The following is a 110,486-nucleotide window of genomic DNA, read 5'->3' on the forward strand; positions in this document are numbered from 1 at the left end:
GGCTTTGCATCGATATCTTTCACACGGCTTGCTGTTACTTTTCCGCATCGATCTGCATGCCAATCTTCAGTACGTTGGAGAATGTTCATAGGTTTCTCCTTGTTGCTTAGCTATAGTTTGATCAGCAAGTTGAGCTAATTCTTTTAGATCAGCCGAATGGGTAGACCAAAAGTGATTTTTGCAATCGCCCTTAGGTAAATTCAAATATGCATTTTGTAGTCGATCAGTTCCATATCCTGCCTCAGTGCGTAAGTGTTGAAGATGTTGGGATTCAAATTCTGAATATCCAGTAGGGATGCTGTTTTCACTAAACCCACTAACTGTTTTGACTTGGCAATCATCAATGCGTTTTGCTTCATCTTCGTCATAAATACCCGAAAAGCCAAAGGCTACACGCGCACACTGGATTAAAGCTTTATGGCGTAACATGCGCTTTGGATACTTTTTCCAAGGTTCTGATGTACCTTGGCACTCACTTAAATATTCAGTAACTAAAGTCGGATGCTCACGATCTTTGCGATAGATTTTGCATGTGCAAGATTGGTCATCCTGCTCAAACTGAATACCATTACAAAGAGGGTTGTCATTAATAATTCTTGCCCACCCATCAATACCCACTACAGGGGTAATGCCACCACCTTTTGCAGGGAATGCATAAATTTCTTTAGTAAATGGATTGAGCTTGTATTGATTAGCAACAATCAAAAGGCTTACAAGCTGTACGTCATTTGCGCCTTTGAAAACTGTATCAATCAATGTTTGCTTTAGTTGCTCTGGATCTACATCAGCCATATCAAATGCCAAAGCAACTTTGTGCATTTGAGCTTGAACGATATTGCTTTGCTTTACTGGTGCATTCATCTAGTTATCCTCAGTGCAGCATTACGCTGCACACTCCAGTTGTTCAATTGCATCAGCGTCTAACCACTGATTTAGTTCAGTTACTTGCGAATCAGTAAGAATGAAGTGCAAGCCGGGTGGTGTTTCTTCAAAATCTGAGTGAGTGACTAAAACCAAAGTTTTGTTATCTACTTCTAACTTGGTGTACTTAACTTCACATCCATTTTCAGGATCAAATTGTGATTCAACATCAATTGAATCAGTTACTTCTACGCCTCTGATTTCACAATCAATTGAGTAATTGCCAATAGCAAATGCGAATTGAATATTGTTTGAATCAGTTGCAATTGTTTCAATATCGATTGAAAGCATTGGGAAGCAAGGAGCGAATAGCTCAGGTTTATTAAAGGGCATATTCATTGTTTTACCCCTGATAGAAGGCTAAGTAAGCCATAGCGCCAATTAAAAAGAAGATGATTGAGCCAAGAAACACATCCTGAATAAATGCTCGTTTAACGATTTGATCTATCGTCAGTAGACGTTGTGGTTTTTTGTGTGACATAATTACCTCGCCATTTGGTAAAAGTCCCTGTCCGTCGAAAGTAAGGGGCTTTTTTGTTTGTGTATGAGGTAAATATAGTCAAAACTATAAATATAGTCAATAGTTGAAACTATATATTATAGTTATTTTTATAAATATTTATTTATGCTTTAATAGACAAAAGAAAACCCACGCAAGGTGGGTTTTTTTTGATAATTTGGTACTAGCACTGAATATTGTATCTAGCTTTATACGAATCGATTGTTTTTAGAATATCTGTACTTGTATCAACATCTGCAGGCTCAGCTAGCTTTAGATAAATCGGAAGGTATTCTTGTTTGTAGGTAATAGGAAATTCCTCACAAATAACTTTTTTGCGTTCTTCTATCGGTGTAGTTGGTGCTGCCAGAGTTCCAAGATACGATGTAATTTTTAGATCCACTTCTTTATATTCATCAAGAAGCTGTTCACGTTCAGGTGAAATTTGCTCTGGTTTGTCACATCCGAGTATAGAAAGGGTTAATAGGCATAAAAATGAAACAGTTTCCATAAAGTAGATTCTTCTTAGGTTTTTGTTAGGGGAAAGAAAACTCACAATGGGTAGGATAAGTGGAGTTTATTAAAGTGATTAAAACTTAATTTTTGATCAGACGCTTATTTTCATACATTTTTTCATCAGCTTCTTGGACAGCATCTAATAAACTATAAGAGGGATTACGAATTGCAAAGCCAACAGCGATACTGATATTAGCATTTGTAAAAATTTCCTGAATTCTATCAAATAAAAGCTTTGCCCCCTCCTTTGTATTCTCAATGCTGAGAATTGCAAATTCATCACCACCTATTCGAGCCACAATATCATTATTACGGACACAATTTTTTAGTAGATTTGCTGTAGTTTTTATTAAATCATCTCCGATTAAATGTCCAAGTTGATCATTTACAGTTTTTAAATTATTAAGATCAAGCATAAAAATTGCAGCAGGGTGACCATAACTTTTACATCTGGCTTCTTCTAGTACGAGAAGTTGATCCCATCCTCTGCGATTAAATAAGCCTGTTAAGGAATCACTTAATGCCTCGGCTTCAAAAAACTCTTTTTGACGTTTCTGTTCATTTTCCCGTAATTCAACTTGTAAGATGTAGCTTAAAATTTGACCTAAAAGATTAATTAATTCTTCTTCCTGTAGTAGTGCTTCGGATTGTGGATTAGGATCAATTGCGCAAAGAGTACCAAATAAGGTTCCATCTTCTTTTATAAGTGGTTGACCAATATAAGCTTTAATATCAATTTTTTTTGCTATTGGTGCATTTAAGTATAAAGGTATTTCTTCTGAATGAGGGGCTATTTTAGGAGCTTTTCCTAAAACCATATGAGAGCAAAATGAATCCGCCCATGAGAAAACTTGCCCTGGTGAAACATTATATCCTTTATCTTCACATTGAAGGACGATCCAATTATCTCCTTCGGTACGGGTAATCATCCATAAATTGAATCCAAATTTCTGAGATAAAAATTTTAAAACTGTTTGTCCAGCCTCTTCAAAGTTTTTAAAAATTATATCTTCCATTCCATGGGCCTATTTTATTGTTTAGATTAAAAATTGCTTATAGTATATAGCTTTTCACAAGGCAATTTAATGAAAAACTTGTTGAACTTAAAGAACATATGAGTTGCTTTTAATTATATTTTCAAAATTTACACTAAATAGGTGATTTGAGGTTTTATTGCAAATATAACACTTATTCATTTGAATACTTTTCCAAAAACTCATCTATCCATCCTTGTGCCAGTTCAAGATTTGTTATGTCAGTCAGCTTTAGATTGGTTTCTTCTGCTTCATTAAAGCCTTCAATAATTGCTTCAAATATATTTGCTTCAGTAATGACCTCACGGGCTATTTCCGCAGCATCATAACTTTGCTTTGCTTTTTTAAGAGAGGCTATTTGTTTATCAATTCCTGCACCAATTTTACCTAAGGCCAATTTAAACTCTTGGCGATTAATCGTTAGCGCAGTTTTGTATTTATTAAGTGTTGCGATCATAACATTCTCTTTTGTTTCAGAAATTTTAATTATCCAGCTCACCAATAAAGCTACCCGATTAGTAAGTTGAACCGGGTTAGCAGTTTTGATATTTATCTTCTAACTTTTCTAATATCGATTTTCATCCAAAATTGCCCAATTATATGAATATTCTCAGACTCTATTTGAGCAGGTGAGTAATACTCATCAGGGAAACGTACTTTGTCAGGATTACGAGAGACAGCTCTAAAACCACCTTGACCCTCTTCACCCCAGTTAAATAGGATTTTAATCTTAAGTTCACTTCCTTTGGTGAATGCATAGATTTCTCCGTCATAAATCTTTTTAGCAGACATATCTACGGAAACTTTTTGATCAGGGTAAAGATCAGGGATCATGCTTTCACCATCAACATTGATAATCTTACAATGTGTGGCACTTGCCCCAGATGTAATAACCTCAACCGTTGGGATAAATATTTTATAAGGACTACTTTCCTCTAGATTTATATAACCATTTCCTGCACTAGCCTTAACTTCGGGATAGTAATCAATTGCAGTAAATCCATCAGGAACAGGGTCGCCATACTCGTAAACTCCAATATCTGAAGTCGATTCAGATTGATTTGATTTCGGCTCACCAAATTTTTGTTTAATTTCCTCAAAGCTTAACGGCTTGAAGGATTTTGATTCACTTCCATTTTTTAACCAATCAACATCAACTCCCAAAAACTTAGCTATTTCTGGCAAATATGCTGACTTCTTTGTTTTGCCTGCCTCTAATGCTTGATAAGTGGGTTGTTTAATGCCTGCAGCATCAGCCACTTCGCCTTGAGTCTTATCAGCCTTTATCCGAGCTTCTTTTAGTCGATCAGCCAAAGTTTTCATAAAAATGATCCTTAAATTCACTCCTATTTTATAGTTGCGACTATAGTTAATCAAACAGTTAAAACTGTTGACAAATAATAGTTAAAACTATAAATTAACTTTAAAGTATAGGAGTTCAATAGATGAATATTGAATTAGTTAATTTATATAAGAGCGTTGTGGAGCATTTTGGTTCTCAAACAATGACCGCACATGCACTTGACCTTGAGCAGCCATCTGTTTGGGCATGGGTTAATGGCAAGGCAAAAATGTCATCCGAAACAGCGCTTCTTGTTCAAGAAAAAACAGACGGGAAATTTAAATATAAAGATTTATTTCCCTCCCGTAAAAAAAGCCAACAAGCAGCTTAGGAACCACCATGAGCAAAGTATCAATTGAATTAAGCGCAAGAGCTAGAAATACACACTCGCTCGTTTTGCAATCGCTTGGAAGAGTAGTTAATGCCACTCTAGGTGAAGAGATAGGATTTGATGGCCCTTGGGTGTCAAAGTTTAAGAACGACAAGAAAAACAATGGCTTGACTGATCTTGAAACTATTTGCGTCTTATTGGACAAACTTGGACTGAAAGTAATACCAGGCAGTTATGAATGCTATGAACGCAAATTTGTTGAAGCAATTTTCTTTTTAGCTCGTATGCAAATCACCAACTCAGGCGATATCAACGATTATCAATTTGCATCTATTGCGCCACGATTGGCGGAATTTGGATATTAAAAAACCACTGCCAGCGCGAACTGGAGTGGTTTCAATTCATCAATTTTGGGACCAATGAACATGAAAACAAATTTAGCATACCGGCAGGAGATTGACAACGAAATAACGTTGCATCCATCTACTGTCAAAAAAATAGAGCGACAAGCCATGTCGAAGAAAGAAGAGGGATATACAAGAACGCCCAACGCTTTGATTGACGACCAGATTATGGCGCAGTTAAAGGACAAAGCATTCAAATGTCTTATGTTTATTGTGCGTCAAACTATTGGGTTTGATCGTACTTCTCACACTATTGCAATCACTCAGTTTCAAAAGTACTGCGGTATTAAAAAGCGCGACACAGTTATGTCTAGTATTGGCGAACTTGAAGACGCAAAATTAATCAGTGTTGTTCGAAAAACTGGATGTCTTAATGAATACTTTTTGACACTTAACCAGTACCAACAAACGGGACTAGTACCTTTTACAGGTAGTACCACTAAACGGGACGGGACTAGTACCTTTAATGGTGACGGGACTAGTACCGTTGAACGGGACACTATTAAAGAAACACTTAAAGAAAATATTAAAGAAACACACACAATAGAAAATTCGCCTGAAATTCTCGACGATTGTTGGAAACCAAATCTTACTTTCTTAAAAACAATATTGGTTCAAACAAAATTCAGTCAACAAACAGATGAGATTTTATCTCTTGCTGATTTCAATTTTCACTTGGGTAATTTCAATGCGCATTGGGAAAACAAAATTGATCTGACTGAAAACCAACGTACAAGAAAATTTGCTGCATGGTTGATTCAAGAATTTGAAAAACACTTGGTCAAGATTGATCGTACTGAAAAACAAACGAGCAAAGCGCCAACACGAAACGTAAACGATGCTTGGGGTGATGTTCAGCAGTACAAACCTGCAACGGATGATCTGGATTGTGAGGGGATGCTATGAACGCGATGACTTCACTAGATTTAGAGATTACGAGTTCAACTGAGTTTTGTACCAAACATCAAGTTCAAATGGTTTCTTACCGTGGTAAATCGTTTTGCAAACAGTGTTCACTTGAATCACTTGATCGTGGTCAAAAAGATCATCATCACGCAGTAAATACCATGGTTCGTGAAAAACACTTTGCTGGGGCGCAATTACCACTACGCCATGCTGAAAGTGGGTTTGGTAATTATCAGGTTTCAAACGAAGGTCAACGCAATGCAAAAGCTCAATGCATGTCGTTTGCTAAAGATTTCTTGGGTGGTGTGATTCGTAATCTGATCATGGTTGGTCGTACTGGTACAGGCAAAACACATCTTTCTAGTGCCGTGGCTTTAAACGTGTTGGATAAGCGCAAATCAGCTCGCTACATCACTTCTGAGGACATGGCTAATGAGATTGCTAATGCTTGGAAAAGAACGGATGACAGCGAAGCTAATGCGATTTACCGCTTTACTGAATATGACTTACTGATTCTTGATGAATATGGTTTGCATGATCGCCATGAGAATAGATTGCAACTGGTTCACAAGGTTTTGTACTCACGTTATGACGAGGGCAAGGCAACCATGTTGATTTCAAATTTCACGCTTGAAGAACTCAAAAAAGATTTGGGTGATCGGTTGTGGTCACGCTTTCAACACGATGGTCTGACTTTGGTTGAGTGTAACTGGGGTGATCAACGAATGGGACAAGGGGGTGGGGTATGAGAAATACAGCGCAAGAAATCTTTGAGAATCGCTTTGATATTTTATTGTTTGCAGCTCATACAAAAACGTTCAATGTCACAGATATTTTTGAAGCGGTACTCGATACATCAAGAATGACAATTCGAAACTGTCTAAAAGATTTAGTTGAAAGTGGCTACATTGAAAAGTTTTCGGTATATGACTTTCGGGCAACCAATAAAACAAAAGAATTATTTAAGGTGGCACTATGACAACTAAAAACAACGATGCAAAGGAATTTAAGAAAGGTGATCTCGTCATTGCTCCAATTCTTGATGGGGTTTTTGTTGGGAAGATCATAGATTATCGAAGTGACATTGATAAATTTGATGTTCTTGGTACAACACATTGGGATTGGTACGACAAGTCACAGCTTCGTCATGCTGAAACCAAAGCAGGGCATCGTTTAGATGATGTCACTGATCATATTACAGACATTCGCAATCATGTTAGCCCAAGCACAATGGTGGTGGATTTATGAGTTTACTCAATTGTGAAATTGCCATGATTCCACCTAGTGTGAACCATTACTGGGTGGCAGCAGGGAAAAGACGTTACCTAAGCCAGCGAGCTAAAAATTTTCAGAAGATTGTGAGCTTGTTTGTTAAGCCTCTCAAAAGCACAGCTAGGCTCAAAGCAGAGATTACTTTTCATTTTCCTGATCGACGTACTAGAGATATCGACAATCATTTAAAAGCAGTTTTAGATAGTTTGGTGAAGTGTGGTTTATGTGAAGATGATGAACAGTTTGACGAGTTGCTAGTAAAACGTGGAAATGTGGTTAAGGGTGGATTGGTAAAAATTAAAGTGGTGGAAGTATGAGCTTAGTCAAAGTTTGGGACAAAGAGATCAAAGGCAAGCTCTATGCAGTCGGTGATATTCACGGATGCTACAACTTGCTGATGAATCGTTTAAATGAAATTGGTTTTGATTTTGAAAATGATTTGTTGGTTGCAGTAGGTGATTTGGTTGATCGAGGCATTCAAAACATTGAGTGTGTTGAGTTGCTGTCAAAGCCTTGGTTTACGTCTGTTCTTGGTAATCATGAGGATTTATGTATAGGTGGGATTCAAGAAGAATCATATAAGCGCTGTCATATCTCAAATGGTGGAGAGTGGTTTTATCAGCTAGATGGACAAGCGATGTACAACATTGCAAAAGCCTTTTCTAAATTGCCTGTTGTGCTAGAGATCAATCACAAGGGGCGTAAATATGGTTTTGTTCATGGACACATAGAACAAAATGACTGGAATGAATTTAAAAGCTCATTTGAATATGAAATTTCACCATTTCGAGGACCAGTAGAATTGGCAATATGGGGACGTGCCCGTGCAAATACAGACAGTGAACAATATACCAATGTTTCAGGTGTAGATGCGGTCATCATGGGGCATACAGTCACTCCAAAGCCACTCAAGCGTAACAACTGCTATTACATTGATACAGGTGCGGTGCATTGGGGAACTATGACAATTTTAGATTTGAGTAAAGTTTAAGGGGCAATTATGAACGCAGTAGCAGAGAAGTTTGAACAATTCGAGTGGTTGACTCACGGCATCACTGCTAAGTCACCGCAATTCAATGATGAGACGAAAGGCACAGGAGAGAAACCTTTGGACTATCAAGATCGCTTGGGTGCTATTGCGTCAATGGAAACCCAGTTAGAGAAATCAGTAACATCTCTAATCATCTATGGTGAAAATGCCAAGAGTGACTATGAGTTTATACGTAATCATCTGGCTAAAATTATGATGAATGGAGCTTATGAAGATAAACGTCGTGAGCCTGAGCATATTGCGATATATCATTTATCTTGGTTGGTTGCAGGCATGGTCATAGCTTTTGCAATGGATCCTGAACATGAAAGCAATTTCACCGCAAAAGGTAGATTGCATTTGGCTGCTGGTGTTAAGTCTTATCAAATGACCTTAAAGGCCTATGATTCAACTTGGAAGCAGTACGAAAATATGATGATTATTGCACTAGAAACATCTATCAAATGTGCTTCAGAAGCTGTTGAAAAGTACCGAAAAAATACTTACAAAGAATTTGAGATGTAAAGCTAGTAAAATTTTCCTGACTAAGGTATAGTTTTTATATACTGGTCGTATTACGGTTTATCCGAGACCAAGACTTTAAAACCTCGCAATGCGGGGTTTATTATTTTGGATATTTATAATTGAAGAAAAACTCAATCATACCTGTTCTATTGGCCATATATGGGTATATGTTACTAATAGACATAGCTTTATATGCACTTATTAGATTCTATGAATTAGATATCACTCTTTTGACAAATTTATTAATTTGGTCTGCTACATTGTTTGCACCAGTAGTTGTTTTGTTTTTATTAGATGAATGGAAGCATCAAGAGTTATCAAAAAAAATTGAAGAATGTGCAGACGATACTTGGATACAGTTTTCCTTATATATATCAGCTGTAAATGAGCTGTGTTACTTTTCTATTCACAAGTACATTGATTCTGTTAAAAATAGTAAAGAACTCAATAGTGAAGAATTCACAAGTAAGGATTATGAAGATTTTGATTTGAAATTTAATAGAGCCATTGTATTAGAAAAAGAGTTTTATAATTCATTTAATCGCTTCTTATTAAGGGTTGACATAAAGGCAGAAGAATTAAGTGATATAAGAAAGGAATTATTTCGACTATCCAATATTATGGATTCAAGCAAGCATTTAAAGAATTATGAAGAAAAAAGGGTTAAAGATTATATTATTAAAAATGAAAATCTTTTTGCGTATCATAATTTTTTTGAATTGGAGAAAAAGTTTAAGCTTTTTATAAAACGATTTGTTAGATATGAAGGAAACCTAGATAATTAAATTTGAGGTTTTTAAGTTTTAGACCAATGAATAAAAAAATAAGTGCTACACTCCCACCGATAAATAGGAAAACACATGAATATTTGCATTGGTGGTGATCTTAGCGGTCAAGAATCCAAGGTAGGATACTTTCAAATAAAATAAGGAAGCAGTGCCATTTATAATTTTACGACCAGATAATTACCTTAAGTAGGACCTTGATATGAGTATCGCGAATCTTGATGAAATAGACTATATTGCCTATATTCCAGAGGAGAGGCATTTAAAATTAATGATTTTAGATAATTACTTTTGGGATGATGATAGTGTGCGTAATAGTGATATAGATGAAAGGAATACAGCTCATGCTCAATTACTATCCGATAAGATTAATTTATATGTAAAGTACATTTTTTCAGATGAAATTACGGAAAAATTTGGTTCTCATGAAATTGAAAAAACAAGTATTGAGATAATTCAACCAAATGAATTAAATGCATTTAGCAAACTTTTTTTTGATGATATTAAAGATTTTTTAGCTAAAAATAATATAGTGATAACTTATAGAGTTTTTGAAGAGTAATACGTTGCATTAAATTGATTAAAAAATTATATTTTATGAAAGATTTATAAATCCTTAAGTTTATGAAACTATTGTAAATATAATGATTTTTAAATATAAGTATAAACTTTCAATCAAATATTAGGAGGGAAATAAAGAGTGTTTAAATCAGAATTAAATATTAATGAAATTAAGCGAAGAATCTCAAAATATCAGAAAGATAGAGCCGCTGGACAAGTGGTTGATAATGATGGATTATTTTCATCAATATTTGGTGATCGTTATAGTTATGCTGCTGAATCAAGTCTTATTCCTAAAGGTACAGATTTTTATAGAGTTAGATCAATTCCTGATGATGACCACTTTTTTCCAAGTAAAACTATAGCAAAGTTGAGTGATGCTTGGGAGGCACCTGCTGAGTATATAAAAACTCCAGGTCGGCTTAATAAGGTAAATCAAAGTATCCTGTATTGTTGTCCTTGGGATCCTAATTTAGCTATTGAAGAAGCTAGAGCTAGAAATAATAAACTTTTCGCCTTAATGCATTACATTTCCATACGTGATATTCAAGCGGCAAATATAGGCAATTATGAGAATTCAGGTTTGTCTAAAGACGAAAGTACTCGAGTATTTTATAAGTTTCTAGAAGATGAGTTTTCTACAGTTGTTCCAGAAGGTCAGGAATCAAGATATAAATTAACTCAAGCAATTGCAGAATCACTATTTAACCTTCCTGAACAGGATGCTTGGAGATATAGATCTATTCAATCACCTGAAAAATTTAATGTTGCATTTTTGCCAGATAAAGCGAAGAGTTGTATCAAATTGATTGGAGTGCTAATTTGTGACTTGAGTGTTTATGAAGATAAATATGTTGTAAGGGCGGTTCTTGATTTTGATAATGAAACAGGTGAAGCTAGACTACATCAAATAGGTTCTGAAAGGCAAAAAGAGCTATTTCCAGACATTCAAATGAGTAAAAGTGAAGTTATTAATGTTTAATTAAAAGTAACCACCTCAAAGGTGGTTTTTTTATGCCAAGAGGAAACTATGACAGATACAGTGCAAGCAAGAAAAGACTTAGAGCTTTGCAGTGCTGAGCTGTCTAAGTATCAGAATCTTAGCAGATCAGGCTTAAGACACAGTGAATTAATCGCATTAGACAATGTGATGATTCGATTAAAAGAACAGATCAAAAATTTAAGAGTTGTGTTGAGTGATTGATCTTGCTTGGATAAGTTGATAATTTATTGTTTCTAAATTAATTATAGAGATAATAATGGCACACAGAGAAACGAAACTAACAAATGCCGAATCAGAAACAGGCAAACAGAACAAATATTTAGTCACCTATTTGGTTGTTGATAACACTGATCTTGAAGATACTCAAAAAAATATTGATTATCGTCCATTATTTGTTGAGATTGATGGTGAAGATATTTCTATCTTTGAAGACAGCTTTGTAGATCCTAGAGACAAACTAAAATATAAGCTTCTTATTTGGTAACACAAACCTCCTTCGGGAGGTTTTTTATTGGAGATTAATACAACATTACTAGACTTTAAGTATACCTAATACCTTACTCTTAATTGATCTCAAAGAGTCAATCTTATTGACGAAATACTATCTATATTAGATATAGATAAACAGCAATAATAAGTAAATTTTATTGTTTTTTAATAGTTTAATTTGTTTTTTCTTGTTTTTTAGTTAAAATGAATGGGAATCCTTTAACTGTAAATTTGTAGACAATGTTTGATATTCTTAATCTAATAAATACTATTTTACCTGTCTTATTATCGTTACTAGCTGGAATCGGTATGATGCTTTATTTAAACCATACTTCCAAATTGAAAAGGGATAGATATGAAGCAGAACTTTACAAATACCGGGATGATAGTTTTGATAGTATAGATTTAAAGTTGTTAAGTGATAAAATATCAGTTCTTGAAGGAAAAATTGAAACTATAAATTATAATGAGCTAAATTTAAAAGATAAAGAAAAATTAGAATTAATTGAGAGTATTAAAAAAGATATTATATCAAAAACTTCTGATTCTATATTACAAGAATTAAGTGATAAAATTGAAACATATCAAATGAATGATAAGCTATCATTTGATATTAAAAGGTCAATAGAACGCCTTAAAGAAGAAAAAATAGTTTATTTAAACGAGGAAATTTCAATCTTGTTATTGGAGTTATGATAAGTGGGTTGGGGGGGTATATTGCATATCTTTTTATTCAAAAATTACCTATTACAGGATCAGGTGTGGCTTTTTTAAGTTACTCATTACCTAGAATATCGTTATTTATGCTGATTGCATTACTTGTATTTTTCTTTCTAAATTTATATAAGAGAAGTCTAGATGATATCAAATATTATCAAAATGAGATGACTAATTTAGAAGCTAAATATCTATCATTACAAATTGCAAAACAAATGAATAACCATAAGATGTTATGTATGGTGCTAGATGGTCTTATTAAAACAGAAAGAAATTTTATTTTAGAAAAAGGTCAATCAACTGTTGAAATAGAAAAGAACCGAAACGACTCAAATGCGGCAAATAGAGCACTTGAAACGGTTAAAGATATTTTTAAATATAAAAAATGATTCGAATTTTATTTATACAGATTCAAACATACATTATTCATTATATTGGAGATTCCTTTATGGAAGATATAGAACTTCCGAAAGGGAGTGAGCCACTAGCAAATCAACAGCATGAAAATTTAGCTCAAGCCTATGTTGAGACTGCAAATAAGAAAAAAGCAGGGGAAAAGGCGGGCTACACAGATAAATCAAACGCATTTCGAGCAATTTTAAGACCTGACGTTCAAGAGAGAATTAAGTTTCTACAAGAAGAACGGGCGGAAGAGCTTGGGATTGATGCTTACTATGTTTTAAAAAGCCTCAAGTCTGTTGCTGAACGTTGCATGCAGTCCGAAGAAGTTTTGGATCGTGATGGTTCCCCAGTTTTGGTAGAAGGTCCCGACGGGAATGTGGCTCCACAATACAAGTTTGATCAGAGTGGTGCTAACAAATCACTTGAGTTGATGATGAAGCATTTAGGCATGTTGAATGACAAAGTGAAGCATGAGCATACTGGCGCCGATGGTAAGGATTTAGAAATCAAAGTAATTCGTGAGTTTATAGATTAGCAGAGGTAAACGTGGAGCTAAAAATTAAAACTCCACGTTGGGCTAAACCTTGGTTCAAAGTAGCTCGTTACAAAGGTGTGCATGGTGGACGTGGTTCGGGAAAGTCTCATTTTGTTGCTGAGCAATTAGTTGAAGAATGTGTAATTGATAAAAATTTACGTGCAGTTTGCATTCGTGAAATTCAAAAATCTATCAAATATTCCAGCAAACAATTAATCGAAGACAAAATCAAAGCACTTGGCGTTGAGCATTTATTTGATTGTCAAAGGGACTTGATTAAAAGAATCGGCGGTGACGGTGTAATTCTATTTCAGGGTATGCAAGATCACACTGCAGACTCAATCAAGTCTTTAGAGGGGTTTAAAGTAGCGTGGATTGAGGAAGCTAATCGCTTATCAGCAAAGTCCTTGCGATTATTGCGACCAACAATGCGTGCTGAAGGGGCTCAAATCTGGGCTTCTTGGAATCCCGAATCTAAAGATGATCCTGTAGATGATTTTCTAAGGGGTGAATTTGCACCTGAAAGCGCCATTGTTATTGAAGTTAACATCACAGATAACCCATTTGCCCCACAAACATTACTGGATGAATATAACGAGGATCGCAAAAGAGCGATTCGTATGCAGAAGTCGGGCGATGAAAATGCTTGGGCTATGTTTGAGCATATTTGGCATGGTTCATACCTTGAGTTTAGCCAGGCAATTGTATTCACAGGACGTTATGTAGTTGATGAATTTGAACCAGACCCAAGTTGGACTGAAATCTATTACGGCTCGGATTGGGGGTTTGCTCAGGATCCAACTACCTTAAATAGATTCTTCATCAACAATAGAAAATTATACATTCGTAATGAAGCACATCAAATTGGATGTGAAATTGATCACTTGCCAAAACTTTTTGATGAGGTTCCTGATTCAAGAAAACACAAAATCCGAGCAGATTGTTCTAGACCAGAAACAATCAGCTACATGAAGCGACAAGGATTCAAGATTGAAGCTGCTTCAAAATGGGCTGGTTCGATTGAAGATGGCGTGACATTCATTAAAGGTTTTGATCAAATCATCATTCATCCTGACTGCCCTGAAACAGCCAAAGAGTTCAAATTGTATTCATACAAGATGAATAAAGCAGGGGATATTCTTCCTGAAATCTTAGACATGAACAACCATCATATTGATGGTATTCGTTATGGTTTAGAACCTCTAATCAAGGGCAGAAGAAGAGCAAAACCAAAGGGCGCAGGCTCAAGAACATATTGAGGAAATTATGGCAAAGTCAAAAAAAGACAAGGTAAAGAATAAGGCTTTGTCTGGTGGTTCTCTAAATACTCACGAGGCTGTAACTCAATTCTTTAATAATATCGGGCGTCTACCAGATATTGATAAGACGCTACGAAAGGCAGGTATTCAACGTCATAGTCTTGATGTGTTACTTGATGACGATGAGATTGGACAAGCAACCGAGACAAGATTAGATGCCTTGCTTGCTACTCCCTTCCGCATTGAGCCAAGCGATACGCCCGAAGCTGTATATCTCATGCAAGAGATGCAAGAGTGGTTTAGCGAGATTGCCACCAGCTCATTGAACGCCTTGTTTTTTGGTTATTCAGTCCAAGAAGCCAATTGGGATTATAAAGATGGTTACATTGGTCTAACTTGGATCGGCGAAAAGCCTATGGAGTGGTTTGAGCCAAAGAATGATGGACGATTAATCTATAGACCAGATTCAACAGGTGTTGAGCGGGAAATTGATCAGACTATCAAATTCTTTTTAACTCGAAGAAAGGCAACGTACAAACAACCTTATGGCAAGGCGCTATTATCAACCTTGTATTGGCTATTCTTCTTCAAACAAAATGGATTTAAGTTTTGGGCGAAGTTCCTTGAGCGTTTTGGTACACCTATATTACTTGGCAAGGTCGCAAGCAGTGGCTCTGATGATGAGGGTGATATTGATGCAATGAATGATGCATTGCTATCAGCACACGCACAATCAGTAATTTCCATTGATGCTAATGATGATGTTCAAATCTTAAGTAATACTCAAGGTAATGCTGGATCTGCTTTCGATACTTTTCACACTGTAATTTTGCGACAAATTCAAAAGTTAATTCTAGGGCAAACACTTACAAGTGGTACAGATGGGAATGGATCTAGGGCTCTAGGTTTGGTACATGAGAATGTCAGAAAAGATAAGCTTAAATCTGATATTCGACTTGTAACACCAACACTTCAAATGATTATTAATGCAATGTGCACCCTAAATGAATGGTCACATCATAAAATCATTATTGGTGATGATAAGGCGCTCAATGAAGCACAGGCAAAACGAGATGTTGATCTTAAAAACTCAGGTGCTGAATTCACAAATCAATACTTTACTCGTGAATATGGATTAAAAGATGGTGATTTAAAAGAGTCACAACAGGTACCAAGTCACTTCACAGCTATTCCGAAAACAGCCTTTAGTTTCGCAGCAACAGTCAATAAGACCAATCAAGGACAGCAAGAAATTGATAGTTTGATTAAAGCGCAAAGCTCTACACTATTGAGTGATTCGGATATCGAAATGATTGTTGAAAATTCAAACTCCCAAGATGATTTGATGCAAAATCTCTACTCAGCAAGTAAAGGTGCAACTTTAGATGAGTTTGAAATCAATCTTGCAAAGGCTTTGTTTAAAGCTGATGTAATTGGGTATGTGCAGGCAAACAAAAGGGGGTAACTGTGGTGGATTATAGTTCTTCTCTTGAATATGCCAGAAATCGCAAGGTAGTTTTGCCTGATGAGTTTTACACCATGGATCTTCACGCAAGATCCAATGCTGCCACAATTAGTCGATTAGCTTCACTTGAGCAGATTAAAACAGTCCTTAACTTAGCAACCAAATCCATTGAAAGTGGCAGTACATTCAATGATTTTAAAAAGCAAGTGGAAGAGCAAGGTATCGAGCTTTCAGATCACCATTTAGCAAATGTTTATAGAACCAATATACAGAATGCTTATGCTTATGGGCGGTGGTTAGAACAACAAGGAAATAAGGATTCACGTCCTTATTTGCGCTATTCAGCGATCATTGATAATCGTACTCGACCTACTCATTTAGCATTAAACGACATAATCCGCCATATTGATGATGATTTTTGGAATAAATACTATCCGCCGAATGGTTTTCAGTGTCGTTGCACAGTTGAATCATTAACTGAAAAAATGGCTGATCGAATTGGTATTACACCAGATGATCAATTGGTTGATTTGCCTAAAAACAAATATGATTGGGATTATCACCCATTTAAGCAAAATACTTACTTAAATGAAGTGATTGATCAGAAGCTAGATGATCCATTTATCAATCATACAGAGGCGCAAGAGCTCTTAAAAATCATAGATGACGCGATCATTGAACAGTCCGCTAATAAATCAATAATTGATGCTTTAAAGCCACTTGATAGTTCAAATAAGAAGATTTTGGATGAAGCTATTTCTAAACTTGATGTAAGCCCGAGTGATGCTCGTATTACATTTGAGTTTGCACAGGATGAGGAGTCATTATCTGAGCTAGCTAGTGAGGCTTTAATTCGAAAGACACATGACAAGAAATCCAACTCCATTTGGAATAAGATCTCTAAGGCCTTTGATTCTATTTTAAGTAAGGCTAAAAACTTAAAGAATAAGCTTACAGGTAACTCCATCAAAGGATTTGATTCGTTCAATTTGCAGAAGGGTAATGTGATCGGTATTCAAACACCTACATTATTTAAAACGGCAGAGGGTGCAGGTAAATCGATCACTATCTTAGATATGAAAGGCTATGCGATTGATCTATCTAAAATTCAAGGTTTAGATGGTGCATTATTGGCACCTGATTTGAATTTTAAAGTAATTGAAGTAAACAACGATTCAGTAATTTTACAGCGTACAAATGAGATTGCAGAAAACTTATTCATTGCTAATAAAACTCTATATTCATTATAAAATATTTTGTTCCCCCTACATTTGATCTAATGATTATGGAATAATTTAAATATGACTTTAGAATTCCTATTTAAATTTTTTAATTAGGATTATTTATTTTTATATTCAAATAGGAGGTTACTGGAATGATATTGAGAAATGAAGGTGAACTTGAGGAAATTTTATCTACAAATGAGAGTATTAAACAATTTGTATCAAAAATTTTTTCTTACGTCGATTTATCTGCTAGTCCTCAAGAAGTTTTGACTAATACTTTAAAAATACTTAAACATTTCAAAGTTGAGGACATAAAAAACTGGGATGATATAAGTGAAAATGAATCATTTTTCAACTTAATCAAGGAATACCTAGCTCACCACAAAGGTGACTTTGTGATGAATCCAGCTGCAGTAGTCGGTTTTTGGACTATTTTTATTAACAAAGAAAAAATTGATGCTGATTATTTAATCGATAATTTTAGTTGGGAAAAAGATAATGCCAATTATTTTGTTATTAAATTAAAAGGAAACAATTGAAATTTAATATTAATTCTAAAAACCGCCCTTTATGGGCGGTTTTTTATTGGAGCATGAAAAATGAAACTGGAAGAAAACGAAAGCATCAAGTTTCAATTTACGGCCTTAAATACCGCCATATCTGTAAGTGGTGAAGATGAAAAAAGCAGACGCAAGTTTGATGCTGAAGTGTATAGCGGTGGTCGGATAGATAACCACTATTACTGGGGGCGCAGCGGTGTTGTTATTGATCTTCAGAATATTCAACTAAAGCCAAAAATTGGCTTGGTTGAAGAACATTTTGGTGGTCTACGCATTGGTGTTGCGACTTCATTTGATATTTCTAATAAGTTTCAGGCTCAAGGTTATTTTCTAAAAAATAAGAAAGCCCAAGAAATTGTTGCAGATATTGATGATGAATACCCATTCCAAATGTCTTGGTGGGCTGACCCTGAAAGTATTGAAGAAATTTCAGCAGGTAAAACCGTATTCGTGAATGGGCAAGAATTTACAGGTCCATTGCATGTTTTTAGAAATGTTCGCGTGCACGAAATCACTATCTGTGGAATTGGCGCAGATACTCAAACATCAATCCAAGCTTTTTCAGCTAAATCAAATTTAATTCAACAAGAGGACACAAATGTGGACTTAGAACAAGCCAAAGCTCGCATTGCTGAGCAAGATATTGAACTTGCAGATCTCAAGCAACAAGTAACCCAGTTTGCAACAGATAAGCGCAATGACGCAATTGCAGCACTTGCCAAAGATGTTGGTAAAGACTTTACAGATGATGAAGTTAAGGAAATGAAGGAGCTTGATGAAAAAGCTTTTGTATTCTCTGCAACTCAGCTGCGTAAATTTTCAACAAAAACTGAACCACAAAAACAACCACTTCCATCTTGGATGAAAGAACATCAAGCGGATGGTGGTAATCAAAATCAATTCAATGCAGGTCAGCCTAAAACTTTAGCTGATATGGCGGCATTTCGAAAATAAGGTGAATACAAAATGGTTAAAACAGTAGAAAAAGCTAGTGTGACATCTGACTGGTTGGCTTGGGAGCTTGAGGGGAATCATCGTCCAAGTCGTGAAAATGTAAGCGTAGCAGCAAGCCAAGACATTAAAGATGGTCAGCCAGTATCTTTCAATGCTTCGGGCGATGCAATTGCCTTTACAGGTGAAGGTGCAGTGGTTGGTATTTGCATTGGTGGGGTTAAGACTGCTGCAGAAAAGGGCAAAGGCGTAATCCTTGCGCATCAATCTCGAATTGTGCCTGAAAAACTCACAAATGTTGAAGCGGATGATTTAGCAACAGTTGTTGCAGGTCTTAAAACACTTGGTATTACAGCTGTTCGTTCAGCATAAGGTGAAAAAATGGATGAAATGATTTTTACAACAGAAGAATTAAGCGCTGCAATTACTAATTTGCCAACACGAATTGGTAATCCGAATGACATTAATTTGTTCCGCAGCATTCCAGGCACTACAAACAATTTCTCTGTGGAATTCTATGCAGAAAGTTCGATTTTAGTACCGACAACTGAATGGGGCGGTGTTGCACCTAAAAACTCAAGTGGAAAGCGTACAGCTAAGTCGTGGGTTATTCCTCATATGCCATTTGAAGACACAGTTCTTGCATCTGATGTGATTGGTGTACGTGCATTCGGTTCAACTGCTGCAGAAACAGTTCAAGGTAAAGTGCTTGATAAGCTGCAAATGATGAAAAACAAAATCGACACTACACTTGCTTATCGTCGTACCAAAGCAAAACAAGGTATTGTCTTAGATGCTGATGGTACAGTGATTGTTGATTACTACACTGACTTTGGTGTTACAGGTCAAACTGTAGATTTCGAACTTGGCACAGCTACAACACACGTTTTGGCGAAGTGCCAAGATGTAATTGATCTCATCGAAGATGGTTTAGGCCAAGAACTCTATTCAACAGTTGAAGCTGAAGTAGATCGTCAATTCTATGATGCATTAACTTCACATAAAAACGTGAAAGAAGTCTTCTTAAACTGGTCTGCAGCTGAACAGCGTCTAGGCAAATCAAACACGACAGGCTTTGAATTTGGTGGCATTAAATTCATTGTGAATCGCCAGAAAGTGGGTGATGTGCCTTTAATCGGCGTGAAAGAAGGTCATGCTTATCCGACCGGTACGCAAGATGTATTCTTGAATGCTTTGGCACCTGCTGATTTCAATGAAACAGTAAATACCTCTGCTTTACCTTATTACGCAAAACAAGACACCAAAAAGTTTGATCGTGGTTTTGATTTACATGTTCAATCAAACCAACTGCCTGTGGTTGCAAAACCTAAAGCTTTGGTGAAATTAACCTCTACAAAATAAGGTGTGTTATGTACGCAAGCCGTGATGACATGGTGTTGCGTTACGGCTTAAATCACATCACTCAATTAGAAAGAAACCTCACTGAAAATGAATCAGTAGAATCCTATATACAAGATGCAACCGATATTGCCGATGGCTTCATTGGTGTGATGTATAAGGTTCCGCTTGAGTCACCGCCTAAAAATATAACAATTTATATCTGTGATATTGCTCGTTATCTTCTTCATCGCCAAAACACAAATGAAGAAATAAGAAAGCGATATGAGGATGCTATTAGTTTTTTAAAGCGGGTTTCAGAAGACAAAGCGACACTTCTAATTAAGAGTGAAGTGACACAGGAAGTAACACGACCCAAAAAGGTTAAAGCATCAGCGCCAATAGGTACTACTTATCGTGGTGGTGTATTTGGTGACGATGTTTTGAATAACATGCCGAGTATTTAACTATGGCTGACTCAATCCAAATGCATGGTCAGGAGAAGTTGCAAGAGTTTATGCGACGAGTCCTTGATCGTGTAGAAGACCCATCAAAGCTATGGCATGACATCTCAGACCTACTTGTTTTTAATGTTCAGCAACGAATAAAAACAGGGATTGGTACTGATGACAAGCCTTGGCAAAAGTCATGGCGAGCAAAGGTCCAAGGCGGACAGACCTTAAGAGACACTGGGCGACTGTTTAATTCAATTTTTGCAAAAGTTCAGGGTAATAAAATCTCAGTCGGTACCAATGTTAAATATGCACCTATCTTACATTTTGGTGGAACCATTAAGCCAAAATCAGGAAAGTATTTAGTATTTAGAACACCTATGGGTGGTTGGAGAAAGATCAAAGCTGTTTATATTCCACCTCGTCCGTATATGGGAATTTCTGTTGATGATTCACAAGAAATCCTCTTTGAAATTGAAGAATACTTATACAAGGTTTTAACAGATGCAAAACATTGATAATTATTTTGCGCTTGAAGACGATATTTTGAAGCGTATCAAAGCGGAAATACCAGAGGTTGAGGAAATCGTTACGCCATTCAGCGTGGATGATCTCTTTGAATCTATTGTGGGTGATGTGGGAATTGGCATTATTTATGTGGGTGATCGCATCTCTGATACATCGGGAGATGGCAAGGCAAATGCAATCTATCAACAATGGCTAATTGCGCTTGGTGTTTCAGATGCATCTGCTCAGCAAAGCGAGACAATGTCTATTCGTCAATTAGCTGATCCGTATATCAGGAAAATTCTCGGAGCAATGCAAGGCTATCAACCAGATATTGTGGGCTATAAACGCTTTCTACGTGCTGATGCTGGTGTTCCTGTTGGAAAATCTACAGCGTCAGGTCGTGCATTCTTTCCATTCTTATTTGAATCACAAATGATTAAATCATGGTGACTATGAAAACATATAAAGCATTACAGCCTATAGGTCGCTTTGAAAAAGGCGATATTGTGGGTGGTCTGTCAAATGACCAAATTAAACGATTAGAAGCAGATAAGATCATTGAAGAAGTGAAGCCATCTGCACAACCAAAACCAAAAGAGGTCAAAACAGATGGCTAAAAAATATATCTCACTTCAAGGTAAATTTTACTTATCTCAAATTGCGAATGGTGTTGCCGGCGGTATGCGTTATCTTGGTAATGTACCTGAATTCGAACTTGAAATCACTACAGACCAAGTTGAACACCAGGAAAGCACATCAGGACAACGGACCACAGATTTCGTATTAACCAAAACAACAGGTGTTAATTTCAAAGGGCAGCTTGAAGAAGTTGATGAAGCCAATCTGCAATACATCTTGTCGGGCATGAAGTCTGAAGTTGCTAGTGTTACAGTTGCGGATCAGGTACTTGGAACAATTAAAGCTGGTCAAGAAATCAAACTTGATGGCTACAACTTAACTCAAGTTTCTTTTAAAACTGGCTTAACCACGATCGCAGCTGACAAATACACGCTTGATGCCGTGTTTGGTACGGTTACATTCAATGAGTTAATTGCAGATCCAGTAACAGCCAGCTTCACCACTGGTGCGGTTAGTCACACAACGATCGCAAGTGAATTCAATAAAGAATATGAATTGTTCTTTAAGGGAATTAATACTGCAACAGGTGAAAATATTGCTGTACGTTTGTGGCGTACTAAAAAAACACCTGAAACCACTTTCCCATTGATCCATGAAGAACTAGGCCAATACGAAATCTCCGGTCAAGCGCTTTCAGATACTGAAAAAGGCTTAGATCCTACACTTGGTTTGTATGGCCATGTTGTGACAATTCCAGCAGCATAATTAAGACAACAGGCACAGGGGCGCATAAGCGTCTATTTTGTGCCTGTTTTCGAGTAATTAAAATGAATGAATTCTTTTTAGCGTCTAATCGATCTGTATTTAATGAAGATATCGAAATCAAGCAAATTACTGTGAGAGACTTGGATCAATGGTCGCAGTTTGCTGAAATGATTCGAAAAGACTTAAAACAAGATTATTCAAATGAAAATCTAGAATTAATTATAAAACAACATATTGTAGCAGCCATTATGGTTTGCTCGCTTACCACAATTCATAATGCAAATTATTATTCAAATATCATGAATACCGATGCTGATGCATTTCTATCAATTTTTGCAGATGTATTAACGATTAATAAAGCTTACTTTGATCAAGAAGATGGGAAAAAATCTACTGAAAAATCTGAAAACACTTGGTTTGATTCTTTCCAGTTTTTGATTAATAAGGGCCATCGTCACAAAGATATTTTAGATTATAGTTTTGGGGCTTTTCTTGAATACTTAAAAGCTGCACAACGTAATGAAAGGAATTCATTGTTAAGTCTTGGAAGTACTATGCGTGTTTCATATCATGCAGACAATAATGGCTATAAGAAATTTTCAAACGAGATGAAAGGTTCATAAATTTCACATTGCACAACAAACATTCAAAAGATATCCTGTTCTCATAATGAGGGGATATTTATGAAAAAAATATTATTAGCACTTGTACTTTTAATTTCAGCGAATGCCTTTGCTGTTGATGCTCGTAGCATTAGAACAACCACTGATATTGTTGAATACAACGATTCAGTTGGCACCATGATGTCTAAGCTAGGTCGCCCAGATGGTAAATATGAATACTCAGGCAGAGATGCCAGAGGTAAATTGGTATTTTATACTGACTTCTATTACAGCATTGATGGCTTGAAATACACCATCACAGTTTTAGAAGGCAAAATTTATAGAATTCAGTGGGAGCGTTGATAGTGAATAAAAAGGCAAAATTCTATCTAATAGCATTCATAATTGCTTTTATAGGGATAACTTATTTAACAAATCAAGAGAAGACAGATAAAAATTCATCAGTTCCTAATTCTGAAAAGCCCACTCAAGAATCAAAACCCAAAAAAATTAGTGCGGCCGATAAGATTGATATACATGCTTATAGTGAGTACACAAAAGAAAGTTTCCCTGTGTTGTATGATCAAGTTGGAGTGAAGGGTTTTGAAGCTCTTTATAAACATGACATAGAGTCAGCATATAAAATTGCAGCGTTAGATGAATGTGATAGGGTTACATATTCTGCATATTCCAAAGAAATGTCATCTTATCCATCTCGCATAACATTTTTTGTTGATTGTTCAAATGGAAACAGATACTACGTTTCTGGTGATAATATTCAAAAAAGATAAATCTCAAGATGAATGTGAAATTAAAAAAGTACCATTTTAAATATATAAACCTCCTCCGGGAGGTTTTTTTATACCCATTACCACAACCTGTAAATTTCAAAATTATCAAACCTTACAGGGGTTTTTATTATTAATAAATTTTTTTCAAAACAAGATGATTAAAATTCCAACAAAAACCCAAGCTATTTTAGTTTGGATTTTGGGTGTTAAGTTACTGATTTTATTAATTACACCCCTGTAGGCCTCAGGTTACCTATTGACAAAGATTTAAAGTTTAACAAGCGAAGCCGATTTAACAAGTCGGCTTTTTTAATGCCTGAAATATGGCAACTCAAAAAACAAATGCTATCGAATTTGCATTCAAGCATTTGTTTAAATGAAAGGAGTGATTTAAATGAATGCGAAATTTATCCCTGTGAAACTTGTGGATGTTGAGAATTCCAAACCTTATACATCTACGCTACAGATCGCTATAGGTTTGGGGTTACAGCATGCCAGTGTAATTAAACTTGTAAGAACATATAGACCAGATTTTGCAGATCTAAGCCCTATTAGATTTGAAATCCGAAAGGGTGAACCATTACAGCAAGGTGGATACGCCAAAGCTACGGAATACGCTATTTTAGATGAGCAACAAGCAACCTTTCTAATGACACTGCTTAGAAATAGCCCAAGAGTTATTGCATTTAAAAAAGCATTGGTACGAGCCTTCTTTGAAGCTAGAGCATTACTACAGATAGATAGTTTTTCTCTATTGCAAATGCGCGAAGCATTGAATGCAAAACTTGAATGTGAAAAAGACTTTGCAAGCGCATGTGGTCGCGGGTTGTCTCAGTGGAAAAAACAACGAGATATGCTTGAAACCGCTATAGCAAATGTGGATCGTCAAATTCAACCTTGTTTATTTGGTGGTGAGGTTTAAGCATGGCAGGATCAATGGATTTTCGCTTAAACCTGTTAGCCAATACTGCAGGCTTACAGCAAGGCGTGAATGGCGCTAAATTTGCTGTAAATGCCTTAGTTGCTGCAATGGCGGCTGTTGGTGTTGGTTTAAGTATTCAAGGATTGGCGCAGGCTGCTGATTCATACACAAACCTTTCAGCACGAATCAACATAGCCACAAAAGATGGTGGCAACTTCAATCAGGCAATGGCAGGCGTACACCAAGTTGCTCTTGCTACAAACTCTAATCTAACTACTACTGCTGATTTATTCACCCGTCTTAATGCGGTGGGTAAAGAAATGGGAATAACTCAAAAACAAGCGTTAGACCTAACAAAGACAGTAACCCAAGCAATTAAGATTGGTGGTGGTTCAGCTGAGGCGGCAGATGGTGCAGTTACCCAATTTATTCAAGCCATGCAGGGTGGCGTTCTCCGTGGTGAGGAATTTAACAGTATCATGGAGGGTGGCTATGGTTTAGCTGAAGCTTTGGCAAAAGGCCTAGGTGTAACTACTGGCGAACTTCGGAAGATGGCTGAAGCTGGTGAGCTTTCATCTGAAAGAGTAGTTAAAGCTCTCCAAAGTCAATCAGCTTCCGTTCAAGCAACTTATGATAAGTTTCCCACTACAATAAGCAATGCACTTCAAAGAATCTCAACAAGTTGGGAAGTCTTAATAGGCAAGATGGATCAGGCAAATGGTGCCTCATCTACGGTTGCTCAATGGCTTGTGCTACTTGCTGATAATATCTCAGATCTTGATTTTGTTTTAAAGGATATTGGAGACGGTTTTGTTTGGGTTGGAGATCAGCTTAAAAATATTGATCCAGCAACAATTGAGGCATTAAAGACAGCCTTAATGAGTGCGTATGATGCACTAAAAAATGTAGCATCCACAATTGTAGAAACATTTTCTGTAACTGGTGAATTGCTGAACACAGCACTTGTAAGTCTTGCGGGTTTTAATAGTGGTATTGATAGTGTCAATGATAAAACCAATGGTCTTACAAAACTTTTCCAAGCATTGAATGTTGTAATAGGTTTTATTAGTGATGGCTTTACAGGCATTAAAATAGGAATAAATTTACTTGCTGGTGCTGTGTATGATGTTGCAGCTGCCTTCATGTATTGGAAGTCTAAACTATTACTTGGTGATGCTAAGGACCAAGCATTAAAAGAATACGAGGAGCTAAATCGAAAAGCTAAAGAGCATTATTCAACAGCTTCAAGCGATGCCATGAGCTATCAATCTAAAGGCATTGAAGCCATTCAGGCGATATCAAAAACACAAAAAGAAAAAGATGCTGATACTTTAGTCTCCTCTAAAGCTAAACTTGATCAGTTGTTAGCAGATCAAAACGCTGAAGTTACTGGAAAAAAAACCAGTGAAGAAGCAAAAATAGCTGCAGTAAAAGCCTATGCGGAAGCTGCAATCACAGCCAACAATGGTGTGCTGGATGGCACTATTCAAGCTGAACTTACCTCTAAAGGCTACATGGTCACGCTAGATCAAACAGGTAAAGTTGCTGTTACTTCAATGCTAGAAGCCAAAAAAGCCACTGAGGAAAACGCAAAGGCAAATGAGCTTGCAATTGAAAATGCCAAGAATGCTGAAGCAGACTATCAATCTTTCTTAAAAACGAATGCAGTTGAAAAAATTACACTTGCTAAGCAGATTGAGGACGCAAAGAAATCAGGCGATTTAAATGCTCTATTGTCTGCTCAAAATTCTTTAGCAGCGATTGATGCTAAAGAGGCGGAGTTAAATGCAGCCCGCAAGGCGCGTAATGCTGAAGTTGCGACAGGAATCCAGTCCTCAGCAGATAAAGCACGCAAAGGCGCACAAGCTCTAGGCCTAGACTTAGATGTTGCTCTAAACAGAGTTTCTGAAAAGTTTGCTGCCAATAAAGTCCATTTAGATAATTACGCAAACGGCCTAACTACAATGGGCGCCAAAGGTACTCAAGCAACCGAAGCCCTATATCAGGGTTGGGAAAAGTGGGCTGAAAAAGCAAAAAACCAAGCGGAAATTGAGGCGGCTAAACAGCAACTTCTTTCTTTCGAGAAGCAGGGTGTCTTGTCTGCAAAGCAAGTCCAAATGGGCATGGAATATCTCGATCAGATAAATGGAAAAATCCCTGAAAATATTTCTGAGATTGAAAAAGCCTACAAATTGCTTGGAGTAACGTCTAAAGAGGAAGCCGCAAAGATTGCAGACTCTCAAATGAGAGCATTTAATGTTATGAAGCAATCTGGTACAGCTTCGGCAGAGCAAGTCAGACAAGCATTAATCAATATGGCTGACAAAATATATGCTTCAGGAAATGCAGCCAAAATCGCTTGGTATGAAGGGCAACTGGCCGCAAATGGATTGGCATCCAGCGTAAATGAAGTGGGCAAGGTGACTGTAGATGCAGGATCTCAAATGGAAACCTCTATGCAACGAGTCAGTAATGCGACTTATGGTGCACAGCAAAGCTTTAGGGATTTAGGTGATGTCGCCCGTGAAGAAGCTCTTTCCTCTTCTGAGGCTTGGTCTAAAGCACTCGATTCACAAACTGGTGGTCTGCGTACAGCAACTCAGGGCGAAAAAACACGCTTAGCATTCGATCAAAATGGTGTGGTGGCAGAGTTAAAAGCAATGGGCTACGACGATAAGAAAGCTGCTGAAATTGCACGGAATATTCTTGATGGATCTAAGCTAGGCGGTGGATATAGAAATGCATCCACTTCATGGCTTGCTAAAAATGGTTTAGATGTTGTTGGGGCATTTGCTGGCGGTGGTGGTGGTACTTCAAATGCAAACTATGTGCGTGAGCAATTGGAGCGTTATAGCCAATACTCCAACAAAACAGCAGCAACATTAGATACAGGAAGTTCTAAAACTGTAAAGTATGAACTTAGTACTGGTAAAAATAAGGCAACTGTCTACGGCTCATCATCAACAGAATCAAATCTGAATTCTATCCTTACTGAGCTTGAAACAATTAATAAGAGCACTTAATCATGAAACTAGTACGAAAAAGTACATCTGAAGCCGTCACATTGTCTGACGGCTTTTTATGGTCTGATGAGTTTGATTGGAACCCTATTGAACAAAAACAGGACTATGCCGTTGGTGGTGCTTTCATTATTCAAGAGGGCAAAAAAAAGTCTGGTCGGCCAATTTCACTTACTGCTGATAAAAACATGGCGTGGCTTAAACGTCATATTGTAAGCAAGTTAAAAGATTGGTCGGTCCTGCAAGAAAAATTCGAACTTCAATTCAATTACTTTCATGATAAACGCACTTTTAATGTTGTTTTCAATCATCAAGACAAAGCAATTGAAGCCAAACCAGTGCTTGAGCATCCATCTGTTTCTGATGATGACGAATATAACGTGACATTGCGATTTTTGGAGTTAAGTGATGCCGATTGAAACTAAAGACTTGGTGATTTATGAGCCAGAACGGCTAACGGATAATGATGACGGTGGTGGTAAATACAACGGAAAAATCATTATTGATGGCTTAAGTAATAATCTGTTTGATGATATTTCAGAATTAGACCGCACCATGGGGAATGTGTCACTTCGAAAGATTTTTCCAGCTGTCACAACTGCTGATACAGATAAGCTTATGGGTGCCACAGTCTTCGTATCTGAATTGCCGAAAGATCCAAATGTGTCAGCATTATTGTTTAGTACAAGAAGTTGGACAGATCAGCGTAAATCAGCACAGAACCGCATTGAAAGCTATTTGGCTAAAGGTGGTCAAATGGCTGGCATCCCACAGGACACACACTATCAAGGTATGAAGATTCTTCAAGCGGTTATGTTTCCGCAAGAAGTTGAATCATCTGTGGGTGATACAATTGTGCTTGTATCGAACGAAGGTAAAGCACTGCAACATGAACAATATGTACGAATCACTAAGGTTGAAACTCGTATTGCATTCATGATTGTAGATGGTAAACAAGTTGAGTATAAGATTGCCACTTACTCATTGAATGATCCGCTTGATCAAGATTATGTCGGGTTATCAGCAAAACAATGGTATTCAGGTGATAAGAGTCAAACCATTATACGTGACACGCTTGTTGCTGATACGGGCCTGTACTATTCATCCAAAAAACTAAAGACAGATGCACAATTGGGTGAATACACAGTCAATGTGGGCGATGTGTTTACTCAGCTTATTCCATCAGCACAAACTGAATCACCGATAGTTGATGTTAATGCTGCAGGTGAGAGTGTTGTTTTAGTACCTGGTAATTCAGCCGCAATTTCTGCAAATTTTGCTACAACAGTTGGTACAAGCCAAAACCTTTACATTGGTTCCAGTGTCATGCCTTCAAGTGTTTCATTCACTTTATTTGGTCAGCAAGTTATAGATCAGGGTGGATTGCTCAAGAATGTGCAAGGCACTCAAGTTGGAACGATTGATTATCAGCGCGGTTTAATTCAATGGACAGCATCTGCAGGGGCTGGAAGCACAACACTTGCCATTACATTTACACCTGCTGCAGCGCCCACCCAATATTTTCAAAGCTATTCCATTCCAGTAACTCAAAATAATCAAAGCACAAACTGGACAGGGGTTTTGGTTCCAATCCCTGCACCAGGTAGCTTATCCATTTCATACATGGCCCAAGGTAAGTTCTATGAATTAAAAGATGATGGCTCTGGGCAATTAAAGGGTTCAAGCACTTCATTTGGTTCTGGACGAATTAATTATGAAACTGGATCTTGGACACTGACAGCTGGGGCTTTACCTGATGTTGGCTCACCAATACTACTACTTTGGGGAACACCAATTGTTACTTTCGTGCGCTCTGGATTGCCAGTTAATAAAGCTGCATTTGCTTTTAAATTAAACAAAGAAAGTATTGCGCCTGGTGTAACAATTGATTGGTTATTAGAAGGTGTTGCAAAAAAAGCAATCAGTAATGCTCAGGGAAAATTTACAGGAGATGCGACAGGCTCAATTAACTACACAACAGGTATTGGTGAAATCATTCCTCTGAAATTACCTCAAAAGAATACTGCTTTTGTTGTTACTTATAATTATGGAACCGCCCAAACGCAAACAGTTTCTAATGTTAATCCAGATTCAAGTCAAAAACTATCATTCACTATTGGTACAGGCTCAACACTCCAACCTAATAGCATTTCTTTAAAGATACCTGTCGAATCCACAGATAAGACAGTTTTAGATTTTATAACCCTTACCGATGTTCCTATCACTTCAACAGCAGGGAATTTAGTTGATAGTCAATCTAGGGTTCAAGGCTCAATTAACTATTCAACAGGGCTTGTGGAAGTTACACCAACATTAACCAGAAAAGAATTCGTGTTGGTTTATACGACAACTTCTGTTTATGGTTCCAATTAAAGCGAGGGAATATGTCATTTTACTCACCACAAACCTCAAGTATTGATGATAAAGATATTGAGCTCAAAGCTTACGGCTCTGTGGATGTTCAAGTTGTATATCGTGATACTTCAGGTTTGAATGCTACGACAGAAAATGTGATTGCCGAGAAAGTTAAGTTCGACCTTTCATCTGGATACGATGAGCACATTTTAAATGGATCAGTCCGTTTCAAAATAGGGAATGATACTTTTCTTGATCGCACAGGCACCTTATATCGAAATGTAGATCCTGCGACAAACAGCGGTATTGCTTCTGGTGTAATTTATTATGGAAATGGTGTTGTTGAACTCGATACGTGGACACCGAACATCGATAACACTGTTGAGCTTCAATCATTAACGACGACAACCGACCTACCACCAGTTAATAAGCTCAGTTTCAGAACACCAATCATTCCAATTCGCCCACAATCTTTGACTATTGTAATTTCATCTTTAGATTTTGGTCAGATGACTCTAACATCGGATGAAAATGGGGTGATTGAAACAAGTCGCGCACACGGCAAGATTAATTATGAAACTGGTTTTGTAGAAATCTACTTTTATACTAAAACAGAAATCACTGTAGCGAATCGACCTGAGATTGAAGCTAAACCATGGTATGACCCACTACTTGAGTATGAAGAAGCATCTAAGAAATTCTTGAATGTTCCAGTTTGGGTGGATGCATCATCTGCTCGATATAACGCTGTAGCTTATACCTATATTCCTCTTGATGCTGAGATTTTAGGATTATCAGCCACTCGATTACCGCTTGATGGTCGAGTGCCAATTTTCAGAATTGGGGGGATTTGTGTTGTTAGTGCGAGTAAAGATTATGTAATGCCAGATCATGTGGCAGGAAAAATTTATCAGTTGCCAGACATTCGTATTTCTTGGTGTGAATTGATTGATTCAAAAGGGATTAAAGTTCCATTCGATCAATATGTAGTTGATTATGATTATGGCAAATTCACATTATCTGGTGACTTTGCTGTAAATGCACTTACTCCTCCTTTTACGGCTCAATATCGCTATCAAGATATGGGCTTATTACGTGATGTTCAAATCAATGGGCAACTTACATTTACTAAGCAACTTACACATAGCTATGATGCAGAAAATACCATTGTAGGCTCTGCTCTAGTTATTGATGAGATGCAGGCGCGTTACACTAAAAAGTTTGTACAACAGACTTGGAATAATATTTGGGCAGATGAAGCATCGGGTGGTGCAATTTCTGCAAATTACAATGATGCGATTTATCCGATTCAAATGACGAATAAAGGTGCAATCCAAGAACGCTGGGCGATCGTGTTTGTCAGTGGCACGACTTTCAAATGTGTGGGTGAATACTCCGGCGAGGTGGGTACAGGCAGTATAAATGCTGATTTTGCGCCAATCAATCCGATTGCTTTAGTCCCATATTTTGTGATTAAAAAAGAGTGTTGGGGTACAGGTTGGGCAAATAGTAATGTATTACGCTTTAACTCGATCTCAGCAATGTATCCAGTCTGGGCAATACGTACAGTCAAACAATCAGAACCTACTGTGCTTACAGATCAATTCCAAGTGATGTTGCGCGGTGACATTGACCGTGTAATTTAAACTTGGTTCAAATACGACCGCTTTAAGCGGTCATTTTTATGGATAATAAAATGGTTGCAAGTACTGAAATTAAGTTTTATGTGCATACAAATAGCAATGCACCACAACTCACAAATAACTTTGGTTGCATGATCGATGTGTTAGATGCATGTTTAATCAATGGTTTTGGGGCTCAATCTGTTTCAACACTTAGGGCATTAGGCAAAGTTGCCACTGTAACTTTTGGTGCAGCACATAATTTTATGCAGTACCAAGTGATTAAAATAACAGGCACAAATCAATCCGAATTTAATGGCGAACATCGTATTTTATCTGTGCCAAATGCCAATTCCTTTACTTTTGAACTCGAAAATACCGCAACAATTGCACAAGCAACCGGTACAATTATTTGCTCATTACCGCCATTAGGTTGGGAAAAACCTTTTAGCAGCACACATAGCAGTGGCACAGGTGGAAAAGCAGCATATCGTACTACGAATTTACTGTTAGCAAGTCGTCCATTTTTACGCATTGTTGATGAGTTGGATCCTGCTTACACAGCAACTTATGCAAAATATGCGAAAGTGGGGATCGTTGAAGATATGACAGAAATTGATACGATGGTTGGTGTGCAGGCGCCTTTTGATATTGAAAATCCTAATAAAAATTGGGTAGGAACGGGTTCTGGACCTTCTGCAATTAATGGTTGGGCGAAGTGGTACTATGCATGTCAGCAAAGTTTTTCTCATCCAAATATTTTTAATGAGACGGGTGGTGTTTTATCAGGCACTAGAAAGTGGTTATTGGTTGGGAATAGAGACTATTTTTATATTTTGCCAGCAACAACCCCAACAGATACCCACCCAGTTATTTATGGTTTCGGCTCTTTCAACTCGTTAATTAATAATGATAGTTCTAATAATTTTTTGAGTGCGAGCTTACTTAATCTTCCAGCTAATACAAGTCGCTATTTTGCACAATATACCCCTCTAAGCGGAACTCTAGATACCCAAGCTCTGGTATTGCAAAGAGGGTATTTGCAAAATTCCTTTTTTTCACAAGGTAATAACAGATCATTGCGTCCAGATAAGTCATCAGCAACAGGTACGTTTACAGGTTCGATCGATTATATTGGAGGATTTGCTTTAACAAATATTGCCCCATTCGCGCCAATATTTGTTGTTGAATCTGTAATGCGGGGTGAAATGCATGGAATTTATTGGTTATTTCAAAAGAAACCATATTTAGACATGCAGTTAATTGAAAGAAATGGTGAGCTTTATATTGCTACTAATTGCGCTCCAAATAATACAGAAGGTCAAATTATTATCAAAATAGGGGGCTTGTAATGCTATTAAATTTAAAAATCACACCAGCAATAACCAATACTAATTTAAGTATTTTGACAAATAATAAGGGCTTATCAATAATTGGTACTGTAACAGAAAGAAAAATTTTAATTCCTTGTAGGGTGCGTCTTTTTGAAAAGCTATCAGGACGTTTAATATCTGAAACATTAACAGACGCAAAAGGTAATTATTATTTTGATCATTTAACTCCTGTAAAATTCTTTCTGGTTGCTCACCATCCAGCTTCTTTGTTGAATGCTGTTATTCAAGATAATGTGGTGCCTAAATGAGTACAGTTATTCCATCAATTGATGCAGGTCTTGCGCAACTGCAAGCATTAACAAACTATATAGATCAAGGTAGCGAAAATGCTACCTTTGTTTTTTATAGCAGCGCTAAGCCAGCAAATACGACTATAGATGTCGATGAATCAAAGCGCTTAGTGACAATGACCTTGCCCAATCCCTGCTTTAAGAAATTAAATCCAGACAGTATCGAGTTACACCAAACTGATACAGCAATTGTGCTGAGAAGCGGTACAGCTATCTTTGCTCGATTATTTTCAGCTGCAGGCAAAGTTGTAGCTGATTTTGAAGTGGGCACTCATATCACTTTAAACAATCCAACTCTAGTTGCTGGCTCAACATTAATGCTCAATTCCATTGTTTTAAAACCAACGCTTCAATAAAAAAAGGGGTGTAGATGTGCCAAACTATACGCCACCTGATCCACTGCAAACCAACCTAAATTTTAAAGATGAACTTCAGAGCATTGATGCTCATAATCTCATATTAAATTTCGGTTTAGACGAGGTTCAAGAAGTCTCATTAATTGCTGAAATTTGCACAGCATTTAATTCAGAAATATTTGCTGAGAGCTTCACATTAAACCTACTAGATTCTGAATTACAGACAGGGTTTAACGCTGAAATTGAAGTGCTTCAAGGTCAGACTAGCCAGATTGTATGTGAAGTTTCATCAAGTTTTATTGCAGTAATTGAAGCTACTAGAATTGATCAGTTCTGTACAATTGAAGCAAGCTTTAATACAAGCCTCATCCCAAATTTAAATGCACAGTTTGATATTAATTTTAATCTAGGTGTCTTTGTTCAACTTAATGCAAATTATCAACTCACTAAGCATATCTTAAGAAATAATGGCCTAAAGTTTTCAAAACCCATTATAAAGGCCCTCAATAGCGCCTTTTTTTATGATCATGGTTTAAGTATTTCTCATTATTCAAAGGTAAATCACGATCAAGCATTAAATCTCAGCCATTCGATTAAATTGATCTTTGAAGAATCTACAGGATTGAAAACAGATTCATGTATTGCATGGCAAGACAATCAACGTATCAAAATAACAAAATCTTTGGTTTTTGATGAGTCCAATAAATTACATATTCAACGGTCTATAGATTGGGTTGAGTTGGTTCGTAAACGTAAGCAGTTTACTTATAGTTCTGATGTGGCTCTGCACTTTGAAAGGCAATATCAAATCGATTGGGATAAGGGCTTGGAGCTAGTTACGACTTGTAACTTTGCTTGGGAAAAAACTAAACCGATTCACTATAGAAAGCATTCAATTGAACCTTGGCCAGAACCTGAAATACCTGAATATACTGGAATTTCTGCTCTTAATTTTGAATGTTTATGCGCTGAAGTAGATTCTCACAACATAATTTTAAACTTTGGAAGTGATGACTGTATTTCCTCAATCCCTAATCAAAATTGGTGGCATATCGTGAACGACGTATCAATTATTAATATACGAACAAATGAAGAGATTAAGGTACTTAGTGGTTCTTACAGTACAGATCGTAGCCGATGGTGTTGGTCATACATCTTGACAGTTACAGAGCCTGAAATGTTAAAACTTGAAAAAGGAGATGTACTGAAAATCAATGTGAATGGGAATATTCACATGATGATGTATGAAGAGTATTCAAAATCTCAAAAGTTTGCCGATACTACATACAACCTAACTGGAAGAAGTCAGACAGCACTCCTTGAAAGTAAATATTCACCGGTACGCTCTTATTTGCAAGAGAATGAACGAACTTCAGTGCAACTTGTTCAATCTGAAATAAATCGAGTTAACAGTGAAACGGTATTGGATTGGCAGCTTATTGATGAGCTTGGATGGATTGTTGAAACTGAAAGCCTGAGCTATACAAATCTTGCGCCAATCGATGCGATTAAGCTAATCGCTGAGGCGGGAGGCGGTTTTGTTTATAGTGAAAAGGGAAGTAATACGCTTTCAATCAGACCACTTTATAAAAAGACTTTTTGGGATACTTTAAATTTAGATGACTATGATCGAAATTTACCTGACAGCATTGTGATTCAACATAATGATAGTTTTGATGAGTTGCTTGATTTTAATGCAATCACCTTAACAAATCCTAGAAACGGCAATGTTGGTCAGATCCGCAGACGCAACACTGCAGGTGATATTTTATTGGAGCCTGTAAGTAATCCTTTATTCAATGCTGTAAGCATGGGGGGATTTGGAAAATCTAAACTAGCCAAATCAGCCAATATTGAATCTCATGATTTTGATTTTCCGATTACACAAGAAATCGGCGAGTGTGTACCAGGTGAAATCTTGGCATTTAATGGTGAGTGGTGGGGCACAGTTGATGCTGTTAGTGTTTCATTTACTTATGCTGTTGTGAGTCAATCAATTAAGGTGGAGCGCACAGTCAATGAGTAATGCACTAAAACGATTGATGGATTTAATGCCGAAAACACCTGAATTTGTAGGTTTAATCACTTCATCAAATCACCCAAATTATAAAGTCTTGGTTTCTGACAACTCAGGCTTAGTAATGTGCACCAGTTCAGTAGAATACAAAACTGGTGATCGAGTATTTATCTCAAATAATGAAATCAAAAGATCTGCACCGCAGGGCACTGTGGTACAGATAGAAGTGTGAAATTATCTATATATGGGCACCCGACCGGGTGCTTTTTTATTGCCAAAAATATAGGGGGTTACATGTCTGAACAAGCGTTAGACACATCGGCTACAGCACTTGTAGCAAGTAAAGCTGTTGGTTATGGGGGATCAGTTTCAGGCGTTGTATCAGCTTGGATTGGGTCAATAGATATAGTTGTTTGGGTAAGTATTATTGTTGCAATTGGTGGTTTCTTGATGAACTTCTATTTCGCTCGAAAGAAAGATAAGCGTGATGAACTAGAACACAAGGCCTATATCGCATCACTTCAAATCAAGGGGAAGATTGATGTCAAACAAGACTAAAATCATAGTAACAACATTGAGCGCATCGGCGCTTTTTTTTGGCTCTTTAATTGGCTATGAGGGGTACAAGTCAAAGCCATATTTGGACAGCGCAAAAGTTGCAACGATTGGTATCGGGTCCACATCTTATGAAAATGGAACAAAAGTCAAAATGACCGATAAACCGATTACAAAAGAACGTGCGGTTCAAATTGCCAAAGCTCACATTGCTAAAGATGAGGTGGCATTTCGCAAATCTTTGCAAGGCGTGAAGCTAACTCAGACTGAATATGATGTGTATTTGGACTTTGTTTACAACTATGGCCAAGCAAATTGGAATGGCTCATCAATGCTTCGTAATCTCAAGTCAGGGCATTATAAGCAGGCTTGTGCATCGTTATTGAAATACAAATACGTTGCAAAGCGTGATTGTAGTATTCGCTCCAATGGTTGTTATGGTGTTTGGACAAGGCAGCAGGACCGATATAGTAAATGTATGGGGGCGCAATGAAGCAAGCATTCTTAGCAAAATTTTATGAAACCATCATTATCGCAATGGCGGTTTTTTTATTGTTGGCCATAACGGCCTTAGGTGTTCAGTCTTGGCGTGTAAATCACTTTAAAAATGAATACACATTATTGAATGCACAATACAAAACAGAACTTGCAGAAGCTAAAGCATTGGCAGAACAAGCAAAAGCTACTGCAGCACTCAAAGAGAAACAATGGTCTGAACAACAGTTAAAAGCGGAGCAAAACTACAATGCCAAAATTAAGCAAATTGAGTCTGATAGTCGCATTGCTAATGCCAGCGCTGACAGCTTGTCAAAGCAACTCAAAATTGCGAGCAGTCGCTTGTCCAGTGCTTCCTGTAAAGCCAAAACTGAGTACATTGAAATCGAATCAAACGTACTCAGCTATTGCGTCAGAGAATATACAAAAATGGCAGAACGAGCTGATGCAGAGCGAGTTGATAAAGAAAAATTAGATGAAGCATGGCCCTCGGAGTAAGGGTTAAGCATTATACTTAGCTAAATGATTTTACATTTTCCCATTCACTTTTTAATAATGATTTAATTTTTTCTAATATGTTTTCGTTAATTTTAACCATTTTTTTCGAAATTAACTGATTGGAGAAATAATTAATCTGATTACAACTTGCTTGATGAACAACAGTTGAAGTGAATTCTTGGTCAAGATATTTAACTAACTTTAAAAATTCTTCATAAAAATTATTAGCTAAATTTGAAATCTCCCTATCTATCTTATCTTTTGAGCTCAAAGTAATATCAATTTCAATTGTAAATCGCTTTAAATCACTTAAAAATTTTTGGTATTCTAGTTGATAGATATTGTGTTGATCATCATTAATTTTATAGTTGCAATATGCATGTCTTGCAGCATAATTTCTTTGTAACAAATAAGGGAAAGATTCGGAATGATTGAAATAGTTTACAAAAAGTTCTCTTACTTTATTAATCCATTCTTGTCGATTTTGTGATATTAACTCATTTTTTTTAAGTTCAGCTTGCTGAGATAGCATTTTTTCCTGAAGTTTATCCTGGCTATTAATTAAACTATTATTTGATCTTGTAATTAAATAAATTGTAACTATTGCAGATAAAGCGGAAACAAGCACGCTAGCTAAAACTGTTAGCCATAAAGCCGTATAGTCCGTAACTGGATCAATTCTAAGTTGGATGGGAAGAGCCTTATCAGTATTTTGTAATACTATCGACTGCTTTTCTGGAATATTATTCACAATCTGATAAGAAGTATTAAGGTCGGTATTACCTTGAGAATCCTGATTTATATTTTTCATATAAAGAACTTCATAAAATTTTTGATCTATTCTAAGATTTAATTATTAACAGTCAACAACCCATCCCAACTAAAATAATTCTGCGTCAATTTCCCGCGACTCATGCTCCATTTCCTATCTTTTAGCAAGCATGGTCCAATCGCAAGCTTCTTACTAAACTTTGCATGAGTGTTTGCTCTTTTAGACTTAAAACGCTATTTTATAGATTGTGAGAAGGACTAAATTGGTTTTTAAACTAACACATAATGAAGTTGTAAAACTTTATAACTACCTCATCTTAGAGAATTAAATGAATCAAAAAATTTTAGACAGATTTGAAGAATTAATTGCTGAATCAAAATCAATCCTTGCCAAGAAGCTTCCTGGAAACTCTACAGCCAGGAATAGACAAAGTGCTTTCGAACGATTTGATGAAGAAACTCAACAAAAATATAATGAGTGGAAAGTAAAAGCTGAAAATATCCTAAAGTTAGTTTGTGGAGAGAATTCAGTTCATTATGAAACTTTTTTAGTTGAAAAAAATAATGGTTTAAGTTTGCCTAGTAGATTGGCTAATTCTATTCCAGTTTTGGTAGCCGCTTATGATGACTTAAAGTGCGGTTTCTTAATTTCTATTAAACAAATTATTCAAGCAGATGTTTTTGAAAGCGAATTGGAACAAGCTCAACATTTTTTAGATTCAGGTTACAAAGTTGCATCGGCTGTTACTGCTGGTGTTGTTTTAGAAACAGCTATAAAAGAGTTGTGTAAAAAACATGGAATTGATATTTATCCCCCCAATTCAACTACTCCTAAAAGATTAGATGTGCTAAATGCAGATTTAAAAAAATCAGAAGTTTATAATGCTTTACAACAAAAGCAAATTACTACATTAGCGCATATTAGAAATAAAGCGGCTCATGGTGAAATTGGGGAGTTTGATGATAGTGATGTACAGAAGATGATCAGTGATATAGAAAGTTTTTTAATTTCATATAATTCTTAGTTACATAAAAATTATTATCTAATAATAGGCTCTAATATGAATTTCAGACATTTACTCAGGTTAAATTAATACTAGTACTCTTAATTAGCATCTACTAAGAGTACAGTGCATAAAATTTATTGAGTATTCTGATTCCTAATTTTAACGAACTTTAATTAGTCCGTATTTTGTAAAATAATTCTTAGACAACATATCTCGACTCATTGACCACTTTCGATCTTTAAAATAACAAGGGCCAACAGAAATCTTAGCTTTGCCAAATTTACCTTGAATATCTTCATATGCTTGCATCAAATTCTCATTTAAAGCTCTTGCTTCATGATCTGAAAGCAAGTCGGGGATATGATTTGATTTCAGAATTAACTCTGAATAAAACACACCACATTTCTTATATTTGATGTCTGGTTTATAAATTCTTTCCAATAGCAAATAAGCAACTTCAACAAGATCAAGAACACAATCTGTGGGTTCTGCAAACTTATAAGTCTGAGCTTTACTGTAATACGGCATAGATTGATCAAAAGGGTTTGACTGGACAAAAGCCGTGATCACACCACACAATAGCTTTTCTTTCCTTAATCGACCTACCGCGTCCTGCACATACTTCGACATCGCTTCTTTTAAGTCTTGCAATTCAGTGATTTTCACACCAAATGATCTGCTTGCAACGATTTGTTGTTTTGGCTTTGGTTGATCGTCTATCGGCATACATGATATGCCTTGTAGCTCAAGTACAGTTCTTTGCATACAAACAGTGAACATCTTTCCCATAACTGGCGGATTTGCTTTGGATAAATCTAAAACAGTCTTAATGCCCATATCATTCAATTTTTTATTCTGCTTTCTGCCCACGCCCCATACTTCACCGACTTCAACCAGCGACCAAAAATAATCACGATATTTCGGGTCCATAGTTGCTAAATCACAGACTCCATTAAACCTCTTTCCTTTTTTAGCCATATGGTTTCCGATTTTAGCCTCGGTTTTACTACGGCCTATTCCAATCGATACGGGGAGTCCAATCCACTCTTGAATGCGTTCGCGCATTCTCTGGCAATACTCCACAAGATCATAGTTATTCTTAAAGCTTGTCAGATCTAGAAAACATTCGTCAATTGAATAGATTTCTTGTTCATGTGGTGCAACATACCCGGCTAAGATTGAGTGAAATCGACGCGACATTTCCGCATATATCGCATAGTTGCTTGAAAGTACTTGAACGTTATTTTTTTGGACTACATCCTTTATCTGAAATAGCGGAACACCCATCTTGATGCCCATAGCTTTAGCTTCATTTGATCTAGCAACCGCGCAACCGTCATTGTTAGAAAGTACGATGACAGGGACATTGTTCAGCTTGGGGTTAAAGAAACGTTCACACGAGACATAGCAATTATTGATATCAATAAGAGCAAATATCTTTTCTTCATGTTTCATTTTAAGTTCTTAATAATTTTAGTGACTACACCCCAAATTACTAATTCTTGTTCATTGCAGGGGATAATTGGTTTGTATTCAATATTCTCAGGTTTGAGCCATACTGCTGGCAAATCTTTTAATAGATTTTCATTATGAAAAATATCAAACAATTCATCATGTGACATTCGCTGTGTAATCATCATTCTTTTTACAGTGAAATCATTGTCGATGAATGCGATAACGATATCTTGATGCTGTGAGCGAATACTTCTATCAACAATCAAGTAATCATTGATATCAATTCCAATGTCTTTCATTGAAAGTGATTCAACTTGAACAATGAATGTAGCTTCCTTGTTTGAAATCAGAAGGTCATTCATATCTAAATTTTTATCAATGTAATCTTCAGCTGGAGAAGGGAAACCTGCAGCAATTTTATTAAGAACTAATGGAATAGAATACTTTGTCGTAGCTTGAAATGAAGATATTCTAGATATGTCAGATAGGCATCTCGATTTAGAAGAATGTGCTCTGATATCAATAACTTTTGAGTCTCTCAAGTGGGCTAGACTTGCTTCATTTAGCTTTAACAACTTTGCTTTTGATGAACTGTCATCTAATTTAATATCCATAAAAACACCACTTGATTACGTTACATATTCAAGAGTTTAGTTTGTATGTTTTAAAATTTCAAATTTAAAAGCTGTGGATAATCATAGGTGATCTAAAAAAGGTCATTTTGTTTCGTCACTTCGGACGAGTGGTCACGCGGAAAAGTGACAAACTCATCACGCATTTCAAAAAAGTATTCATGCGCATTTTCTTTATCAACATTCAACCAGTCATGTCGGTATTCATCTGGTATCACTATGATTGATCTTTTTTCATCTGTAGGTGCGTGAAATTGCTTCATAAAAGGGTGGTTGTCTGAATTGATTGTAAGCATTGAAAATGATCTGACCTTTGAATCTTTGATTACAGCATCATCGTAGATTGCTGCGACAGTGAAAGGCTGTTCATCTTCTCGCTTGATAGTGTACCAATGTGCCTTGCCATCGATATACTTTGGCTCATAAAACTCTTGTACAGGTACTAAACAGAATTTGCTGTATTTCCACGCATGCCTAAAACTTGGCTTTTCAGCTACAGTCTCAGTACGTGCATTATAAGTATAAGAGCTAAATTTGAAATCTTTGGCCCAAGCAGGCAAAAGCCCAAACTTACCGAAATCCAAATCAAAACCTTTCATAATAATCGGGGCATGGTAACCCGGATAGATGTGTGGTTTTAAATCTAACTCAATCTGATCCGTTTCGACATCAAGATGCGATAAGGATTCTCGGGAGGGAATTTCATAGTTTGAGCACATGAGCTTTAACTCACATATTAAAATCCATGTCTATTCATAGTGTCCGCACATTCACTACATCTAAATTCGCTATACATATAGGCTTCAACTAAACTTTCTCCATTGAGATAATTATCACCAATACAGGGTGCTCCCATCATTCCATCGCATTTAACCTTGGTAATTAATGGCATAACAGTTTTATTGAAAATAAAAGATTGCTTATCAGAAAGATCTTTCAAATAATTTTCATTGCTTACAACTTTTGTAAGGATTCCTAATGCAGCGTCAGGGTCTAATTTGTTGTCTACAGCATTATTTTCAACCGATTCAGGTGTGTTTTTTAAAATGTATTTTAATGCTTTAAATTGATAATCATCTAATTCCATATCTAAGCTCCTTATTCCTTTGAGTGAATTCATATTACTCAAACGAAGCCGATAAAATCAAAAATAAAGAGTAAATAATTGTTTAACCTGAAAGTTCAGTTCACACAAGTGTATCATTTTTAATTTTAATAATTAAATAACAATAAATTTCATTTTAAATTTACCAACTATCAACAATATCAGACCATTCTTGAATCATTTTTCTTCTTTCATCTAAGTTTTGAGCATGGTTATAGGTACCACGCACAATGTTTTTATCAACATGGGCAAGCTGCATTTCAATCCATTCTGAACTGTAATTTTTTTCATGCAAAATAGTGGATGCAGTGGCGCGGAAGTCATGAGCAGTGCAATTTAGGCCCATTGTTTTTAATGCTTGGTTAATTGTACTTTTGTTCATTACTTTGGACTTATTAAAAACCGAACAAAACACATATTCATCATTAGATTGTATTTTTTGGTTTTTAAGGATTTCAACCATCTGTCTACTCAATGGAACTAAGTGTTGACGGTTCATTTTAATATTTCGCTCACCCACGAGTAACTGATCTCTAGATGCTGGTGGGATAACTATTAATTCTTTTTCAAAATCTACCCAATCCCATCTTAAACGACATATTTCAATAGATCTCAACATTGAGTACATGAGCAATCGTATTGAGTTTTTAACCATCTCTGTGCTTTTTGATTTAGATAGTGCAGCATTAAACTTTGCACGATCTTCTATAGATAAAGGCTGGGCAGTTTGTTTAGGTGGTTTTTCGACTGTTTGTCCAAGAGATATGGCTGGATTATCTTCACATCTTAAATTAGCGATGGCGTAATTAAATATAGAGTTTACATACTGTCTATTTCTAATTGCAGTTGTTTCACCAGTGCCATGATTCATCTGTTTGCTTATACGTGCGATAGTGTCCTTTTGCATTTTCAGAACATCATAAGGCGTAATAGATCGAATACTTTTATGTCCAAAGGCGGGGAATAGGTCTCTTTCAAAAGCTTTTTCTACATCACGTCTAAACGACTCTGATCTTTTGCTTTCTTTGGTGCTATACCACTCTAGTGCAATTTCTTTAAAGGTGGACTCAGCAGCAAGTTTGGCCCTTTCTTTTTCTTCTAGTTTATATTTTGAAGGATCAATATTTTTATCAAGCAAAGCTTTTTGTTCATTTACTTTTTGTCTAGCTTGAGCAAGAGTTACAACAGGGTATTCCCCCAAACTCAACATAGATGCCTTGCCAAGAAATCGAAATCTATAACGCCACAATTTAGAGCCATTCGTACGCACTTCCAAGCACAAACCTGAGTGGTCTGCGACTCTATACATTTTATCTTTGGCTTTTAATTGCTTGATTTTAGTATCACTTAACATGCTTGTGAGTAACTTTATTAAAATAGCTGTTACTCACTATCTTACTCACAAACCCTATTAATGTCACTTAGACCTATTTAATGCTATTTTATAGGATGATGTTCTTTAAGATTTTGATTAAATTGTCGTTTTTATTCTATTTAATAGTATTTTATGAAATTGCTTCTTTTCGATCATTAGAAGCATATTGATATTAACCTATAGAAATTTATCAATTTATTTTGTTTGATGAATTTGGATACCCATTAGGTTACCCATTTTGAAAAAAGTACCTAGTTACAGCACAAAATAAAAAAAGCCTGCTAGGTGCAGGCTATGATATCAGATTCTTGTTTAAATTCTTCCACTTTTTACTTTGCATAGGAGTCATATCCGAACACATCTTTTCCGAAATTCGATTGGGTTGTTTGATATTTACTTGCTTAATTTCAGAGTAGAACTTTTTGCGACCATATCCAAGTAATCAATAAAAACCTTTTCTCGGACACGACGATCAATTTCCATTAACCTTCCTTCTTTACCATCCAGATATTCAGTCCATATACATTGTTTAGTTTGATTTACACCACTTCTCCCAAACTATTAACCACTTCACTTGGCAAATCATTCGATTCAGCTGGCTGATCACTGATTACATAAAGAGATATACAAAAGTGGCAGAACGAAACGAGCTGATACAGAGCGAATTGATAAAGAAAAATTAGATGAAGCATGGCTCTTAGATTGAGGGCTACTTAGTTTTAGAAAGAAGCGCTAAGCACAATGAAATAAAAATCATGCCAATCCAACCAATGGGTGCCAATTTTTCCCCAACTAAAACAATAGCTAATATGGCAGCAACTAATGGCTCAAATAACGTTAAGGTAATCGCTTTACTTGCTGGGACAGTTTTTAATCCATATCCGAATAAGACATAACCTAAAAACATTGGAATGAGCATCATATAGCCAACCACATAAATATTTATATTTTCCTCAAACAAATTTGCACCAGTAAAAAATAATGTTGGCAGTAAAAATAGAGATCCAATACCAAATATTAGGCCCATAGAGGCTTTTGAATCTATACCTCTATCTATCAGTTTTTTGGCAATCCAAGAATATAACGCATAGGTAAGTCCTGCCAGAGCTCCTAAAAATATTCCTAGAATTTGTCTATCATTTGTAATCTGTTTTGACGAAATCGATGAATGACTTTCTCCAATTGATAATAAAATTACACCACTAATACCCAACACAAAACAAATAAACCACTTAATAGAAAGCTTTTTATGATCAAAAAATCTTTCTAAAAGAGCTGTAAATAGTGGTGCTGTGCCAATCGAAACGACTGTCCCGACTGTAATTCCCGCTAGATGCATTGAAGAATAAAATGCTAATGGGTAAATGAAAACAGAAATGACACCTATGGAAAGAATGATTAAATTAGAATTTATCTGAGTTATGTTATTTTTAATGTTCTTTCTAGCTAAAATTGCCTGTAAAAGGCCACCACCGCCCATTGCTGCTGCACCAATAGCAAGAGGACTAAGATTTGGGGCAAAAGTAGCTATTGTACCTGTAGTTCCCCAAAGAAATGCCGCTAAAAGAACTGCAATAAAACCATAACTAGAAGAATTCGAAATTGAATGATTCATTGAATGGCCTCTTGTTCTAGAATGCTAATTACAATTTTTTTGGCTGCTTTAATTTTTTGACTAGAACCTTCCAAACCAGCTCTCGCAATTGAACCCTCTAAAATAAAAGAAAACATTAATGCTATTTCATGAGCTTTTTCGTGATTTGAAATAAGCAGTGAGAGTTGATTTAAAATAATATTTTCAATTTCATCTTTATGTGATTTTATTGCCTTTCTTTCAACACTATTAGCAGGAAATTCAGCAGCTGCATTCAGTAATCCACATCCTCTAAATCCTTTTTCATAAGCAAACTCAGCATGATCTTGATATGCATCGAAAACAGCTAAAATACTTTCGAGGGGAGATTTAGCTTGAGCATTCCTTTTCTGATACAGAACCAGCCATTCTTGATGCCTAAATTCAACGTATGAAGAGATTAGAGCGGATTTAGTTGGGAAGTTGTTATACAGTGACATTTTCGCAACACCAGCCCTATCAGTAATTGTATTTATTCCTGTGTTAGCAATTCCATCGTTATAAAACAATGTAGCTGCAGCTTCTAAGATTTTTTCTTTAGCAGATTTAGTTTTCATATTAAAAATTAGGTAGACCGATATACCTAATATAAACTTGTCGCAATTAATTTCAACATTTTTATTTTGGGAATATGACCTAGGGAGCAGAGCGAAGCGGTTTTTAAGGCAGGCTTGCTCTAAACTCTTAAAATTAGAATTAGGGTAGGGTAACGAAATCACGCTATGGCTCATTGATACTGTTTGAACATACAATGAGTGTAGTACTTTGAATGATGAGCAGAATAAAGCCTTAAGTCGATGTTTTTTTTAATTGATTTTTAAATTTTATAGATCATACTATATAATTAGTAATTACAATTAAAATACTATTGAAACAAGAATCAAATAATAAATATAAGTTTATCCATTAAGATTGAATATGAAATTAATTTTTCCATCAATAGGATAAAAGTATGAGCCATAGTAAGCAACTCACCATATTTGATGTCTTAAAATTTAGTCATGAAAAACAAAGAGAGTTATCTGATAAGTTAATTGAAACCACTGGTAACTCAGAAGAAAGAAAACATTATTTTTCATTATTAAAAAATGAATTATTTGCACATGCTGTGGCTGAAGACAGGTATTTTTACATACCTCTTATGATGACAGATGCAGGTTTAAATATAACAAGGCATGCTTTGTCTGAGCATCATGAAATAGATGAGCTACTTGAACAACTGACTGAAAATGAATTCAATAACCCCAGTTGGTTACGTATAGCAAAACAGCTACGTAAGCTGGTACATCATCATTTAGATGAAGAAGAGCATAAATTTTTCCAGCAATCTGGCAAAATTTTAAAAGATGATGATAAAGTAAGCTTAGCGAAAAAGTATCAACATGAATACGATAAATATATTGATAAAGACAAAATGAGTTTAGTAAACCAATGATTTGAACGTATTAAATTTAGATAGGGCAGATTTGAAAATGAAAAATCAAATTAATTGGTTTAGCTCTTTTCTCAGTTGCTTCGGTTCACGGGTACATAGGCAGTTTAGAAATAGATTTAATAAACTTTAATCGTCCAATTTTTAGTAAATTAATTTCTTAGACAGCTTATCTCGGCTCATAGATCACTTTCGATCTTTGAAATCACTTGGATTTACATAAATTTTTGATTTACAACTTATGAACATGTACCTGATCTTGAAAGATTGAGTAAAGCATGATCCTTTAAGTGAGGGACGTTTCATTTAACACTGATTATGTTGAAGTAAAAGCAAGTAAAGGATTAGTTTTTTCAAAAATGCTTTGCCTTGGCATTATTTGGGAGAAATAACCCTCAAATACTAGTTGAATTCTTTCCCTAAATTCATAAATTAATGCTAGTTCCAAACTCCTTATTTTAAAGGAGTCATTCTTATCTAAATGAGAGCTTAGGGAAAGCATAATAAAGCTATAAATCCTAAAAACTTCCCAATCTAATTTCAGATGAATTTTTTTTAAGATTATAAATCCTCCATTCTAAAAGCCAATATTCCTCCATATCCCATATTTTTTCTTCATGCAACATTCCTATAAATGATAATTTATCATAAAAGTCATTATTAGGAAAATTGCGCAGTATAATTATTTTTACATTCATAATTTATGTTATTTAAACTTTTTCTAAAATTAATATAATATGATTTATGCGAATCTATAAAATAATGATGTGTTTTGTTAAAAAATAAAGACTTTAACTTGATAAGCTAAACACACTTATCAGGAGTTTACCATAAGCAAAACAAAAGTTTTATACAGTGGAGTTTAAGCTGAAAACATAAAAATTAATCGAAAAAATGAGGAAAATGCTTCAGAAATCGCAAGACAGCTTGGTATATTCATGCAAACTCTTTCAAATTGGTACAATAAAGTCAAATATGTAACACTGGTTGCTATATATCAGTACTGGGAATGTGTCACATCTCAATTATACAAGATCAAATTAATCCAAACAGATTTAATGTTTCATAAGTGCAGTGAACAATTTCATTGAGTGTTTTTTTGTCTATTTTTCTTTTCTTAAGCTTTTTTGATTCAGTCATCTATGTAGTATTTTATTAAATTCTTATGGGAAATGACGAATGTTAAATTATCTTAAGAGCTTTAATACTATTAATACCTATTTGATTCTCTCCTCTATTTTATTGGCCATTGTGTTAGGTTTAGATTATTTCTGATCAGTTCTCTCGATTGGTCGAATCATTATTTATCAGCAATTATAGTTTCGCATTTACAGAGACTCTGAATTAATTTTAGGGAATTATTTTGTTACGTTATAACGTATTTGTTTTTGATTTCTGCCTATGAAATTCAGCTATAGTATATATGTGTATGACTCACACACTTCATGTTTTATCTCCGAGAACCCACTGAAAGGTGGGTTTTTTTATATCAGCCTACGACAATTCATAAATGTTAAATTGTTGTTGAAGATTAGGAAAGATGAACAGTTAGTGCTTGAAAATTCGGTCAACTTATAGAAAAAAGCCCACGTGATGGCTATTTTTCGCATTCAATCTTAATTAATGTAAAGACGCATAAATTTTAGCTTTCAGGACGTATAGGGTAAGGTTGATAAGCTGACAAGTTAAAAAGAAAATAGTTTTAAAGGGTGATTAGACATCTTTTTACTACTAAATTTTAAAGGTGCTCGTTATAATTAGTATATGAAAATTGATAAAGTTCAATATATAAGATTTACTGTTTAGCTAAATACTCTTTTATAACTATGCTTAAAAACCTATTTCTTAAATTTTATTAAGTTTATTTTACTCATTTTAATACTTAAAAATTTGAAACTTCTCTGTTTGTCATATATTGTTAAATTATAGAAAATTTTTAATTAATTGAAGAAGATTTAATTGATATTTTCTAAAGTTGAAATATTCAAACATATTATTTTCAATTATTTATTAAGAATAAGTAAGAGCAAAATTATAAAAAGGTAAATAAGTGAAAATATAATAGATGCTTTAATGTTGTTATTTGTATCTAATCAAATTCATGCAGCCATAACATGTGGGATAACTGCGTCGTCACATTAAAATCTTAACAGTATTTATAAATCTAGTATTTACACGCTTCCAATCCGAGTAACACTTATTATATTCCTGATCAATCTGATATTAAAAATAATAATAATCATGATTATATTTAAAATCTAGCAATTCAAGCAAATACAACGACTGAAGCCCTAACGAGTCTAGGCTTTATTCACCCGTTAAATAGTGTGAGATATGCTGGTGCTGTTGAATACATTGATATTCATTTAACTGCTCTTTTTGGAAATGGAGTAGCTTAAGAAATAAGGTTAACTTATTAAAACACAATTTATGCATGAGTTCGATATTAATATACAAATGTTATTAATATTTTTAAATAAAATATTTAGTTTTATTAAAATTAATCGGAATTGTTTCTAACCCGTGATGTCACTTTTTTAGCTATTTTTAAATTAAACTATTGAAATTTAATACTATATATTATCTTGACTGCTTGAGTTTCATGATTACTTCAAATGTTTTTAATAACTATTCTTGTAATTTATACGCTTAATAGTATATTAAATTTGTAGATATTTTTTACCGCATCTATAGTGTTTTATATTTTATTTTTTAATAAAAATGATAAACTGTTCACACTTTATATAAGGCCGTGAGGGCTAAATGAAAGAAGAAGTAAAAATCGCTATATTCGGTTTAAGTTTAAATGTGCTTGATGCAATTAAGCAAAAGATACGATCTATGTATGATGACTCACTTCAAGTAAGTTGGGCGAATATTGCTGATCCTCATTTAGATATTCTTCTTGTGAATGATATGTTTTTTAGTTCGCCAACAATTCAGAATTTGATTGGTGTTAAGAAAGTCCCATACTTGCGTCTGATTAATAAGAACGAAAAATCAGGGCAAATCGAAGGAGATAAACTATATCTACCTTTTTCAGCTTCAGATGAAATTCGAAAATGGTTTAAAGACCGTTATTTACACGTACCTGTCAGTGAAAAAACCGTCAAAATTGTCAATCAAATTTCAAAAAAAGCTGATTTAAACAAGGTGGTAGCTGAGCTTTCTAATGAACGGAATGGTAACGTTCAAGTATTCGACTCAAAAGGCAACATCGCATTAGTCAATATTCGTACACAACAAGTTTGGGTAGACGCGCTACGAAAAGTTCAAGGGACGGATGTTTCTTTAAATTTTACTTATGCCACTATGCAAATGGCGCAGTCTGTCAGTATTTTCCAAGGGGTAGAGCTAAAATCATGGTTATGGAATTTATTGTGGTATTCAGATGATGTCAATATTCAAATCAGTTCTAGTGATTATTATAAACTCGTAGATTGGCCACAACCGAATCATCAAAATGAACGCCAAATGGTTTTTAAAATTGCAGCGTGTTTTGAATTGGGGGCAAGTATTGCTCAGGTGGCTCAGAAAACAGGCTATAGCAAAGCGCAATTAGCTAAATTTGTTTCAATTGGCATAATGACCAATGCGTTGAAAAAAATAGCAGTGGAAGATGCAAAATTACTTACTGAAGAAAAACCATCTTCAGGCATTTTAGGTGGCTTTTTTGGTAAGTTAAGAAAAAAATTAGGGCTTTAACTGTGTAAAGAGTATGCGAACCCAATAAGGCTTCTAAAAATTAACCTTTTAATCAAGTTTGTTTATACTGACACGATAAGTAAATGTATAACCAGTTTATATGATGCCGTGATCAGTTCCAAATAGGTGATGATGTGATCTTACAAAAGTATAAAATTGTTTTTGGCGGTAAAATGGGCGCAGGTAAAACAGAAGCAATAAAATCATTATCTGAAATTTCAGTCTTATCTACAGAAGCACAAAATACAGATGAGCAAGCACATAATAAGGCATTGACCACTGTCGGGATTGACTATGGTGAAATTAAATTAGATGAAGGCGTTATTGTTGGATTATATGGAACGCCAGGGCAGAATCGCTTTGATTTTGTTTGGTCAGTGATATGTAAAGGTGCAATCGGAGCAGTTGTGCTGATTGACCATACGCAAAAAGATGCACTTGAAGATTTAAAATTTTATTTTCAAAGTTTTAAGGAACATTTAAACAATATTGTGGTTGGTATAACCCATATAGATGAAAATCCTCAATATCTGTTAAAACCTTATAAAGATTGGATGCAATTAAATCAATTAACCATGCCAATTTTTGCGGTGGATGCCAGAAAAAAAGATGATGTATTGGTAATGGTTGAAGCACTCATTGCAAGAGCTGAAGTAGAATTTGGCTAATTGTAGATCGTAGGTAATATAATTACATCGCTGTATAGAGGGAGATATAGATAAATGTTAAAGGCGTATTGCTACCTTATATGCCTTATTTTAATGCTTTTGAAATAAAAAATTGTCATCATCTTAAAAAATAGTCGATAAAAAGCGTTGTTCGCGCAATATAAGCACCAAGATAAAACATTTTATTTAGTTTGCACGAAAATAGTGCGTTTAAATTGTGCGTAATAATTTTAAAATGATAAGTATGTTTGAATATGGTGCAATTCTATTTGCACTCAGTATAATAGACGGAATTTAAGTATTGCTAAGCTTATTTTCTGATAAGAAATTCAATATTTTAGCAATTATTTTAAAAGTTGGTATGCTACTTGCTATATAAATACCAACTACTAACACGCACTTCACAAGTGCAACAAAAATTCATTGGAGCAAAATGAGCATGGCGAACAAGGTCCTTCAACTCATACAAGAAAGTGGCGCAAAATGGGTCGATTTTCGCTTTACTGATACTAAGGGTAAAGAGCAGCACGTAAGCTACCCATCAGATACTATCGATGAAGATACTTTTGAAGATGGTAAAATGTTTGATGGTTCTTCAATTGCTGGTTGGAAAGGCATTGAAGCATCTGACATGATTTTACGTCCAGATCCTGAAACTGCTTTCCTTGATCCGTTCTTTGCTGAAGCAACCATCGTCGTTACTTGTGATGTTATTGAACCGTCTACTGGTCAAGGTTATGACCGTGATCCACGTTCGATTGCTCGTCGTGCGGAAGAATACCTAAAATCAACAGGTATTGGTGATACTGCATTCTTTGGTCCAGAGCCAGAATTCTTCGTTTTTGATGAAGTTAAATGGGACATCGATATGTCTGGCGCTCGCCATACATTAATCGCTGAAGAGGCTGCTTGGTCTACAGGTAAAGACTACGAAGCAGGTAACTCAGGTCACCGTCCTCGTGTTAAAGGTGGTTACTTCCCAGTTCCTCCAGTAGATTCTTCACAAGATATGCGTGCAGAAATGTGTGCTCGTATTGAAGATATCATGGGCCCTGGCCGTGTAGAAGTACACCATCACGAAGTTGCATCTTGCCAATTAGAAATTGGTGTAAGCTTCAATACTATGGTGCGTAAAGCTGACGAAGTTCAACAGTTCAAATATGCTGTTTGGAACGTTGCGCATCAATATGCAAAAACTGCGACGTTTATGCCTAAACCAATGGTTGGTGATAACGGTTCAGGTATGCATGTTCATATGTCTATCTCTAAAGATGGCAAGAACTTGTTTGCTGGTGATGAATATGCTGGTCTTTCAGAAATGGCGCTTTACTTTATCGGTGGTATCATCAAGCATGCTCGTGCATTGAATGCGATCACAAACCCTTCTACTAACTCGTATAAGCGTTTGGTTCCTCACTTCGAAGCTCCAATTATGCTTGCTTATTCTGCACGTAACCGTTCTGCTTCGATTCGTATTCCATACGTTTCTAGCCCTAAAGGTAAACGTATTGAAGCACGTTTCCCAGATCCAATGATGAACCCATACTTAGGTTTTGCGGCATTATTGATGGCTGGTCTTGATGGTATTCAAAACAAGATCCACCCAGGGGAAGCAGCTGATAAAAACTTATATGATCTTCCTCCTGAAGAAGAAGCTAAAATCCCAACAGTTGCACATAGTCTTGATATGGCCCTTGAAGCACTTCAAGCGGATCATGAGTTCCTTCTTAAAGGTGGTGTATTCACAAAAGAAATGTTGGATGCATACATCGAACTTAAAACTGAAGATGTACGTCGTTTAAATACAACGACTCACCCAGTTGAATTTGATATGTACTATAGCTTGTAATTCGTTTTCGAATTTAAGTGATGAAAAACCTGCCTTGTGCAGGTTTTTTTATGCCTGAAAATTAGAAATAGGAGTGTTTTTAGTAAACAGATAATAGTCAACCTGTTAAAAAACACATACATAAGAATATAATTTCTCTTAATGAATATTTTTTTAATTAAATCAATTGGTGAAGAAATTAAATTATTTGATTATAAAAAGTTTGCAATGCCATATTTGCTTAGAAAGTTTGAATAAATTTGCGAAGGTGATGCCTCTCTTTTCAGAGATTGAGGAGGATTTTAAAGGGTAAAAAGCCAGTTAAACTTTAACTGGCGATGAATAAAATATAAAAAAGAATGCTTAATGTGAACCCGTTATACTTTGTTGATACTTCACCATATATTGTTCACGAATTTCATTGCGCTCATCAGTGGTCGATGCTTTTTGCATTTTTTTGCGCATCTCATTACGTTCAGATGTACTCATTTGCTGCCATACTTCACGCATTTTTTGTTTTTCTTGTTCAGGAAGCTGAGTAAACCAATCCATGCGCTGTTGCAGTGCTGCACTTTGATCAGTGGGAATTTCTTTTAAATTTTGATAGCGCTTAATCAATGCCTTTTGTTCTTCCTCAGAAAGGGCATCCCATGTTTCGTTAACTTGACTAGTTGCATCTTTAGAAAATATCCAAAAACGTTCAAATCCAGCAAAACTTGTTTGTAGAAAACCAATAGCACAAAATGCCAAAGCTAATTTTCTAGCTGCCATGAGAATTTTTATCCTCACCAAATACAGACAACATATCTAAATCTTCCATCATTTGGGGTGAAAGTTTAGGACTAATAACCACTTGTTGTGGGGCTTGCGATTCTGGTGATATATCAAAAGCGTTTGGAATCACAACAAAACCAGTAATAGCTGCAGCAAGTGCAAAGCCTGTCATTTTCCAGTGACCAAAACGTGACGTTTGCTTGTCTTGAATATGGTCAAGCACATTATTCATCACCACTGCTTTATTGCGGTGATTACGTGCAACCTCATCCAATTTTGCCGTCACTTGTTTGGTGAAATCATCATTATTCATGTGATGAACCTCCATACGGATTTAAATGTGAGAGCGAAGTTCTTAGTCCTTGAATAGCTCTGTGATAATGAGTTTTTACACTACCTTCTGTACAGTTCATAATAGATGCAGTGGTTTGAGTATCAAATCCTTCCCAAGCGCGTAACATAAATGCTTGTTGCTGGCGTACCGGGAGGCGGCTAATGGCTTCTTGAATTTCCTCAACGGTGACATCTTGATCTAGAAATTGAAGTGGATTGGGTGTGGATTCATCCACAATTTCCATTGCCTCTTCATCATCAGAATCTAAATCAATTTTTCGAAATAACGAAAATGGAGAAGCACGTCGTGCTTCCTTACGTCGCCAATCTTGTAATTTGTTATTTAAAATTGTATAGAACAGTGGATACCATTCTTCAGTAGATTTATCTGCATAAGCTTTATGTAAGGAAATAAACGCTTCCTGAACCAAATCCATCGCAATCCCATTGTGACCTTGGGTTGCATTTTCCATCATCACTAAGGCACGACCCGTCACGTCCTGCATGAAAAAACGCAGGCGCTGTTCACTCGTACTCGTTTGAGCACTTGCTGTTTCAGACTGTGACTTCTTTGGTGCTAAGTCCATAGAGATGGAAAATCCCGTCATGGGTACCCACCATTATTTTAACTTCATACCTATATAACGTTAAAAAAATGGTTTGGGTTGACATGTAAATCAATTATTTTTTTCAGTTTAAATGATTTTTTCCAATAACGGGCAATATTTAAAATAAATTAACCTTATAGTCGTTGTCTAACCATTTCAAAGAAACAAATCGATCCAGCAACGGCAACATTGAGTGATTCTTGACCACCAGGTTGTGGAATAGATACGGCTTCTGCGCGTTTAAGGGCGAAATCTGAAACGCCTTGACCTTCGTTACCTAAAATCCAAACACATTGTTTGCGTAGGTTTTTAGTGTAAAGACTCTCTGCCTGATGTGAACTGGTGACATACACAGGAATTTTAAATTGCTTGAGTAAGTCTTCAAGGATCACGTTTTCATAAGTTTGTAATGAAAAATGAGCCCCCATACCAGCACGTAATACCCGTGGTGACCATAATGATGCGGAACCTTTGGTACAGACAATTTGTTCAATACCCGCAGCGGCCGCTGATCTGAGTAATGTACCTACATTGCCTGGGTCTTGGACATTTTCAAGAATTAGCGTGTCTTCAGTAAAGTTCAGTGCCTGAGTTGAACTCGGTAAATCCACAATGGCTAGACATGCAAGGCTGGTTCCAAGGGTACTTAAATCCTTGTATAAAGATTCACCGACCACAAACACAATACCTTGATATTGGTCAAGGATACTACCTAAATCTTCATGATCTAAGGCATGTTCAGTGGTGAAAATTGAATTAATTTTTCGACCTTTTTCTAACCATGCAAGCGTAAGGTGCGTTCCCTCAAGTACAGTTTGTCCTTGTTTTTTACGGTAAGTATTTTGTTCAATTAAACCTCTGAGATGTTTAATTTTGGGATTATCTTTTGATTCAAGGAAAATTGTAGGCATGGGAGAGTACGTCCAAAAAATTAAGTAGGGTCTGTGATCATTCTATAAAGAAATTGCAACAGACCCTAGCTGGCGTTACTCCCTAAATAGAGAGTAAGAAAAGAGAAGAATTAGTTGTGGTAGCTGGTAACAAGCTCAACTTCATTCTTAGAACCAATGATAACAGGAACACGTTGATGTAACTCAGTCGGTTGAATCTCTAAAATACGTGTACGACCAGTAGTCGATGCGCCGCCAGCTTGTTCCATTAACATACTCATTGGGTTGGCTTCATACATTAAACGTAGACGACCTGCTTTTTTAGGATCTTTAGTATCGTATGGATATAAGAAAATACCGCTACGACATAAAATACGATGAATATCACCCACCATACACGCCACCCAACGCATATTGAAATCTTTTTCACGTATAGATGTTTTACCTGCTTGTAGTTCATCGATATAACGTTTTACAGGCGCTTCCCAATGACGTTGGTTTGAAGAGTTAATCGCAAACTCTTTGGTATCCGCAGCCACTTGAATATTTTCAGAAGTGAGTAAGAATTGCTTTTCTTCAGGGTCGTAAGTGAAGAACACAACGCCCGCACCAACGGTCAAAGCCATCATTGTCGATGGGCCATAAAGTACATAACCTGCTGAAACTTGTTGAATCCCTGCTTGCATGAAGTCCTCAGCTTGCGTTACGGCATTTTGCGCAGGAAGGATAGAAAAAATTGTTCCTACACACATGTTAATGTCAATATTGCTTGAACCATCTAATGGATCAAATAAAACCAAATATTTACCATTTTCTTGAGCTGGGGTAAATTCATCTAATTCTTCAGATGCGAGTCCACCTACATTTGGATTGGCTTTTAAAGCATCAATCAAATAATCATTTGAAATCACATCAAGTTTTTTTTGCTCTTCACCTTGTACATTTTCATGTTGTGCACTCCCCAAGACACCAGCTAAAGCACCTTTCTGTAAAGCCTGATCGATGGTTTTGCAGGTATTGGCAATTGTTTCAATCACATTGGCAAGTTCAGGTGTTAGGTTCCCTTGTTGTTGTTCTAAATATTGGGATAGGGTGCGATATGACATATCAGAGGTGCTCCAAAAGCGATAAATTTTTACAAACCAAATAATGGAGGCTATTTTAGATGAGTTCAGCTCAAAATAGAAATTATCCTGTGTTATTTGTCGTGAAATTACCCTTGAAAGTATTTTAGAAAGTGTTATGTTGAATATACGTACAATAGCGTATAGGAGCACTGACATGACAACGACAAAGTTTGAAGCGACTCCGACTCCAAATGAAAGCATTGATTTAAAAGATATTAGTGCTGAAAAAGTGAAAGAAGCATGGAAGAATTACGAAGCTAAGCCTGAATTCAAGGAATTCAATAAGCATGACATGATTGAATCTATGCAAAGCCCCAAGCCAGATGAGTCAAAGGCTTAATCAATAAAAGCGTTCATTGCGATATGAGCGCTTTTTCTATTTATTTCATATTCATTCCGAACAATAAATCTTCATGATAGAGATTGATCACAAAACAGACATTATCATTCCGTTTAATAAAATTGGTGAACCGGGGTGGGAAGTTAAAACTCACCTAATTTTAGAATCTCTTGCTGATTTAAATAATGATGAGATCGCACCTGCAATTGATGATGAGAAAATTTTAAAACTTGAACAGCGTTTAAATTGTCGCTTACCTGAATCTTTAAAGATCTTCTATCAACACTTTGGGATTGCTGATATTGGTGAACAATTGCAGCAATTTGATGATATTGGCTACTTAAAAGATATTTGGGCAAATGCGCCGCAATATGCGCCTGAATTTAGTCAGGTCGATTTAGCAGTTTTACCTCATCTGATTACATTTAGTGATTATCTTGGTAATGGCAATATGTTTTGCTTTCATGATCAAAGAAATCTATTTCTTTGATCATGATGATATGCCTTATTTAAGTAGAATACTGGACTGCGTGGATGACTATATTAAAGGTTGTTTGATTTTAGTGCAGTCTGAGTTTTTTGCTGAAGCGCATCCAGATGAAGTGGATGAATGGGCAGAAGAAAGGTTTATTGTGTTATTTAATGAGAAAATACTTAAGAAATGGCGTTATTAATATAAATCACCTTGAACATGGTAAGAAGTTTTCTTAATTTACCTTACTAAATCTGGTCTTTATCTTGAAATGGGAAAGCGCTGAATAAGAATAACTTCTGGTAAAAATGCCCAATTCAATTGGGCATTTTTTATGGTCTATTTTAATAATGTAACTTTGGCATTATTTCAAAAGAGGAGGAACAGCTTCGTAGTTGATTTCAACACGGCGGTTTTCTTTCCAAGCAGCTTCATCATGACCAGCATTGATCGGCATTTCTTTACCGTAGCTTACTGCTTCTAATTGGTTTGCTTTAACACCATTGGTGATCAGGTAGCTTTCAACAGCTTTAGCACGACGCTCACCTAAAGCCATGTTGTACTCACGCGTACCACGTTCATCTGTATGACCTGTTAATGCCACTTTAGAGTTGGCATTGGCAATTAAGAACTGCGCATGTGCTTGTAGTGTTTGGTAGTCATCATTGGAAAGATCACTACTGTCATAATCAAAATGTACCACACGTTTTGCTAAAAATGCTTTATTGGCTTCAGTCACGCCTTTAGATGAAGCACCATTTAAATTTTGTGCATTTAAAGCAGCATCTTCACTTAAACCACTGGTATTTACTGTCGTCGCACTATTTGGATTGGTTCCTGATTCTACAGTGGCAGCAGGTTTACGGCTTGCACAACCTGTCATCACCAAGCTTGCTGCTAATAAGGGTAAAGCTAGATATTGAATTGACTTCATGTTGATCTCCGGTATTTCAATTTTAAATAAGTGATTTACATCTTGATTAAATTACTTAGGGGCCCACGCAGGTTCACGTACTTCACCTTGTTCGCTTGGTAGGTTCATGCGGAAGCGACCATCTGTAGACATGATTGCCAATAAGCCACGATTACCCTCACGTGTTGCATAAACCACCATTTGCCCGTTTGGAGAAAAGCTTGGTGATTCATCTAAACTTGTTGGTGTCAAAATATTGGTGATACCTGTAGAAATTTCTTGAATGGCAACCTTGTAGTTACTACCAGAAGGGCGGTGTACCAAAGCCACATATTTACCATCGGCACTTAATGTACCACGTGCATTAAATGCACCACGGAAAGTTAAACGCTTAGTAGAGCCATCATCAAAACTATAACGGTAAATTTGTGCTGATCCACCACGGTCAGATGTGAAAATAAATGATTTTCCATCCGGAGCATAACGTGCTTCTGTGTCAATTGCGCTATCGTTGGTCATGCGCTTCACTTGGCGTGAATCTAAATCCATTTGATAAACTTCAGGATTTCCATGCATAGATGCAGTAAACAGCATTGATTTACCATCTGGAGAGAAACTTGGCGCACCATTTAAACCACGAAATGCAGCGAGTTTTTCACGTGCACCTGTCGCTAAATCTTGGATATAAATAGCAGGACGCTTGGTTTCAAATGAAACATATGCAATTTTTTTCGCATCTGGTGTCCAAGCAGGTGAGAGAATCGGGTCTCTTGAACTTAATACTGTTTTAGGTTGCTCACCATCGGTATCTGCAATTTGTAAGGTATAGCGATTATCGGGTGTTGCAGGATTACGTAACACATAAGCAATACGTCCGGTGAAGTCACCCTGAATCCCTGTAAGCGCTTGATAAATTGCATCACTGATCATATGTGCCGCAGAACGCACACGTGATGAGGGGATTGAAAGTAATTCATTTAATAGGAATTTCTGCTTTTCAACATCATAGAGTTGGTAATGTACTGCCAATGAACCATCTGCATTTGTTTTAGAGTCACCTAAAACCACATAAGGAACCCCAGCCGCTTTCCATGCTTCTGCATTTATATTATTTATGTTTGCAGTTGCAGGAAGATTTTTTGATGAACTGGTAAAGCGCCCAGAGCGATTTAAATCTTGTTCAACAATAGGGTAGATAGATTGATCATTACTAAATGGAATGATGGCAATTTTAGGCGCAGACTCAGGTGCTTTGGCAATTTCTAATTGCAATTGTGCATATGATGTTGTAATCAATGCTGGACTAAATGCAACAATAATTGCGAATCCTAATAGATGTTTAGGCATGATTTTCATTGGACTTCATGTACTCAAATATCAATTTTTAACTATGCTTAGCTTTGTAGCACAAAGACATGATTTTAATCTATATAAAGCATGTAATTGTGAACAAAAGATTATCATTGAAAAGATTTACTAAAAAAATTAAATTCAAATTTATTACATAAATGAATTTCGGCTTGATCTTTTTGGGTATTGCAAATGGTGTAGCTTTAAAAATTGCTTTTTTAAAAGACTTGACAACTAATGTCATTGTTCCTGTCATTAAAATATATTATTTCATGCTGAATATGGACTTATTCAACACGAAATTTGATGCGAATCACTTTTAATAGTTGATTGAGCGATGACTGTTTAGACACTTCAAAAGGCGCTGCTTGTTGAATCGCTGTTTTGATTGCGTTTGAAAAAGCTTCGCTGTACTGTCCTGTGATTAAAATATTTTTTACATTTCCGCTGTCATCTAAGTAAATAATAACATTGGCATTTTCTTGGATAATTGTTAAATTTCTTAACTTTTTAACAATTCGATTGACTCTAGCGGTATTTATCCGCTGAGCCATTTGACTTTGTTGAAGTAATGCTTCCGTTGTTGGTACAGACGGTTTTTTTTCGTATGACGCAGAAGGTGGGCGTTGTTGCGTATTTACTTCAAGTATTTTTTGTTGTTCTATTTTATTTGCAAATAAAAATGCAGTTGGAATAAATAATGAAATTGCTAGAAGTATGGATTTAACTCGCATTTGATTTTTCCAAGTGATTGTTCTTGCATTAAATTACACCCTGCCAAGACAGGGTGTAATTTTAAGATTATTTCACTGTAAAATTTGCACTAAAACTTCGAGCTTCGCGTCTTGCATCTGGATCAGATGGCATTGGGAAAGGTGCAGCATTACGAACTGCTTGTTCCACACTTGCTTTTACATCTGGGTCTGATGCATTGACAATAATCGAGGCCACAGAACCGCTATCCGTTAGTGTGACACGAGCTGATGCCTTTTGACCTGTTGAGCCAGCCGGCATACGCCAAGCATTCCGAACTTTACTTTCGAAGTCCTTTTTCGCAGAAGATGCAACTTTTCTCGCTTCTGCCTTTTTATTTGCAGCAGCTTCTTTTGCTTTTTCAGCAGCAGAGGCTTTTTCTTCATCTAATTCACGTGCTAGATCAGCTTTACGTTTTGCGTCCGCATCTGCTTTGGCTTTTGCAGCAGCATCTGCCTTGGCTTTTGCAGCAGCATCTGCCTTGGCTTTTGCATTAGCATCCGCTTTGGCTTTTGCAGCGGCATCTGCTTTAGCTTTTGCATCCGCTTTGGCTTTTTCAGCAGCATCTGCCTTGGCTTTTGCATTAGCCTCCGCTTTAGCCTTTGCAGCAGCGTCCGCTTTGGCTTTTGCATTAGCATCCGCTTTAGCCTTTGCAGCAGCGTCCGCTTTGGCTTTTGCATTAGCATCAGCTTTAGCCTTTGCAGCAGCGTCTGCTTTAGCTTTTGCATTAGCATCCGCTCTGGTTTTTTCAGCAGCATCTGCCTTGGCTTTTGCAGCAGCATCGACTTTAGCCTGTTGGGCCTTATCTGCGGCTTCTTTTCTGACTTTTTCAGCAGCTTCTGCTTTGCTTTTTGCTTCGGCATTGAGTCTTGCGAGTCTAGCTTTTTCAACAGCATCGGCTTTGGCTTTTTGAAGCGCCTCTTGCTTGGCCTTAGCTGCTGCATCTGCTTTAGATCTTGCTTCAGCCTCAGCCTTAGCTTTCTCAGCAGCATTTTTAGCCTGCTTTACTTTTTCAGCTGCCTCATGTTTGGCTTTTTCCGCAGCATCTGCTTTAGCTTGAGAAAGTTTTAAGGCTTTTTCTTGTACTGCTTTAGCCGCTACCATAGCCAATTGCTGTTCTAATGCAGCTGCCTTGGCCTGTTCGGCAGCTTTTTGTGCTTCTATAGCCTTTGTATCAGGGGGATTATTTGCTTCAGTTGGAATTTCTGGTGCTGTTTGATCAGGTTCTGCTGTTTGCTGAGTATTTTCTGCAACCTTGCTATCTGCCGTTTCAGTGGCATCAGTTTCGACTAAGGGCTTGGGCTCAGGTGGTGGTAAATCTTCAGGCTTAATTAAAATGGTTTTAATTTGCTTGGGTGGCTCAGGTGGTTGACTTAAACCGAGAAAAAGTAAGCCAGTAATCGCCACCACATGAATACCTAGGGTAAATCCAAGTGCAATCGCTTTTTCTTTAGATTGTGGCTTTTGAATATTTTTCATAACTTACTTTACAGACTCTGTCAGTAAACCCACTTGGCTTAAACCAGCATCTTGCAGTGTAGACATGAGTTTCATGACTTCACCATAAGGGCGTGATTCACTACCATTGATCAAGACACTCAATTGCTTGTTATTTGCTTGAGCTTGTTGCTGATTTTCTGTAAGTACGGTTTTCAACTCATCTAAAGTTAAAACCTCATTTTTATGGTTTTTGTCTTCAAGTTTAATCGAACCATCTGCTTCTAAAGTTACGATGGCTGGTCGGTCTTCAGATTGAATCGGATTATTGTTTGCTTGAGGTAGGTCAACTTTAACACCCGTGGTAATCATGGGTGCTGTCACCATAAAAATAACCAATAAAACCAACATGACATCGATATATGGAACGACATTCATATCACTTTTTAAAGGTTTTTTGACGCGTTCAAAACGCCCAGAACGTTGGATTGTCATTATTCATCTTCCTGTGTAGTTCCCACAGACTGACGTTGTAATAGCGCCACCATTTCTTCTGCAAATAATGCTCGATCTGAATAAATTTCTTCGCCTTTTGCTGTGTAATGGTTAAATGCTAATACCGCTGGTATTGCAGCGAATAAACCAATCGCAGTTGCAATTAATGCTTCAGCAATACCTGGTGCAACAGTGGCTAAGGTAACTTGTTCAACCTGAGCTAAGCCAATGAATGCACTCATAATGCCCCAAACAGTACCAAATAAACCAATATAAGGTGCGACAGAGCCGATACTGGCGAGAGAGCTTAAGCCTTGCTCTAAACGGCCTTGATCACGACTGAGTCCTACACGCAAGATACGTTCAGTACCTTCAATCATCGATGCAGTTTCTGCATGGCGTTTTTTAAGTTTTAAAAACTCACTTAAACCTTGATAGAAAATATCTTCTAAACCGTTTCGCTTAGAATTAAGCTGAGCATTGTTATATAAGGTATTGAGTTCAGCACCAGACCAGAAGATTTTTTGGAAATGCTCATCGCCTTGATGTGCTTTCTTATAGCCCATATGCAACTTGGCAATCAAATACCAACTAAAAACGGATGCGAGTACTAAGATTAGCATCACCAATTGAACCACAGGGCTCGCTTGTAAAATTAAATCAGAGATGTGTAAAGAAGATTCTAGTTGTGTTGCCATAGTTACATGTGCCAAAAGTATTTTTTATTCGTGAGCTAATTCTCGAAGAATTAAATCACGGATTTCGTCAGGAATTCTACGAGGTTTCATATCTGTACTTAAACATGCCAACTCTACCTCGCCAGAAGCAAGCATGATTTCACCACGATATATATTCTGTTGCAACACAAATGACGAAGCTTTACATGAAACTACACTTGCTGTAACAGTAATAAGATCGTCCATGAGTATAGGGCGAGAATATTTCAATGCAATTTTATGCACGACAAAATTGTAATCTTTTTGATGCCAATAGTGGTCAATACCAGATGCACGTAGCCATTCTGTCCGTGCACGTTCCATAAAGCGGATATGATTGGCATGGTATACGATACCGCCAGCATCTGTATCTTCGATATATACACGGATTTGGAATTCGAATTTATTACTCATGTTGCTATGCATTCCTGTGTTGTTTATTGCATATCTATCAAATAGTTAGTGATTATAAATTGTTTATGAAAAGTTTAATTAAATTAAAAATATCATAAAGTAGACGCATAGTAGACTAGAATGTATACTGCTTACTAGTGTTAGTTATTGCTTAATAGGGGTTAAACAATGTCTAGTTCAAAACGCATAAAATTCACTAAAACTGCAATTGATGCCCTAAGCGAACCAGGTATATACAGAGATAGTGAACTTATTGGATTTGCTGTACGAGTTAATTCAACTTGTAAGACCTATATTGTTGAAAAAAAGGTCAAAGGCAAAGCAATACGTTCTACTATTGGTCTACATGGCAATTTAACACTATCACAGGCGCGAATTTTAGCACAAGGCCTGCTTTCTCAAATGGCACAAGGTTACAATCCAAATGAAGAAAAAAAGGCTGAACGTGAGCAAAATGAACATATTTTAAACGTGTCAAGACAGCATCCCACTCTTGATATTGCTTATAACGAATACCTTAAGAATAGAACATTAAAATCTAGAACACTTAAAGATTATGACAAGGTTGTTAATGATTATTTAGCTGATTGGAAAAAACTTAAAATTGGGGATATATCTAGAATTCAGGTGCAACAGAAATACACTGAATTAACAGAAAAAAGTCCTGCTCAAGCAAATCTAGCAATGGCGGTTTTTAGGGCAATTTTCAACTTTTCTATAGAGCATTTTCTTGATGCCAAAGATGAATCCATAATTACTGCTGTTAATCCAGTAGCAACGCTTAAAGCTAAAAGAACATGGAATAAAATTAAACGTCGAAAAGGTTACGTGAAACAAGAACAGTTGCCTGATTGGATTAATGCTGTGATGAGTTTTACCGCCTTAAGACAAGAGCGTAATACAGTTAGAGATTTTCTTATTACTTTAATCTTAACTGGGTTTCGCCGTGATGAATGTCAAACGCTGAAATGGGATGCTGTAGATTTAAAATATGGCTGGATAACTTCAAATGATCCTAAGAATGGTGAAGTTCATACATTACCTATGGGGGAGCGCCTTTGGGAGATAATGAAAAAAAGGGATGAGCAAAAGTTTAATGAATATGTTTTTGCCTCTCCTAAGGCTAAGAAAAAAGGCTATACAACGAATTTATTTGAAGCTAAACAAAAAATAATTGATGAAACAGGTATTGAATTCACTTTCCACGACCTTAGACGAACATTCGGGACCATAGCTGAAAATCTTGATTACGGTCAGTACACCATTAAGAGATTATTAAATCATACGGTTTCAGGTGATGTAACAGAGGGTTATATTCAGATTAGTGATAAAAAGCTAAGGTTGGCCATGCAAGAAGTTGAAGACATAGTTTTTGAAGGGTATAAAAAAGGAGGTTAGACCTCCTTTTGAAATTAGATTGTATTTGAAAGTTTTTGACCTTCGAAATATTTAACAACATCACCTTTAGTGTATGAAATTTTACGCAATCCTTTGGTAAAAGGAATACCTCCACCTTCGCAACGTTTTAACTGCAGCCACTGTATAGACACGTTAAAGACTAGGGCAACTGTGGTCGGTGGGAATGTTGCATCACTTGGAGATTCCCAAAATATCTTTGTGGCCAGAAGTTTTTCTTCTTCTGTCATTTTAGAAAGTTTTGTTTGTCTACTCATTCCACACCATCCAATGCTTTAACCTTGCCAAGTTCATCCAGCACGACATTTGTGAGCTGGCGCAATGTGATCTTATTTCCCACTTGTTGATTATCCTCAGTACGAACTTAACACTCAACATCCGAAATATCTATCTCTTGAGACTCAAGCAAAGCGATAAGGCTTGAAATTACACTGGTCGCCAATTCAGCTACGCCGTGCGCATGGTCTAATTGTTCCTTTAATATATTCATTCCACACCACCCTCACTAAAAAAATTATTTACCAATTCAGCGATTTTTGTTAATCCATAAGCAGTTATGCGCATATGTAAATGAACTTGTTCTTCACCTGTATACTTGTTAGTAACAACGGGTGAAGGTCGATTTATAAAAATACCTTCAGCACGTTTGGTGGCATATGGCTGTAGACGACCGCTTTCCTCGCGATAGATCCATTTCTTTCTAAGTAATAAATCGACTAACTTGCGCTCACCAATACCAATTGTTTTAGCACATTCACGAATGTTGTATGTGCCCTCGGTATTAGCGAGGGTATCAAGCGCTTGTGCTTTTGGTTCAAGAAGCTGTACTTGCCCCTGTAGCGCCTGTTTTTCCTCTTCCGCATGCAAAGCAATTTGCAAAATTTCTAACCGGCTTAATTCTTTGGGTGCCTGATTTTCTAACTCATGCAATCGCTGTATAACTTGATAACGTAATTTAATGTTGTATCCAGTGATGAGCGTCTCAACCAAATCTTTAGGCAATAAGTATTCAGTTTGTTGTCGGTTCATGCTATCCAAATAGATATGAGCAAATTTGCTCACATCTAAATTCAGTTCAGCAAACATCACTTCGCAATCACGTTTTACATCTGGATGGCGTTTACCTGTCAACTCTGCAATCAAGCGAGTAGACATGGTTAAAGTCTGTTGCTTGGCTTTATCTGAGAAAGTAATAGCATTCATGCAATCTCTCCTAAATCCTGCAAGGCATCAAAATGCCGTGAACATCATTTGTAATTTCTACATATGCACTATGATTTTCAGTTGTTGGGTAAAAAGAAGGGAAAGCCTGTTTATAAACTTTTGCTACTTTCTGGAATATACTCAAATATTCAAGGTTGAACTTTGGGTAAAACTTAAATTGGATCTCTGTAGGCTTTGGGATGTCAACACGCTTAATATCAGGATATTTCCCCTCAATAAGCCTAAACATCTCAAAATTTCCGCCGTGGTTTAAGCACCAAAATTCATCATCAATCTGGTGCAGTAGGGTGGTTTTGATTTTGCTTTTATTGCCAACTTTGCGAATTAGCGAATCGATTGCATCACCTGGTATGATTACATCCATACCAACTGAATCAGGTTCATTACAAAGCAAAGCCATGTGTCCATTAGTAGCAGCTATAAAACCATCACCCACATAAACACCAGTAAGGTAAAAACGCACATCTGTTTTAGCTTTGCACAATGCAGTAGCTTTAAGATTGTCGTATTGGAGTTCAATAGTTTTCTTAAACTTCATTACGCTTCACTCCGTCCATTAATTGGCATAATCAAACCCTTGGCACCTGAATAATCATTGCCATAAAAATAAACATGAGCAGGGGTTTCTAAGCCTGTTGGTTTTAAATAAGTGTCATCGGGATTTATTGCACCTAATAGCTTGTTGATCTTTTGAAAATCAACCATGTGACGCCATTGAAAATGGGGTGATGCGCCTTTGTATTGCATTCCATCATCTTGAGGGATCATGTGGTGCCATTCAGTAGGGAATATAGATTCAACAGGGGTAAATACCTCTGGATCAATATCAATTACATTCAAAGCCAAACCATCGACATGATGCACAACTTCTACAAAACAACTTGAGCGTGTTTTATCTAGTTTTTTCTCGAGGTTTTTAATTGCCTTAATTGGGATAGTTAAAGGCTTTTTAAGTTTTGGTAATTCATCATATTTGCAGTAAAAAACACGTTCTGCATCTGTAGCCACAACATGGCCATCAATTAAAGTGACACCATTTAAGTATTTACGTGGGTCATTTTTAGCTGAACAAATTGAAGCTGATTGCAATAAGATCCAAGGCAAAATTAATCTTTTCATTCTGGGGCCCTCAAATGCTCTAAAAATTCTGCATACAACTGCTTAGCTGGTTTGTTGAATCCCCAGTTCGGAACGATTTTCACGTTCCGTGGGAAGCGTTTATTAACAACGTGGCATTGAAACTCGAAAGTTCCACAAGGTCTTATAACGCCTTTATAACCAATCTTGTGAAGCCACAAAACAAAAGCCAGTTGTTTAGTTTTGATTGGTAAGTTAGAAAGGTCAGTCATTTGGGCCACCTTCTAACTCTAATTTTTTTAATAAATTCCTTAGATTATCCAAGTTGCAGTTAGCTAATTGCTCTACGACCGCAAACGATATAAAAGAACTTGTAAAATAAAGACCATCATTATCAACGAGCTCTTGAGTTGACCTGATTTGAGTGTAAAGATCAGCAAGTGCGTGATTTATATTTTTGCAACGCTTAATTTCATCTTCGATAACATCGTAAATATCTAATCTCATTTCGATGCTCCTTTGCTCAAAGCATCAATTTTCAATCCAATTTCTTCCAATTCCTGATCGTAATAATCACAGCGGTTTTGCATCGTAAAATGATTGAGATCAAGGAACGTTTCAAGGTTATTGAACGTGTAAGGAGGTACACCTTTTTTCACACATTCGTCTTTAATGTTCTTAACCTTGTGTTTAATATCCTCAAGAATATTAACAACCCAAACAAGGTCTTGACGAGCAACAACATTTGCAAATTGCAAATCGTCAATTGCGACGGTTTTTAAAGGAGACTTAGACATTTCCATTCTCCTTAACAATTGCTTTAAGGAGGTCAGGAATACTTTTTACAAGCCTAATAAGATCTTCACTAATAAGATAAATTCCACGTGCGAAAGCAGCTGCAAGGTGGTCTGCCATTATTGTTGCTTCTAGAGCATTCAAAGCAAAAGATAGATCATGGACAATGGTCATCATCGACTCAATATCTTCATTATTAAGCTCAGATTCACTCAACTCAGCAACAAACAGATCAACTTTGAAAAGTAGCAAGGACGCAATATTAATAAGGCTTAATCGGGTTGGTTTGCGTACACCATCAGGAAGATGAGTGCAATCAGGATCAAATAGGCTTTCAATTTCTTTAAGTGTTGCTGAAAACGAAAGAGCTTTTAAAGGAATCTCTTGCTCATTATAAGTTTCATCAAATTTCTTTGCGAGTAAAGCAAGTGAGCTTGAATCACGAACTTGACTAATATTTGTGTTTTGGTTCATAATAAATCACCAGTTATAACAATGCATCTCTGGAATTTTGGTAGGTAACAGAGAAAAGCATTAAGTTTTAAAATTAGCTCCACAGTGTGGGGCTTTTTGTGTTTCTTGTTATAAATATAACTATGGTTATTTTAATAGTCAATACTTTAGTTATAAAATATTATTGTAATTGTAATTTTTACAATAAGTAGACAAAATAAAACCCGACACAGAGTCGGGTTGAAGGTTAGTTTTTTAACCAAGAATATTACTTTAATTTTATTTCTCAGAGTATTTTTCTAAAAATTCATCTATCCACTCTTGAGCTGCATCAAGATTGGTTATGTCAGCAAGCTTTAGATTAGTTTCCTCAGCTTCGTTAAACCCTTCAATAATTGCTTCAAAGATATTAGCTTCAGCAATCACTTCTCGCGCCATATCAGCAGGATCATAACTTTGCTTGGCTTTTTTAAGTGAGGCGATTTGTTTATCGATACTTGCACCAATTTTAGCTAAAGCCAATTTAAAATCTTGGCGATTAATTGTTAGTGCAGTTTTAGATTTATTTAGTTTTGCAATCATTATTTATTCCTCGTTTAAAGGGGTTTTACTTGCATCATCGTCTTACTTTTCGCATGTCAATTTTCATCCAATATTGTCCAACAATATTAATATTTTCAGATTCTATTAGGGCAGGTGAGTAATACTCATCAGGGAAACGCACTTTATCGGGATTGCGTGAAACTGCTCTAAAGCCGCCTTGCCCCTCTTCACCCCAGTTAAATAGGATTTTAATCTTTAGCTCACTTCCTTTAGTAAATGCATAAATTTCACCGTCATATATCTTTTTTGCTGACATATCCACTGAAACTTTTTGATCCGGGTAAAGCTCTGGAATCATGCTTTCACCATCCACATTAAATATTTTGCAATGTGGGGCGCTTGCTCCAAAACTTAAAACATCAAAAGTGGGTATAAACATCTTATGAGGACTAGTATCTTCAAGGTTTATATAACCATTACCGGCACTTGCTCTAATTTCAGGGTAGTAATCAATTGCGACGAATCCTTCAGGGGCAAAATCATCATCATCATTTGTCCCAACTCCCAAATTTAAATCAGTGAGCTCTGAAGTAGGGGTTGAAAATTTTTTTCTAATATCCTCAATGCTCAAAGTTTTTAGCTTTTTTGGCTCTTCACCAGATGTTAGCCAATAAGTATCAACATCAAGGAATTTGGCAATCATTGGAAGAAATGCAGATTTTTGATTTCTTCCAGACTCTAAGGCTTGGTATGCAGGTTGAGAAATTTTCACTGCCTCAGCAACCTCAGCTTGAGTTTTACCAGCTTTCTTTCTTGCTTCTTTTAAGCGTTCGCTAAGAGACATTTATTAATCACCGCAAATAAATTTATGTAAATATATAACCTTGGTTATATTTAGTCAAGGAAATAAGATAACTATAATAATTGACTAAAAATAACTATAGTTATAATATTGATTATATCTACTAAAGGATATGACTATGAGCGAAGTCAAAATAAATCTATTTCAGATGCTTGTTGACCACTTTAAAGGGCAAGAAAACACAGCAACGGCACTTCAGGTAAAACAACCTTCGGTTTCTGGATGGGTGAATGGGACTAAAAATATGTCCGAGAAGGTGGCTATTCGTGCTCAAAAAGTGACTGAGGGAAAGTTTAAAGCTTCTGACCTTTGCCCATCTTTACGTGAGCTTGAAGAAATCAACTTATCAAAAAATTAAACCGCCATCTGCTGACACAGAGGCGGTTTGTCATTTGGAGCAAACCAAAATGAATAAACCGATATTAGCACAAGATTTAGACAATGCAAATGATGACCAATGGTGGATTGATCATGATGCTTATGCGGATGCTTTAGAGGAATTTCGCACAATTGAGATTGAACTACAGAATGCTCTGGGTGTGGTGAGAAAATGCAAACCAGGTGAGGGCGCATTCATTGGTGACATCCTTGAGGATCTGGAAAGAAACAGGGCTGAGTTTGGATTGCTTAATCGATTTAAGTCAGCACACAGAAAAATGATTGAAGCGAAAGGAAAGTTGTAATGGCTAGATCACGAAATATCAAACCTTCATTTTTCTCAAATGAAGATCTAGTTGAATTGCCGTTCGAGGCTCGACTTTTGTTTATTGGACTTTGGACATTAGCAGATCGTGAGGGACGTTTAGAGAATCGTGCCAAAAAAATCAAAATGTCACTTTTCCCAGCAGATGAAATAAACGTTTCAGAACAGTTATTGAACATTTCTAAACTAGGTTTTATAGCGTTATATAACTGTGATGGAACTGATGTTATCCAGATAATAAACTTTTCAAAACATCAAAAACCGCATGGACTGGAAAAGGATAGTGACCTTCCTGATCAAAATGGCATGTACACAGTCTACAAACGTAACCCAAAAAATAAGTTAGTCATTGGTAAGCCGATACTATTAACTAAAGATCAACTTAATGATTTTTATGGTGAAAATCCCATAAATTCAACTGAACAGGCTACTCACCCAAACATAAATAACAGTTATGAAACTAATGTGAACAGTTTTAACAATGTTATTGAGCAGGATGATAACAGTTATGAAACTGTTTCTATACCAGTAAGAAACGCCCTGATTCCTGATTCCCTTAACCTGATTCCTGAATCCTTTAAACTGAATCCTGATTGTGAGAGTGAAAACCTCACACACGAAAAAAATCCAAAAAATGAAAATCAGGAAAATTCTCTTGATCAAGTTTTAAAAGTTTGGACACCTGATGTAAAACAACTCAATGACTGGTTAAAACAATCTGGTTTGATGCCAATGACACCTGAATTGATTAATCAAATCTTGCCCGAGATAAACGCTTACTACCAAACCAAACTTGAATCTGGATCAATTAGATCAAATCAGATGTATTCAAATTTTGTGAAATGGGTTAAGCGTGATCCACGTCTGTATAACCAAACACCTGATGATCAACCTGCTGAAGAACAAGATTTAATACCACCACCTGAAATCAAACCAATACCTGTGAAGTATGGCCAAGGTCTGGGAGGTGGTAAGTGAATACCCAATTTAACATTTCGGGAGTGACTGAGGACCAGTTGTCCGATCCAGCTTGCGAATTGGCTTTCTTGGTTTCGTTGTTCACATACCGGGAGTGTTGTGAATTAATTTCACAGACAAACGAGTCAATTTTCACCATCCAAACCCATGTTGTTTTATTTCGTGCTATGAAAAAACTTCACGAAAAGGGTGAACCGATTGACGAAGTCACAATCATGACTTCCTTGAAAACATTAGGCACTGAAAAACAGGGCGTAAACGAAAAATACATTTTGGATTTATTCCAGAATGCACCAGTCACACTGAGCAACAATGTTTCGTCTTACTTGAAAACATTGCAAGACTTGGCAACTCGTAGACAGCTCAGAGAGGCTGCTATTCGCATTCAGAAGATTGCCAATGATTTGAGTAATGGTGAGGCAGATGACGCAATCGCAAAGGCAAATAGTGTTTTGAGCGATATTGGTACCGCTACCAGTGATGATGATCCAGAACCATTAATTAACTCATTGGTTGATCTCTATGACGAGGTTAACAAAATACAGATTGAGAAGATGGATGGAACTTATGCAGTACGTGGTGTGAATACTGGTTTCATTGCACTTGATAATAAAATTGGTGAAATTCAAAATGGTGATTTAGTCATTGTTGCAGCGCGTCCAAGTATGGGCAAAACAGCATTTGCCCAAAACATCTCAACTCACATTGCAACCAATCTTGTTAAGCCTGTCTTATTTGAATCGATTGAGATGAAAAAGAAAAAAATCTCAAGACGTATTACCGCAGCAATGGGCAGTGTTGAATTAAAAAGAATGCAAAACGGTACCATGGATCCTGATGATTGGACAGGTTTTGCAGACGCGGTGAAGCTTATGCAACAAGCACCATTTGAGATTAAAGATGGCGTTGTGACTCTTGCTGATGTACGACGACATGCTAGGAAAACCAAAGCGAAATTTGGCTCATTAGGGGCTATTTTCATTGATTATCTACAATTGATAGCAACACCTCACTTAAACCCAAACATATCCGAACATGAGCGTTTGACTGTGATTTCTAAGGGGTTGAAAAATATCGCTATGGAGTTTGATTGCCCTGTATTTGCCCTTAGTCAATTAAGCCGTGATGTTGATAAGCGACCAAACAAAAGACCTGTTATGTCAGATTTACGTGGATCTGGTGCAATAGAACAAGATGCTGATGTAATCCTATTTCTTTATCGTGATGAGTATTACAACAAGGATAAATCCCAGTTTAAGGGAATGCTTGAGGTTATTGCCTCAAAGGTACGTGATGGAGAGACAGGTGAAACCTTCTTGTTTTCAGAATTGCAATACAGTCGTTTCTCAAACATCTCAAATGAAAACTTAGAATATTTCCAAAAGCAGTTGGCGAACGTTGATCAGAATCAGAAATTTAAATCCAAAATGGTTGGGATATGAGCATGACAAATAATGACCAAAATTTAAATTCCGACTTAATGGATAAATGCAGAGAAGCATTTGAGAAAAATAGGTTTTGGATTGGAGTTTTTAAAGCTGACGTTGTTTTTAAAAGTGAGATTGGCGAATTTGGCTTGTATGAAGCTTTAAATTCAAAGGTGGAAGCTGAATATCTAGTTGAGTTTAATAATAAATGGGTCATTTGGTATCAGTGCTGGAAATACCTACAGGCCGATATTGATGAATACAAGATGGTTAGCGAATCAATCGAAGACTTGTATTTACTTGAGCGTAAAAAAGTCAAAGCAGTTGAGCAAGTTTTGTGTGATCTAAAAGAATCAATGACCGACTTTAAGGAAATGGACCTGTATGACAAAGGTGTTCGAAACACTACAGTTTATGCAATTAAAGATTTGGAAAAAGCCTTACGAGGTGTACATGAATAGCGATTCAATACTTTACATCTGTATAACCGTTTTTATTTTGGCTTCAATGTTTCAAGAAGCGATTAACAAGTTTTTAGTGGGGTGAAGGGTAGTGATTACATGGGTAACAGTTTGGGTTTTGACGGTGAGTTTTAATAGTGATTCATACAATCGAACAGATAATTTAAGAGCGTACTATCAACTTCAGTATGCAACACAATCCATTTGTGAAAAGCAAAGAAAAAATCATGAGCAAGGCAGCAAGAAGGCTCGTTGCGATTTCCAACAAATTCCAGTGGTGAGTAAATGAATTCAAAAATTGAAATTATGGAATGGTCTAAGCTTACCCTTGAGGACTGGTTAAAGCAGTATGGCGCTTGGATCTCAATTAACCGAATGCGTGGAGGGCATGAGCCTGATCAGCTTGAAATCAATCAAATTTACTGGTTAGCTCGTGAGAAAGAAGCAAAGATAAGACCTAATTCAAAACAGGTAATTATTGAAATTAGTGATTTTGAAGCGCTGCAGGTTGAAAAATTGATTTGTGATTTAAAGCACTCAAAGACAATATGTAAATTTGCAAAGCCAGCAATTAACCTGTTTATCGAAAAATGGGTATGTGGCTTAAGCCTAGATCAGATGGCAGAAAGATTTAAATTGAGTCGAAGCTCAATCAATAGCATGCTTTACGCAGGTGAGTTTTATTTGGCAGGGCATGACAAAAGGCTAAAATTAAATAAAAAGTTTGCGTTTAAATGAAAAGTATGAAATATTAGTTATAGTTGAAAACTATGCGTAAATAGCTAGTTGGATTCTAAACCCACTTAGACCACCTCTTAAGTGGGTATTTTTTTACTAAGCTTATTTTCTAGTAACTCATAGTACTAATAACTTATTCTTGGAGGGATTTGAATGAGCATCAATTGGTTTTTCATGATTGCTTTTGTCCTTCTGTTGATCATTATTGTATTTTTTTTTACGCTTAATAATTGATTTCCATACCCATCTATTCCAATACGTGGGTATTTTTTTGATCTTGTAGCTTATCCAGTTAAAGCAGGTAAACAATTACTTGGTGGAAACATAGAAACAAATTCCGAGTGGAAACCTTTAGTTTGGTGCAAGTCCAAACCAAGATCCTCATTAAGCCCACTTTTTAGTGGGCTTTTTGCTTTTTAGACCAATCAAAAGTGCTAAACTCCCACCGATAAACAGGAAATCACATGAATATTTGCATCGGTGGTGATCTTAGCGGTCAAGTTGTAGAGAAAAGCCCGAATGATTACTTTCAGCAGTCAATCGTAATTGGCGACAAGACCTATAAGTTTTGGTTTTCAGATAAAGTAAGTTTTCATGATGCGTTTGTCGAGGCTGAGAAACTGGCAAGGCAGATCAAATAAGGGATTATCCCGTATTTAAAATTAAGGCGCTTAGGCGTCTTTTTTTATGCGCCATTAGCTCAAATGGATAGAGCATGGGTTTTCTATACCAATGGTTGTAGGTTCGAGCCCTACATGGCGTGCCATATTGATGTTTAAAAACGCGCGAATTGTACTCGCATATTTGTGGTTTGTGCAGACTGTGAAAATTAAATTTTACGAATTAAAATCATTTAATTACTTTGAATAAGGATTTCATATGTTAGACAAACCTAGTGTTGATCATTATTACCTTGTGGAATATCTAGACAATAATAATGTTAAAAGCATAAAAAACTCGCTTACAACCAATTTAATTCCATCTGATAATGAGCAAGAGATGCTAAGAGATTTAAGTAATCTCATTGGTTTTCGAGTTATAGGATATCAATATAAGGGCTCAAACAAAGGTTGAGATTAATTCTAACCAAACCACCTCAACGGTGGTTTTTTAATGCCTAGAGGAAACTATGACAGACACAGTGCAGGCTAGAAAAGACTTAGAGCTTTGCAGTGCTGAGCTGTCTAAGTATCAAAACTTAAGTCGATCAGGTCTAAGACACAGCGAATTAATCGCTATAGACAATGTGATGATTCGATTAAAAGAACAGATTAAGAATTTAAGAGTTATGTTGAGTGATTGATCTTACTTGGATAATTTGATAATTTATTGTTTCTAAATTAATTATAGAGATAATAATGAAATCAAAACAATATATCTTAGTAAATATTTGTGGAGATAAATTTGGATTCTCAGATATAAGTAATAGCGGGAATCTAGAACTTTATCTATCTGGTCAAGAATATGATAAGTCGTCTTTTGAATTTGAATCTGCAAGTATTATTCTTATATTTGAAGCCAACTTAGAAGATGACATAAAAGAGATGATCCATAAATCCTTTCGTAAGCAGTTAGTTGGTTAATAACTAAACCTCCTTCGGGAGGTTTTTTATTGGGTGAAGATTATGACATGCCGAGGCTGTGAACAACGTCGAGAATGGATAAGGAAACAAAGTGAACGAGCAAAAGAACGAATGCGGTTGTGTTTGCAGAGACTTACTGTGCAAGCTGATCGAGCAGAACAAAAGCTTAATCGAACACAACAATCAAGTGATGCAACAAAGCAACAAGGTAATCGAACAGAACAATCAACTCATTCAGATCAACAACGAACAGGCAGCACAGATTAATCACTTGCTTGAGCATTTGGATTTGGAAGGTGAGAGCGAGAGTTCAGGGTATTTGGATGGGTGACTATGGCTATTCATGTTAAAGAGATACATCAAAAGCAAATCAATGCACATCTAAGTGATGCTGAAACAAAGCAGGCAATCTTAGAGTATGTGTTAAGGCAACACGATATTGGTGATGCTGAATATAAACATAGAACTTTTATAACCAGTAATCTTAGTTCAATAGGCAATAGCTATGAAGGTCGCTGTGAAATCACAATTGAATTAGGCGCCAAACCATGAGCAGACCATGCCGTGAATGGGGTTGTCCCAACCTTGTTAAGTCACGCAGTCAGAAAGGATATTGCGATGATCATGCATCTAAACGCAGCAATTGGAACAAACGACCTGAGCGAACAGGATCAACCACAGAACGTGGCTATGGTCATGCTTGGCGTAAGTTGCGTGAAGTTGTACTTAAGCGTGACAATTATCTGTGTGTGCAGTGTGGAAAGGATGGACGTTTGGCTGAGGCTACAGATGTCGATCACATATTGAATAAGGCCAAAGGTGGCACAGATTCAATTGATAACCTTCAATCGCTGTGTGATTCATGCCATAAAATCAAAACTGCAAATGAATGAGAATTATTCTCAAATAAGGGAGGGGGGAGGTGAAAAGTTTAAAGCTTTTGCCGAAATGACCGCCCCCTTAACCACATTTTTACGTGAGCGAAATTAAAAATTGAGGGTCTTGACATGGGCGGGCGAAATGCGGTAGCTGGTGCAGGGCGTAAGCCAAAAGTCAAAGCAACTGGCGATACTGATTTTGATGATGTTTTTGATATTGATGTGCCTTTTCACTTAGAGCACATGGATCAAGCGGTCACAATGTGGAAGTCAATTATTCCAGAATTGCTAAAAAGAAAAATATTAAAACTTACAGATATGCACAATGTAGAAATGTTTTGCATGGCTTATCACAATTTACGTGAAGCTCAGCATGAAGTTGTTTTATATGGAATTACTTTACAAACAGAATCAGGAAGAGTTAAGAATCCAGCTTTAACTGCTGTCAATGAAGCATCAAAGCAAATCGCTCAATTTGGCTCAATGTTAGGTCTAGATCCTGCATCACGTACACGCTTATTGGGTGGTGGTGGAAAGCCTAAGAACAACCCATTCGCAGAGGTAATGAACATGTAGTGAGGCCATTAAATGACAGCTTTCCCGAATGTTGACATTGCAAATAAGTGGGCTAAGCAAGTCGTTTTAAATAAAATCCCTGCATGTAAATGGGTTAAATTAGCCTGTGAACGCCACTTAAATGACTTAAAAAATAGCAAAAATAAAGATTTTTTATATAAATTTGACCCTAAATTAGCTGAAAAAAAGATAGCTTTCATTGAATTGTTGCCCCACACAAAAGGTGAGTGGGCAATGAAAAGAATGAAGCTAAGACTAGAGCCTTGGCAGAAATTTGGAATTGCTTGTACTTTCGGCTGGGTTCGTAAAAAGGATGGGTACCGTCGATTCAGGGAGTCTTATTGGGAAATTCCTCGTAAAAATGGTAAGTCAGCAATTGCAGCTGGTGTTGCTCTCAATATGTTTGCTAATGATGGTGAATCGGGCAGCGAGGTTTACGCTGGTGCGACCACCGAAAAACAAGCATGGGAAGTATTTAAACCAGCTCGATTAATGGCAGTGCGTTCACCTGATTTTGTTGAGGCAGCTGGAATACAGATAAATGCTGGCAGTCTTGAAATACCTGAAGATGGCTCATTATTTGAAACTATTGTAGGCGATCCGCCTGATGGACAGTCACCGCATTGTGCAATTATTGATGAATATCACGAGCATCAAACAAATGCACAGTACGACACAATGCAAACAGGTATGGGGGCGCGTCGTCAGCCATTGATGTTTGTTATTACAACATCAGGTTTCAATATTGATGGTCCTTGTCACGACTTGCGTTTACGTATTCAAGACATGTTGCTTGGTACAGTGCCAGATGATGAGCTGTTTGGATATATCTGGACTATTGACGATGGTGATGAGTGGACAGATCCTAAAGTATTAGCCAAAGCCAATCCTAATTATGATGTTTCTGTTTATGGCGATTACCTTGAATCACAGCAACGAAAGGCAATAAATAATCCGTCGCGTCAAAACACTTTCAAGACAAAGCATTTAAACATTTGGGTTTCTGCTCGAGAGCAGTACTTCAATATGGAAAAGTGGAATTCTTGTGCAGATAAAACCTTAAAGCTTAGTGATTTTGCAGAAGATAAATGTGTGATGCCATTAGATTTGGCATCAAAGATCGATATCTGTGCGCGAATCAATTTGTTTTGGCGAATCATAGATGGAAAGGTGCATTACTATTGTATTTCACCAAACTTCTACTTGCCACATGAAACGGTATTTGAAGGTGATGAAAAAGCACTTTTAGATCGGTACCAGAAATGGGACAACATGGGGCTTTTAGATGTTCATGAAGGTGCTGAAACAGATTTGGATTTGGTAGCTTCGGATTTAATCTCTGATTCGAAAAGCCTTTCTGTTGTTGAGGTACCTTATGACAACTGGGGTGCACGTTTAATTGCTAAACAGATTAATGATAGTGGTCTTGAAGCTGTTGAAGTAGCAAAGAACACTAAAAACTTTTCACCACCTATGAAAGAACTTGTTGCTGCGATTGCTTCAGGTCGATTCCATCATGACGGAAATCCTATTCTGTCTTGGATGGTTGGCAATGTAATCAGTAAACCAGATGCAAACAACAATGATTATCCCCGTAAACAGAAAAACATCTTCAAGATTGATGGAGCTGTGTGTTTGCTTATGGGGATTAATCGAATACTCACACTGATTGGCAATCCTGCAGAGGACGATCTATCGAGTCACATTGAAAAACACGGGGTTAGAAGACTCTAATGAGCATAAAATCAAAAATAGGGGAGTGGCTTGGATTCAAGTCTACTCCCCTTGTTATTTCTGGACCTGATGAATTGGCACGTATTTTTGGTGCTGAATTTGTCACAGGTACAGGACAGCCTGTTACGCCATTGAGAGCCATGCAACTTGCGATTGTATTTTCATGTGTCCGAGTGCTTTCAGAATCAATGGGCATGTTGCCATGCAGATTGTATAAACAGGAAGGTAAGTACAAGCATCCAGCTGTAAATCATAAAATTTATGAGCTTTTAAGCCTCGCACCTAATGACTATATGACAGCTCAAGAGTTTTGGGAATTACTTATGGTTTGCTTGTGCTTAAGGGGTAACTTCTACGCCTACAAGGTTTATGCATTTGGTGAAGTTGTTGAATTACTTCCTCTTGATCCGAGTTCAGTGACACCAAAGTTAAAAGACGATTGGACTGTTGAGTATCAGGTTAATTTTAAGAATGGTGGTATCAAAACACTAAGCCAAAATGAAATTTGGCATGTCCGTTTATTCACCCTAGATGGCTTGACTGGTCTTAATCCTGTGGCATATGCGCGTAAATGTATTGGTCTTGGGTTGGATACAGAAGAGCATGGTTCTCAATTATTTAAGAATGGTGCTGTTACTTCAGGTGTTTTGGAAACTGAAGAATCTTTAACTGATGTTGCTTTCAGCCGCCTTAAAACTGAATTTGAAGAAAATCACACAGGATTGGCGAATACATACAGGCCCATGATTCTTGAACAGGGTTTGAAATGGAAACCTACCGCCTTAAATCTTGAGGATTCCCAATTCTTAGAAACACGTGAATATCAAAAAAGTGAAATCTGTGGATTGTTCCGAGTGCCACCTCATTTAGTGGCCGCAATGGACAAGATGACTTTAAACAATATTGAACATATGGGGATGAGCTTTGTGAATTACTCACTAGTTCCCTATATGACTCGTATTGAATCAAGAATCAGAGTTGGATTGCTCAATGAAAAAGATCGCAAAAATCATTATGCCAAATTCAATGCTGGTGCGCTTTTACGTGGTGATTTAAAGACACGTTATGAATCTTACGGCAAAGGTATTCAATGGGGATGGTTAAGTCCTAATGATTGCCGAGAGCTTGAAGATATGAATCCACGTGAAGGTGGGGATATTTACTTAACCCCAATGAATATGACAACTAAACCTGAGGATGATAGTGATGCAAAAAAAGCATCTTAATGTGCCTTTTGAAATCAAATCTGTATCAGCCACAGGTGAGTTTGAGGGCTACGGTTCGGTATTTGGTGTTGAGGATAGCTATGGTGATGTTGTTATGCCAGGCGCATTCAAGCGAACACTAAATGAATGGTCTCAAAAGGGTCGTTTGCCTGCCATGTTGTGGCAGCACAAATCAGATGAGCCCTTGGGACCATATCTGGAAATGAAAGAAGATGAAAACGGCCTTTATGTAAAAGGCCGTTTGCTTATTGACGATGATCCACTGGCAAAACGTGCACATGGTCATTTGAAAGCAAAATCAATAGGTGGCTTATCCATTGGTTTTATTCTTCGGGATTACGAATACGACAAACAGCTTGGCGTTTACAAGCTAACAGACATTGATTTGTGGGAAGTATCACTTGTGACTTTTCCTGCAAATGATGAAGCGCGAGTTTCAGATGTGAAATCAGCGTTGGATCGAGGGGAAACCCCATCTGAAATGGAAGTAGAGCGAGCATTGCGAGATGCTGGTTTCACACTTCAACAAGCCAAAGCCTTCATGGCTAAAGGTTATGGAGCGATTAGTGCACAGCGAAATACTGAGCAAACTGATGACGCGCTTCAATCACTCAAAGACTTAAAATCCATTTTTACAGCAGGTAAATAAATCATGGCTATTGAAAAGAAAGATATTGAAGAAGTTGCAAAAGATCTAAAGGGTGCGTTTGATGACTTCAAAACCACCAATGATAAAGAGCTTGAAGCAATCAAATCTGAAAAGGGTAAATTAAGTGAACAAGTTGAAAAGCTTAATGAAAAATTAGGTGATATCGACAAGCTTAAAACTGAACTTGAAAAAGAGCTTAAAGCGGCAAAACGCCCAGGTGTGACTAGTGATGAAGGTGTTGACGAGCATAAAACTGCATTTTATCAATTCCTTCGTAAAGGTGTTGATGATGGTCTTGCGGATTTAGAGCGTAAAGCTGTTCAAACCACTAGTAATCCTGATGGTGGCTTTGCGGTACCAGAAGAACTAGACCGCACATTATTGGAACTTTTGAAAGATGAAAGCCCAATGCGCAGCGTTTGTTCGCAAATTACTGTTGGATCACCTGATTATAAAAAATTGGTCAATCTTGGTGGTGCTGGTTCGGGATGGGTGGGTGAAACAGATCCACGCCCTGCAACTGGAACTCCAACACTTGCACAACTTCAGGCCACAATGGGGGAAATCTATGCAAACCCTCAAGCAACACAAACATCATTAGATGATGTGTTCTTTAATGTTGAAAACTGGATTTCGACAGAAGTTGCGCAGGAATTCGCTGAAAAAGAAGGTCACGCATTCTTGCTTGGTGATGGTTCAAAAAAACCAAAGGGTATTTTAGCCAATACGTTGACCAATGAGACGGATAAAGTTCGTGCGTTTGGTTCGCTTCAACAGATCCTTTCAGGTCAAGCTGGCAATTTCAACGGTGACAATCTTATTGATTTGATCTACTCATTGAAAAAAGGCTATCGAAATGGCGCTTTGTTCATGATGACAAATCTTACTCAAGCAAAAGTACGTAAGTTTAAAGATTCTGAAGGGAATTACTTATGGCAACCGGGCTTGCAGTTGGGCCAACCATCAACATTGCTTGGTTATGGCATTGAAGAAAATGAAGATATGCCTGAAGCTGAAGCGGATGCTAATGCTATTTTATTTGGTAACTTTAAACGTGGTTATTTGATTGTCGATCGCATGGGAACTCGTGTATTACGTGACCCGTACACCAATAAACCATATGTTGGTTTCTATACCACAAAACGTACTGGTGGCATGCTTACAGATAGCAATGCAATCAAAGCACTAACGCTATCTGCTTAAATTTGACTATTAAAATATGCCTTACTTTGTGTGAGGCATATTTTTTGGAGTAAACATGCCAATTATCACTGTAAAACAGGCCTTTAAGATTGCCATTGAAAATGGAAATAAGGTCGTAGAAATTGAAAAAGGTGATCAAGATGTATCTGATCGCATTGCGGAAGTTGCTGTAAATCAAATAAAAGTTGCAACATTTAAGGCGAAAGGAAAACAGAATGAATCAGTTTCTAACGCTGGAACAGGTAAAACTACACCTGAAAGTTGATCATGATGATGAAGATTCTGATATTGAAGCGTTGATTGATGCCTCATTTATCGCATTTGAAGAGTCAACCAATCGCAAGCTCTACCCTGAAAATGCAGCAATTCCCGAAGATATTAAAAATGGTATTCATATCAGCGATGCAATTATTCAAGGTGCCAAATTATTAATTGGTCACTGGTATCGGAACAAGGAAACCACTGGTAATTTGCAAAACTTGCCATTTGCTACAGAGTGGCTTTGGCGTAGACATCGATTTGTGAATATGGGGTGATTTATGGGTATTCCTGCAGGCGAGCTACTCCACCGAGTAACCATCCAACACAAAATTACGCAAACCGATGAATATAACAATGAACTTGAGCCGATTTGGTCAGAATACAAAAAGCTGTGGTCTAAAGTTGAGTTCTTATCTGTAAAAGATACCTTAACTGCCAAAGCGGCAGGATCAGAAACCAATGCACGCTTAAAGATTCGCAAACGGACTGATATCACAACAGAAATGCGTGTGTTCTGGAAAGGTCAGACTTTTCAGATCGTTTCACCGCCAAAACCTGACAATGAAAACGCTGAAATTTATGTGACCTTTGAGCTTAAATTATTGGGGTAGATATGGCAGATATTCAATTTGATATCCAAGGACTAGATCAACTTCAATCCAAACTTGAACGCCTCAATAATCCGCGCAAAGTTAAATCAATGGTTCGCAAGGCATTAAGACAAGCTGCGAATATTGTTCGAGATGCAGCTCGAAATAATGCCAAGTTGATTGATGATCCAGAAACACGCGAGAAAATTTGGAAAAACATTTCTGTGCAAGGTGGGAAAACAAGAAATTTCAGTGACATTAAAATCCGAGTAGGTGTGAGAGGTGGTGCAGCAATGAATCAACATTCTGATGCGGCTGCTTTATCCTCTTTGTCAGGTGGCAATACTACTTACTGGCGTTATTTGGAGTTTGGCGCAGCAACCACACCAGCCGTACCGTTCATGCGCCCAGCACTTGCCAACAATATCCAGCCAGTCACAGATAAGTTTGTTCAAATGTTGAATGACGAAATTGACAAAGCTTTAGCGAGTCCTACATGAACATTTTACCAATCTTCAAAACACTACAAGCGTCATCTGAGGTCGTTGCGCTGGTTGGCAATCGAATTTATGAAGATATTGCGCCTGATAAAACACCATTTCCATATGTAGTGTGGTCAACAATTGGCGGTGAGCCAAGTCATAACCTTGATTGCCCTCCACAAATTGATCATTTGACCTATCAATTGGTTGTTTACGACACACAGGCAACTAGAGCCTCCAATATCAGAAAAGCAATCAGTGCAGTCCTAGACCCACTTTGCACTATCACAAACTTACATCCAAACCATATTGAGCGCATCGGCGACATAAATGTTTTCGGCCGTGGATTTGATGCGAATTGGTGGTTTGATCGCTAAAACACACAACAAAGCTTAACCAACCCTGACCTTTAATTAGATCAGGGTTTTTTAATGCCTAAATATTCAATTTGCATTCTGTATTTAGGCTCAATACAACTCAAAGGAGTTTTCTATGAATGCTAAATTCAATCCAGTAATTAAACTGGTGGATGTTCAAAAAGGCGAGCCAACTACAACAACTCTGCAAATAGCTGTCGGGTTAGGATTAACACATAAAGCTGTGATTCAACTTGTTCGAACATATTTGCCCGATATTCAAGAATTTGGTCGAGTTAAATTCGAGTCTTTGAATTCCGCATTTGAAATGGCGAATTCAGATCGAGATTCAACAAGAGGTCGCCACACAAGATATGCCATATTAAATGAACAACAATCGTATTTCTTAATGACTTTAATGCGGAATAGCCCAAAAGTGATTGATTTTAAAAAGTCGCTAGTTAAAGCATTTTTTGAAGCAAGAACCTTATTGCAAACAGATTATTTTTCACTTATTCAACAACGTGAAGCACTCAATGCAAAACTTGAATGTGAAAAGGATATTGCAAGTGCATGTGGTAAAGGTCTATCAGTTTGGAAAAAACAAAGAGATTGCTTACAAACAGCAATTGCCAATGTAGATCGTCAAATCCAACCATGTTTATTTGAATAAATAATTTTACAAACCAACACCTCCTTAATCGGAGGTTTTTTTATGCCAAAAATTGAGGAGATCTACTCATGGCAGAAACTAAAACGCAGGGTACGCAAGTATTCACTGTAGTCAACGGGGCGATTGTTCGTTTTGTCTGCCCTAAAAACTTTAAATTTGGTCAAGACTCTTTTGGTAAAATTGATATCACTTGTCTTGATGCAGAAAGTAAGCAATATGTCCGTGGGATTCGTGATCCAGGTGAAGCAGGCATTGGTATCAATTTAGATGATGAAAATGCAAGTCACATCGAATTATTGAAAATTGCGGAATCGGGTGAAGTTAAAGACTGGTATGTGGGTTCAAGCCATTCAAAAACACCACCAACTTATACGGTTGGCAGTGGAATTGATCTTCCTGAAGATCGTAACTGGTGGTCATTTAAAGGTTATATGAATGATACCGCACCAAATGATATTGAAGTTGATGCAGTCATTAACTATGACTTCACCATTGTTCGTACTTCTAAAGTGACTATGACTCGTCGTGAGGTGACACCATAATGGCTAAGTTGACATTACAAGCGACACAAAAGGCTGTTGGTATTGGTACTTTCGTTGAGAAAACTATTAAGTTTCTTGACTTAGAAGGTAAAGAGTTTACGGGTGAGGTGCTTGTAAAAATCCTCACACATGATGAAGTAGCCTCAGCCACTGATGTGTGGAAGGTAAAAAATAACACAGGTCTTACTGTTGATCAGTACCGCAAAGCTTTACTTCACCAAATCATTTATGAAGATGAAAAAACTAAATTTTTCCCTAAAATTACTGATACAGGTTTAGTTTCAACAGAAGTGATTGATGCTTTGTATGAAGCAGCTGATTCGGTGGTGAACTTCTCGGGAAAGAATTGGATCTCAACCAAGGAGAAGAATTCTGGTGTGAGCTTGTCATCAACGGAATTGGCGGAAGAACAATAGCAGAAGCCAAAGCCAATATCTCAAATCCTGAGTTGATGTTATGGAGATCCTATCGTAAAAAATATGGATCTCTTTTTTTTGGTCGTAGGATAGAACAAGCGGCTGGTAACATTATGGCTTTTCATGCAAGAAATAATACTGCAGAACAATACAGGCACTTGATTGATGCGTTTAACTATATGCCTCATGAAGAGAGCAAAATGCAAAAAGATGAAGTCACGCTTGAGGATTACATGGAAAGCCTTTGTGAAGAGTGATTTGTTAAAAACCCTTAAGGAAATTTATCAAGATGAATTTCCTTAAATAGTGAATTTTTGCTAGGAGAATGAAATGTTTTTTGAAAAAGTAATGCATTTAATGTTAAATATATTCAATTCAATTTTTCAGAAAGAAGTCATGGAAGCAAAAGAATCAATAAAACTAGCTAAATTATTTCTCCGAGATATATTTGAAGATGAAAATCCAATTGACATAAGATTAGAAGAGATTGAACTTGATGATTATGATAAATGGATTATCACCCTTAGTTACTATAAAGAGCCTAATGGTCAAGGTCCTGTTGGGTTGATGGCAATTGCTTCTGCTATAAATGCAAATAATAGAGAGTACAAAGTAGTTACTATAGATAAGAGTTCTGGTGAAGTGGAGTCTATTAAGATTCGCAATAATGGATAAACTAATCAGGAAGATGCAACAGAATGGTGTCTTAATTGACACTAATATCTTGATTTTATTGATTGTTGGTTTAACCAACATAGAATCCATTGCGTCACATAAGAAATTAAGCGCATATTCAGTAGAGGATTTTCACCTATTAGTGGGAATTCTTGACTCTTGTAAGCATATTGTGGCAAGTCCTCATATCTTAGCTGAAACAAGCAATTTAGCGAGTAGAGGTCTTTACGGTGATATGGAGATGCGAATTTTCTATGTGTTAAAACAAGTTTTCAGCGAAAACAAATTCATCGAAGTTCACACTACCGCCTTGGATGTATCCAATAATGACGGATACTTTAAATATGGCTTAAGCGATGTAGGGCTTTTAGAAACGCTTAAGGATGGGTATGTGCTGCTTACTGATGACCTTGTTTTAAGTGGCTATGCGGAAAAGAATAATTATGATGTTCTGAATTTCAATCATTTAAGATATGGTATTTTTGAAGCAATGAGATGAACTAGGTATATCATCATTAAGAACACAAACCTCCTTCGGGAGGTTTCTTTTTGATCTAATTATTAGTATCTTGGTCTAAATTTATAATTTAGGGTGGGGTATGTGGGTAATAATTCTTGTGGTTTTTATTATAGCAGTTTTGATTTTTATTGGCTTTAATGGAGCTAAAGTTAAACCAATCAAATTTGACACTTCTCGTATTACTGACATTACAAAAATAGATGGTGATGATGCATTCTCAGGTAGTCGTCTGCCTGATAATGTTATTAACAGGATTAATAGCCCGAAATCAAAATCAACAACAACCTATAATTTTAACATCGTGGGTGAAGGGTCTTATCAGCAAAATTTAAAAAATATTGCTGGACAAAAAGAAGAAATATCAAAATTTCATGAATGTACGGCAAGAATAACATCCGAACCTACCAATAAATTTGATAAGAACGCTGTGAAGGTGGAAATAAATGGATTATTGGTTGGCTACTTATCTCGTGGTGATGCGCAAAAAATAGCAGGAAAAAGAATAAATAAAACTGTAAATGCTGTTATTGATGGTGGTTGGGATGATGATATTGATGAGGGTCAATATGGTGTTAAACTAGCTATTAAAAATGTGAGTGATTTGATATGAAAAAGATTCTTCTTTTAGGTTTGTTGGTGGGGTTAAGTGGCACTGCCTTTGCGTTTGATAATGAGTGTTTGCCATTATTAAAAGAAGCTGATAAAAATTTAATTTTAGACAAAACAATAGCTAAGGATAGTTCGAAGGATTGGGATTATTTTTATGATGATTCTGCTTGGAAATTAAAATCCCCAACTAACTGCAAAACGCCAAAAACAAATTATGAGAAAATAACGTGCTCAGATTCATCATTAATAAAGTTGGATAAAATTGCATATGCAACCACTCTTCAAAACACTATAAATGCAACTGGTGAGCTACTCTCAAAAAAAACATTTAAAGAATTAAAGTTTGATAATCAATGGATTAATAGAAAAGTTGCTGACAAAGAATCAATTTGCCTAAAGTTGATAAATGTAGATCAAGTGATGCTAAAGCTTAAATATTAATACCATTTAATTTTAAATAAACCAAAACCACTGAAAGGTGGTTTTTTATTGCCTGAGGAAAAGTAAATGGCTACAAAACTAGGATCATTAACACTTGATTTAATATGCCGCACAGGTAGGTTTACTCAAGGTATGCGAGATGCATCAAATTCAGCAAGTCGTGAAATGGGGCGAATTGAATCTAGCACTCAGGCTGTTAATTCAATGCTTAAGCAACTAGCCACTACAGCTGCTGCAACATTTACGGTTTCTCAGGTTGTAAATTATGCTGACAGTTATACTGGCATGGTTAATAAATTAAAGCTCGTCACCACGACACAGACTGAGCTTAGCCGCGCAATGAGCGATACCCATCAAATAGCACAAGGTAGTGCATCTGATTGGGCTAGTGTTGTGGATGTTTATACTAAATTTCAAAAAATCTCAGATCGTTTGGGTTTATCTCAAAAAGAAGTGGCTCGAATTACTGAAACAGTTACCAAGTCTGTTGGGATGTCTGGTGCGAGTGCTGATGAAGCGCAACGATCATTGGTTCAGTTTTCACAAGGTTTATCATTAGGGGTTTTAAGAGGCCAAGATTTAAACTCTGTCATGGCTCAAACCCCTGGTCTCACAGATGCAATAGCAAAAGGGATGGGTGTAACTTCTGATAAATTAAAGCAAATGGGTGCAGACAATGTCCTGACAACTGAATTGGTTGTAAATGCGCTTAAAAAAGTTGCAGATTCTGTCGATGAGGATTATGCAAAAACAGCTACAACTGTAGCCTCATCATTTAATCTGATAAAAAATGAATCAATCCGAATGATCGGGGAGTTTGATTCAGCAACTGGTGCATCAGCTAAATTTGTCGCAGGAATGACATTGCTGTCTAAAAACATGGACACAGTCACCAATACAATGATGATTGGTGGTGCTTATATGGCTGGTACTTATATCCCAGTACTAGCAACCACTACAATTGGATTTATAAAAAGCAGTGCTGAAGCGGTACGCTACCAAGTTGCATTGGCTGGTATGCAAGCAAGTGCAACAGGTGCAAGCAGAACACTTGTTGTACTAAAAGGTGTTTTAGGTGGGCCAGCAGGCTTGGGGATTATGGCAGCTTCAGCGGCGGCAGGATTCCTTTTGATGAGAGACTCATCCAAAGACACACAGAGCGCTTTAGAAGAGCAAGGTTTAACAGTTGACGAGCTAAAAGTTAAATATAGTCAACTTAACGCTGAACAGTTGAAGTTAAAGGCATTAGGTGCCTCAGATGCAATTGAAGCTGAAAACGAAAAAATTAGAACATCGTTTGTATCCCTCGAACGATATATAAGCGATTTGAATGGGCAGGGGAACACTGATCAAGCTAGAGCATTACAACAATATCTAGATGAGTTAAGGGCTGGTGGGGATAGTGCTAAAAATGCGTTTGCTAGACTTGAAAAGCAAAAGATTGGTAGTCCTGCCGTAATTGAATATGCTGCTAAATTAGGGGTTACTGTAAAGGACTCTACAAAGGAGATTGACAAGCAAAACCAAATCCTTAGCATTGCATCAAATAAGCATCTTGATCATGCTAAAGCTGCTAAAACTGGTGCAGAAGGGGTTGGTAAAGTTGGTATAGAGGCAGTTAGTGCTGCAGCCAAAGTTAAGAATTTAGGTGAAGAAGTTCAAAAATTCATTAATGATTCTTTGAATTCAACTACTGATAACTTACGAAAATATCAGCTCATATCTCAAGGCTATACTACTGCTACAGCTGAAATGATTCTTGCGGCTGAAAAAGCTGAAGGAATTGGCAGGGATTCGCCATTAGGTAAAAACGCAGCCTTATCTGTGTTGTCAACCTCGACTCTTGCCACTCAGGTATTATCACAAAAGAAACTGACAGATTTAACGGATGCCAGAAGTGAGGCTGAGAAAAAAGTCAATGAGGAGCTTAAAAAGCGCAAAGAGTTGCTTGAAAAGACTGTCAGTTCTAAGACTATTGATTCAGTAATTGCGCGTGGTGAAGGGAATTACAACTCGTTCAACAAAGGCAAAGCTGGCGACAGTGTTGGATCAAAATTAAATCTAGTTGATATGACTGTTGGGCAAATTAGAGCATTGCAAAAAAATGGTTCTATATTCGCAGCTGGAAAATATCAAAATATACCCTCTACACTTCAAGGTGCTATTGATGCTGGTATTGTATCTGTTGCTGAAAAATTTAATGCAAATGTTCAAGAGCGTATAGTTCAGCAGTATCTGCTTACTGCCAAGAAAGACCGTGGAAGTATTGAAGATTACATTAAGAGTAAGAGTGATAATCTTTATGCTGCAAATCTAGATTTAGCGAAAGAATTTGCTTCTGTTGCCAGCCCTGTGACTGGTAAGTCTTATTACGATGGTAAGGCTGGGAATAAAGCAAGTATTAGCGTTAAAGAAGCTCAAAACGCCTTAAAGGCTAGTCGTGAGCTTTATACACAAGCGATTGCTTCTGGTAAATCAGCAGAGGAAGCATGGAAGGCTGCATTTAGTGGATCTATATCTTTTGTTGAGGGTTCTGACGAGCAAAAGAGTTTGGAGAAATTAGCCAGTTATAAAGAAAAACTTGCTGAAGAAAGAACTGCTTTGATTGAGTACTATGACGATTGGCAAAAACTTGAAAACAAGAACTCTGAAGCGGTTAAAAATATTCGAGAGACTTTTGCTAAAGATCCAAAGGCGATGGAAGATCATTTAGCTCTTCAGGAGGTAAAATATCAGGAAGATGTAGAAAACTACATTAAAGCTGGTGATGATCGAGTAAAAGCTGACCATCAAGCAACTCAAGATATTATTGATACTCGTCAAGCTGCATTCGACAACATCAATAATCCTCTTTACTCCATGAGAGATAAAGGGGTTGAGGCAATTGCTCAATCTTCTTTAAGTCCACTCGCTTATCAGAAATGGGATTTAAATAGACAGCAGCAGGATGGTTTTTCTCAACTTGGTGATGATTTAAATACTGGATCTTTAGCAATAAGCAAAAGTGACATTTTGAGTGAGCAAGAGAAGAAGGATAAATTACTTCAGATCGAGCAAGAATATCAGGATGCAAAACTGGCACTTGCACAAACCTATGACCAACAACATCGAGACCTTGAAGATCAAACTCAAGCCGCATCCTTGGCAGGATATGGCGCAATGTTTGGGATGATGGGTTCAATGTTTGATGCTTATGGTGATAAGGAGAGTACAGGTTATAAGGTTGCGTTTGCAATGCAGAAAGCCTTTGTCCTATCAAGTGCTATTCTGAATGCTAAAGGCGCTGTGATGGCGGCTTGGAATGATCCAGCAAATACTACCATTTGGCAGAAAATGGCAGCGGCAGCAGCTACTGTTGTTCAAACCAATGATCTTATGTCTGCAATCCAAGGTGTTGCTTTAACTGGTATGGCCCACGATGGTATCGCCAACGTGCCTGAAGAAGGTACATGGTTATTAAGCAAGGGTGAGCGTGTTTTGAATCCACAAGACAATAAAGCACTTACCAATATGATTAATAATGGCGGTGGTGGCGGTGACGTCACAATCCAAGTCAATATCACTGACTCTGGCGTGAATACTTCAGGTGGCAATACTCAAAATCAAAAGCAACTCGGTGATGCGATTGGCAATGCAGTAAGAGCAGTGATTATGAAAGAGAAGCGGCAGGGCGGTTTGTTGTCGAAGTAATTAATTTAAATATAGAGCCCACTTTTTAAGTGGGTTTTTCTTTGGAAAAAATTTATGAAAAATAATCATATTGCTTTGGTTTTGGCTGTCTTAATAGCTCTTGTTTATTTAGCATGCTCAAAAGTTATCACATCCGATCAGCTTCAAAACTTCACATTTGCTTTCATTTTTGGTTTGAGTTTTGCGTTGTTATTCCGCAAGAAATCTAAAATTGTCAGTAATCAACAACAGCTCGGTCAGGAAATTGGAAATGCGGTACGAAGCGTAATAGCCAAGGAAAAGCGAAAGAGTGGGCTACTAGCAACCAGTCAAAAACATTCTTGTGCATACTCGATCATTCATCAAGTTGAAGGTATTCATCGTGCTAAGTCAATAATGGCTGAAATACCTAAACGTATTTTTTCTATGAAATTAGTTGAAATGACCCATTATGATCCAGTTTGGCGTGGTTATTGGTATGCAACTGAACACAAGGGTACTAATCAAAAGGAATATTTTGCTTGCCACTTGGGAGAGTTACTGACATTCCCAAACTCAAATCCTCCTAATCTTATTTCGCTTGAATCTATAGCAGATGCAATCAGAGAGATTGAAAAAGATGAGCAACCGTAAATTCACCTACTGCCAAAACTTTGAAGGTAATTCTCAATCCAATACATTTAAAGTATTAACCAGTAAATTTGGTGATGGTTATGAGCAAAATGTCTCGGTAGGGATTAACAATAAGTCAGGTGTCTGGCAATTCTCTAAAAATGGTAAAGAGGCTTTAATTCGAGAAATTAAGGCCTTTTTTGATGATCATAAGGGTGCAGATTCGTTTCTGTGGGATTCGCCTTTAGATGGTGAAGTGCGTGTCAAAGCTGGTGAATATCAATTGGTATCGTTAGGCGCTGGCATGTGGCAAATCTCAACTACCTTTACCCAAGTTTTTTACCCTTAAATCTAATCAACTTCACGCCCCACTAGCTGGGGCTTTTTAGTGAGAAAAATATGACTATTCAAACTGGAAATTTAGGTGCTGCACCAAGTGGTGCAGGTGGTGATACATTTCGTTCTTTTGCCACTAAGATGAATGAAAACTTCACCAATTCCGAACATGCTGCAAACAAACTGATTGGTACATCTGGTGCAAAAGTACCCTTAATGAACAATACCAATACTTGGGTTCCTCAGATAATCAGTGGTGATTACCCTGCTTTAAGATATGAAGTGAAAAGTATCCAGCAAGGTGTTGTTGGCCGTTGGAATACTCTAGAGTGTTCAGATGGTGGAGGTACTTCATCTATCTATTTTGCAAGAAGGAGTAGCCCCGATGAAAATGCAAATCAAGTCATTGTCTATTTTCCAACTGCATCAGGCACAATCGCTTTAACTACTTCAGATGAAAATATTAAAGATAAAGAAAACTTAGTTGATGAGACTGAATGCCTTGAGCGGCTAAGCAAATTGGAGCTGTGGAACTATAAATATAAATTTGAAGCATCACAATCAAAAGATATTGCTGCAGAACCTAAGCGCGGATTTATGGCACAACAAGCATATTCAGTTGATCCGCGATATGCTATTCGACCTGTTACAGAACATGAATTATGGGGCATTGATGATCGTGCAATTATTGCTGATTTAGTGGGTGCTATTCGTGTACTAAAAGCCGAAATTGATCAATTGAAAGGTGCAGGTAATGACACTCAACAGTGATTTTCAAAAGCTGTATGTAGATGGATTAATCACATTATTTGAATTAGACGCCAGCAACTTGGGAGCTGGCGTTTTACGTTTCCATGGTCATATCTCATATGAAGACTGGGAAAAGATTTATAGCTCTATTGGTTCAGATGGCTTGATAGGTGCAGATATCGACTCGATTGGCAAGATATTTGATATTGGTGATGAGAAAGTATGGCATCGCAATATTATCTTTAATGGTCAGACTTTTGAGCCAATGGCGTTACAAGTTAGTGGTTTGGAAATGCGCAGTGATGGAAAAGCCTCATCACCGACTTTAAGCATGGCCAATTACATTAATGGTATCCAAGGCGCTGTATCTGCATATTGTTATCGCTTTAAAGATTTTGCAGGCGCAAAACTAAAAGTTATTCGTACCTTGGCCAAGTATCTTGATTCTGAAAACTTTGCTGAAGGCAATCCATCGGCCAATCCAAATGAATCGAAAATACAGCATTGGTTTATAGAACAAAAAACTTCTGAAAATTCCACTCAAGTGACATTTGAGCTTTCAAATCCTATTGATTTCCAAGGTTTAAAAATACCTGTCCGCAATATCACTGGATATTGTGATTGGGCAATGCGTGGCGATTATCGTGGAGAATCTTGTAAATATACCGGGATGAAATATTTTACTGACAAGGATGAGCCTACAGATGATCCAAGTCAGGACAGATGTGTTGGTCGATTTGGTTCATGTCGATTACGAGATAACGAAGCAAATTTTGGTGGGTTTCCATCCTCAAATATGTTTGGGCGATAGCACATGAAAATCAAAGCAAAATTGAAAATGCAAATTATCACAGCTGCTATGGAGGCCTATCCACATGAAATGTGTGGCGTGGTTCAGAATGGTGAGTTTATTCGGCTTCCTAATATTTCAAAAGATGCAAAAAATCATTTTGAAATTGATCATCAAGCCTTAGCTGAAATTGAAGATCAAGGTGAAATTGAGGCCTATGTACATAGCCATCCTGATGGTACAGCCGTTGCTTCACCATTAGATAAACATCAAATAGAGCTTCACGGAAAACCTTGGATTATCTGTGCTTATCCTGATACGGATATCCAGGTGTTTCACCCAACTGGCTATAAGGCGCCATTGATTGGTCGTCATTATTTCCATGGTTGGCAAGATTGCTATGCGTTGGTTCGTGATTTCTATTTACGTGAACTTGGCATAAAGCTTGATGATTTTGAGCGCGATGACAAGTGGTGGGAATCAAAAGAACATACTTCTTTGTATTTAGATAATTATGAAAAAGCAGGTTTCTATGAAGTTTTCGAACCGCAGTATGGTGACATGATCATTTGCAAAGTTGGACGTACCGAGCATCCTAATCATGCTGTTCTCTGGCTAGGTGATCAAGCGACCTTGAAATCTGAAAATGCTCAACCATGTATCGGCTCAACATTGATTTTACATCATCCATATAACCGTGAATCAGAACGCACTGTCTATGGACCAAATTGGGTAGAACGCACAGTTAAAATATTGAGGCATAAAGATGTACAAAACAATTCGATTTCACGGAGTGCTTAGAGAGCGGTTCGGTAAAGAATGGCGGCTAGAAGTTAATTCTGTAAAAGAAGCGATGCGGTTACTTTCAGCACAAATAAAAGGTCTAGAGCATTTCATGCTGAATGCACATAAGCAAGGACTTCGTTTTGCTGTATTCACAGACAAGCGTAAAACAATTTCTGAAAAAGAAGTGGATATGCAGACTGCAAGTGAATTGATTCGAATTGTCCCTGTTGTTGAAGGTGCAGGTGGTGATGGTGGATTACTCAATACCATTCTTGGGGCTGTAATGATTGTTGTTGGTGTGGTGATGATGTATTTCCCTGGTACACAAGCTATGGCTCCTTCAGTGATTGGAGCTGGTATTGGTTTATTGGTCGGTGGTATTGCCTCAATGCTCATGCCAAAAGCCCAAACAGATGATGCCAATAGTGATGGCAATAAAGCCAATAAGGGTTTTGGTGGTGCAGTCACCACTGTTGGCCAAGGCAATCCAGTCCCCATTTTATACGGACAAAGAGAGATTGGCGGTTTTATTATTTCCGCTGGCCAGTACCCTGAAGATCAACTCTAATTATTTTTGTTTCCTGGCGCATTTAGCGCCTTTTTTATTGCTTGAGATAAAGTATGAATACAAATATTAAAGGAGCTAAAGCAGGCTCAAGCAAATCAAGAACGCCTGTAGTCGCTTCTGATTCAGCTCAAAGTATTGTTTATTACAAAATCTTAATGGGCATGGCGGAGGGAGAAATTGAGGGCTTGGCCAATGGCTGGAAATCAGTCTATCTTGATGACACACCCATTTTAGATGCTTCAGGCAATAGTAACTTTGAGTCAGTTACGCGCGATTTCCGCACCGGTACCAATGATCAAGATTATATAGAAGGGTTTGTTGAAACTTCGAATATCAATGATGTCAATGTAGAACTTACCACACAATGGGTGAGATCCATTTCAAATACCAGTATTGATGCTATACGTGTGCTTTTACGTTTTGGCGCATTGAGAACCACTAATCCAAAAAACGGTGATGTAACTGGTGTATTGATTAAGTATGCAATTGATATCAGTACAGATGGTGCAGCGTATGTTGAAATGATCAACACAGCAATCGATGACAAAACTTCTGATGCTTATGTGCGTCCACACCGTATAGATCTACCAAAAGCGCAAACAGGTTGGAATATTCGCGTTAGACGTTTAACGCCACCAGCGAATAGTGATTACATTACTGACAAAATGTATATCGATTCATACTCTGAAGTCATTGATGCAAAATTAAGTTATCCAAATACAGCGCTTTTATCTTTACAGTATGATGCTCAAACCTTTTCAAATGCTGCCAAGGTTGCAGTAGAGGCTAAGGGGATTAAGGTACGTGTACCAACAAATTACGATCCTGAATCACGTCAGTATGTTGGCATTTGGGATGGCTCATTTAAACGCGCTTATTCAAATAATCCTGCATGGATTTACTATGATCTATGTACAGCAAAGCGATATGGCTTAGGTGAACGAATCACTGATGCAATGTTGGATAAAGCCAGCCTGTATCGCTTAGCGCAGTATTGTGATGGCATGGTGTCAGATGGTGAAGGGGGATTAGAACCACGTTTCACCTGTAATATTTATATTCAATCTGCTGAAGATGCTTATTCAATTCTTACAAAATTAGCAGGTTTGTTTCGAGCTATTTCATATTGGGATGGTGATTCGATTATCTGTGAAGCTGATGCCCCAGATGATGTTTATTATGCTTAAACCAATGCCAATGTAATTGATGGCAATTTTGAGGGGTCAGGTACACGTAATCGAGATCGTCACAATGTCGCCAAAGTTGCATGGGATGATCCTAAGAATCGCTACAAAACTGATTATGAGATTGTGCGAGATGAACGTGCGATTGCTGAAGCTAAAGCAGTTCGAATTGTAGATGTTGATGCATGGGGCTGTACGAGTCGTGGTCAGGCGCAACGTGCTGGCTTATGGGCTTTACGTTCAGAGCAAAATGAAACCCAGACAGTCACTTTTAAAGTGGGTCTAGAAGGTCAAATCACGCCACCTGGTAAAATTATTTCTGTGGCTGATAATGATTTTGCTGGCCGCTTTATTGGTGGTCGTATCAAAGCTGTTTCAGCAGATCGTAAAACAATCACTTTGGATCGTGATGTTTTAGCTCAACCAAATGACGTGATTTATGTTAATGGTGAATCTGGCCAGTCAGTTCAACGTCAATTGGCTTCAATCAATGGTCAGGTCGTTACGGTCACACAAGCTTTTAATGTGGGGGAAATAGCTGCACAAAATGCTTGGAATATTGATTCAACGGATTTAAAAACACGTAAATTTCGAGTTGTTTCACTGACTCAGGATGATGAACATCAATTTACAATCACTGCTGTTGAATACAATGCTGCTAAATATGATGCCATTGATAATGGCGCATTTATTGATGATGTGCCAACTACCATTATTAATCCAGTAGTACAAGCACCTGCAACCAATGTTCAAATTGAATCCTATGATTCAGTGCAACAAGGGATCAACATTGCGACCATGATCATTAAATGGGTCAAGGCAGAGTATGCGGTGAAGTATCTTGTCGAGTGGCGCAAGGATAATGATTCTTGGATCAAGATGCCGACCACTGGTGCAACCTCAGTTGAAATACCAGGGATTTATGCAGGTAGTTATCAAGCGCGTGTAACGGCTATTTCTGCTTTCGATATTACCTCTTTAGCAGCGAGTTCAGCATTAACCACATTGCAAGGCAAACAAGGCAAACCACCAAAACTTGCCAATATCCATGCTGAAGGTATTTTATTTGGCATGAAATTAACCTGGTTGTTTCCATCTGTTGGCGCACTTGATACAGCATATACGGAGATTGAGGTTTCACCAGATAGCACCTCAAATATTGCTCAACTTGGTTTGTTTGCTTATCCGACAACGGTGCACACGATTCAAGGTATGCAGCCAAACTTACGTCAGTATTATCGCGGACGCTTGATTGACCGTATTGGTAATGTAGGCGATTGGTCTGATTGGGTCAGTGGTGTGACTTCCGCAGATGCATCAGATGTGCTTGATCTTTTAAATGAGCAAATCACTGAAAGCCAGTTGCATAAAGACTTACAGACCAAGATTGATCACATTGAAACGATTGATGGTGAAATAGGGCCTATCAAACAGGACATTCAGAATACAAAGGATCAGATCAATCAAGAAATTCTTGATCGTCAATCTGCAATTCAACAAGCGAAAGATGGTTTGTCTCAGCAAATTATTGATGGTGATGATGCAGTACTTGAAGTTGTTGATACTGTTAAGAAGTCTAGTGATGACGGTATAGCAGCTGCACAAAATAGCATTAAGGTTGTTGCGGATGAATTAAAACTGACTGCTGAAAAAACAGATGGTGTTTATGCGCAGTTGAATCCTCCCTTGATTGGGTCGGCAACGGATTTGATTGGCAATGATCAAGGCTTCGCGGGAACTTGGTCACTCCAATCCGCAATGATTGAAGGTGATCTAGTTTTAAGTAAGCGCATTGATACAACTGTTGCTCAAGTCGATGATGTTCAGGCCTTTGCACAGCAAGAAGTTCAAGCGCGTATTGAGGGTGATAAGGCCACTGTTCAAAAGATTGATACTTATATTGTTGAAAATGATCAGGCATTAGCAACTGTGCGTAATTCAGCACAAATTGCGGTTGATAAATCAAATGCAAATGCTGAATTAATTGATGCATTGGAGTTGGAGCTAGATGATAAAGCCTCAACAGGACAATTGACGCAAGTTAAGTCTGAGATTGAACAGGATTATAACGGCAAGATCACAGCACAAACGACACGGATCGATGGTGTTTATGCACAAGTCAATCCAACTTTAATTGGTTCAGAATCTGAATTGATTGGTAACTCTGGTGGATATGCTGGCGTATGGTCTGAACAATCAGCACGAATTGAAGCTGATTTAGCTCAGTCTATTCGCACTGACCAAGTTACTGCCCAAATGAACCAGAATGATGCTTTGTATCAGCAACAGATTAAAGCAACAGCAGATGCGGTATCAGCTAACGTTAAATTGACTGAAACACTTCAAACAAAAGTTGGAGACAATGAAGCTTCGATTCAAGAAGTTGCTGAATCAACCAATGGTTTGTACGCACAAAAATTTACTAAAATTGATGTGAATGGCAAAGTTATTGGGTGGGGTGGGGCCAATGATGGTGTAGAGGGACAGTATATCTTTGATGTTGATTCATTGGCTATTGGACGTGGTGATAGTGTCGGGTACTACCCATTTATATTTCGAACCACACCATTTACTGACCCTGTGACAGGAACAGTATTTCCTGTTGCCGCATACTTGAAATCAGTGTTTATGGATTATCAATCTGTTAAGACTTCACATATTGAAGATTTGGCTGTAAAAACAGCAAAGATTGAAGATTTAGCCGTGACAGCAGGAAAAATCAAAGATTTAGCAGTAGGTACTTTAAAGATACAAGATGAAGCAGTCACTGTTCCAACATCAATCAAGTCAACAAGTGAAATCGTCGTTTCAGGAGCCTATAGTCCGCAATACAGCGATTATAATTCTCAACTTGCAGAGTGGGAGGCTAAATTCGGGAATTTATTAACAGCAACAATCAACAGATCAGGAGGGAAATGCCGAATAGATGCATCTTGTATTGCTTTTAAGAGTGAATACTTGACTGCTTATGCAGTTGATGGTGGCTCGCTTTCATATTTTGAAAGGTTAAACCTTAGGGCAGTTGTTTCGATCTACAGAAATGGAACTTTAGTCGCCCGGCAGGAAACACCTCCGACTGATGTAATGAGTTCTGGTGGATTTTATTTCACTGGAACTTTTGCGGTGAATGCTGGGATAGAAGACATTTTTAGCGGGCTAGCTACTTATGTTCTCAAATTAGGTTTTGCAAATCGCAATACTCGCGCGATACGTATTACTTTAAACAGCACTACAGGTATTTTTAGCATTCAAAGTCCACAAATGATTCTGACGGAAATGAAGAAATGACAGCTATTATTTCAAAAAGAGGTGAGCTGCTACAGTTGATTTATGCAAATAAAGAAACAATTGCACTAAATAAACCGCTTGGTTGTTTGGCTGTTTCAGACCCTCCATCCTCAAATATGTATTACCGTGGGTGGTGGGCACACATACCCAAACAACCATCAACTCATCATATATTTGATTATAATTTGAAACAGTGGATTGATCCTCGGTCATTAGATCAAGCTAAAGACCAGAAATGGTCGGAGATCAAAATTCAAAGAGAAACCGCCGAATATGGCGGTTTTTCTTTTTTAAACTTTACTTTTGAGTCAGATGTTACTTCTCAGTCCCGGATCATCACAGCCAGTGAACTTGGCGCAGATGTGGAATGGACTTTAAAAGACAACTCAATCGTTTCGCTAAATGCAGAACAATTGAAAGGTTTGAGAATTGCGTTAGCTCAGCATGTTTCAAACTGTCATTCAAGAAGTCGAATAGCTCGGCAACTTATTTATGACTCAGAAAGTATTGATCAAATAGAATCAATTCAGTTTTAGCACCCAACAGGGTGCTTTTTTATTGCCAAAAATTAGGGGGTTACATGTCTGAACAAGCGTTAGACACATCGGCTACAGCTCTTGTAGCAAGCAAAGCAGTTGGTTATGGGGGATCAGTTTCAGGCGTATTATCTGCTTGGCTTGGCTCAGTAGATATAGTTGTTTGGGTAAGTATTATTGTTGCAATTGGCGGTTTCTTAATGAACTTCTATTTCGCGCGTAAGAAAGACAAACGTGATGAACTAGAACACAAAGCCTATATCGCATCACTTCAAATTAAGGGGAAGATCGATGTCAAACAAGACTAAAATTTTAGTGGCTAGTCTAGCAGCTTCAGCTGCTTTTTTTACGTCTTTAATTGGCTATGAGGGGTACAAATCAAAGCCATATTTGGACAGTGCCAAAGTTGCGACTATCGGAATTGGGTCCACATCATACGAAAACGGCACAAAAGTCAAAATGACTGACAAGCCGATCACCAAAGAACGAGCAGTTGAAATTGCCAAGGCTCATATTGCAAAGGATGAAGCGGCTTTCCGCAAGTCATTGCAAGGCGTGAAGCTAACTCAGACTGAATATGATGTGTATTTGGACTTTGTTTACAACTATGGCCAAGCAAATTGGAATGGCTCATCAATGCTCAGAAATCTTAAAGCAGGGCAGTATAAACAAGCATGTGCATCATTGCTTAAATACAAATACGTTGCCAAACGTGATTGTAGTATTCGCTCCAATGGTTGTTATGGTGTTTGGACACGGCAGCAAGATCGCTATAACAAGTGTATGGGGGCGCAATGATTCAGTCATTCTTAGCGAAATTCTATGAAACCGTCATTATCGCAATGGCGGTTTTTTTATTGTTGGCCATAACGGCATTAGGTATTCAATCATGGCGTGTAAATCATTTTAAAAGTGAATACACATTATTGAATGCAAAATACAAAACAGAAGTTGCTGAATCTAAAGCACTGGCAGAACAAGCAAAAGCACCTGCAGCACTAAAAGAGAAACAATGGTCTGAACAACAGTTAAAAGCGGAGCAAAACTATAATGCTAAAATTAAACAAATTGAGTCTGATAGTCGCATTGCTAGTGCCAGTGCTGACAGCTTGTCAAAGCAGCTCAAAATTGCAAGCAGTCGTTTGTCCAACACCTCCAAAGAAACCATCATTGAGTACACCACTGCCAACAGTGACATACTCGAAAACTGCATCACTGAATATCGAGCAGTGGCAGAAAAAGCTGATGGACACGCAGCTGATGCAGAAAAATTGAGGGAAGCATGGCCCTCGGAGTGAGGGCTTTATCTCTAGGAATAATTTTGGAATAGAAAACTACTCAAAAAGCAAAAAACAAGGTGTATTAAAATATGTTTTAAACTATTAAATACATACTCAAATGTAATGACAATGGTAGTTCTTTATTCAGCAAATAATCGGTTTGCTCGAGATTCATCCCATCAAAATAGATGTGCTCAAAATTGAGCGCATCATTCAACCATAGTGAACATCACCACAGCTCAATTTATATCTATTTATTTTTAGTCTTGTCTACTAATTCGAGTTCTTTAAAAGTAGACCCATAGTAGACCATAAATAGACTGCTAATTATTTCTAAATATTGCTTATTAGAGTTAATTTTATATAAGTTTATGATTTTAAACATTAGGTTGTGGTGCTTATGTTTTTTATTATTGCTTATTATTGCTACATTTCATATAAATATTAGAATTTGGAATTCGAATTTATTACTCATGTTGCTATGCATTCCTGTGTTGTTTATTGCATATCTATCAATTGCTTGCCAGTATTCACTTGTGCTGTTTCAATTTAAAATGATTCAGTTGGAAGAAGATGAGCTTTATATCGCTGATCTGATTGCTTCATTGAATTTTACAATACTTATAAGGGAACCTATCAACTATGCCAAAAGCATCTGTGAGATCTTTTGAGAGAAACGGAAATCTACATGAACAGAGGCCTGGTTGATTAAACAGTACGTGTATATAGCCTTTAGAGGCTATATAGTAGAAAAATTAAATCGATTTGACCCACTTATAAATTTGCACAAGAGTTTAACACTGACTTTGGCGCGAATTTTAGCACAAGGCATGCTTTCTCAAATGGCACAAGATTACAATCCGAATGTGCTAAGGAGGGCTGACAGAGATTAGCTTGAGGATTCTTTGAATGAAGTAGCATCAGTGAGTACTGTATTACCCTCACTGTCATACTCAAAAGTTAAATTATAGAATATCACGCAATGATAAAGTAGTTGATGCAGAAAGATTGAGTGAGAAGTATTTCATATAATGACCATTATATTAAATCGAATAGAGAGAACTTTAGTGTTTTAGCTCATCTAAATAAAATTTATATTAAATAAGAGAGCGATACGAAATTATCCATTATAATTTGGAGCTTAAATTTCAACATGAATAATAAATATAGAGGGCAAATTTATGAAAATAATAAGTAATCTATAATATTCCCTGAAATTAACATACTACAACTATACGCAATTTTAGATTATTTATATCAATAGCTTAGTGATATCCTTGCCCTAAACGCTTAAAGTTAGAAGGAGGGCAAGGAAAAGATATTACATTCTAAAAAGTAGGTGGCATATAGGTTAAAGTACGACCAAGAATCCACAATAAGAATAAAACTAAGGGTAAATGGAAGACAAGCTGAGTAACTGTAAATCCAATAACATCTTTGGCTTTTAATTTTAAAATTCCCAGCATGGGTAACATAAAAAAGGGATTAATTAAGTTAGGTAAAGCTTCTGCTGCATTATAAATCTGAACAGACCAGCCCAAATGTACTTTCAGATCGTGTGCAGCCTGCATGACATAAGGTGCTTCAATAATCCACTTACCACCACCAGACGGAATGAAGAAACCTAAAATAGCTGAATACAGCCCCATGACAATTGCGAAAGTTTCCTTAGATGCAATTGATACAAAAAATTCAGCAATATAATGAGATAGAGATAAATCTTGTGCGTTCATTGCACTTGTCATAATAAAAGCAATACTTCCATAGAGTGGAAACTGAATCAGTACGCCAGAAACCGCAGGGACAGCTTTAGATACTGCATTTAAAAAATTTCGAGGAGTTCCGTGTAAAGCAATACCCAGCATTAAGAAGATAAAGTTATAAGTATTTAAACTGGAAATCGCAATAATCGGATTGCTTTTTGTAAACTCATTAAACATCCAGATCAGGCCTAAAACTACAATTAAGATACTGAGAATTGGAGAGTTTTCCAGCCAGTCACCTGGGCGTTTTTTGCTTTGAACTTCGGTCTCTTTATCTACAAAATGAATATCAAATTCATCAATGGTTTTTATACTATTGCCTTTAGGTGCAGACCAGAATGCAATGGCAATTGACACAATAATCAATACTGCAGTCATAATCATAGACTGTGGTAAAAAGATCGTTTCAGTAAAAGGAATAATACCAGTTAAGTTATAAAGTGGTTCTGGTAAGCTCGCCTTGTTTGCCTGTAACTGAGCAGCGGAAGAACTAATGCCAAGTGCCCAAGTTGCTCCCATACCAATAATAGCGGCTGCGGCAGCTGCACGATAATCCATATTCAGCTCTTTACGCTTGGATAGTGCAATCACCAAAAGGGCAGTTAAAACTGTACTCATGGCCCAATTAACCAGTGAAATAAAGAGGCTGACCGTCGCTACAAAAACAATAGCATTCCTTCCAGATGTTGGAATCTGAGCCATTTTTTGAATGAGCATTTCGACGGGTTTAGATACTGAAACCACATAACCAACGACAATCAACATACACATTTGCATCGTAAATGGAATCAAGCTCCAGAAACCATTGCCAAATGAAATTGCGACATCTTGAACAGATGCTCCTATTCCAATCGCAGCTATGGCGACAATGATGACACCTAACAGGGCAAAGATATAGGAATCAGGAAACCATTTTTCTGACCAATCACTGACTTTTATTGCAAATTTTTGTAAAATATTCTGGGTGTTATCCATATTTAAATATCCTATTTATTTGATTATGAAACGAGCACATCCATGTTGAAAATATTGATTTTCGGGCGATAACCATCACTATCAGTGAGTTTGAATATTTGTATAAAAGACTCTCGGATGAGCTTTAGATATATGCACTGTTAAAATTTTTCTAAACTTACATTCCATGCAAGTTCACTTAATTTGATTCCCTTTTTGTGTTACTCAGTCAAAATCTTCAACTATCCTTTTATTAAATTATTAACATTGAATTAGCTTTTTTATAAATTTAAATTTTTAAACATACAATAAGAAAAACTCATTAATCAAAATGGCTTGCTTATATTTATTTGTAATAGCGGGTTATAGGCAGTAACGTTTGAGCACCTAATGTATATGCCATATTTTCCAACTATCAACACTGTCAGCTCATTCCTGAAATATTTTTTCTGATTGTTTAAAAAAAGTTATATATATGATCCTTTATTTTTGCCTACTTATAAGTGCCTAATATTAAGATACACTATATTTTTCTAAAAATATTAATAAGAAATTCTTTAAAATAACCAATAAGTATATATTTAAATCATTAAAGTTTTTGATAAGCCTTACAACATGTTATGGAAATTAAGAAAAGACTTGTTTGAAGATTTAATCTGACAGTAGAAGTTTATATTTAGCGCTGTGTAAAAATGACTTATCGAAGATGAATTTTATAAAATAGTAAAATTTTTAATTGGATCTGTGTCGTTAAATCGCTTTGTGAAAACCAATAAATATTTTATTAAGTTTTAGTTAATTTTAAGTGTAATAAGTCTTTACTGGGAAGGTTATTTTTTGTATGCTTTTTATTACTAATGATAATTCTTATCATTAGTATTTGTGTTATTTGTTTTTATTTTGTCAATTATTTATCTCGTCCATCTATTGGAATTCTATTTATGAGTAAGTTTAACCTTTATCCAATCTCAATTGCATTTTTAGGAATTACAACAACTTCAGCTTTCGCTGAACGCAATACTGAATCTGCAGATCCACAACAACTTGCTACAATTGTTGTTTCTGCTGCGGGTTATGAGCAAAAACTTAAAGATGCACCAGCAAGTATTACTGTGATTACAGAAAAAGACTTAAAAGACAAACGAATAAACTCAATTGCAGACGCTTTAACTGATGTTGAGGGTGTCGATATTAGCCCTAGCGCTGGGAAAACAGGTGGTTTAAATATACGTATTCGAGGGATGGACTCTGAATACTCTCTGGTTTTGATTGATGGTCGTCGTCAGAACAGCACAGGAGACATCACACCAAATGGTTTTGGTGAATCAAATAACAGTTTTATTCCTCCAATTTCAGCAATTGAACGAATTGAGATTATTCGTGGACCAGCTTCTACATTGTACGGTTCTGATGCAATGGGTGGCGTCGTCAATATCATTACAAAAAAAGTTTCAAATGAATGGACAGGCTCAATAACATTAGAAGGCACTTTACTCCCTAGTAGCTCAAGTTTTGGCAATCAACGTGCTGCTGATGCATTTATTACCGGTCCGATTGTTCAAGATTTGTTGGGAGTACAACTTCGTGCTCGAAAAGCGCAACGTAGTCAATCCAATGTAGGCTATCTTGATAACAATAATAATTCAGTAGAACTGAGTATGGGAAATAATCCAACCAAATCGGATTTAGAAACTATAGGGGCTCGCATAACATTCACACCAACTAAGCAACATGATCTCTCCGTAGAGTATGAAAAAACTGAGCAATGGTATGACAATAGTAAAGGGCAACTTGGTACGCTTGGGGCCAATGGTGGCTATGATAATGCACAAGAATATAATAGAGATCGACTCACGCTTGCACATACATGGCGTAATAAATTAGGAAGCTTGGAATCCAGTATTAGTAATACTCAAACTGAAACAGTTGGTCGCCTTATTCCATCACGTGCTCAAGCTGGTTTAAATGTGATGACTCCCCGTCGTTTAGAAAGCGAAGACACGATTTTTGATACTAAATTCGCAACCCAATATCTTGATGGGCACAATATTACCTTTGGTGGACAATGGTGGGATGCGAGCATTAAAGATGGATTAAGAGTGAATAAAGAAGTTTCGTTTAAGCAATTGGGTCTTTTCGCTGAAGACACATGGGCGCTTAGCCCTGATTTAGCTTTAACGGTGGGTTTACGATTTGATGATCATGATACATTTGGTACGTTTTGGACCCCTAGAGCATATCTAGTTTGGAACGCAAATGACAATTGGACGTTTAAAGGTGGCTATAGTGAAGGCTATAAAGCACCTCGCTTAGAACGCCTGACCCATGGAATTTATAACGTAGGTGGGCAAGGACGAACCCCTCTTTTTGGTAACCCAGATTTAAAACCTGAAACAAGTAATAACTTTGAATTAGGTACTTATTTTAATAATGATTCTAATTTTGATGCTAATATCACAGCATTTTATAGTCAGGTGAAGGATAAAATAATCACTGGCCCAATTGAAAGAACATGTGATGCCAAGGATTCTAAAGACAAAAAAGCTTGTGAAGATTTTATGGCAAGTGTGGGTACGCCTTGGTTAATGCAACCTGGAGATACTGGCTCCCGTGCCTGGAGTGTAAGACGTCCGACCAATGCTCAAAAAGCAAATATCTATGGTATTGAAACAGGCTTAAATTGGGAATTTATACCGACTTGGAAATTTGGTTTGAACTATACGTGGACCGAAACGGAAATTCAGGATAATGCACTGGGTAATCCGCCTTTAAACGATACGCCTAAACATATTGTTAACGCGTCGTTAAAATGGCAAGCTGATGATAATATTCAATTATGGGCTCGTGGTGAATATCGTAGTGAACGTGCTCGTTACGCCGCCACATATAATAATTTGTCTGCAATAGAAAAAGGTGTCTATGATGCATTGGGTGATTTTAAGGCATATAGTTTGATGCATATAGGGTCAAATTTTAATGTGAATGATGCGTGGGATATTGGCGTTGCTTTATATAATATTTTTGATAAAAACTTTATTGATTATGAGAAAGTAGGTTCACTTTATTACAATCAATATAGCAATACTCAAGAGGGGCGTCGTGTTCAATTGAGTACAACATTTAAATTCTAATAAATCTCAGCTTAGAGTAGCAATACAAAAGCCCTGTTTTTATAGGGTTTTTGTATGTAGCTTCTTTTATGTATTTAATTTTTATAAAAATATTTACATAAATCGACACAGATTGTTAGGGGTTAGATGCTAAAAATATACGAGAAGAGATTTTTCTATAAAACTTAAAGCCTTTTAGAAAAATAAGAAGAACATGGGAATATTGAATATTCCCATTTATTGATTATTTTGGCTCAGGTGGTGTCATCCCAAACTGTAAATAGGCTTGGTTGGTTGCAATACGCCCACGAGCGGTACGCATAGCATAACCCTGCTGAATCAAATAAGGTTCAATCACATCTTCTAAGGTGCCTGAATCTTCAGCCATTGCTGCGGCTAAAGCTTCAACACCAGCAGGTCCGCCATCAAAACGTTCTAATAACATCGATAAATAACGACGGTCTAAAGTATCTAAACCATCTTTATCAACATTTAACATATCCAATGCACGTTGTGCCATGTGTTGAGTGACTTCACCAGTACCTTTAACTTGTGCATAGTCACGGACACGACGTAACAAACGGTTAGCAATACGGGGAGTACCTCGTGCACGACGAGCAATTTCTTTTGCCCCATCTGCTGTTGTGGGAACATTCATTAATGTTGCTGAACGCGCCACAATATGAGTTAAATCTTCTACTGAATAAAACTCTAAACGTTGCACAATTCCAAAGCGATCACGCAAAGGTGAGGTGAGTAGACCTGCACGCGTTGTCGCAGCAACCAAGGTAAATGGTGGTAAGTCTAATTTTATCGAACGTGCACCAGGGCCTTCACCAATCATGATGTCGAGTTGGTAATCTTCCATCGCAGGATAAAGAATTTCTTCAATTACTGGAGAGAGGCGATGAATTTCATCGATAAATAACACATCCCCTTCTTCAAGATTGGTCAGCATTGCAGCTAAATCACCTGCGCGTTCTAGGACAGGACCAGAGGTAGATTTAAGGTTCCCCCCCATTTCACGGGCAATAATATTGGCCAATGTGGTTTTACCTAAACCGGGTGGGCCAAAGATCAAGGTATGATCAAGTGCTTCACCACGACCACGAGCAGCACCAATGAAGATTTCCATTTGCTCTCGTACAACAGGTTGGCCTATATAATCATCCAAAGAGGTTGGACGAATGGCACGATCAAAATGATCTTCGGGTTTTTCAGCCCCACTGATTAAACGGTCTTGCATGAGTGTCTTAATCTATCTTATTTATTCATGGATTTAAGTGCAGCACGGATAATGTCGCTTGCTTCAGTATAGTCTGCTTTCACGGCATTAATCAGTTTTTGTGCTTCCAAAGGTTTATAACCTAAAGATTGCAATGCCGCTTCAGCTTCAGCAACAGCAGAATTGCCCGTAAATTGTATTTGAGTTGAAGTCGAATTACTCGGTGTGGTACCTGTAGCAAAGGCTTTAAAGCGATCACGCAGCTCGATCATTAAACGTTCGGCTGTTTTTGCACCAACGCCAGGGACTTTAACTAAAGTTTTCACATCACCATTCTCAACAGTATGTACCAACATTTCCACACTCAGTGTAGAAAGAATGCCTAAAGCCATTTTAGGACCGACACCATTCACTTTTAGCAGGGTGCGAAAGATGGTTTTTTCTTGAGCGTTAGAGAAGCCATATAGCAATTGAGCATCTTCACGTACGGCTAAATGTGTCCATAAGGTAACTTTTTGACCTTTTTGTAATTGGCAAAATGTTGAGAGTGGCGTGTCGATCTCATAACCTACGCCATTTACATTTAAAAGTACGGTAGGTGCTTCTAAAGCTAAGACTTCACCAATAAGACATCCGATCATTGAGTTTGTTCACTTATTTGTTAATGGTTGAATAGTAGATGCCATTTGCTCTAAACGCAAAATTGCTTTAAGAATTTCTTTGCGATTTCGGGCAGATTTTATCCAAGCAGGTAAACGATTAAAATAGGTTTTATTGGTATTTAAATAAGTTCTTTGTCTAAGGTTTGCAGAAATATAATCTTTTAAACAGTTAATATGTTCTTGATTATAGGCAAAAACAAGTCCATTTCTTGTTGCTACACATAGTGTTAGGCAATAACCAAAATAAGGATCTGTATTGAAGCCGCGATTAAATTGTTTGCGTATATCAAATTGGTTAGGATAGATCCGTTTGGAAATTGGGCAAAAGTTGCAATTCAATTCAATAAATTGAGGAACAAAACTCTTTTTTGCATAGTATTGATGAAACTGAAATTTTCCACGTTTACAACGACAAGTTTCTTCAATATCTAAATAAACCCCAGAGAAATAGCCTAAGTTATTTTCTTGTTTGGCTTTTTGGTCAAATGATTTACAACATTTTTGGCAACTAAAAAAGGGTTGCTCAAAATCAACATCATCAATTTTTTTCGTATAGACGGTGGCATTTTTTAAACAAAATGGACATTCTACTAAAATAGGTTGCCGAGAAAATCTATTCAATGTGATTCCATCATCTACAAACCGTTTCATCAGAAAAAACCAACCTTATTACCTTGGAGTTCTTGCGCTAAGTTATAGGCTTGATGGTCTGAAAATTTACTCACAATATCTAAGACTTGCATAATATTGTCATAGTGATGATCACTAAAGCGTGCACCAAAGCGTTCTAAAATAGACAGTAAACGACCATCTTTAAAACTTAATGTTTTATTCGGTGTCGTAAGGGGAATAAAGGCATCTAAAATATGCTGTAAACTCTGATGGGCAATAATTTCCAAACCTGATTTTTGCGGGTGTTCAAATATTTTTTCACGGGCAAGGTTTTTTGCTCGATCAATCCCAATCTCGATATCCTCAGCACAGTATTGCAGTAACGAACCTTTTAGCTGTCCTGACAAAATTTGATAATGTTGTTTTGCGAAAGCAGTGGTTACTTCATCTACCAGCCGTTTCATGACACGACCGCGTAAGGCTGCAATTTTTTGTTGCCAAGTCATATACGGCATACTAAGTTCAGCGGGAACGCCATAATCTCCTAACAAATCAAGAAAAATAGGTTCAACTTCTTCATAGCTGAGCATATTGAGAATAATACCGTCTTCTAAATCAATTAAGGCATAACAAATGTCATCAGCAGCTTCTAGTAAATACGTCAGCGGATGACGACACCAATGATACTCACCCAATTGAATTAAACCGAGTTGATCTGCAATCTGTTTAAGAATTTCTTTTTC

General features: G+C 36.9%; 141 protein-coding genes, 1 tRNA gene and 3 pseudogenes (2 of these 145 only partly in view). 100 read left to right on the forward strand and 45 right to left on the reverse strand.

Annotation, left to right across the window (positions count from 1 at the left end):
- The 8 genes from AC4CVF_RS04055 to AC4CVF_RS04090 all read right to left on the reverse strand — a co-directional run.
- A protein-coding gene (locus AC4CVF_RS04055) for a lambda exonuclease family protein (RefSeq protein ID WP_490788927.1) crosses the window boundary here: on the reverse strand, window positions 1–89 show its beginning. It extends 529 nt beyond the left edge of the window; the window shows 89 of its 618 coding nt (coding positions 1–89); the start codon lies at window positions 87–89; the stop codon falls past the left edge of the window.
- The gene (gene bet, locus AC4CVF_RS04060) at window positions 67–861 is read right to left on the reverse strand and encodes a phage recombination protein Bet (protein WP_490788928.1); all 795 of its coding nucleotides are present in this window, start codon (window positions 859–861) and stop codon (window positions 67–69) included. Before bet ends, AC4CVF_RS04055 begins: the two co-directional genes overlap by 23 nt.
- Window positions 862–882: 21 nt before the next feature.
- Complete coding sequence (locus AC4CVF_RS04065; protein ID WP_490788929.1) at window positions 883–1,260, reverse strand: hypothetical protein; 378 nt, start codon at window positions 1,258–1,260, stop codon at window positions 883–885.
- Window positions 1,261–1,264: 4 nt separating this feature from the next.
- Window positions 1,265–1,402, reverse strand: a complete 138-nt coding sequence (locus AC4CVF_RS04070) for a hypothetical protein (RefSeq protein WP_490788930.1) — start codon at window positions 1,400–1,402, stop codon at window positions 1,265–1,267.
- Between the two features lie 202 nt (window positions 1,403–1,604).
- Window positions 1,605–1,931: a hypothetical protein gene (locus tag AC4CVF_RS04075; RefSeq protein WP_490788931.1), complete on the reverse strand. Its 327-nt coding sequence runs from the start codon at window positions 1,929–1,931 to the stop codon at window positions 1,605–1,607.
- 85 nt (window positions 1,932–2,016) lie between these two features.
- The gene (locus AC4CVF_RS04080; protein WP_419327526.1) at window positions 2,017–2,952 is read right to left on the reverse strand and encodes a sensor domain-containing diguanylate cyclase; all 936 of its coding nucleotides are present in this window, start codon (window positions 2,950–2,952) and stop codon (window positions 2,017–2,019) included.
- Between the two features lie 172 nt (window positions 2,953–3,124).
- On the reverse strand, window positions 3,125–3,427 hold the full coding sequence (locus AC4CVF_RS04085) for a hypothetical protein (protein ID WP_419361135.1): 303 nt from the start codon (window positions 3,425–3,427) through the stop codon (window positions 3,125–3,127).
- Window positions 3,428–3,519: 92 nt separating this feature from the next.
- Window positions 3,520–4,293, reverse strand: coding sequence for an XRE family transcriptional regulator (locus AC4CVF_RS04090; protein WP_490788932.1), 774 nt, complete (start codon window positions 4,291–4,293; stop codon window positions 3,520–3,522).
- 122 nt (window positions 4,294–4,415) lie between these two features.
- Here AC4CVF_RS04090 and AC4CVF_RS04095 point away from each other — a divergent pair, with 122 nt between their 5' ends.
- The 45 genes and pseudogenes from AC4CVF_RS04095 to AC4CVF_RS04315 all read left to right on the forward strand — a co-directional run bounded on the left by AC4CVF_RS04095 (window position 4,416) and on the right by AC4CVF_RS04315 (window position 37,294).
- Window positions 4,416–4,643 (forward strand): YdaS family helix-turn-helix protein, encoded by a 228-nt coding sequence (locus tag AC4CVF_RS04095; protein WP_490788933.1) that lies wholly within the window; start codon window positions 4,416–4,418, stop codon window positions 4,641–4,643.
- An 8-nt stretch (window positions 4,644–4,651) separates the two neighbouring features.
- Window positions 4,652–5,008, forward strand: a complete 357-nt coding sequence (locus AC4CVF_RS04100; protein ID WP_490788934.1) for a hypothetical protein — start codon at window positions 4,652–4,654, stop codon at window positions 5,006–5,008.
- Between the two features lie 60 nt (window positions 5,009–5,068).
- Complete coding sequence (locus AC4CVF_RS04105) at window positions 5,069–5,953, forward strand: replication protein (protein ID WP_490788935.1); 885 nt, start codon at window positions 5,069–5,071, stop codon at window positions 5,951–5,953.
- Window positions 5,950–6,702: an ATP-binding protein gene (locus AC4CVF_RS04110; RefSeq protein ID WP_490788936.1), complete on the forward strand. Its 753-nt coding sequence runs from the start codon at window positions 5,950–5,952 to the stop codon at window positions 6,700–6,702. Before AC4CVF_RS04105 ends, AC4CVF_RS04110 begins: the two co-directional genes overlap by 4 nt.
- Complete coding sequence (locus tag AC4CVF_RS04115; RefSeq protein WP_490788937.1) at window positions 6,699–6,932, forward strand: hypothetical protein; 234 nt, start codon at window positions 6,699–6,701, stop codon at window positions 6,930–6,932. The genes AC4CVF_RS04110 and AC4CVF_RS04115 overlap by 4 nt, the downstream gene beginning before the upstream one ends.
- Complete coding sequence (locus AC4CVF_RS04120) at window positions 6,929–7,201, forward strand: hypothetical protein (protein ID WP_490788938.1); 273 nt, start codon at window positions 6,929–6,931, stop codon at window positions 7,199–7,201. The genes AC4CVF_RS04115 and AC4CVF_RS04120 overlap by 4 nt, the downstream gene beginning before the upstream one ends.
- A 2-nt stretch (window positions 7,202–7,203) precedes the next feature.
- Window positions 7,204–7,542 (forward strand): annotated as a pseudogene (locus AC4CVF_RS04125) (RusA family crossover junction endodeoxyribonuclease); the annotation flags it as partial.
- Window positions 7,539–8,216 carry a metallophosphoesterase gene (locus AC4CVF_RS04130; protein WP_490788939.1) on the forward strand — a complete coding sequence of 226 codons (678 nt, stop codon included), beginning with the start codon at window positions 7,539–7,541 and terminating at the stop codon, window positions 8,214–8,216. The pseudogene AC4CVF_RS04125 and the gene AC4CVF_RS04130, both read left to right, overlap by 4 nt.
- 9 nt (window positions 8,217–8,225) lie before the next feature.
- Complete coding sequence (locus AC4CVF_RS04135; RefSeq protein WP_490788940.1) at window positions 8,226–8,780, forward strand: hypothetical protein; 555 nt, start codon at window positions 8,226–8,228, stop codon at window positions 8,778–8,780.
- A 119-nt stretch (window positions 8,781–8,899) separates the two neighbouring features.
- Window positions 8,900–9,565, forward strand: coding sequence for a hypothetical protein (locus tag AC4CVF_RS04140; RefSeq protein ID WP_490788941.1), 666 nt, complete (start codon window positions 8,900–8,902; stop codon window positions 9,563–9,565).
- 202 nt (window positions 9,566–9,767) lie between these two features.
- Complete coding sequence (locus AC4CVF_RS04145) at window positions 9,768–10,127, forward strand: DUF6572 domain-containing protein (protein WP_490788942.1); 360 nt, start codon at window positions 9,768–9,770, stop codon at window positions 10,125–10,127.
- Between the two features lie 138 nt (window positions 10,128–10,265).
- On the forward strand, window positions 10,266–11,108 hold the full coding sequence (locus AC4CVF_RS04150) for an RES domain-containing protein (RefSeq protein WP_490788943.1): 843 nt from the start codon (window positions 10,266–10,268) through the stop codon (window positions 11,106–11,108).
- Window positions 11,109–11,156: 48 nt separating this feature from the next.
- Window positions 11,157–11,330, forward strand: a complete 174-nt coding sequence (locus AC4CVF_RS04155) for a hypothetical protein (RefSeq protein ID WP_490788944.1) — start codon at window positions 11,157–11,159, stop codon at window positions 11,328–11,330.
- A gap of 55 nt (window positions 11,331–11,385) precedes the next feature.
- On the forward strand, window positions 11,386–11,613 hold the full coding sequence (locus tag AC4CVF_RS04160) for a hypothetical protein (protein WP_419361468.1): 228 nt from the start codon (window positions 11,386–11,388) through the stop codon (window positions 11,611–11,613).
- 245 nt (window positions 11,614–11,858) lie between these two features.
- Entirely contained in the window at window positions 11,859–12,314 is a 456-nt protein-coding gene (locus AC4CVF_RS04165) for a hypothetical protein (protein WP_490788945.1), read from the forward strand.
- Window positions 12,311–12,724, forward strand: a complete 414-nt coding sequence (locus AC4CVF_RS04170) for a hypothetical protein (RefSeq protein ID WP_490788946.1) — start codon at window positions 12,311–12,313, stop codon at window positions 12,722–12,724. The genes AC4CVF_RS04165 and AC4CVF_RS04170 overlap by 4 nt, the downstream gene beginning before the upstream one ends.
- A 59-nt stretch (window positions 12,725–12,783) precedes the next feature.
- On the forward strand, window positions 12,784–13,272 hold the full coding sequence (locus AC4CVF_RS04175) for a terminase small subunit (RefSeq protein ID WP_490788947.1): 489 nt from the start codon (window positions 12,784–12,786) through the stop codon (window positions 13,270–13,272).
- 11 nt (window positions 13,273–13,283) lie between these two features.
- Window positions 13,284–14,531, forward strand: coding sequence for a PBSX family phage terminase large subunit (locus tag AC4CVF_RS04180; RefSeq protein ID WP_490788948.1), 1,248 nt, complete (start codon window positions 13,284–13,286; stop codon window positions 14,529–14,531).
- A 7-nt stretch (window positions 14,532–14,538) separates the two neighbouring features.
- Window positions 14,539–15,996 (forward strand): phage portal protein family protein, encoded by a 1,458-nt coding sequence (locus AC4CVF_RS04185; protein ID WP_490788949.1) that lies wholly within the window; start codon window positions 14,539–14,541, stop codon window positions 15,994–15,996.
- 5 nt (window positions 15,997–16,001) lie between these two features.
- Entirely contained in the window at window positions 16,002–17,246 is a 1,245-nt protein-coding gene (locus AC4CVF_RS04190) for a phage head morphogenesis protein (RefSeq protein ID WP_490788950.1), read from the forward strand.
- A 125-nt stretch (window positions 17,247–17,371) separates the two neighbouring features.
- Window positions 17,372–17,761: a hypothetical protein gene (locus AC4CVF_RS04195; RefSeq protein ID WP_490788951.1), complete on the forward strand. Its 390-nt coding sequence runs from the start codon at window positions 17,372–17,374 to the stop codon at window positions 17,759–17,761.
- Window positions 17,762–17,821: 60 nt separating this feature from the next.
- Window positions 17,822–18,736, forward strand: coding sequence for a hypothetical protein (locus AC4CVF_RS04200; RefSeq protein WP_490788952.1), 915 nt, complete (start codon window positions 17,822–17,824; stop codon window positions 18,734–18,736).
- A gap of 12 nt (window positions 18,737–18,748) precedes the next feature.
- Window positions 18,749–19,105 (forward strand): hypothetical protein, encoded by a 357-nt coding sequence (locus AC4CVF_RS04205; protein WP_490788953.1) that lies wholly within the window; start codon window positions 18,749–18,751, stop codon window positions 19,103–19,105.
- Window positions 19,106–19,114: 9 nt separating this feature from the next.
- The gene (locus AC4CVF_RS04210; protein ID WP_490788954.1) at window positions 19,115–20,095 is read left to right on the forward strand and encodes a major capsid protein; all 981 of its coding nucleotides are present in this window, start codon (window positions 19,115–19,117) and stop codon (window positions 20,093–20,095) included.
- An 8-nt stretch (window positions 20,096–20,103) separates the two neighbouring features.
- On the forward strand, window positions 20,104–20,538 hold the full coding sequence (locus AC4CVF_RS04215) for a phage protein Gp36 family protein (RefSeq protein WP_490788955.1): 435 nt from the start codon (window positions 20,104–20,106) through the stop codon (window positions 20,536–20,538).
- Window positions 20,539–20,540: 2 nt separating this feature from the next.
- Window positions 20,541–21,041, forward strand: coding sequence for a phage virion morphogenesis protein (locus AC4CVF_RS04220; protein WP_490788956.1), 501 nt, complete (start codon window positions 20,541–20,543; stop codon window positions 21,039–21,041).
- A complete protein-coding gene (locus AC4CVF_RS04225) occupies window positions 21,028–21,483 on the forward strand; it encodes a phage tail terminator protein (protein ID WP_490788957.1) in 456 nt (151 codons plus the stop codon). Before AC4CVF_RS04220 ends, AC4CVF_RS04225 begins: the two co-directional genes overlap by 14 nt.
- A gap of 2 nt (window positions 21,484–21,485) precedes the next feature.
- Entirely contained in the window at window positions 21,486–21,650 is a 165-nt protein-coding gene (locus tag AC4CVF_RS04230; RefSeq protein ID WP_490789940.1) for a hypothetical protein, read from the forward strand.
- Window positions 21,643–22,377 carry a phage tail tube protein gene (locus AC4CVF_RS04235; RefSeq protein ID WP_490788958.1) on the forward strand — a complete coding sequence of 245 codons (735 nt, stop codon included), beginning with the start codon at window positions 21,643–21,645 and terminating at the stop codon, window positions 22,375–22,377. The genes AC4CVF_RS04230 and AC4CVF_RS04235 overlap by 8 nt, the downstream gene beginning before the upstream one ends.
- A 62-nt stretch (window positions 22,378–22,439) precedes the next feature.
- Entirely contained in the window at window positions 22,440–23,000 is a 561-nt protein-coding gene (locus AC4CVF_RS04240; RefSeq protein ID WP_490788959.1) for a hypothetical protein, read from the forward strand.
- 60 nt (window positions 23,001–23,060) lie between these two features.
- Window positions 23,061–23,342: a hypothetical protein gene (locus tag AC4CVF_RS04245; RefSeq protein ID WP_490788960.1), complete on the forward strand. Its 282-nt coding sequence runs from the start codon at window positions 23,061–23,063 to the stop codon at window positions 23,340–23,342.
- Window positions 23,343–23,344: 2 nt separating this feature from the next.
- The gene (locus AC4CVF_RS04250; protein WP_490788961.1) at window positions 23,345–23,770 is read left to right on the forward strand and encodes a hypothetical protein; all 426 of its coding nucleotides are present in this window, start codon (window positions 23,345–23,347) and stop codon (window positions 23,768–23,770) included.
- A 394-nt stretch (window positions 23,771–24,164) separates the two neighbouring features.
- A complete protein-coding gene (locus AC4CVF_RS04255; RefSeq protein ID WP_490788962.1) occupies window positions 24,165–24,692 on the forward strand; it encodes a Rha family transcriptional regulator in 528 nt (175 codons plus the stop codon).
- Window positions 24,693–24,694: 2 nt separating this feature from the next.
- On the forward strand, window positions 24,695–27,715 hold the full coding sequence (locus AC4CVF_RS04260; protein WP_490788963.1) for a tape measure protein: 3,021 nt from the start codon (window positions 24,695–24,697) through the stop codon (window positions 27,713–27,715).
- Window positions 27,716–27,717: 2 nt separating this feature from the next.
- A complete protein-coding gene (locus tag AC4CVF_RS04265) occupies window positions 27,718–28,131 on the forward strand; it encodes a hypothetical protein (protein WP_490788964.1) in 414 nt (137 codons plus the stop codon).
- Window positions 28,121–30,085 carry a hypothetical protein gene (locus AC4CVF_RS04270; RefSeq protein WP_490788965.1) on the forward strand — a complete coding sequence of 655 codons (1,965 nt, stop codon included), beginning with the start codon at window positions 28,121–28,123 and terminating at the stop codon, window positions 30,083–30,085. The genes AC4CVF_RS04265 and AC4CVF_RS04270 overlap by 11 nt, the downstream gene beginning before the upstream one ends.
- Before the next feature lie 11 nt (window positions 30,086–30,096).
- On the forward strand, window positions 30,097–31,713 hold the full coding sequence (locus AC4CVF_RS04275) for a hypothetical protein (RefSeq protein WP_490788966.1): 1,617 nt from the start codon (window positions 30,097–30,099) through the stop codon (window positions 31,711–31,713).
- Between the two features lie 38 nt (window positions 31,714–31,751).
- Window positions 31,752–33,041, forward strand: a complete 1,290-nt coding sequence (locus AC4CVF_RS04280; protein WP_490788967.1) for a hypothetical protein — start codon at window positions 31,752–31,754, stop codon at window positions 33,039–33,041.
- Entirely contained in the window at window positions 33,041–33,331 is a 291-nt protein-coding gene (locus tag AC4CVF_RS04285; protein ID WP_490788968.1) for a carboxypeptidase regulatory-like domain-containing protein, read from the forward strand. The genes AC4CVF_RS04280 and AC4CVF_RS04285 overlap by 1 nt, the downstream gene beginning before the upstream one ends.
- Window positions 33,328–33,729, forward strand: a complete 402-nt coding sequence (locus AC4CVF_RS04290; RefSeq protein ID WP_490788969.1) for a hypothetical protein — start codon at window positions 33,328–33,330, stop codon at window positions 33,727–33,729. Before AC4CVF_RS04285 ends, AC4CVF_RS04290 begins: the two co-directional genes overlap by 4 nt.
- A gap of 16 nt (window positions 33,730–33,745) precedes the next feature.
- Window positions 33,746–35,755, forward strand: a complete 2,010-nt coding sequence (locus AC4CVF_RS04295; RefSeq protein ID WP_490788970.1) for a hypothetical protein — start codon at window positions 33,746–33,748, stop codon at window positions 35,753–35,755.
- Window positions 35,748–35,978 carry a hypothetical protein gene (locus AC4CVF_RS04300; RefSeq protein ID WP_490788971.1) on the forward strand — a complete coding sequence of 77 codons (231 nt, stop codon included), beginning with the start codon at window positions 35,748–35,750 and terminating at the stop codon, window positions 35,976–35,978. Before AC4CVF_RS04295 ends, AC4CVF_RS04300 begins: the two co-directional genes overlap by 8 nt.
- Before the next feature lie 62 nt (window positions 35,979–36,040).
- Complete coding sequence (locus AC4CVF_RS04305) at window positions 36,041–36,304, forward strand: holin (protein WP_490788972.1); 264 nt, start codon at window positions 36,041–36,043, stop codon at window positions 36,302–36,304.
- Entirely contained in the window at window positions 36,288–36,794 is a 507-nt protein-coding gene (locus AC4CVF_RS04310; RefSeq protein ID WP_490788973.1) for a lysozyme, read from the forward strand. Before AC4CVF_RS04305 ends, AC4CVF_RS04310 begins: the two co-directional genes overlap by 17 nt.
- Complete coding sequence (locus tag AC4CVF_RS04315) at window positions 36,791–37,294, forward strand: hypothetical protein (protein ID WP_490788974.1); 504 nt, start codon at window positions 36,791–36,793, stop codon at window positions 37,292–37,294. Before AC4CVF_RS04310 ends, AC4CVF_RS04315 begins: the two co-directional genes overlap by 4 nt.
- A gap of 16 nt (window positions 37,295–37,310) precedes the next feature.
- Here AC4CVF_RS04315 and AC4CVF_RS04320 read toward each other — a convergent pair whose 3' ends face one another.
- Window positions 37,311–38,105, reverse strand: coding sequence for a hypothetical protein (locus tag AC4CVF_RS04320; protein WP_490788975.1), 795 nt, complete (start codon window positions 38,103–38,105; stop codon window positions 37,311–37,313).
- Window positions 38,106–38,394: 289 nt separating this feature from the next.
- On the opposite strand from AC4CVF_RS04320, the gene AC4CVF_RS04325 reads away from it, so the two are divergent.
- A complete protein-coding gene (locus tag AC4CVF_RS04325) occupies window positions 38,395–39,090 on the forward strand; it encodes a DUF4145 domain-containing protein (protein WP_490788976.1) in 696 nt (231 codons plus the stop codon).
- A gap of 141 nt (window positions 39,091–39,231) precedes the next feature.
- Here AC4CVF_RS04325 and AC4CVF_RS04330 read toward each other — a convergent pair whose 3' ends face one another.
- The 7 genes from AC4CVF_RS04330 to AC4CVF_RS04360 form a co-directional block, all read right to left on the reverse strand.
- Window positions 39,232–40,527, reverse strand: coding sequence for a Y-family DNA polymerase (locus AC4CVF_RS04330; protein WP_490788977.1), 1,296 nt, complete (start codon window positions 40,525–40,527; stop codon window positions 39,232–39,234).
- A complete protein-coding gene (locus tag AC4CVF_RS04335) occupies window positions 40,524–41,141 on the reverse strand; it encodes a LexA family protein (RefSeq protein ID WP_490788978.1) in 618 nt (205 codons plus the stop codon). The genes AC4CVF_RS04330 and AC4CVF_RS04335 overlap by 4 nt, the downstream gene beginning before the upstream one ends.
- A 92-nt stretch (window positions 41,142–41,233) precedes the next feature.
- Complete coding sequence (locus tag AC4CVF_RS04340; RefSeq protein ID WP_490788979.1) at window positions 41,234–41,878, reverse strand: SOS response-associated peptidase; 645 nt, start codon at window positions 41,876–41,878, stop codon at window positions 41,234–41,236.
- Between the two features lie 17 nt (window positions 41,879–41,895).
- Window positions 41,896–42,246: a hypothetical protein gene (locus AC4CVF_RS04345; RefSeq protein WP_490788980.1), complete on the reverse strand. Its 351-nt coding sequence runs from the start codon at window positions 42,244–42,246 to the stop codon at window positions 41,896–41,898.
- A 160-nt stretch (window positions 42,247–42,406) separates the two neighbouring features.
- On the reverse strand, window positions 42,407–43,618 hold the full coding sequence (locus tag AC4CVF_RS04350; protein ID WP_490788981.1) for a tyrosine-type recombinase/integrase: 1,212 nt from the start codon (window positions 43,616–43,618) through the stop codon (window positions 42,407–42,409).
- A 730-nt stretch (window positions 43,619–44,348) separates the two neighbouring features.
- Window positions 44,349–45,254, reverse strand: coding sequence for a DMT family transporter (locus tag AC4CVF_RS04355; RefSeq protein WP_336954011.1), 906 nt, complete (start codon window positions 45,252–45,254; stop codon window positions 44,349–44,351).
- Window positions 45,251–45,829: a TetR/AcrR family transcriptional regulator gene (locus tag AC4CVF_RS04360; protein ID WP_490789910.1), complete on the reverse strand. Its 579-nt coding sequence runs from the start codon at window positions 45,827–45,829 to the stop codon at window positions 45,251–45,253. The genes AC4CVF_RS04355 and AC4CVF_RS04360 overlap by 4 nt, the downstream gene beginning before the upstream one ends.
- 395 nt (window positions 45,830–46,224) lie before the next feature.
- Here AC4CVF_RS04360 and AC4CVF_RS04365 point away from each other — a divergent pair, with 395 nt between their 5' ends.
- Complete coding sequence (locus AC4CVF_RS04365) at window positions 46,225–46,707, forward strand: hemerythrin domain-containing protein (protein WP_336954008.1); 483 nt, start codon at window positions 46,225–46,227, stop codon at window positions 46,705–46,707.
- A 515-nt stretch (window positions 46,708–47,222) separates the two neighbouring features.
- Here the strand turns inward: AC4CVF_RS04365 and AC4CVF_RS04370 are convergent.
- The gene (locus AC4CVF_RS04370) at window positions 47,223–47,402 is read right to left on the reverse strand and encodes an Imm41 family immunity protein (protein ID WP_490788982.1); all 180 of its coding nucleotides are present in this window, start codon (window positions 47,400–47,402) and stop codon (window positions 47,223–47,225) included.
- 2,065 nt (window positions 47,403–49,467) lie between these two features.
- Here AC4CVF_RS04370 and AC4CVF_RS04375 point away from each other — a divergent pair.
- The 3 genes from AC4CVF_RS04375 (at window position 49,468) to glnA (ending at window position 52,926) form a co-directional block, all read left to right on the forward strand.
- Window positions 49,468–50,409 carry a hypothetical protein gene (locus AC4CVF_RS04375; RefSeq protein WP_419360504.1) on the forward strand — a complete coding sequence of 314 codons (942 nt, stop codon included), beginning with the start codon at window positions 49,468–49,470 and terminating at the stop codon, window positions 50,407–50,409.
- 134 nt (window positions 50,410–50,543) lie between these two features.
- A complete protein-coding gene (locus AC4CVF_RS04380) occupies window positions 50,544–51,077 on the forward strand; it encodes a GTP-binding protein (RefSeq protein WP_336954005.1) in 534 nt (177 codons plus the stop codon).
- Window positions 51,078–51,510: 433 nt separating this feature from the next.
- A complete protein-coding gene (glnA, locus tag AC4CVF_RS04385) occupies window positions 51,511–52,926 on the forward strand; it encodes a type I glutamate--ammonia ligase (protein WP_336954004.1) in 1,416 nt (471 codons plus the stop codon).
- Between the two features lie 342 nt (window positions 52,927–53,268).
- Here glnA and AC4CVF_RS04390 read toward each other — a convergent pair whose 3' ends face one another.
- From AC4CVF_RS04390 to AC4CVF_RS04410, 5 genes are all read right to left on the reverse strand, one after another.
- Window positions 53,269–53,676, reverse strand: a complete 408-nt coding sequence (locus AC4CVF_RS04390; RefSeq protein WP_336954003.1) for a DUF3106 domain-containing protein — start codon at window positions 53,674–53,676, stop codon at window positions 53,269–53,271.
- The gene (locus tag AC4CVF_RS04395; RefSeq protein WP_336954001.1) at window positions 53,666–53,992 is read right to left on the reverse strand and encodes a hypothetical protein; all 327 of its coding nucleotides are present in this window, start codon (window positions 53,990–53,992) and stop codon (window positions 53,666–53,668) included. Before AC4CVF_RS04395 ends, AC4CVF_RS04390 begins: the two co-directional genes overlap by 11 nt.
- The gene (locus tag AC4CVF_RS04400; RefSeq protein ID WP_336954070.1) at window positions 53,985–54,599 is read right to left on the reverse strand and encodes an RNA polymerase sigma factor; all 615 of its coding nucleotides are present in this window, start codon (window positions 54,597–54,599) and stop codon (window positions 53,985–53,987) included. Before AC4CVF_RS04400 ends, AC4CVF_RS04395 begins: the two co-directional genes overlap by 8 nt.
- 155 nt (window positions 54,600–54,754) lie before the next feature.
- Window positions 54,755–55,531, reverse strand: coding sequence for a TrmH family RNA methyltransferase (locus AC4CVF_RS04405; RefSeq protein WP_336954000.1), 777 nt, complete (start codon window positions 55,529–55,531; stop codon window positions 54,755–54,757).
- Between the two features lie 110 nt (window positions 55,532–55,641).
- The gene (locus tag AC4CVF_RS04410) at window positions 55,642–56,616 is read right to left on the reverse strand and encodes a class 1 fructose-bisphosphatase (protein WP_314338101.1); all 975 of its coding nucleotides are present in this window, start codon (window positions 56,614–56,616) and stop codon (window positions 55,642–55,644) included.
- A gap of 175 nt (window positions 56,617–56,791) precedes the next feature.
- Between AC4CVF_RS04410 and AC4CVF_RS04415 the strand changes: the two genes are divergently transcribed.
- The 3 genes from AC4CVF_RS04415 (at window position 56,792) to AC4CVF_RS04425 (ending at window position 57,651) form a co-directional block, all read left to right on the forward strand.
- Entirely contained in the window at window positions 56,792–56,977 is a 186-nt protein-coding gene (locus AC4CVF_RS04415) for an NF038105 family protein (RefSeq protein ID WP_004724542.1), read from the forward strand.
- 73 nt (window positions 56,978–57,050) lie between these two features.
- On the forward strand, window positions 57,051–57,467 hold the full coding sequence (locus tag AC4CVF_RS04420) for an SMI1/KNR4 family protein (protein ID WP_419360503.1): 417 nt from the start codon (window positions 57,051–57,053) through the stop codon (window positions 57,465–57,467).
- A complete protein-coding gene (locus AC4CVF_RS04425; RefSeq protein ID WP_419360501.1) occupies window positions 57,442–57,651 on the forward strand; it encodes a hypothetical protein in 210 nt (69 codons plus the stop codon). The genes AC4CVF_RS04420 and AC4CVF_RS04425 overlap by 26 nt, the downstream gene beginning before the upstream one ends.
- 162 nt (window positions 57,652–57,813) lie before the next feature.
- Here AC4CVF_RS04425 and pal read toward each other — a convergent pair whose 3' ends face one another.
- The 7 genes from pal to ybgC form a co-directional block, all read right to left on the reverse strand.
- Complete coding sequence (pal, locus tag AC4CVF_RS04430; protein WP_004822680.1) at window positions 57,814–58,383, reverse strand: peptidoglycan-associated lipoprotein Pal; 570 nt, start codon at window positions 58,381–58,383, stop codon at window positions 57,814–57,816.
- A gap of 51 nt (window positions 58,384–58,434) precedes the next feature.
- Window positions 58,435–59,718: a Tol-Pal system beta propeller repeat protein TolB gene (tolB, locus tag AC4CVF_RS04435; protein ID WP_419360499.1), complete on the reverse strand. Its 1,284-nt coding sequence runs from the start codon at window positions 59,716–59,718 to the stop codon at window positions 58,435–58,437.
- A 281-nt stretch (window positions 59,719–59,999) separates the two neighbouring features.
- The gene (locus AC4CVF_RS04440) at window positions 60,000–60,446 is read right to left on the reverse strand and encodes a hypothetical protein (RefSeq protein ID WP_490788983.1); all 447 of its coding nucleotides are present in this window, start codon (window positions 60,444–60,446) and stop codon (window positions 60,000–60,002) included.
- A gap of 67 nt (window positions 60,447–60,513) precedes the next feature.
- On the reverse strand, window positions 60,514–61,944 hold the full coding sequence (gene tolA, locus AC4CVF_RS04445) for a cell envelope integrity protein TolA (protein ID WP_490788984.1): 1,431 nt from the start codon (window positions 61,942–61,944) through the stop codon (window positions 60,514–60,516).
- A gap of 3 nt (window positions 61,945–61,947) precedes the next feature.
- Window positions 61,948–62,397 (reverse strand): protein TolR, encoded by a 450-nt coding sequence (gene tolR / locus AC4CVF_RS04450; protein ID WP_336953996.1) that lies wholly within the window; start codon window positions 62,395–62,397, stop codon window positions 61,948–61,950.
- Entirely contained in the window at window positions 62,397–63,095 is a 699-nt protein-coding gene (tolQ, locus tag AC4CVF_RS04455) for a protein TolQ (protein WP_336953995.1), read from the reverse strand. Before tolQ ends, tolR begins: the two co-directional genes overlap by 1 nt.
- Window positions 63,096–63,119: 24 nt before the next feature.
- Entirely contained in the window at window positions 63,120–63,527 is a 408-nt protein-coding gene (ybgC, locus tag AC4CVF_RS04460) for a tol-pal system-associated acyl-CoA thioesterase (RefSeq protein WP_004724526.1), read from the reverse strand.
- 168 nt (window positions 63,528–63,695) lie between these two features.
- On the opposite strand from ybgC, the gene AC4CVF_RS04465 reads away from it, so the two are divergent.
- Window positions 63,696–64,925 (forward strand): site-specific integrase, encoded by a 1,230-nt coding sequence (locus AC4CVF_RS04465; protein WP_490788985.1) that lies wholly within the window; start codon window positions 63,696–63,698, stop codon window positions 64,923–64,925.
- A 14-nt stretch (window positions 64,926–64,939) separates the two neighbouring features.
- On the opposite strand, the gene AC4CVF_RS04470 is transcribed toward AC4CVF_RS04465, so the two are convergent.
- The 11 genes from AC4CVF_RS04470 to AC4CVF_RS04520 form a co-directional block, all read right to left on the reverse strand.
- Window positions 64,940–65,200, reverse strand: coding sequence for a DNA-binding protein (locus AC4CVF_RS04470; RefSeq protein ID WP_490788986.1), 261 nt, complete (start codon window positions 65,198–65,200; stop codon window positions 64,940–64,942).
- Window positions 65,201–65,307: 107 nt separating this feature from the next.
- Window positions 65,308–65,433: a hypothetical protein gene (locus AC4CVF_RS04475; protein ID WP_490788987.1), complete on the reverse strand. Its 126-nt coding sequence runs from the start codon at window positions 65,431–65,433 to the stop codon at window positions 65,308–65,310.
- On the reverse strand, window positions 65,430–66,146 hold the full coding sequence (locus AC4CVF_RS04480) for a phage antirepressor KilAC domain-containing protein (RefSeq protein WP_490788988.1): 717 nt from the start codon (window positions 66,144–66,146) through the stop codon (window positions 65,430–65,432). Before AC4CVF_RS04480 ends, AC4CVF_RS04475 begins: the two co-directional genes overlap by 4 nt.
- A 10-nt stretch (window positions 66,147–66,156) precedes the next feature.
- Entirely contained in the window at window positions 66,157–66,705 is a 549-nt protein-coding gene (locus AC4CVF_RS04485; protein WP_490788989.1) for a hypothetical protein, read from the reverse strand.
- Window positions 66,705–67,286, reverse strand: a complete 582-nt coding sequence (locus AC4CVF_RS04490) for a hypothetical protein (protein WP_490788990.1) — start codon at window positions 67,284–67,286, stop codon at window positions 66,705–66,707. Before AC4CVF_RS04490 ends, AC4CVF_RS04485 begins: the two co-directional genes overlap by 1 nt.
- Window positions 67,283–67,516 (reverse strand): hypothetical protein, encoded by a 234-nt coding sequence (locus AC4CVF_RS04495; protein ID WP_419318441.1) that lies wholly within the window; start codon window positions 67,514–67,516, stop codon window positions 67,283–67,285. Before AC4CVF_RS04495 ends, AC4CVF_RS04490 begins: the two co-directional genes overlap by 4 nt.
- Window positions 67,509–67,751: a hypothetical protein gene (locus tag AC4CVF_RS04500; protein WP_490788991.1), complete on the reverse strand. Its 243-nt coding sequence runs from the start codon at window positions 67,749–67,751 to the stop codon at window positions 67,509–67,511. The genes AC4CVF_RS04495 and AC4CVF_RS04500 overlap by 8 nt, the downstream gene beginning before the upstream one ends.
- Complete coding sequence (locus AC4CVF_RS04505) at window positions 67,748–68,041, reverse strand: hypothetical protein (protein ID WP_490788992.1); 294 nt, start codon at window positions 68,039–68,041, stop codon at window positions 67,748–67,750. Before AC4CVF_RS04505 ends, AC4CVF_RS04500 begins: the two co-directional genes overlap by 4 nt.
- Window positions 68,034–68,513 (reverse strand): hypothetical protein, encoded by a 480-nt coding sequence (locus AC4CVF_RS04510; RefSeq protein ID WP_490788993.1) that lies wholly within the window; start codon window positions 68,511–68,513, stop codon window positions 68,034–68,036. Before AC4CVF_RS04510 ends, AC4CVF_RS04505 begins: the two co-directional genes overlap by 8 nt.
- Before the next feature lie 258 nt (window positions 68,514–68,771).
- Window positions 68,772–69,074: a hypothetical protein gene (locus tag AC4CVF_RS04515; RefSeq protein WP_490788994.1), complete on the reverse strand. Its 303-nt coding sequence runs from the start codon at window positions 69,072–69,074 to the stop codon at window positions 68,772–68,774.
- Window positions 69,075–69,108: 34 nt separating this feature from the next.
- Window positions 69,109–69,879, reverse strand: coding sequence for an XRE family transcriptional regulator (locus AC4CVF_RS04520; protein WP_490788995.1), 771 nt, complete (start codon window positions 69,877–69,879; stop codon window positions 69,109–69,111).
- Window positions 69,880–70,015: 136 nt separating this feature from the next.
- On the opposite strand from AC4CVF_RS04520, the gene AC4CVF_RS04525 reads away from it, so the two are divergent.
- From AC4CVF_RS04525 to AC4CVF_RS04745, 45 genes and pseudogenes are all read left to right on the forward strand, one after another.
- A complete protein-coding gene (locus tag AC4CVF_RS04525; protein WP_490788996.1) occupies window positions 70,016–70,255 on the forward strand; it encodes a hypothetical protein in 240 nt (79 codons plus the stop codon).
- Window positions 70,256–70,304: 49 nt separating this feature from the next.
- Complete coding sequence (locus tag AC4CVF_RS04530; protein WP_490774181.1) at window positions 70,305–70,580, forward strand: hypothetical protein; 276 nt, start codon at window positions 70,305–70,307, stop codon at window positions 70,578–70,580.
- The gene (locus tag AC4CVF_RS04535; protein WP_490788997.1) at window positions 70,580–71,578 is read left to right on the forward strand and encodes a hypothetical protein; all 999 of its coding nucleotides are present in this window, start codon (window positions 70,580–70,582) and stop codon (window positions 71,576–71,578) included. The genes AC4CVF_RS04530 and AC4CVF_RS04535 overlap by 1 nt, the downstream gene beginning before the upstream one ends.
- The gene (locus AC4CVF_RS04540; RefSeq protein WP_490788998.1) at window positions 71,575–73,020 is read left to right on the forward strand and encodes a replicative DNA helicase; all 1,446 of its coding nucleotides are present in this window, start codon (window positions 71,575–71,577) and stop codon (window positions 73,018–73,020) included. Before AC4CVF_RS04535 ends, AC4CVF_RS04540 begins: the two co-directional genes overlap by 4 nt.
- A 2-nt stretch (window positions 73,021–73,022) precedes the next feature.
- Window positions 73,023–73,466 carry a hypothetical protein gene (locus AC4CVF_RS04545; RefSeq protein WP_419327902.1) on the forward strand — a complete coding sequence of 148 codons (444 nt, stop codon included), beginning with the start codon at window positions 73,023–73,025 and terminating at the stop codon, window positions 73,464–73,466.
- 91 nt (window positions 73,467–73,557) lie between these two features.
- Window positions 73,558–73,755 carry a hypothetical protein gene (locus AC4CVF_RS04550; protein ID WP_419335323.1) on the forward strand — a complete coding sequence of 66 codons (198 nt, stop codon included), beginning with the start codon at window positions 73,558–73,560 and terminating at the stop codon, window positions 73,753–73,755.
- Entirely contained in the window at window positions 73,752–74,204 is a 453-nt protein-coding gene (locus AC4CVF_RS04555; protein WP_419335325.1) for a hypothetical protein, read from the forward strand. Before AC4CVF_RS04550 ends, AC4CVF_RS04555 begins: the two co-directional genes overlap by 4 nt.
- 464 nt (window positions 74,205–74,668) lie before the next feature.
- Window positions 74,669–74,845 carry a hypothetical protein gene (locus tag AC4CVF_RS04560; protein WP_490788999.1) on the forward strand — a complete coding sequence of 59 codons (177 nt, stop codon included), beginning with the start codon at window positions 74,669–74,671 and terminating at the stop codon, window positions 74,843–74,845.
- A 48-nt stretch (window positions 74,846–74,893) separates the two neighbouring features.
- Window positions 74,894–74,970 (forward strand) — tRNA-Arg (locus AC4CVF_RS04565).
- A gap of 363 nt (window positions 74,971–75,333) precedes the next feature.
- Entirely contained in the window at window positions 75,334–75,507 is a 174-nt protein-coding gene (locus AC4CVF_RS04570; protein WP_490789000.1) for a hypothetical protein, read from the forward strand.
- A gap of 55 nt (window positions 75,508–75,562) precedes the next feature.
- Complete coding sequence (locus AC4CVF_RS04575) at window positions 75,563–75,787, forward strand: hypothetical protein (protein ID WP_004725001.1); 225 nt, start codon at window positions 75,563–75,565, stop codon at window positions 75,785–75,787.
- 33 nt (window positions 75,788–75,820) lie between these two features.
- Window positions 75,821–76,054, forward strand: coding sequence for a hypothetical protein (locus AC4CVF_RS04580; protein ID WP_490789001.1), 234 nt, complete (start codon window positions 75,821–75,823; stop codon window positions 76,052–76,054).
- A 66-nt stretch (window positions 76,055–76,120) separates the two neighbouring features.
- On the forward strand, window positions 76,121–76,339 hold the full coding sequence (locus AC4CVF_RS04585; protein WP_490789002.1) for a hypothetical protein: 219 nt from the start codon (window positions 76,121–76,123) through the stop codon (window positions 76,337–76,339).
- Entirely contained in the window at window positions 76,336–76,680 is a 345-nt protein-coding gene (locus AC4CVF_RS04590) for an HNH endonuclease (protein ID WP_419361569.1), read from the forward strand. Before AC4CVF_RS04585 ends, AC4CVF_RS04590 begins: the two co-directional genes overlap by 4 nt.
- A gap of 114 nt (window positions 76,681–76,794) precedes the next feature.
- Window positions 76,795–77,241, forward strand: coding sequence for a phage terminase small subunit P27 family (locus AC4CVF_RS04595; protein WP_490789003.1), 447 nt, complete (start codon window positions 76,795–76,797; stop codon window positions 77,239–77,241).
- A gap of 12 nt (window positions 77,242–77,253) precedes the next feature.
- Window positions 77,254–78,975: a terminase large subunit gene (locus AC4CVF_RS04600; protein WP_490789004.1), complete on the forward strand. Its 1,722-nt coding sequence runs from the start codon at window positions 77,254–77,256 to the stop codon at window positions 78,973–78,975.
- Entirely contained in the window at window positions 78,975–80,201 is a 1,227-nt protein-coding gene (locus tag AC4CVF_RS04605) for a phage portal protein (protein ID WP_490789005.1), read from the forward strand. The genes AC4CVF_RS04600 and AC4CVF_RS04605 overlap by 1 nt, the downstream gene beginning before the upstream one ends.
- Window positions 80,182–80,850, forward strand: coding sequence for an HK97 family phage prohead protease (locus AC4CVF_RS04610; RefSeq protein WP_490789006.1), 669 nt, complete (start codon window positions 80,182–80,184; stop codon window positions 80,848–80,850). Before AC4CVF_RS04605 ends, AC4CVF_RS04610 begins: the two co-directional genes overlap by 20 nt.
- Before the next feature lie 3 nt (window positions 80,851–80,853).
- Window positions 80,854–82,053 carry a phage major capsid protein gene (locus tag AC4CVF_RS04615; RefSeq protein ID WP_490789007.1) on the forward strand — a complete coding sequence of 400 codons (1,200 nt, stop codon included), beginning with the start codon at window positions 80,854–80,856 and terminating at the stop codon, window positions 82,051–82,053.
- Between the two features lie 55 nt (window positions 82,054–82,108).
- On the forward strand, window positions 82,109–82,318 hold the full coding sequence (locus tag AC4CVF_RS04620) for a hypothetical protein (protein WP_333666027.1): 210 nt from the start codon (window positions 82,109–82,111) through the stop codon (window positions 82,316–82,318).
- Window positions 82,269–82,589, forward strand: coding sequence for a head-tail connector protein (locus tag AC4CVF_RS04625; RefSeq protein WP_490789008.1), 321 nt, complete (start codon window positions 82,269–82,271; stop codon window positions 82,587–82,589). The genes AC4CVF_RS04620 and AC4CVF_RS04625 overlap by 50 nt, the downstream gene beginning before the upstream one ends.
- A 3-nt stretch (window positions 82,590–82,592) precedes the next feature.
- A complete protein-coding gene (locus tag AC4CVF_RS04630) occupies window positions 82,593–82,925 on the forward strand; it encodes a phage head closure protein (protein ID WP_490789009.1) in 333 nt (110 codons plus the stop codon).
- A gap of 2 nt (window positions 82,926–82,927) precedes the next feature.
- Window positions 82,928–83,404: an HK97-gp10 family putative phage morphogenesis protein gene (locus AC4CVF_RS04635; RefSeq protein ID WP_234622634.1), complete on the forward strand. Its 477-nt coding sequence runs from the start codon at window positions 82,928–82,930 to the stop codon at window positions 83,402–83,404.
- Window positions 83,401–83,763, forward strand: coding sequence for a DUF3168 domain-containing protein (locus AC4CVF_RS04640; protein WP_490789010.1), 363 nt, complete (start codon window positions 83,401–83,403; stop codon window positions 83,761–83,763). The genes AC4CVF_RS04635 and AC4CVF_RS04640 overlap by 4 nt, the downstream gene beginning before the upstream one ends.
- A 115-nt stretch (window positions 83,764–83,878) precedes the next feature.
- Window positions 83,879–84,415, forward strand: coding sequence for a Rha family transcriptional regulator (locus AC4CVF_RS04645; protein WP_490789011.1), 537 nt, complete (start codon window positions 83,879–83,881; stop codon window positions 84,413–84,415).
- A 68-nt stretch (window positions 84,416–84,483) separates the two neighbouring features.
- Entirely contained in the window at window positions 84,484–84,957 is a 474-nt protein-coding gene (locus AC4CVF_RS04650; RefSeq protein ID WP_490789012.1) for a phage tail tube protein, read from the forward strand.
- Window positions 84,957–85,373 (forward strand): hypothetical protein, encoded by a 417-nt coding sequence (locus tag AC4CVF_RS04655; RefSeq protein ID WP_490789013.1) that lies wholly within the window; start codon window positions 84,957–84,959, stop codon window positions 85,371–85,373. The genes AC4CVF_RS04650 and AC4CVF_RS04655 overlap by 1 nt, the downstream gene beginning before the upstream one ends.
- A gap of 113 nt (window positions 85,374–85,486) precedes the next feature.
- Window positions 85,487–85,630: a hypothetical protein gene (locus AC4CVF_RS04660; RefSeq protein WP_490789014.1), complete on the forward strand. Its 144-nt coding sequence runs from the start codon at window positions 85,487–85,489 to the stop codon at window positions 85,628–85,630.
- Window positions 85,631–85,703: 73 nt separating this feature from the next.
- Entirely contained in the window at window positions 85,704–86,048 is a 345-nt protein-coding gene (locus AC4CVF_RS04665) for a PH domain-containing protein (protein ID WP_490789015.1), read from the forward strand.
- Window positions 86,041–86,547: a PIN domain-containing protein gene (locus AC4CVF_RS04670; protein ID WP_490789016.1), complete on the forward strand. Its 507-nt coding sequence runs from the start codon at window positions 86,041–86,043 to the stop codon at window positions 86,545–86,547. The genes AC4CVF_RS04665 and AC4CVF_RS04670 overlap by 8 nt, the downstream gene beginning before the upstream one ends.
- 100 nt (window positions 86,548–86,647) lie before the next feature.
- The gene (locus tag AC4CVF_RS04675; RefSeq protein ID WP_419327921.1) at window positions 86,648–87,178 is read left to right on the forward strand and encodes a hypothetical protein; all 531 of its coding nucleotides are present in this window, start codon (window positions 86,648–86,650) and stop codon (window positions 87,176–87,178) included.
- A complete protein-coding gene (locus AC4CVF_RS04680; protein ID WP_419327922.1) occupies window positions 87,175–87,618 on the forward strand; it encodes a hypothetical protein in 444 nt (147 codons plus the stop codon). Before AC4CVF_RS04675 ends, AC4CVF_RS04680 begins: the two co-directional genes overlap by 4 nt.
- A 66-nt stretch (window positions 87,619–87,684) precedes the next feature.
- Window positions 87,685–91,308: a tape measure protein gene (locus tag AC4CVF_RS04685; protein WP_490789017.1), complete on the forward strand. Its 3,624-nt coding sequence runs from the start codon at window positions 87,685–87,687 to the stop codon at window positions 91,306–91,308.
- 54 nt (window positions 91,309–91,362) lie between these two features.
- Window positions 91,363–91,920, forward strand: a complete 558-nt coding sequence (locus AC4CVF_RS04690; RefSeq protein ID WP_490789018.1) for a hypothetical protein — start codon at window positions 91,363–91,365, stop codon at window positions 91,918–91,920.
- On the forward strand, window positions 91,907–92,248 hold the full coding sequence (locus AC4CVF_RS04695) for a phage tail protein (RefSeq protein WP_490789019.1): 342 nt from the start codon (window positions 91,907–91,909) through the stop codon (window positions 92,246–92,248). Before AC4CVF_RS04690 ends, AC4CVF_RS04695 begins: the two co-directional genes overlap by 14 nt.
- Window positions 92,249–92,298: 50 nt before the next feature.
- Window positions 92,299–92,445 (forward strand): annotated as a pseudogene (locus tag AC4CVF_RS04700) (phage tail fiber protein); the annotation flags it as partial.
- Between the two features lie 6 nt (window positions 92,446–92,451).
- Window positions 92,452–93,006, forward strand: coding sequence for a tail fiber domain-containing protein (locus AC4CVF_RS04705; RefSeq protein WP_490789911.1), 555 nt, complete (start codon window positions 92,452–92,454; stop codon window positions 93,004–93,006).
- Window positions 92,990–93,796 (forward strand): phage minor tail protein L, encoded by an 807-nt coding sequence (locus tag AC4CVF_RS04710; protein WP_490789020.1) that lies wholly within the window; start codon window positions 92,990–92,992, stop codon window positions 93,794–93,796. The genes AC4CVF_RS04705 and AC4CVF_RS04710 overlap by 17 nt, the downstream gene beginning before the upstream one ends.
- A 3-nt stretch (window positions 93,797–93,799) precedes the next feature.
- Window positions 93,800–94,576 (forward strand): C40 family peptidase, encoded by a 777-nt coding sequence (locus AC4CVF_RS04715; protein ID WP_490789021.1) that lies wholly within the window; start codon window positions 93,800–93,802, stop codon window positions 94,574–94,576.
- On the forward strand, window positions 94,542–95,129 hold the full coding sequence (locus tag AC4CVF_RS04720; protein ID WP_490789022.1) for a tail assembly protein: 588 nt from the start codon (window positions 94,542–94,544) through the stop codon (window positions 95,127–95,129). Before AC4CVF_RS04715 ends, AC4CVF_RS04720 begins: the two co-directional genes overlap by 35 nt.
- Before the next feature lie 53 nt (window positions 95,130–95,182).
- A pseudogene (locus tag AC4CVF_RS04725) lies at window positions 95,183–99,601 on the forward strand (TipJ family phage tail tip protein).
- Window positions 99,598–100,137: a DUF4376 domain-containing protein gene (locus AC4CVF_RS04730; RefSeq protein WP_490789023.1), complete on the forward strand. Its 540-nt coding sequence runs from the start codon at window positions 99,598–99,600 to the stop codon at window positions 100,135–100,137. Before AC4CVF_RS04725 ends, AC4CVF_RS04730 begins: the two are co-directional and overlap by 4 nt.
- Window positions 100,138–100,181: 44 nt before the next feature.
- Window positions 100,182–100,445 (forward strand): holin, encoded by a 264-nt coding sequence (locus AC4CVF_RS04735; RefSeq protein ID WP_419314941.1) that lies wholly within the window; start codon window positions 100,182–100,184, stop codon window positions 100,443–100,445.
- The gene (locus AC4CVF_RS04740) at window positions 100,429–100,935 is read left to right on the forward strand and encodes a lysozyme (RefSeq protein ID WP_490789024.1); all 507 of its coding nucleotides are present in this window, start codon (window positions 100,429–100,431) and stop codon (window positions 100,933–100,935) included. The genes AC4CVF_RS04735 and AC4CVF_RS04740 overlap by 17 nt, the downstream gene beginning before the upstream one ends.
- Window positions 100,932–101,435 carry a hypothetical protein gene (locus AC4CVF_RS04745; RefSeq protein ID WP_490789025.1) on the forward strand — a complete coding sequence of 168 codons (504 nt, stop codon included), beginning with the start codon at window positions 100,932–100,934 and terminating at the stop codon, window positions 101,433–101,435. Before AC4CVF_RS04740 ends, AC4CVF_RS04745 begins: the two co-directional genes overlap by 4 nt.
- Window positions 101,436–102,745: 1,310 nt before the next feature.
- Here the strand turns inward: AC4CVF_RS04745 and AC4CVF_RS04750 are convergent.
- The gene (locus AC4CVF_RS04750; RefSeq protein ID WP_490789026.1) at window positions 102,746–104,155 is read right to left on the reverse strand and encodes a short-chain fatty acid transporter; all 1,410 of its coding nucleotides are present in this window, start codon (window positions 104,153–104,155) and stop codon (window positions 102,746–102,748) included.
- Between the two features lie 920 nt (window positions 104,156–105,075).
- Here AC4CVF_RS04750 and AC4CVF_RS04755 point away from each other — a divergent pair.
- Entirely contained in the window at window positions 105,076–107,265 is a 2,190-nt protein-coding gene (locus tag AC4CVF_RS04755; protein ID WP_490789027.1) for a TonB-dependent receptor domain-containing protein, read from the forward strand.
- 223 nt (window positions 107,266–107,488) lie between these two features.
- Here AC4CVF_RS04755 and ruvB read toward each other — a convergent pair whose 3' ends face one another.
- The 4 genes in view from ruvB to AC4CVF_RS04775 are tightly spaced (at most 17 nt apart) and all read right to left on the reverse strand, a layout consistent with a single transcriptional unit that may run on beyond the window.
- Window positions 107,489–108,490 (reverse strand): Holliday junction branch migration DNA helicase RuvB, encoded by a 1,002-nt coding sequence (ruvB, locus tag AC4CVF_RS04760; RefSeq protein WP_262086242.1) that lies wholly within the window; start codon window positions 108,488–108,490, stop codon window positions 107,489–107,491.
- A 17-nt stretch (window positions 108,491–108,507) separates the two neighbouring features.
- Complete coding sequence (gene ruvA, locus AC4CVF_RS04765) at window positions 108,508–109,110, reverse strand: Holliday junction branch migration protein RuvA (RefSeq protein ID WP_004724404.1); 603 nt, start codon at window positions 109,108–109,110, stop codon at window positions 108,508–108,510.
- A 9-nt stretch (window positions 109,111–109,119) separates the two neighbouring features.
- Complete coding sequence (locus AC4CVF_RS04770; RefSeq protein WP_490789028.1) at window positions 109,120–109,782, reverse strand: hypothetical protein; 663 nt, start codon at window positions 109,780–109,782, stop codon at window positions 109,120–109,122.
- Window positions 109,782–110,486, reverse strand: partial view of a deoxyguanosinetriphosphate triphosphohydrolase gene (locus AC4CVF_RS04775; protein WP_004724400.1) — the 3' portion only. The gene runs 636 nt beyond the window's last position; the window shows 705 of its 1,341 coding nt (coding positions 637–1,341); its start codon lies off the right edge, out of view; it ends in the stop codon at window positions 109,782–109,784. Before AC4CVF_RS04775 ends, AC4CVF_RS04770 begins: the two co-directional genes overlap by 1 nt.

The sequence above is a fragment of the Acinetobacter sp. LipI_19 genome, assembly GCF_058242925.1.

What these genes read in the sequence shown, in the direction of transcription:
- bet (WP_490788928.1), bottom strand. Translation starts at nt 861, where the DNA reads ATGAATGCACCAGTAAAGCAAAGCAATATCGTTCAAGCTCAAATGCAC.
- AC4CVF_RS04065 (WP_490788929.1), bottom strand. Translation starts at nt 1,260, where the DNA reads ATGAATATGCCCTTTAATAAACCTGAGCTATTCGCTCCTTGCTTCCCA.
- AC4CVF_RS04070 (WP_490788930.1), bottom strand. Translation starts at nt 1,402, where the DNA reads ATGTCACACAAAAAACCACAACGTCTACTGACGATAGATCAAATCGTT.
- AC4CVF_RS04075 (WP_490788931.1), bottom strand. Translation starts at nt 1,931, where the DNA reads ATGGAAACTGTTTCATTTTTATGCCTATTAACCCTTTCTATACTCGGA.
- AC4CVF_RS04080 (WP_419327526.1), bottom strand. Translation starts at nt 2,952, where the DNA reads ATGGAAGATATAATTTTTAAAAACTTTGAAGAGGCTGGACAAACAGTT.
- AC4CVF_RS04085 (WP_419361135.1), bottom strand. Translation starts at nt 3,427, where the DNA reads ATGATCGCAACACTTAATAAATACAAAACTGCGCTAACGATTAATCGC.
- AC4CVF_RS04090 (WP_490788932.1), bottom strand. Translation starts at nt 4,293, where the DNA reads ATGAAAACTTTGGCTGATCGACTAAAAGAAGCTCGGATAAAGGCTGAT.
- AC4CVF_RS04095 (WP_490788933.1), top strand. Translation starts at nt 4,416, where the DNA reads ATGAATATTGAATTAGTTAATTTATATAAGAGCGTTGTGGAGCATTTT.
- AC4CVF_RS04100 (WP_490788934.1), top strand. Translation starts at nt 4,652, where the DNA reads ATGAGCAAAGTATCAATTGAATTAAGCGCAAGAGCTAGAAATACACAC.
- AC4CVF_RS04105 (WP_490788935.1), top strand. Translation starts at nt 5,069, where the DNA reads ATGAAAACAAATTTAGCATACCGGCAGGAGATTGACAACGAAATAACG.
- AC4CVF_RS04110 (WP_490788936.1), top strand. Translation starts at nt 5,950, where the DNA reads ATGAACGCGATGACTTCACTAGATTTAGAGATTACGAGTTCAACTGAG.
- AC4CVF_RS04115 (WP_490788937.1), top strand. Translation starts at nt 6,699, where the DNA reads ATGAGAAATACAGCGCAAGAAATCTTTGAGAATCGCTTTGATATTTTA.
- AC4CVF_RS04120 (WP_490788938.1), top strand. Translation starts at nt 6,929, where the DNA reads ATGACAACTAAAAACAACGATGCAAAGGAATTTAAGAAAGGTGATCTC.
- AC4CVF_RS04130 (WP_490788939.1), top strand. Translation starts at nt 7,539, where the DNA reads ATGAGCTTAGTCAAAGTTTGGGACAAAGAGATCAAAGGCAAGCTCTAT.
- AC4CVF_RS04135 (WP_490788940.1), top strand. Translation starts at nt 8,226, where the DNA reads ATGAACGCAGTAGCAGAGAAGTTTGAACAATTCGAGTGGTTGACTCAC.
- AC4CVF_RS04145 (WP_490788942.1), top strand. Translation starts at nt 9,768, where the DNA reads ATGAGTATCGCGAATCTTGATGAAATAGACTATATTGCCTATATTCCA.
- AC4CVF_RS04155 (WP_490788944.1), top strand. Translation starts at nt 11,157, where the DNA reads ATGACAGATACAGTGCAAGCAAGAAAAGACTTAGAGCTTTGCAGTGCT.
- AC4CVF_RS04160 (WP_419361468.1), top strand. Translation starts at nt 11,386, where the DNA reads ATGGCACACAGAGAAACGAAACTAACAAATGCCGAATCAGAAACAGGC.
- AC4CVF_RS04165 (WP_490788945.1), top strand. Translation starts at nt 11,859, where the DNA reads ATGTTTGATATTCTTAATCTAATAAATACTATTTTACCTGTCTTATTA.
- AC4CVF_RS04170 (WP_490788946.1), top strand. Translation starts at nt 12,311, where the DNA reads ATGATAAGTGGGTTGGGGGGGTATATTGCATATCTTTTTATTCAAAAA.
- AC4CVF_RS04175 (WP_490788947.1), top strand. Translation starts at nt 12,784, where the DNA reads ATGGAAGATATAGAACTTCCGAAAGGGAGTGAGCCACTAGCAAATCAA.
- AC4CVF_RS04185 (WP_490788949.1), top strand. Translation starts at nt 14,539, where the DNA reads ATGGCAAAGTCAAAAAAAGACAAGGTAAAGAATAAGGCTTTGTCTGGT.
- AC4CVF_RS04195 (WP_490788951.1), top strand. Translation starts at nt 17,372, where the DNA reads ATGATATTGAGAAATGAAGGTGAACTTGAGGAAATTTTATCTACAAAT.
- AC4CVF_RS04200 (WP_490788952.1), top strand. Translation starts at nt 17,822, where the DNA reads ATGAAACTGGAAGAAAACGAAAGCATCAAGTTTCAATTTACGGCCTTA.
- AC4CVF_RS04205 (WP_490788953.1), top strand. Translation starts at nt 18,749, where the DNA reads ATGGTTAAAACAGTAGAAAAAGCTAGTGTGACATCTGACTGGTTGGCT.
- AC4CVF_RS04210 (WP_490788954.1), top strand. Translation starts at nt 19,115, where the DNA reads ATGGATGAAATGATTTTTACAACAGAAGAATTAAGCGCTGCAATTACT.
- AC4CVF_RS04215 (WP_490788955.1), top strand. Translation starts at nt 20,104, where the DNA reads ATGTACGCAAGCCGTGATGACATGGTGTTGCGTTACGGCTTAAATCAC.
- AC4CVF_RS04220 (WP_490788956.1), top strand. Translation starts at nt 20,541, where the DNA reads ATGGCTGACTCAATCCAAATGCATGGTCAGGAGAAGTTGCAAGAGTTT.
- AC4CVF_RS04225 (WP_490788957.1), top strand. Translation starts at nt 21,028, where the DNA reads ATGCAAAACATTGATAATTATTTTGCGCTTGAAGACGATATTTTGAAG.
- AC4CVF_RS04230 (WP_490789940.1), top strand. Translation starts at nt 21,486, where the DNA reads ATGAAAACATATAAAGCATTACAGCCTATAGGTCGCTTTGAAAAAGGC.
- AC4CVF_RS04235 (WP_490788958.1), top strand. Translation starts at nt 21,643, where the DNA reads ATGGCTAAAAAATATATCTCACTTCAAGGTAAATTTTACTTATCTCAA.
- AC4CVF_RS04240 (WP_490788959.1), top strand. Translation starts at nt 22,440, where the DNA reads ATGAATGAATTCTTTTTAGCGTCTAATCGATCTGTATTTAATGAAGAT.
- AC4CVF_RS04245 (WP_490788960.1), top strand. Translation starts at nt 23,061, where the DNA reads ATGAAAAAAATATTATTAGCACTTGTACTTTTAATTTCAGCGAATGCC.
- AC4CVF_RS04255 (WP_490788962.1), top strand. Translation starts at nt 24,165, where the DNA reads ATGAATGCGAAATTTATCCCTGTGAAACTTGTGGATGTTGAGAATTCC.
- AC4CVF_RS04260 (WP_490788963.1), top strand. Translation starts at nt 24,695, where the DNA reads ATGGCAGGATCAATGGATTTTCGCTTAAACCTGTTAGCCAATACTGCA.
- AC4CVF_RS04265 (WP_490788964.1), top strand. Translation starts at nt 27,718, where the DNA reads ATGAAACTAGTACGAAAAAGTACATCTGAAGCCGTCACATTGTCTGAC.
- AC4CVF_RS04270 (WP_490788965.1), top strand. Translation starts at nt 28,121, where the DNA reads ATGCCGATTGAAACTAAAGACTTGGTGATTTATGAGCCAGAACGGCTA.
- AC4CVF_RS04275 (WP_490788966.1), top strand. Translation starts at nt 30,097, where the DNA reads ATGTCATTTTACTCACCACAAACCTCAAGTATTGATGATAAAGATATT.
- AC4CVF_RS04280 (WP_490788967.1), top strand. Translation starts at nt 31,752, where the DNA reads ATGGATAATAAAATGGTTGCAAGTACTGAAATTAAGTTTTATGTGCAT.
- AC4CVF_RS04285 (WP_490788968.1), top strand. Translation starts at nt 33,041, where the DNA reads ATGCTATTAAATTTAAAAATCACACCAGCAATAACCAATACTAATTTA.
- AC4CVF_RS04290 (WP_490788969.1), top strand. Translation starts at nt 33,328, where the DNA reads ATGAGTACAGTTATTCCATCAATTGATGCAGGTCTTGCGCAACTGCAA.
- AC4CVF_RS04300 (WP_490788971.1), top strand. Translation starts at nt 35,748, where the DNA reads ATGAGTAATGCACTAAAACGATTGATGGATTTAATGCCGAAAACACCT.
- AC4CVF_RS04305 (WP_490788972.1), top strand. Translation starts at nt 36,041, where the DNA reads ATGTCTGAACAAGCGTTAGACACATCGGCTACAGCACTTGTAGCAAGT.
- AC4CVF_RS04310 (WP_490788973.1), top strand. Translation starts at nt 36,288, where the DNA reads ATGTCAAACAAGACTAAAATCATAGTAACAACATTGAGCGCATCGGCG.
- AC4CVF_RS04315 (WP_490788974.1), top strand. Translation starts at nt 36,791, where the DNA reads ATGAAGCAAGCATTCTTAGCAAAATTTTATGAAACCATCATTATCGCA.
- AC4CVF_RS04320 (WP_490788975.1), bottom strand. Translation starts at nt 38,105, where the DNA reads ATGAAAAATATAAATCAGGATTCTCAAGGTAATACCGACCTTAATACT.
- AC4CVF_RS04325 (WP_490788976.1), top strand. Translation starts at nt 38,395, where the DNA reads ATGAATCAAAAAATTTTAGACAGATTTGAAGAATTAATTGCTGAATCA.
- AC4CVF_RS04330 (WP_490788977.1), bottom strand. Translation starts at nt 40,527, where the DNA reads ATGAAACATGAAGAAAAGATATTTGCTCTTATTGATATCAATAATTGC.
- AC4CVF_RS04335 (WP_490788978.1), bottom strand. Translation starts at nt 41,141, where the DNA reads ATGGATATTAAATTAGATGACAGTTCATCAAAAGCAAAGTTGTTAAAG.
- AC4CVF_RS04340 (WP_490788979.1), bottom strand. Translation starts at nt 41,878, where the DNA reads ATGTGCTCAAACTATGAAATTCCCTCCCGAGAATCCTTATCGCATCTT.
- AC4CVF_RS04345 (WP_490788980.1), bottom strand. Translation starts at nt 42,246, where the DNA reads ATGGAATTAGATGATTATCAATTTAAAGCATTAAAATACATTTTAAAA.
- AC4CVF_RS04350 (WP_490788981.1), bottom strand. Translation starts at nt 43,618, where the DNA reads ATGTTAAGTGATACTAAAATCAAGCAATTAAAAGCCAAAGATAAAATG.
- AC4CVF_RS04355 (WP_336954011.1), bottom strand. Translation starts at nt 45,254, where the DNA reads ATGAATCATTCAATTTCGAATTCTTCTAGTTATGGTTTTATTGCAGTT.
- AC4CVF_RS04360 (WP_490789910.1), bottom strand. Translation starts at nt 45,829, where the DNA reads ATGAAAACTAAATCTGCTAAAGAAAAAATCTTAGAAGCTGCAGCTACA.
- AC4CVF_RS04365 (WP_336954008.1), top strand. Translation starts at nt 46,225, where the DNA reads ATGAGCCATAGTAAGCAACTCACCATATTTGATGTCTTAAAATTTAGT.
- AC4CVF_RS04370 (WP_490788982.1), bottom strand. Translation starts at nt 47,402, where the DNA reads ATGAATGTAAAAATAATTATACTGCGCAATTTTCCTAATAATGACTTT.
- AC4CVF_RS04375 (WP_419360504.1), top strand. Translation starts at nt 49,468, where the DNA reads ATGAAAGAAGAAGTAAAAATCGCTATATTCGGTTTAAGTTTAAATGTG.
- glnA (WP_336954004.1), top strand. Translation starts at nt 51,511, where the DNA reads ATGAGCATGGCGAACAAGGTCCTTCAACTCATACAAGAAAGTGGCGCA.
- AC4CVF_RS04390 (WP_336954003.1), bottom strand. Translation starts at nt 53,676, where the DNA reads ATGGCAGCTAGAAAATTAGCTTTGGCATTTTGTGCTATTGGTTTTCTA.
- AC4CVF_RS04395 (WP_336954001.1), bottom strand. Translation starts at nt 53,992, where the DNA reads ATGAATAATGATGATTTCACCAAACAAGTGACGGCAAAATTGGATGAG.
- AC4CVF_RS04400 (WP_336954070.1), bottom strand. Translation starts at nt 54,599, where the DNA reads ATGGACTTAGCACCAAAGAAGTCACAGTCTGAAACAGCAAGTGCTCAA.
- AC4CVF_RS04405 (WP_336954000.1), bottom strand. Translation starts at nt 55,531, where the DNA reads ATGCCTACAATTTTCCTTGAATCAAAAGATAATCCCAAAATTAAACAT.
- AC4CVF_RS04410 (WP_314338101.1), bottom strand. Translation starts at nt 56,616, where the DNA reads ATGTCATATCGCACCCTATCCCAATATTTAGAACAACAACAAGGGAAC.
- AC4CVF_RS04415 (WP_004724542.1), top strand. Translation starts at nt 56,792, where the DNA reads ATGACAACGACAAAGTTTGAAGCGACTCCGACTCCAAATGAAAGCATT.
- AC4CVF_RS04420 (WP_419360503.1), top strand. Translation starts at nt 57,051, where the DNA reads ATGATAGAGATTGATCACAAAACAGACATTATCATTCCGTTTAATAAA.
- AC4CVF_RS04425 (WP_419360501.1), top strand. Translation starts at nt 57,442, where the DNA reads ATGATCAAAGAAATCTATTTCTTTGATCATGATGATATGCCTTATTTA.
- pal (WP_004822680.1), bottom strand. Translation starts at nt 58,383, where the DNA reads ATGAAGTCAATTCAATATCTAGCTTTACCCTTATTAGCAGCAAGCTTG.
- tolB (WP_419360499.1), bottom strand. Translation starts at nt 59,718, where the DNA reads ATGAAAATCATGCCTAAACATCTATTAGGATTCGCAATTATTGTTGCA.
- AC4CVF_RS04440 (WP_490788983.1), bottom strand. Translation starts at nt 60,446, where the DNA reads ATGCGAGTTAAATCCATACTTCTAGCAATTTCATTATTTATTCCAACT.
- tolA (WP_490788984.1), bottom strand. Translation starts at nt 61,944, where the DNA reads ATGAAAAATATTCAAAAGCCACAATCTAAAGAAAAAGCGATTGCACTT.
- tolR (WP_336953996.1), bottom strand. Translation starts at nt 62,397, where the DNA reads ATGACAATCCAACGTTCTGGGCGTTTTGAACGCGTCAAAAAACCTTTA.
- tolQ (WP_336953995.1), bottom strand. Translation starts at nt 63,095, where the DNA reads ATGGCAACACAACTAGAATCTTCTTTACACATCTCTGATTTAATTTTA.
- ybgC (WP_004724526.1), bottom strand. Translation starts at nt 63,527, where the DNA reads ATGAGTAATAAATTCGAATTCCAAATCCGTGTATATATCGAAGATACA.
- AC4CVF_RS04465 (WP_490788985.1), top strand. Translation starts at nt 63,696, where the DNA reads ATGTCTAGTTCAAAACGCATAAAATTCACTAAAACTGCAATTGATGCC.
- AC4CVF_RS04470 (WP_490788986.1), bottom strand. Translation starts at nt 65,200, where the DNA reads ATGAGTAGACAAACAAAACTTTCTAAAATGACAGAAGAAGAAAAACTT.
- AC4CVF_RS04475 (WP_490788987.1), bottom strand. Translation starts at nt 65,433, where the DNA reads ATGAATATATTAAAGGAACAATTAGACCATGCGCACGGCGTAGCTGAA.
- AC4CVF_RS04480 (WP_490788988.1), bottom strand. Translation starts at nt 66,146, where the DNA reads ATGAATGCTATTACTTTCTCAGATAAAGCCAAGCAACAGACTTTAACC.
- AC4CVF_RS04485 (WP_490788989.1), bottom strand. Translation starts at nt 66,705, where the DNA reads ATGAAGTTTAAGAAAACTATTGAACTCCAATACGACAATCTTAAAGCT.
- AC4CVF_RS04490 (WP_490788990.1), bottom strand. Translation starts at nt 67,286, where the DNA reads ATGAAAAGATTAATTTTGCCTTGGATCTTATTGCAATCAGCTTCAATT.
- AC4CVF_RS04495 (WP_419318441.1), bottom strand. Translation starts at nt 67,516, where the DNA reads ATGACTGACCTTTCTAACTTACCAATCAAAACTAAACAACTGGCTTTT.
- AC4CVF_RS04500 (WP_490788991.1), bottom strand. Translation starts at nt 67,751, where the DNA reads ATGAGATTAGATATTTACGATGTTATCGAAGATGAAATTAAGCGTTGC.
- AC4CVF_RS04505 (WP_490788992.1), bottom strand. Translation starts at nt 68,041, where the DNA reads ATGTCTAAGTCTCCTTTAAAAACCGTCGCAATTGACGATTTGCAATTT.
- AC4CVF_RS04510 (WP_490788993.1), bottom strand. Translation starts at nt 68,513, where the DNA reads ATGAACCAAAACACAAATATTAGTCAAGTTCGTGATTCAAGCTCACTT.
- AC4CVF_RS04515 (WP_490788994.1), bottom strand. Translation starts at nt 69,074, where the DNA reads ATGATTGCAAAACTAAATAAATCTAAAACTGCACTAACAATTAATCGC.
- AC4CVF_RS04520 (WP_490788995.1), bottom strand. Translation starts at nt 69,879, where the DNA reads ATGTCTCTTAGCGAACGCTTAAAAGAAGCAAGAAAGAAAGCTGGTAAA.
- AC4CVF_RS04525 (WP_490788996.1), top strand. Translation starts at nt 70,016, where the DNA reads ATGAGCGAAGTCAAAATAAATCTATTTCAGATGCTTGTTGACCACTTT.
- AC4CVF_RS04530 (WP_490774181.1), top strand. Translation starts at nt 70,305, where the DNA reads ATGAATAAACCGATATTAGCACAAGATTTAGACAATGCAAATGATGAC.
- AC4CVF_RS04535 (WP_490788997.1), top strand. Translation starts at nt 70,580, where the DNA reads ATGGCTAGATCACGAAATATCAAACCTTCATTTTTCTCAAATGAAGAT.
- AC4CVF_RS04545 (WP_419327902.1), top strand. Translation starts at nt 73,023, where the DNA reads ATGACAAATAATGACCAAAATTTAAATTCCGACTTAATGGATAAATGC.
- AC4CVF_RS04555 (WP_419335325.1), top strand. Translation starts at nt 73,752, where the DNA reads ATGAATTCAAAAATTGAAATTATGGAATGGTCTAAGCTTACCCTTGAG.
- AC4CVF_RS04560 (WP_490788999.1), top strand. Translation starts at nt 74,669, where the DNA reads ATGAATATTTGCATCGGTGGTGATCTTAGCGGTCAAGTTGTAGAGAAA.
- AC4CVF_RS04570 (WP_490789000.1), top strand. Translation starts at nt 75,334, where the DNA reads ATGACAGACACAGTGCAGGCTAGAAAAGACTTAGAGCTTTGCAGTGCT.
- AC4CVF_RS04575 (WP_004725001.1), top strand. Translation starts at nt 75,563, where the DNA reads ATGAAATCAAAACAATATATCTTAGTAAATATTTGTGGAGATAAATTT.
- AC4CVF_RS04585 (WP_490789002.1), top strand. Translation starts at nt 76,121, where the DNA reads ATGGCTATTCATGTTAAAGAGATACATCAAAAGCAAATCAATGCACAT.
- AC4CVF_RS04590 (WP_419361569.1), top strand. Translation starts at nt 76,336, where the DNA reads ATGAGCAGACCATGCCGTGAATGGGGTTGTCCCAACCTTGTTAAGTCA.
- AC4CVF_RS04595 (WP_490789003.1), top strand. Translation starts at nt 76,795, where the DNA reads ATGGGCGGGCGAAATGCGGTAGCTGGTGCAGGGCGTAAGCCAAAAGTC.
- AC4CVF_RS04600 (WP_490789004.1), top strand. Translation starts at nt 77,254, where the DNA reads ATGACAGCTTTCCCGAATGTTGACATTGCAAATAAGTGGGCTAAGCAA.
- AC4CVF_RS04605 (WP_490789005.1), top strand. Translation starts at nt 78,975, where the DNA reads ATGAGCATAAAATCAAAAATAGGGGAGTGGCTTGGATTCAAGTCTACT.
- AC4CVF_RS04610 (WP_490789006.1), top strand. Translation starts at nt 80,182, where the DNA reads ATGCAAAAAAAGCATCTTAATGTGCCTTTTGAAATCAAATCTGTATCA.
- AC4CVF_RS04615 (WP_490789007.1), top strand. Translation starts at nt 80,854, where the DNA reads ATGGCTATTGAAAAGAAAGATATTGAAGAAGTTGCAAAAGATCTAAAG.
- AC4CVF_RS04620 (WP_333666027.1), top strand. Translation starts at nt 82,109, where the DNA reads ATGCCAATTATCACTGTAAAACAGGCCTTTAAGATTGCCATTGAAAAT.
- AC4CVF_RS04625 (WP_490789008.1), top strand. Translation starts at nt 82,269, where the DNA reads ATGAATCAGTTTCTAACGCTGGAACAGGTAAAACTACACCTGAAAGTT.
- AC4CVF_RS04630 (WP_490789009.1), top strand. Translation starts at nt 82,593, where the DNA reads ATGGGTATTCCTGCAGGCGAGCTACTCCACCGAGTAACCATCCAACAC.
- AC4CVF_RS04635 (WP_234622634.1), top strand. Translation starts at nt 82,928, where the DNA reads ATGGCAGATATTCAATTTGATATCCAAGGACTAGATCAACTTCAATCC.
- AC4CVF_RS04640 (WP_490789010.1), top strand. Translation starts at nt 83,401, where the DNA reads ATGAACATTTTACCAATCTTCAAAACACTACAAGCGTCATCTGAGGTC.
- AC4CVF_RS04645 (WP_490789011.1), top strand. Translation starts at nt 83,879, where the DNA reads ATGAATGCTAAATTCAATCCAGTAATTAAACTGGTGGATGTTCAAAAA.
- AC4CVF_RS04650 (WP_490789012.1), top strand. Translation starts at nt 84,484, where the DNA reads ATGGCAGAAACTAAAACGCAGGGTACGCAAGTATTCACTGTAGTCAAC.
- AC4CVF_RS04655 (WP_490789013.1), top strand. Translation starts at nt 84,957, where the DNA reads ATGGCTAAGTTGACATTACAAGCGACACAAAAGGCTGTTGGTATTGGT.
- AC4CVF_RS04660 (WP_490789014.1), top strand. Translation starts at nt 85,487, where the DNA reads ATGGCTTTTCATGCAAGAAATAATACTGCAGAACAATACAGGCACTTG.
- AC4CVF_RS04665 (WP_490789015.1), top strand. Translation starts at nt 85,704, where the DNA reads ATGTTTTTTGAAAAAGTAATGCATTTAATGTTAAATATATTCAATTCA.
- AC4CVF_RS04670 (WP_490789016.1), top strand. Translation starts at nt 86,041, where the DNA reads ATGGATAAACTAATCAGGAAGATGCAACAGAATGGTGTCTTAATTGAC.
- AC4CVF_RS04675 (WP_419327921.1), top strand. Translation starts at nt 86,648, where the DNA reads ATGTGGGTAATAATTCTTGTGGTTTTTATTATAGCAGTTTTGATTTTT.
- AC4CVF_RS04680 (WP_419327922.1), top strand. Translation starts at nt 87,175, where the DNA reads ATGAAAAAGATTCTTCTTTTAGGTTTGTTGGTGGGGTTAAGTGGCACT.
- AC4CVF_RS04685 (WP_490789017.1), top strand. Translation starts at nt 87,685, where the DNA reads ATGGCTACAAAACTAGGATCATTAACACTTGATTTAATATGCCGCACA.
- AC4CVF_RS04690 (WP_490789018.1), top strand. Translation starts at nt 91,363, where the DNA reads ATGAAAAATAATCATATTGCTTTGGTTTTGGCTGTCTTAATAGCTCTT.
- AC4CVF_RS04695 (WP_490789019.1), top strand. Translation starts at nt 91,907, where the DNA reads ATGAGCAACCGTAAATTCACCTACTGCCAAAACTTTGAAGGTAATTCT.
- AC4CVF_RS04705 (WP_490789911.1), top strand. Translation starts at nt 92,452, where the DNA reads ATGAACAATACCAATACTTGGGTTCCTCAGATAATCAGTGGTGATTAC.
- AC4CVF_RS04710 (WP_490789020.1), top strand. Translation starts at nt 92,990, where the DNA reads ATGACACTCAACAGTGATTTTCAAAAGCTGTATGTAGATGGATTAATC.
- AC4CVF_RS04715 (WP_490789021.1), top strand. Translation starts at nt 93,800, where the DNA reads ATGAAAATCAAAGCAAAATTGAAAATGCAAATTATCACAGCTGCTATG.
- AC4CVF_RS04720 (WP_490789022.1), top strand. Translation starts at nt 94,542, where the DNA reads ATGTACAAAACAATTCGATTTCACGGAGTGCTTAGAGAGCGGTTCGGT.
- AC4CVF_RS04730 (WP_490789023.1), top strand. Translation starts at nt 99,598, where the DNA reads ATGACAGCTATTATTTCAAAAAGAGGTGAGCTGCTACAGTTGATTTAT.
- AC4CVF_RS04735 (WP_419314941.1), top strand. Translation starts at nt 100,182, where the DNA reads ATGTCTGAACAAGCGTTAGACACATCGGCTACAGCTCTTGTAGCAAGC.
- AC4CVF_RS04740 (WP_490789024.1), top strand. Translation starts at nt 100,429, where the DNA reads ATGTCAAACAAGACTAAAATTTTAGTGGCTAGTCTAGCAGCTTCAGCT.
- AC4CVF_RS04745 (WP_490789025.1), top strand. Translation starts at nt 100,932, where the DNA reads ATGATTCAGTCATTCTTAGCGAAATTCTATGAAACCGTCATTATCGCA.
- AC4CVF_RS04750 (WP_490789026.1), bottom strand. Translation starts at nt 104,155, where the DNA reads ATGGATAACACCCAGAATATTTTACAAAAATTTGCAATAAAAGTCAGT.
- AC4CVF_RS04755 (WP_490789027.1), top strand. Translation starts at nt 105,076, where the DNA reads ATGAGTAAGTTTAACCTTTATCCAATCTCAATTGCATTTTTAGGAATT.
- ruvB (WP_262086242.1), bottom strand. Translation starts at nt 108,490, where the DNA reads ATGCAAGACCGTTTAATCAGTGGGGCTGAAAAACCCGAAGATCATTTT.
- ruvA (WP_004724404.1), bottom strand. Translation starts at nt 109,110, where the DNA reads ATGATCGGATGTCTTATTGGTGAAGTCTTAGCTTTAGAAGCACCTACC.
- AC4CVF_RS04770 (WP_490789028.1), bottom strand. Translation starts at nt 109,782, where the DNA reads ATGAAACGGTTTGTAGATGATGGAATCACATTGAATAGATTTTCTCGG.